87 protein-coding genes, 1 tRNA gene and 3 pseudogenes are annotated in these 102,355 nt (G+C 41.9%); 23 read left to right on the top strand and 68 right to left on the bottom strand.

Annotated features, from left to right (window positions below; genetic code table 11):
• The 5 genes and pseudogenes from AT864_RS14095 to AT864_RS14075 form a co-directional block, all read right to left on the bottom strand.
• Positions 1-106 (bottom strand): transposase (locus AT864_RS14095; RefSeq protein WP_156450490.1); only part of this gene is annotated, 106 nt, incomplete at its 3' end.
• Between the two features lie 251 nt (positions 107-357).
• Complete coding sequence (locus tag AT864_RS14090; RefSeq protein ID WP_066149949.1) at positions 358-621, bottom strand: hypothetical protein; 264 nt, start codon at positions 619-621, stop codon at positions 358-360.
• Positions 622-640: 19 nt separating this feature from the next.
• Positions 641-982, bottom strand: a pseudogene (locus AT864_RS14085) (anti sigma factor C-terminal domain-containing protein); the annotation flags it as partial.
• A 470-nt stretch (positions 983-1,452) separates the two neighbouring features.
• Positions 1,453-1,806: a DUF2200 domain-containing protein gene (locus tag AT864_RS14080; RefSeq protein WP_066149946.1), complete on the bottom strand. Its 354-nt coding sequence runs from the start codon at positions 1,804-1,806 to the stop codon at positions 1,453-1,455.
• 49 nt (positions 1,807-1,855) lie between these two features.
• Positions 1,856-2,470 (bottom strand): TetR/AcrR family transcriptional regulator, encoded by a 615-nt coding sequence (locus AT864_RS14075; protein WP_066149943.1) that lies wholly within the window; start codon positions 2,468-2,470, stop codon positions 1,856-1,858.
• 127 nt (positions 2,471-2,597) lie between these two features.
• On the opposite strand from AT864_RS14075, the gene AT864_RS18780 reads away from it, so the two are divergent.
• Both AT864_RS18780 and AT864_RS18775 read left to right on the top strand, forming a co-directional pair.
• Positions 2,598-4,031 (top strand): MMPL family transporter, encoded by a 1,434-nt coding sequence (locus AT864_RS18780; protein ID WP_369815570.1) that lies wholly within the window; start codon positions 2,598-2,600, stop codon positions 4,029-4,031.
• Complete coding sequence (locus tag AT864_RS18775; RefSeq protein ID WP_369815569.1) at positions 4,028-4,810, top strand: MMPL family transporter; 783 nt, start codon at positions 4,028-4,030, stop codon at positions 4,808-4,810. Before AT864_RS18780 ends, AT864_RS18775 begins: the two co-directional genes overlap by 4 nt.
• 351 nt (positions 4,811-5,161) lie before the next feature.
• Here AT864_RS18775 and AT864_RS14060 read toward each other — a convergent pair whose 3' ends face one another.
• From AT864_RS14060 to AT864_RS14035, 6 genes are all read right to left on the bottom strand, one after another.
• Positions 5,162-5,761 carry a TetR/AcrR family transcriptional regulator gene (locus AT864_RS14060; RefSeq protein WP_066149937.1) on the bottom strand — a complete coding sequence of 200 codons (600 nt, stop codon included), beginning with the start codon at positions 5,759-5,761 and terminating at the stop codon, positions 5,162-5,164.
• On the bottom strand, positions 5,754-7,034 hold the full coding sequence (locus AT864_RS14055) for an MFS transporter (RefSeq protein ID WP_082741707.1): 1,281 nt from the start codon (positions 7,032-7,034) through the stop codon (positions 5,754-5,756). Before AT864_RS14055 ends, AT864_RS14060 begins: the two co-directional genes overlap by 8 nt.
• A 299-nt stretch (positions 7,035-7,333) precedes the next feature.
• Positions 7,334-9,547 carry a catalase/peroxidase HPI gene (katG, locus tag AT864_RS14050; protein ID WP_066149935.1) on the bottom strand — a complete coding sequence of 738 codons (2,214 nt, stop codon included), beginning with the start codon at positions 9,545-9,547 and terminating at the stop codon, positions 7,334-7,336.
• Between the two features lie 620 nt (positions 9,548-10,167).
• Complete coding sequence (locus AT864_RS14045; RefSeq protein ID WP_066149931.1) at positions 10,168-10,683, bottom strand: hypothetical protein; 516 nt, start codon at positions 10,681-10,683, stop codon at positions 10,168-10,170.
• Between the two features lie 262 nt (positions 10,684-10,945).
• Entirely contained in the window at positions 10,946-11,812 is an 867-nt protein-coding gene (locus tag AT864_RS14040; protein WP_066149928.1) for a GNAT family N-acetyltransferase, read from the bottom strand.
• 66 nt (positions 11,813-11,878) lie between these two features.
• A complete protein-coding gene (locus tag AT864_RS14035) occupies positions 11,879-13,078 on the bottom strand; it encodes a macrolide family glycosyltransferase (RefSeq protein WP_066149925.1) in 1,200 nt (399 codons plus the stop codon).
• Positions 13,079-13,641: 563 nt separating this feature from the next.
• Between AT864_RS14035 and AT864_RS14030 the strand changes: the two genes are divergently transcribed.
• Positions 13,642-15,681, top strand: a complete 2,040-nt coding sequence (locus AT864_RS14030; protein WP_066149922.1) for a molybdopterin oxidoreductase family protein — start codon at positions 13,642-13,644, stop codon at positions 15,679-15,681.
• Positions 15,682-15,970: 289 nt separating this feature from the next.
• Here the strand turns inward: AT864_RS14030 and modA are convergent, their stop codons facing one another.
• Positions 15,971-16,771, bottom strand: coding sequence for a molybdate ABC transporter substrate-binding protein (modA, locus tag AT864_RS14025; protein ID WP_369815572.1), 801 nt, complete (start codon positions 16,769-16,771; stop codon positions 15,971-15,973).
• Positions 16,772-16,974: 203 nt separating this feature from the next.
• The gene (locus AT864_RS14020) at positions 16,975-17,910 is read right to left on the bottom strand and encodes a helix-turn-helix transcriptional regulator (protein WP_044741788.1); all 936 of its coding nucleotides are present in this window, start codon (positions 17,908-17,910) and stop codon (positions 16,975-16,977) included.
• 285 nt (positions 17,911-18,195) lie between these two features.
• On the opposite strand from AT864_RS14020, the gene modB reads away from it, so the two are divergent.
• Together modB and AT864_RS14010 are read left to right on the top strand one after the other, a co-directional pair.
• Entirely contained in the window at positions 18,196-18,870 is a 675-nt protein-coding gene (gene modB, locus AT864_RS14015) for a molybdate ABC transporter permease subunit (RefSeq protein WP_044741787.1), read from the top strand.
• 53 nt (positions 18,871-18,923) lie between these two features.
• Positions 18,924-19,589 carry an ATP-binding cassette domain-containing protein gene (locus AT864_RS14010; RefSeq protein ID WP_066149916.1) on the top strand — a complete coding sequence of 222 codons (666 nt, stop codon included), beginning with the start codon at positions 18,924-18,926 and terminating at the stop codon, positions 19,587-19,589.
• A 231-nt stretch (positions 19,590-19,820) separates the two neighbouring features.
• Here the strand turns inward: AT864_RS14010 and AT864_RS14005 are convergent, their stop codons facing one another.
• On the bottom strand, positions 19,821-20,288 hold the full coding sequence (locus tag AT864_RS14005; protein ID WP_066149912.1) for an Lrp/AsnC family transcriptional regulator: 468 nt from the start codon (positions 20,286-20,288) through the stop codon (positions 19,821-19,823).
• A 122-nt stretch (positions 20,289-20,410) separates the two neighbouring features.
• Between AT864_RS14005 and AT864_RS14000 the strand changes: the two genes are divergently transcribed.
• Positions 20,411-20,878 (top strand): carboxymuconolactone decarboxylase family protein, encoded by a 468-nt coding sequence (locus tag AT864_RS14000; protein ID WP_066149909.1) that lies wholly within the window; start codon positions 20,411-20,413, stop codon positions 20,876-20,878.
• A gap of 208 nt (positions 20,879-21,086) precedes the next feature.
• Positions 21,087-21,386, top strand: coding sequence for an isochorismatase family protein (locus AT864_RS18770; protein ID WP_311975619.1), 300 nt, complete (start codon positions 21,087-21,089; stop codon positions 21,384-21,386).
• Between the two features lie 4 nt (positions 21,387-21,390).
• On the opposite strand, the gene AT864_RS13995 is transcribed toward AT864_RS18770, so the two are convergent.
• Positions 21,391-22,974 carry a Vga family ABC-F type ribosomal protection protein gene (locus AT864_RS13995; RefSeq protein ID WP_066149906.1) on the bottom strand — a complete coding sequence of 528 codons (1,584 nt, stop codon included), beginning with the start codon at positions 22,972-22,974 and terminating at the stop codon, positions 21,391-21,393.
• Positions 22,975-23,608: 634 nt separating this feature from the next.
• On the opposite strand from AT864_RS13995, the gene AT864_RS13990 reads away from it, so the two are divergent.
• A complete protein-coding gene (locus AT864_RS13990; RefSeq protein WP_044742456.1) occupies positions 23,609-23,923 on the top strand; it encodes a hypothetical protein in 315 nt (104 codons plus the stop codon).
• A gap of 477 nt (positions 23,924-24,400) precedes the next feature.
• Here AT864_RS13990 and AT864_RS13985 read toward each other — a convergent pair whose 3' ends face one another.
• Positions 24,401-25,756, bottom strand: coding sequence for an Nramp family divalent metal transporter (locus tag AT864_RS13985; RefSeq protein ID WP_197431026.1), 1,356 nt, complete (start codon positions 25,754-25,756; stop codon positions 24,401-24,403).
• 318 nt (positions 25,757-26,074) lie between these two features.
• Here AT864_RS13985 and AT864_RS13980 point away from each other — a divergent pair.
• Positions 26,075-27,187: pseudogene (locus AT864_RS13980) on the top strand (PLP-dependent aminotransferase family protein); the annotation flags it as partial.
• Positions 27,188-27,293: 106 nt separating this feature from the next.
• Here AT864_RS13980 and AT864_RS13975 read toward each other — a convergent pair.
• The 15 genes from AT864_RS13975 to AT864_RS13900 all read right to left on the bottom strand — a co-directional run bounded on the left by AT864_RS13975 (position 27,294) and on the right by AT864_RS13900 (position 44,909).
• Entirely contained in the window at positions 27,294-28,616 is a 1,323-nt protein-coding gene (locus AT864_RS13975; protein WP_066149903.1) for a TIGR00366 family protein, read from the bottom strand.
• Between the two features lie 303 nt (positions 28,617-28,919).
• Complete coding sequence (locus AT864_RS13970) at positions 28,920-29,477, bottom strand: GNAT family N-acetyltransferase (RefSeq protein WP_066149958.1); 558 nt, start codon at positions 29,475-29,477, stop codon at positions 28,920-28,922.
• Positions 29,478-29,737: 260 nt separating this feature from the next.
• Positions 29,738-30,700, bottom strand: a complete 963-nt coding sequence (locus tag AT864_RS13965; protein WP_066149901.1) for a transketolase family protein — start codon at positions 30,698-30,700, stop codon at positions 29,738-29,740.
• On the bottom strand, positions 30,697-31,539 hold the full coding sequence (locus tag AT864_RS13960; RefSeq protein ID WP_066149898.1) for a transketolase: 843 nt from the start codon (positions 31,537-31,539) through the stop codon (positions 30,697-30,699). The genes AT864_RS13965 and AT864_RS13960 overlap by 4 nt, the downstream gene beginning before the upstream one ends.
• Before the next feature lie 88 nt (positions 31,540-31,627).
• Positions 31,628-33,004 carry a PTS ascorbate transporter subunit IIC gene (locus tag AT864_RS13955; RefSeq protein ID WP_066149896.1) on the bottom strand — a complete coding sequence of 459 codons (1,377 nt, stop codon included), beginning with the start codon at positions 33,002-33,004 and terminating at the stop codon, positions 31,628-31,630.
• A 19-nt stretch (positions 33,005-33,023) separates the two neighbouring features.
• Positions 33,024-33,305 (bottom strand): PTS sugar transporter subunit IIB, encoded by a 282-nt coding sequence (locus tag AT864_RS13950; RefSeq protein WP_044742463.1) that lies wholly within the window; start codon positions 33,303-33,305, stop codon positions 33,024-33,026.
• Positions 33,306-33,541: 236 nt separating this feature from the next.
• Complete coding sequence (locus AT864_RS13945; RefSeq protein ID WP_066149893.1) at positions 33,542-35,608, bottom strand: BglG family transcription antiterminator; 2,067 nt, start codon at positions 35,606-35,608, stop codon at positions 33,542-33,544.
• Positions 35,609-35,954: 346 nt separating this feature from the next.
• On the bottom strand, positions 35,955-36,413 hold the full coding sequence (locus AT864_RS13940; protein WP_066149890.1) for a hypothetical protein: 459 nt from the start codon (positions 36,411-36,413) through the stop codon (positions 35,955-35,957).
• 68 nt (positions 36,414-36,481) lie between these two features.
• Positions 36,482-36,667: a DUF4083 family protein gene (locus tag AT864_RS13935; protein ID WP_066149887.1), complete on the bottom strand. Its 186-nt coding sequence runs from the start codon at positions 36,665-36,667 to the stop codon at positions 36,482-36,484.
• Between the two features lie 87 nt (positions 36,668-36,754).
• A complete protein-coding gene (locus AT864_RS13930) occupies positions 36,755-37,513 on the bottom strand; it encodes an alpha/beta fold hydrolase (protein ID WP_066149955.1) in 759 nt (252 codons plus the stop codon).
• 265 nt (positions 37,514-37,778) lie between these two features.
• Complete coding sequence (locus AT864_RS13925; RefSeq protein ID WP_231734661.1) at positions 37,779-38,846, bottom strand: LLM class flavin-dependent oxidoreductase; 1,068 nt, start codon at positions 38,844-38,846, stop codon at positions 37,779-37,781.
• A 24-nt stretch (positions 38,847-38,870) separates the two neighbouring features.
• A complete protein-coding gene (locus AT864_RS13920; RefSeq protein ID WP_066149882.1) occupies positions 38,871-39,929 on the bottom strand; it encodes an LLM class flavin-dependent oxidoreductase in 1,059 nt (352 codons plus the stop codon).
• Positions 39,930-39,942: 13 nt separating this feature from the next.
• Entirely contained in the window at positions 39,943-41,361 is a 1,419-nt protein-coding gene (locus AT864_RS13915) for a 4-hydroxyphenylacetate 3-hydroxylase family protein (protein ID WP_066149879.1), read from the bottom strand.
• Positions 41,324-42,817, bottom strand: coding sequence for a 4-hydroxyphenylacetate 3-hydroxylase family protein (locus tag AT864_RS13910; protein WP_066149876.1), 1,494 nt, complete (start codon positions 42,815-42,817; stop codon positions 41,324-41,326). Before AT864_RS13910 ends, AT864_RS13915 begins: the two co-directional genes overlap by 38 nt.
• 805 nt (positions 42,818-43,622) lie before the next feature.
• The gene (locus AT864_RS13900; RefSeq protein ID WP_066149870.1) at positions 43,623-44,909 is read right to left on the bottom strand and encodes an IS110 family transposase; all 1,287 of its coding nucleotides are present in this window, start codon (positions 44,907-44,909) and stop codon (positions 43,623-43,625) included.
• An 85-nt stretch (positions 44,910-44,994) separates the two neighbouring features.
• Between AT864_RS13900 and AT864_RS13895 the strand changes: the two genes are divergently transcribed.
• Positions 44,995-45,687, top strand: coding sequence for a MetQ/NlpA family ABC transporter substrate-binding protein (locus tag AT864_RS13895; protein ID WP_082741706.1), 693 nt, complete (start codon positions 44,995-44,997; stop codon positions 45,685-45,687).
• Between the two features lie 200 nt (positions 45,688-45,887).
• On the opposite strand, the gene AT864_RS18765 is transcribed toward AT864_RS13895, so the two are convergent.
• Positions 45,888-46,052 carry a hypothetical protein gene (locus AT864_RS18765; RefSeq protein ID WP_369815567.1) on the bottom strand — a complete coding sequence of 55 codons (165 nt, stop codon included), beginning with the start codon at positions 46,050-46,052 and terminating at the stop codon, positions 45,888-45,890.
• A 380-nt stretch (positions 46,053-46,432) separates the two neighbouring features.
• On the opposite strand from AT864_RS18765, the gene AT864_RS13885 reads away from it, so the two are divergent.
• Entirely contained in the window at positions 46,433-46,930 is a 498-nt protein-coding gene (locus AT864_RS13885) for an NUDIX hydrolase (protein ID WP_044742466.1), read from the top strand.
• Positions 46,931-47,090: 160 nt separating this feature from the next.
• Here AT864_RS13885 and AT864_RS13880 read toward each other — a convergent pair whose 3' ends face one another.
• The 4 genes from AT864_RS13880 to AT864_RS13870 form a co-directional block, all read right to left on the bottom strand.
• Positions 47,091-48,107, bottom strand: coding sequence for a S66 peptidase family protein (locus AT864_RS13880; protein ID WP_066149867.1), 1,017 nt, complete (start codon positions 48,105-48,107; stop codon positions 47,091-47,093).
• 73 nt (positions 48,108-48,180) lie between these two features.
• Positions 48,181-48,711, bottom strand: a complete 531-nt coding sequence (locus AT864_RS13875; protein ID WP_066149864.1) for a M15 family metallopeptidase — start codon at positions 48,709-48,711, stop codon at positions 48,181-48,183.
• Positions 48,702-48,872, bottom strand: coding sequence for a hypothetical protein (locus tag AT864_RS17980; RefSeq protein WP_156450546.1), 171 nt, complete (start codon positions 48,870-48,872; stop codon positions 48,702-48,704). The genes AT864_RS13875 and AT864_RS17980 overlap by 10 nt, the downstream gene beginning before the upstream one ends.
• Positions 48,873-48,948: 76 nt before the next feature.
• Positions 48,949-50,010: a sorbosone dehydrogenase family protein gene (locus AT864_RS13870; RefSeq protein ID WP_066149861.1), complete on the bottom strand. Its 1,062-nt coding sequence runs from the start codon at positions 50,008-50,010 to the stop codon at positions 48,949-48,951.
• 717 nt (positions 50,011-50,727) lie between these two features.
• Between AT864_RS13870 and AT864_RS13865 the strand changes: the two genes are divergently transcribed.
• Positions 50,728-51,960: an MFS transporter gene (locus AT864_RS13865; RefSeq protein ID WP_066149858.1), complete on the top strand. Its 1,233-nt coding sequence runs from the start codon at positions 50,728-50,730 to the stop codon at positions 51,958-51,960.
• A 315-nt stretch (positions 51,961-52,275) separates the two neighbouring features.
• On the opposite strand, the gene AT864_RS13860 is transcribed toward AT864_RS13865, so the two are convergent.
• The 4 genes from AT864_RS13860 to AT864_RS13845 all read right to left on the bottom strand — a co-directional run bounded on the left by AT864_RS13860 (position 52,276) and on the right by AT864_RS13845 (position 56,101).
• Positions 52,276-53,535, bottom strand: a complete 1,260-nt coding sequence (locus AT864_RS13860) for an MFS transporter (protein WP_066149856.1) — start codon at positions 53,533-53,535, stop codon at positions 52,276-52,278.
• A 310-nt stretch (positions 53,536-53,845) separates the two neighbouring features.
• Entirely contained in the window at positions 53,846-54,901 is a 1,056-nt protein-coding gene (locus AT864_RS13855; protein WP_066149853.1) for an aromatic acid exporter family protein, read from the bottom strand.
• Positions 54,902-55,060: 159 nt separating this feature from the next.
• Positions 55,061-55,456: a DoxX family protein gene (locus AT864_RS13850; RefSeq protein WP_066149850.1), complete on the bottom strand. Its 396-nt coding sequence runs from the start codon at positions 55,454-55,456 to the stop codon at positions 55,061-55,063.
• Between the two features lie 24 nt (positions 55,457-55,480).
• Positions 55,481-56,101 (bottom strand): nitroreductase family protein, encoded by a 621-nt coding sequence (locus AT864_RS13845; protein ID WP_066149847.1) that lies wholly within the window; start codon positions 56,099-56,101, stop codon positions 55,481-55,483.
• A gap of 460 nt (positions 56,102-56,561) precedes the next feature.
• On the opposite strand from AT864_RS13845, the gene AT864_RS13840 reads away from it, so the two are divergent.
• Both AT864_RS13840 and AT864_RS13835 read left to right on the top strand, forming a co-directional pair.
• Positions 56,562-57,059, top strand: coding sequence for a YhcN/YlaJ family sporulation lipoprotein (locus tag AT864_RS13840; RefSeq protein WP_044742474.1), 498 nt, complete (start codon positions 56,562-56,564; stop codon positions 57,057-57,059).
• Between the two features lie 440 nt (positions 57,060-57,499).
• On the top strand, positions 57,500-59,599 hold the full coding sequence (locus tag AT864_RS13835; protein ID WP_066149845.1) for a DNA topoisomerase III: 2,100 nt from the start codon (positions 57,500-57,502) through the stop codon (positions 59,597-59,599).
• Positions 59,600-59,668: 69 nt separating this feature from the next.
• Here the strand turns inward: AT864_RS13835 and AT864_RS13830 are convergent, their stop codons facing one another.
• From AT864_RS13830 to AT864_RS13740, 20 genes are all read right to left on the bottom strand, one after another.
• On the bottom strand, positions 59,669-60,535 hold the full coding sequence (locus AT864_RS13830; RefSeq protein WP_066149843.1) for an oxidoreductase: 867 nt from the start codon (positions 60,533-60,535) through the stop codon (positions 59,669-59,671).
• A 189-nt stretch (positions 60,536-60,724) separates the two neighbouring features.
• The gene (locus AT864_RS13825; RefSeq protein WP_066149840.1) at positions 60,725-61,618 is read right to left on the bottom strand and encodes a DMT family transporter; all 894 of its coding nucleotides are present in this window, start codon (positions 61,616-61,618) and stop codon (positions 60,725-60,727) included.
• 674 nt (positions 61,619-62,292) lie between these two features.
• Positions 62,293-63,285: a zinc-dependent alcohol dehydrogenase family protein gene (locus AT864_RS13820; RefSeq protein WP_044742478.1), complete on the bottom strand. Its 993-nt coding sequence runs from the start codon at positions 63,283-63,285 to the stop codon at positions 62,293-62,295.
• 193 nt (positions 63,286-63,478) lie between these two features.
• Entirely contained in the window at positions 63,479-64,333 is an 855-nt protein-coding gene (locus AT864_RS13815) for a 5'-nucleotidase, lipoprotein e(P4) family (RefSeq protein ID WP_066149838.1), read from the bottom strand.
• Between the two features lie 105 nt (positions 64,334-64,438).
• Complete coding sequence (locus AT864_RS13810; protein ID WP_066149835.1) at positions 64,439-65,260, bottom strand: ABC transporter ATP-binding protein; 822 nt, start codon at positions 65,258-65,260, stop codon at positions 64,439-64,441.
• 554 nt (positions 65,261-65,814) lie between these two features.
• Positions 65,815-66,042 (bottom strand): alpha/beta-type small acid-soluble spore protein, encoded by a 228-nt coding sequence (locus AT864_RS13805; protein ID WP_044742520.1) that lies wholly within the window; start codon positions 66,040-66,042, stop codon positions 65,815-65,817.
• Between the two features lie 148 nt (positions 66,043-66,190).
• Positions 66,191-66,994 (bottom strand): DUF2935 domain-containing protein, encoded by an 804-nt coding sequence (locus AT864_RS13800; RefSeq protein WP_066149832.1) that lies wholly within the window; start codon positions 66,992-66,994, stop codon positions 66,191-66,193.
• 106 nt (positions 66,995-67,100) lie between these two features.
• Positions 67,101-67,979, bottom strand: coding sequence for a GNAT family N-acetyltransferase (locus AT864_RS13795; RefSeq protein WP_066149830.1), 879 nt, complete (start codon positions 67,977-67,979; stop codon positions 67,101-67,103).
• Positions 67,980-68,410: 431 nt separating this feature from the next.
• Complete coding sequence (locus AT864_RS13790; protein WP_066149828.1) at positions 68,411-70,144, bottom strand: methyl-accepting chemotaxis protein; 1,734 nt, start codon at positions 70,142-70,144, stop codon at positions 68,411-68,413.
• Positions 70,145-70,495: 351 nt separating this feature from the next.
• Positions 70,496-71,731 (bottom strand): EAL and HDOD domain-containing protein, encoded by a 1,236-nt coding sequence (locus AT864_RS13785; protein WP_066149826.1) that lies wholly within the window; start codon positions 71,729-71,731, stop codon positions 70,496-70,498.
• Positions 71,732-72,490: 759 nt separating this feature from the next.
• Positions 72,491-73,222 carry an SIS domain-containing protein gene (locus tag AT864_RS13780; RefSeq protein ID WP_066149823.1) on the bottom strand — a complete coding sequence of 244 codons (732 nt, stop codon included), beginning with the start codon at positions 73,220-73,222 and terminating at the stop codon, positions 72,491-72,493.
• 77 nt (positions 73,223-73,299) lie between these two features.
• Positions 73,300-74,676, bottom strand: a complete 1,377-nt coding sequence (gene nagE, locus AT864_RS13775) for an N-acetylglucosamine-specific PTS transporter subunit IIBC (RefSeq protein WP_066149816.1) — start codon at positions 74,674-74,676, stop codon at positions 73,300-73,302.
• 58 nt (positions 74,677-74,734) lie between these two features.
• Positions 74,735-75,457 (bottom strand): GntR family transcriptional regulator, encoded by a 723-nt coding sequence (locus tag AT864_RS13770; RefSeq protein WP_066149813.1) that lies wholly within the window; start codon positions 75,455-75,457, stop codon positions 74,735-74,737.
• On the bottom strand, positions 75,454-76,233 hold the full coding sequence (gene nagB / locus AT864_RS13765; protein WP_369815565.1) for a glucosamine-6-phosphate deaminase: 780 nt from the start codon (positions 76,231-76,233) through the stop codon (positions 75,454-75,456). Before nagB ends, AT864_RS13770 begins: the two co-directional genes overlap by 4 nt.
• Complete coding sequence (gene nagA, locus AT864_RS13760; protein WP_066149807.1) at positions 76,196-77,386, bottom strand: N-acetylglucosamine-6-phosphate deacetylase; 1,191 nt, start codon at positions 77,384-77,386, stop codon at positions 76,196-76,198. Before nagA ends, nagB begins: the two co-directional genes overlap by 38 nt.
• 344 nt (positions 77,387-77,730) lie before the next feature.
• Complete coding sequence (locus AT864_RS13755; RefSeq protein WP_066149804.1) at positions 77,731-79,752, bottom strand: ABC transporter ATP-binding protein; 2,022 nt, start codon at positions 79,750-79,752, stop codon at positions 77,731-77,733.
• The gene (locus AT864_RS13750) at positions 79,749-81,509 is read right to left on the bottom strand and encodes an ABC transporter ATP-binding protein (RefSeq protein WP_066149803.1); all 1,761 of its coding nucleotides are present in this window, start codon (positions 81,507-81,509) and stop codon (positions 79,749-79,751) included. Before AT864_RS13750 ends, AT864_RS13755 begins: the two co-directional genes overlap by 4 nt.
• 135 nt (positions 81,510-81,644) lie before the next feature.
• Positions 81,645-81,785: a YrzI family small protein gene (locus AT864_RS17710; protein WP_082741705.1), complete on the bottom strand. Its 141-nt coding sequence runs from the start codon at positions 81,783-81,785 to the stop codon at positions 81,645-81,647.
• Between the two features lie 386 nt (positions 81,786-82,171).
• Positions 82,172-82,336 (bottom strand): hypothetical protein, encoded by a 165-nt coding sequence (locus AT864_RS18200; protein ID WP_197431025.1) that lies wholly within the window; start codon positions 82,334-82,336, stop codon positions 82,172-82,174.
• 125 nt (positions 82,337-82,461) lie between these two features.
• The gene (locus AT864_RS13740) at positions 82,462-83,388 is read right to left on the bottom strand and encodes a DMT family transporter (RefSeq protein WP_369815571.1); all 927 of its coding nucleotides are present in this window, start codon (positions 83,386-83,388) and stop codon (positions 82,462-82,464) included.
• 129 nt (positions 83,389-83,517) lie between these two features.
• Here AT864_RS13740 and AT864_RS13735 point away from each other — a divergent pair, with 129 nt between their 5' ends.
• Positions 83,518-84,405 (top strand): LysR family transcriptional regulator, encoded by an 888-nt coding sequence (locus tag AT864_RS13735; RefSeq protein ID WP_369815564.1) that lies wholly within the window; start codon positions 83,518-83,520, stop codon positions 84,403-84,405.
• 287 nt (positions 84,406-84,692) lie between these two features.
• On the opposite strand, the gene AT864_RS13730 is transcribed toward AT864_RS13735, so the two are convergent.
• Positions 84,693-85,430: an N-acetylmuramoyl-L-alanine amidase gene (locus AT864_RS13730; RefSeq protein WP_082741704.1), complete on the bottom strand. Its 738-nt coding sequence runs from the start codon at positions 85,428-85,430 to the stop codon at positions 84,693-84,695.
• Between the two features lie 319 nt (positions 85,431-85,749).
• Between AT864_RS13730 and maa the strand changes: the two genes are divergently transcribed.
• A complete protein-coding gene (gene maa, locus AT864_RS13725; protein WP_066149794.1) occupies positions 85,750-86,310 on the top strand; it encodes a maltose O-acetyltransferase in 561 nt (186 codons plus the stop codon).
• Positions 86,311-86,523: 213 nt separating this feature from the next.
• Here maa and AT864_RS13720 read toward each other — a convergent pair whose 3' ends face one another.
• Positions 86,524-87,276: an NAD-dependent protein deacylase gene (locus AT864_RS13720; protein ID WP_066149790.1), complete on the bottom strand. Its 753-nt coding sequence runs from the start codon at positions 87,274-87,276 to the stop codon at positions 86,524-86,526.
• 213 nt (positions 87,277-87,489) lie between these two features.
• Between AT864_RS13720 and AT864_RS13715 the strand changes: the two genes are divergently transcribed.
• Complete coding sequence (locus tag AT864_RS13715) at positions 87,490-87,981, top strand: QueT transporter family protein (RefSeq protein WP_066149787.1); 492 nt, start codon at positions 87,490-87,492, stop codon at positions 87,979-87,981.
• 254 nt (positions 87,982-88,235) lie between these two features.
• Positions 88,236-89,654, top strand: coding sequence for an amino acid permease (locus AT864_RS13710; RefSeq protein ID WP_066149785.1), 1,419 nt, complete (start codon positions 88,236-88,238; stop codon positions 89,652-89,654).
• Positions 89,655-89,882: 228 nt separating this feature from the next.
• On the opposite strand, the gene AT864_RS13705 is transcribed toward AT864_RS13710, so the two are convergent.
• From AT864_RS13705 to AT864_RS13685, 5 genes are all read right to left on the bottom strand, one after another.
• Positions 89,883-90,476 (bottom strand): GNAT family N-acetyltransferase, encoded by a 594-nt coding sequence (locus AT864_RS13705; protein WP_066149783.1) that lies wholly within the window; start codon positions 90,474-90,476, stop codon positions 89,883-89,885.
• A 64-nt stretch (positions 90,477-90,540) separates the two neighbouring features.
• Positions 90,541-91,269: a nucleotidyltransferase domain-containing protein gene (locus AT864_RS13700; protein ID WP_066149781.1), complete on the bottom strand. Its 729-nt coding sequence runs from the start codon at positions 91,267-91,269 to the stop codon at positions 90,541-90,543.
• Positions 91,270-91,689: 420 nt separating this feature from the next.
• The gene (gene odhB, locus AT864_RS13695) at positions 91,690-92,955 is read right to left on the bottom strand and encodes a 2-oxoglutarate dehydrogenase complex dihydrolipoyllysine-residue succinyltransferase (protein WP_066149777.1); all 1,266 of its coding nucleotides are present in this window, start codon (positions 92,953-92,955) and stop codon (positions 91,690-91,692) included.
• Positions 92,956-92,997: 42 nt separating this feature from the next.
• The gene (locus AT864_RS13690) at positions 92,998-95,856 is read right to left on the bottom strand and encodes a 2-oxoglutarate dehydrogenase E1 component (protein ID WP_066149774.1); all 2,859 of its coding nucleotides are present in this window, start codon (positions 95,854-95,856) and stop codon (positions 92,998-93,000) included.
• A 302-nt stretch (positions 95,857-96,158) separates the two neighbouring features.
• Positions 96,159-96,230, bottom strand: a tRNA-Gln gene (locus tag AT864_RS13685).
• A 528-nt stretch (positions 96,231-96,758) separates the two neighbouring features.
• On the opposite strand from AT864_RS13685, the gene AT864_RS13680 reads away from it, so the two are divergent.
• The 5 genes and pseudogenes from AT864_RS13680 to AT864_RS13660 all read left to right on the top strand — a co-directional run bounded on the left by AT864_RS13680 (position 96,759) and on the right by AT864_RS13660 (position 101,408).
• Positions 96,759-97,763, top strand: coding sequence for an LLM class flavin-dependent oxidoreductase (locus AT864_RS13680; protein ID WP_066149769.1), 1,005 nt, complete (start codon positions 96,759-96,761; stop codon positions 97,761-97,763).
• Positions 97,764-98,032: 269 nt separating this feature from the next.
• Positions 98,033-98,473 carry a MerR family transcriptional regulator gene (locus AT864_RS13675; RefSeq protein ID WP_066149766.1) on the top strand — a complete coding sequence of 147 codons (441 nt, stop codon included), beginning with the start codon at positions 98,033-98,035 and terminating at the stop codon, positions 98,471-98,473.
• A gap of 24 nt (positions 98,474-98,497) precedes the next feature.
• Positions 98,498-99,715, top strand: coding sequence for an MFS transporter (locus AT864_RS13670; RefSeq protein WP_066149763.1), 1,218 nt, complete (start codon positions 98,498-98,500; stop codon positions 99,713-99,715).
• 109 nt (positions 99,716-99,824) lie between these two features.
• Positions 99,825-100,323 (top strand): annotated as a pseudogene (locus tag AT864_RS13665) (DinB family protein).
• Between the two features lie 176 nt (positions 100,324-100,499).
• Positions 100,500-101,408 carry a DMT family transporter gene (locus AT864_RS13660; protein WP_066149760.1) on the top strand — a complete coding sequence of 303 codons (909 nt, stop codon included), beginning with the start codon at positions 100,500-100,502 and terminating at the stop codon, positions 101,406-101,408.
• A 225-nt stretch (positions 101,409-101,633) separates the two neighbouring features.
• On the opposite strand, the gene AT864_RS13655 is transcribed toward AT864_RS13660, so the two are convergent.
• Positions 101,634-102,185, bottom strand: coding sequence for a DJ-1/PfpI family protein (locus AT864_RS13655; protein WP_066149757.1), 552 nt, complete (start codon positions 102,183-102,185; stop codon positions 101,634-101,636).
• Positions 102,186-102,355 lie beyond the last annotated feature (170 nt).

Raw genomic sequence — 102,355 nt, 5'->3', positions numbered from 1 at the left:
TGTCGGATACGCCCAATTCTCGGGCGACCTGCGCCACCGGCTTCCCCTGTTCCTGAATCATTTTTACGGTTTGGATTTTGAACTCTTTGTCATATTTCTGACTCATCTTCGGACACCTCGATTTTGCTAGGTTTATTGTCGCATTCTCGATTCTCGGTGTCCACTATTTAGTCTAGCATCATCTTAACATCCTTTTAACATAGAAAAGCAGAAAGACAGAAGTCTTCTTGCTTCTGTCGCTATATGAATCTCCCTCACCTACACTTTGCTTAGAGGTGAGAGACTTCTCAATGGATGATGTTAAAAAATCCCCTAATATATTTTGTAAGCAGAAGTGAATCTGTAAGACTTGTTTTCTTATGGATGGGGATGAATTCCTAAACTAAACCAAATGATGCCTATGCAAGAAACGATGAGAATAAGGTGAAGAACGCCGGCTAAATAAGAATAGAATCGATCATTTTTGACCCATCCAAACAAACATATAAGCATTCCAAACAATGAAATCCAAATATAACGAATACGAAAAACAGGGATATCCGCTATCGCTTGCACATTTAACAAAATCAGCAAAAATATAGCGACTAATGTATTGAGCAAATGGATGGATAGCATTTTCATTTTTAATCATCTCCCTTTATTACGGCCAATAGATCTGTCCTAAGCGAATCACATGAACTTCCTTCATCTTTTCCAAAGATAATACATCTTTAGCGGTTCCTGTTATAGCGATTCCATAAACCTTCAATTCTTTATTCTTTTTCACCCATTTCAGTCGCTCGGCCATCTTTAAGTTTTTATATTCCGTTAATTGTGTTGCCCATTTTTCGTTTTTGGTTAATAGCTCGAGCCCTTTGACTACTTCTTCGTAATCAGTAAACGAGCGATTGAATACAGAATCTACATGCACTTTTTTGTATGGAAAGCCAATGACAGGTGTTTGCATAAAATCTAAATCATCCTTCATTTGTTTCTCAACTCCTGTATCTAATGCAAGTCACGTGATATGGTATCCTTTGAATTTTTCATTGATTTCTTTTAAGGAATAGGACCGATTCAAAGAAATATAGAATGGAAGAGGGATTAACGGAGAACACACAGTCAAGAACAGAATGCACATATCTATCTGTCCGAATGGCAAAGACGACAACCAGACAAAGATAACGTGAATGTAAATCTAACCAAAAATGAAATGTGCGCAATCCCCTTTCATCGAACAAAGAAAAACAGAAAAGGATCACGTGTCAAGCATAAAGAAGCCATTAAGCTAAATCGTTTTCCTCCAAAAGCTATGGGTGATCGACGAATGTCGATCACCCATTTGGTCAACTGTCTACTTTGGTTTCATGTGTCTTTGAATCTCTGTAAAATTCTACAACCAAACATGCCCATCGCGGGCTTGTTTTTCAAGTTCGTGTCACTTCCTCCCCACACGCACGCTCTTGTTTTCGATTATGATTTCCGTAAAATCTTCTCCATCGCCTTCCCTCTTGCTAGCTCATCAATCAGCTTATCTAAATAGCGAATTTCTCGCATGATGGGTTCTTCGATATTTTCCACCCGGACACCGCAGACCACACCTTTGATGAGAGTTCGCGAAGGGTTCAAGTGCGGAGCTTCTGTAAAGAAAGTTTCAAAGTCTGTCTTTTTTTCTAAGTGTGTATTTAACTCTTCCTGGCTGTATCCAGTCAACCAACAAATGATTGTATCAACCTCCTTTTTCGTGCGCCCTTTTTTCTCTGCCTTTGTCACATAGTGAGGGTAGACACTGGCGACACTTGTTGTATAAATCCGATGCTTGTCCATAATATCTCCCCTTTCTATCGTTTTTTATTATATGAGAACCACCGTCTTTTTAACGTGGAGAAAGACCGTTAAATAACAACCGGACCATTTCAGAGGCAACTTCTTCCACCATTTGGCGCTTATTCATTACTTCTTGGCGATTGCGAACGGTCAACATGGCGACAAAAAGATGGGAAAGCAAGAAAGGATCATACGGCACAATCTCCTCCTTTTCCATTGCTTTTTGAAAGGCGTGCTCAAGCACTTCATGCAACTTCCGTTCAGCATTGCGAATTTCTGCAGTTTGTTCCTCTGATAACTCCGACGAGGCTTCACGCATCATCGTTTCAAAATCCACATACGTATTTTGCATATAGCGTATAGCGACCTCCCGCAGACGTTCCTGCAATGTCCCGGGACCGTTCATAATGGCAACGGTTTGATCGTGTGCAACCTTTAACACAAACAACAGACATTTGGTAAATAACATGGATTTGTTACTGAAATAGTAATAAACACTTGCTTTGGTTAAACCGCATGTTTTAGCTACGGTTTCAAGGGACACCTTTTCAAACCCGTATTCCATAAATAAAGCGGAAGCAGTCCGCAATATTTGTATCATCGTTTGTGAAGACTCGGTTGCTTTTGGACGGCCTGGTTTACGTTTTTCTCTGGATTGATTCACAGTTGCTCCCTCCCGCTCTAAAATAAAACTTGATTAATTAACCTTCTGGTATATATAATTATATCATCTCTACACAAAGGATACGTAAATAGCATCAAAATCGCGTAAAGAAAGGAAGGACAGTGATATGTTTCATTCGATCGGAGCGCTAGTTAGCGGACCGAAAACAAGTTGGGCAACGCTGATTGTCTGGGTAGCCATGGCCATCATTCTCTCGGTTTCCTTACCAGCCGCAGGTGATCAAAAACAAAACAACGCCGTCAATCTTCATAAAGACAGTCCCTCTTTACAGGCGGCTCGTGTCATGGAAAAGTATTTCCCTGGGGAGTCAGGGCTCCCTGCTTTAGTGGTTTGGCATCGGCCTGATGGTTTGAACGAACAGGATTTTCGTCTGATGGCAGAAATTTCTCAACAGCTCAAAGAAAAACCGCTGAAAGGCCAAAAAAGCCTGCTTTCCTTGCATCAGTTTCCTCCTCTTGCCTTGAAACAAATGGTTTCTGAGGATGACAGCACACTTGTTCAGCCGATCATATTTGATGAGAGCATGGAGCCGGAACAGCTTAAAAAGAGTTTACATGCTCTTCAGGACAGAATCAAGAAAGCTTCTGGTACCGATCCTTTTACCACAGCAATGGACGCGCCGGACAAGTTGAGTCTTCGCATTAGCGGTCCCGCAGGCATTGCGGTGGATGCTACCGATTTGTTTCTGAATGCTGATTTCGTTTTGTTGATCGCCACCGTCTTGTTGGTATTAGTCGTTTTGCTCTTGATCTACCGTTCTCCTCTCTTAGCGATCATCCCGTTAATTGGTGTTGGCTTCGCTTATGCTGTAACCAGTCCCCTATTGGGCTGGATGGCCAAGAAAGGATGGATTGTAGTCGACTCTCAAAGCCTTGCGATCATGACCGTCCTTCTTTTCGGCGCTGGTACAGACTATTGTCTATTTTTCATTACCCGCTTCCGGCAAGAGCTGATGCGTGACAGCAATCGTTTTCACGCACTGCGCCGCACCTTCCGAGAAGCTTCAGGTGCCATAGCCATGAGCGGCTTCACCGTGATGCTGGCTTTGCTAGCATTGCTCGTAGCCAAATATGGTGCGTACGAACGTTTCGCAGTGCCGTTTAGCTTATCTATTCTGATCATGATGCTTGCCAGTCTGACGTTGGTGCCGGCGTTGCTGGCCATCATCGGACGCGTCGCCTTCTTCCCATTTATTCCTCGGACACCAGAAGAAGAGCAACGGCGTGCCGTTGAGAAGGGCAAGGATTATAAACCTAAAAAAGCTAGACGTACCTTGAGTGCAGCTGTCGGTCAACTAGTCGTTACCAAACCGCGAAGAGTCGTCATTGCCTGCACCATAACGCTTGGACTTTTGGCCGCATTCGCCAGTCAAATAACCTTTACGTATGATTTGTTGTCATCGTTCCCGAAAGATATGCCTTCCCGCGAGGGGTTTGAACGCATAGCCGAGAGCTATTCCCCTGGGGAGCTTGCTCCGGTTTCCGTGATCGTCAAAAACGGTCCCGATCTAAGCAAACTCTGGCGGAACACCCTGCGGTGAATGAGGTTGCTGGGCGTCAAATCAGCACCATCGATCCCGCCTATTCTTTATACCGCCTAGTTCTTAACGTAAACCCTTATTCACAAGAAGCGATGAAGGTTATTCCGGAGCTGCGCAACATTGCCGCAGAGGCTCTGGAAACTAGCGGAGCCGTACAGAATGACACTTCTATTTGGCTTGCTGGACAAACAGCGGAGCAATATGATGTGAAATCATGGACCGATCGGGACAGCCACGTAATCATTCCCCTTGTGATCGGTCTGATCGCGGTCTTGCTTTTTGCATACTTACGCTCGCTCATAACGACGATTAATCTGATATTGACTGTTTTGCTTTCTTATGTTGCCGCCTTGGGAATGGGTTGGATCATCCTTCATTACGGATTTGGCGTAGAAGCGATTCAAGGAGCCATTCCTCTGTATGCTTTTGTCTTCTTGATTGCTCTTGGCGAAGATTATAATATTTTTATGATTTCGAGTATCTGGAAAAAAGCCAAGACCATGCCGTTAAAAGAAGCCATTAAAGAAGGGGTGACACAAACGAGCGGTGTCATTACATCAGCAGGTCTGATCCTAGCGGCCACCTTCGCTGTATTGATCACCATGCCTATACAAGTCCTTGTTCAATTTGGTTTAATCACGGCTCTTGGCGTACTTTTAGATACTTTTGTCGTTCGAGCATTGCTGGTGCCTTCCTTGACGGCGCTTATGGGAAAAATGGCATTTTGGCCGAGTCGTTCAAAACAGCAGGAATCTTCGTTGAAAACACGAGCCAAGTAAAATCAGCCATCCAAAGCATATCAAATTCTCTTGGTGTGATAATGGGGTTTTGTTTACCGACACCCCTGCATCATACCAAGGGAGCTTTTTTGATGAAGCTCCTGCACAGAAATGCTTCTATTATACCATTTGTCCCTCTCCTCAACCTATGCCTTATTAAAAAAACGATGCAAAACAAACAGAGGAAAGGGAAACCTTGGAAAAGTTTTTATTACAAGTCCCGTTTTGATCTTCATCGAACGAGAGGGCTTGTCTGTTGGGAAAGCAGCGAATAAAAAAGAGAACGCCGGAGCTAGCGACGTTCTTTAAGCAATTGACATTGTTCATTTCATCATTTGATTTTGTTTTCACTTAGGAATCGCGTGTCAACGTTCCATGCAAAAAAACATCAATCGCTTTGTGATATAATTTCAATGCCTCTTGAAACTGGATGCGCCGTGAGATTTCCCCCAATCCCATTATCATCGCTCCAAGAATAACCGCCAACATCTGCGCTTGATCCTGTTGTAGCTCTCCGTCGTCCATCGCTGTCTGTATCATCTCTTGAAAAAAAGCAATCTGATCGGAATAGAACTTCGTTACCCTTTCCTGCACTTCACTGTTGTTCCATTCACTATTGAGAAATTCATCCATCGCGTTTGTCAAGGGATGATTTACATCATTTGTAACAATATGCTCTGCCAATCCGAGAAGCTTTTCGGCAAATGTCGACCACTGCGACTCTTTTTGCTTCCACTTCTCCCGCCAATCACGATCCCATTCATCCAGCAAATATTGAAACAGCTGTTCCTTATTGCCGAAGTGATAATAAATATTGCCCTTGCTCTTTCCTGTTGCCGCGACGATATCTTCGATAGATGTCCCCTTGTATCCTTTTTGGGCAAACAATTGCATGGCTGCTTCGGCAATGCATTTTTTCGTCTGTTCGCTCTGCAGCTTCTTTTTATTCATTGTATGCCCTCCTGCCACCTTCATCATGATAGTTTTTTGTTTTGGTGTCCAAGAGATGGGTGTTGCTTTGGTGAACCGGCCGGTGCTCTTTCCTCTCCTTGCGAATCCAGTACAAATTCAACAGAAAACCAGCCAGCATAATCAGACTGCCGATTAGAAATGGCGAATTCATTTGAATATCGAACAAAGCTCCGGCCAGCAAAGGACCGGCAATATTTCCAAGACTCGTATACGATGCGTTCATTCCAGCCACAAATCCTTGATCATCGCCTGCGATTCTAGAGAAATACGTGCTGATGGCTGGCCGTACAAAATCAACTGCCAAAAAGACAAGAGTGACTGAAGTGACCATCATCCAATAGCGGAACGAAAAGAGGGTCACCACCATGAACACGACGATCAACAATAGACAATAGGCCGACAGCTTCTTCTCGCCGATCCAATTGATTAATCGTCCAAAGAGCGTCAACTGCGCGACGGCTCCAATGATGGAGCCGATCATGATCAACCAGGCAATTTCTCTCGGGGTATATCCATACTTGTGATCGACAAAGAGCCCAAGCACGGTTTCATATTGAGAGATTCCAAGCGAGATGATCAAAATGATCACCAATCCGGTAAAGTATGGCGTGCGGTAAGACCGAGCAAGTTGTGCCATCTGATTGGTTCGTTTCTTTTGAGACGCCAGCATGTCAAGGCGTTCACTCTTGTCGAGCGATTCAGGAAGAATGGTCGAAACAACGCCAGCAACAGCGGCGGCGCTGGCTGCTGCGAAGAAAGGTACTCGCAAACCGTATTCCGCCAAAAATCCGCCGATCGCCGGCCCGATGATAAAACCAGTCGAAATAGCCGCATTGACCCAGCCCATTCCTGTGCCCCGCTCTTCTTCTGAGGTAATGTCAACCACATACGCCATGACAGCTGGCATGATGAAGGCGACTGACACACCGCCCAACATTCTCGATAGAAACAGGAGAAGAGCGTCATTGGCCAGACCAAAAATGAATTCGGAAACGGCAAAAATCAACATACCAATCACAATCACCCATTTTCTCCCATATAAGTCTGACCAACTTCCTGCATAAGGCGCCACCAAAAATTGGGTTAAAGAAAACACGGCCACCAGAAAGCCGACAACCGTTCCAGAAATCCCAAGCACGTTCATGTATGTCGGCATAATCGGGATAACCAGGCCAACACCGACAAAAGCCAAAAAAATGTTCAACATAAGGATGAGTATGGCTCCTCTGTTCCTTGTTGCTAATTCCATCATCTTGTGTTCCCCCAAGTCAATTTTGTCACTGTGATCGGTATACATTATTATTATACTGAACGTTCATTCTATATTCTATCAAAATTACAAAAGCATGGCCATCATGAATATGAGGAAAAATGTTAAAGATGGCCGAGATTCCACAATAAAGAAAAAATAGTCCTACGTCATATCCGGTATGGAAACAGTATAAAGAACCAAGTTCAATCGTTTTTCTCCAAAAACTATGGGTGATAGACGAATGTCTATCACCCATTTGGTCAACCGTCTGCTTTTTTATAGGATTGGGTTCAAATCGATCAAACAGGGACCGACGCTCTTATGTTTTTTAAATGAATATCAAAGCGGTCAGCATTCATCACTTTGACCCAAGCTTTAATAAAATCACGGACAAATTTTTCTTGATTATCATCTTGGGCGTAAAATTCGGAGTAGGAACGGAGCACCGAGTTAGAGCCGAAAATGAGGTCCACCCGGGTAGCCGTCCACAGCACTTCATCTGTTTGCCGGTCGCGAATTTCATAAATACCGCCTTCCACCGGTACCCATTTATTGTTCATATCTACCAAGTTAACAAAGAAATCATTGGTCAGCACGCCAACGCGGTGCGTGAATACACCATGAGGCAGATCACGATAATTAGCCCCCAACACCCGCAGACCGCCGATTAACACCGTCATTTCAGGAGCGGTCAGATCCAGCAGCTGCGCCTTGTCTAGCAGCAACTCTTCAGGACCGACGCTGTATTCCTTCTTTTGATAGTTGCGGAAACCGTCTGCAACTGGTTCTAATACCGCAAAACTTTCCGCATCTGTCTGTTCTTGTGTCGCATCACCCCGTCCTGGAATAAAAGGCACCGTGACATCAAAGCCGGCATCGCGGGCTGCCTTTTCCACTGCCGCGCTGCCACCAAGAACGATCAAATCGGCAAGGCTTACCTTTTTAGGTAGCTCGCTTTGAATATCTTCATAAACAGCTAGCACTTTTGCTAATGGTTCCGGTTCGTTTACTTCCCAATCTTTTTGGGGAGCAAGGCGAATACGGGCACCGTTGGCTCCACCGCGCTTATCAGAGTTGCGGAACGTGCTGGCAGAAGCCCAAGCCGTTTTCACCAACTCGCTGACGGTTAGTCCCGAGTTCAAAATTTTCGCTTTGATTTCTTCAATTTCGGAATCGGTTAATTCATAGTCAACTTCAGGAATCGGATCTTGCCAAACGAAATCTTCTTTTGGCACTTCCGGACCGAGATATCTCGTTTTTGGTCCCATGTCTCTATGAAGCAGTTTAAACCAGGCGCGGGCAAAAGCATCCGCAAATTCATCTGGATTTTGATGGAACCGGCGGGCAATCTTTTCATATTCCGGATCAAAACGAAGCGCCAGATCTGTTGTAAACATGATCGTTGGAACTTTTTTCGAAGGATCTTCAGCATCTGGGGCTAAGTCTTTTTCATCCTGATTCACAGCTTGCCATTGCCATGCTCCGGCCGGGCTCTTTGTCAGCCACCATTCATATCCAAACAACAAATCAAAATAAGACATATCCCACTTGGTAGGAGTTGGGGTCCAAGAGCCTTCAAGCCCGCTCGTAATCGTATCACGGCCTTTTCCTTTTCCATAGGAGCTGACCCATCCTAATCCTTGTGCTTCAATCGGCGCCGCTTCAGGTTCAGGACCTACGTGCGAGGCATCACCGGCACCGTGCGCCTTGCCAAACGTATGCCCTCCAGCAATAAGCGCAACTGTTTCCTCATCGTTCATCCCCATGCGTTTGAATGTCTCCCGGATGTCACGGGCCGCCGCAATTGGATCTGGTTTCCCATCAGGACCTTCCGGATTGACATAAATGAGCCCCATCTGAACAGCCGCAAGCGGATTTTCTAGATCGCGCTCTCCTGTGTAACGTTTCTCATCAAGCCATTCCTTTTCAGCTCCCCAGTAAATGTCTTCTTCCGGATGCCAAACGTCGACACGGCCGGCGCCGAAACCGATCGTTTTCCCTCCCATGGATTCAATAGCCACATTGCCGGCTAATACGATCAGGTCAGCCCAGGAAATTTTGTTGCCATATTTCTTTTTGATCGGCCACAACAGCCGGCGCGCTTTATCTAAGTTGACATTATCCGGCCAACTGTTCAGAGGAGCAAAACGTTGCGAACCCGTAGCAGCGCCGCCTCGTCCATCACCGATGCGGTATGTTCCTGCAGAATGCCAAGCCATGCGAATAAACAGCGGGCCATAATGTCCATAATCAGCTGGCCACCAATCTTGGCTTGAGGTCATCAGCTTGCGCAAATCTTCTTTTAGAGCCTGATAATCCAATTTTTGAAATTCTTGAGCATAATGAAACTCTTCATCATGAGGATTGGTTTTTCGGTCATGTTGGTGGAGAATGCTTAAATTCAGCTGGTTAGGCCACCAGTCTTTATTTGTTGTTCTCTTAGAGGTATGACTTGTTACACTGCCATGAGAAAACGGGCATTGGGATGCGTTGTGATGATTTTTGTTTTCCATCACTCTTCTCCTTTCAATCGTAAATTCAATCATTATCTGTTTTCGTTGTTATCCTTTAACAACTTAATTGATAATGATTACTACATTAAAATTATATTAAATTAATACTTAGTAGTAAAGAAAAAAGATTCAGTATTTTTAGCGACTATGATTTCTATGAGTGATGCTGGCTTTCCCCTTAACGAATCTAACGTCACTGGGGAAATCGTATCGATGCGAACAACATAATGGACAAAGTATGATGCCCCGCAATTCTTTTTCTCTAGCTATTTATTTTAATGTGATTTATGATCTTTCCTCCATAGCCGCAACCGCAGTATGATAGGCCATGATCATTAAGATATTTTTGTAAAGGCGGGCCAAGTTTTTTGAGGTGCGTTTTATTCATCAAACGCTCCATTGTATAAATCATTTTATTGGTTAGGGAAGTCATTGGTGGATGATGCGGAATCGAAAACGATAGACCACTTCGAACAGATACAAGCAGCAATGAAGGAGAATAGAAAGACGCTCTTCTTCCGTTCATTATAATAAAATAAAAGTAAAAGCTTCTCTTTCCTCTTTTTGATTACGCAGGAGTGCTGAATCATGTTTGTTTTTTTGCATATTTTCTCATGTTGTCATTTAAAAGTTATTTCGAATGTCTCGCCATCAAGCTCTAACTCCACATGATGGTTCCCGGTTAGAAATTCATCGCATATTATGGATAATTTATTATTAGACCAACCATGAAGCTGGATATTATCCATTTTTATTGGACTATGTACTGGAATCTTATCTTCTAAATTCGATTTTATAATTTCAATATCATAATAATCAGCTATTACAAAATCTCCTAAAGGAGTTACAGTTAGACTTCGATATTGGGGATGAGACTCATATTCGACTAATTCTTCACTAAAACAATCAAGCTTAAATAAATAATCCGAAGTGAGAACAAGAACGATGTTATACTTATTTGATACTGCAACATCTCGCGGAAACCCTCGAAAGTTTCCACACCATTCTGTTAAAGCATCATTTGTGAACTTTATCCAACTCCAATTTTGAGAGTTCCATGGACTCGAAATATCATATATCTTCTCCTTGTATTGTCCTGAATAAGGTTGATTGATTAACTCTGCTTTGGTTATCATTTCGTTTGTCCCCTTTGAACGTCTCCCAATGGTTTATACTTTTCAATGCTCAATGCCAAAATGTGTTATCTTGAGGCTTAAATATTAGAATCACATGAATATGCACTTATAAATTATTAAATTCGGGATACTCTACATAAAATCCTCCTCAATTAGGAGGACTTCTTAGGTTTTTCTTTTTAGATGCGATCCATCGTTTAGTTTTTAGGATAAGTTAGAATGGAATCGGCCATTATTCATCTGCTGTAACCCTACATAAACATCATCCAAACACCTGTGCCGCGATTCCATATAACGTTCCGTTTCGTGGGGGTAATTGCTTTGAATTTATAATCATGACTGGAGGCTGGCTTACTTTATAAAAATCATGCTGTTCCAGAAATAACATAAATTCTTCATGTCCTGATGGAACATCAATTCTTACTCTTCCTTGATGATTGCGAGCTAATTTATCTACCAATAAACACGCTATATCAAAATTAGGAGCTACAATTGGACCTAAGATAAGATTGACAGGTCCCAGCATCGAAAGTCCATAGCCGATCACGGTTCCGTCCCTACCTTTTACAGTTAAACATTCTTTTGCTTGTTCAATCCTATTAATAAGGAATTTTTTTCTTTTCGCTCCAACCGCTCTTTCATCTAATGTTACTATTTGCGCTAAATCTTTTGGACTAAAAGTGTGTATTTCCATCTCCATTTTATCGTTTGATTGAATAGGGATATAACGATCACAAAGATATTTATGGACCCAATCCACTGCACTAAACCCCATTTTTTCATATAAAGGTTTTCCTTGTTCGGTCGCGATTAGCATAATAGTAGTATCCTTTGAAACCGTATCTATACACATTTGTGTAACAATTTTCCCAAGCCCCATTCCCCTGTATGCTTCATGAACGATTACCATGCCAATAGAAGCTAAAGAAGCGTCATAAGGGATAATAGCAGCGCTTGATACAACTTTCCCTTCTCTTTTATATCCGTAGATTTTTCCTGATTTCATTATTGTCCGAATTTCATGTTCATCATAATCCCATCCTACTGACGTGGAGAGCGCTATCAATGCCGGGATATCTTCATAACTTAATGTTACACAATCAATGGATTGATCTTTATGTGTTCTCATATAAATCCCCCCTTTGTTGTTTACGAATTAAAAAAGACATCACGCCGGCACTTTAAGCATTTCTCCTTAATATAAACGACTTTGAAACTTGAAAATCTCATCAACCGCTTGGCGATATCCGCTTACTTTTTGAAAGGATTCCCTAATCTTTGCAACTGCTTGGTGAAAAGCTGGTTCGTTTAACACGTGGTCTACGGCTTCACGCAGTTGATTTGCAGTCAAACTTTGCATTTTTAATTGAATACCGGCTCCGATATTGACAACTTGTTCGGCAATGATCGGCTGATCCGCGCTTTGTGGAATTACAATAAGCGGAACCCCATAATAAAGACCTTCATTAGTACTGTTCATTCCGCCGTGCGTAATAAATAATTGGCTGTATTTCAGCACCTCCATTTGTGGGACATAATTTTTTACAATGAAGTTTTTGGGAATCTCACCTAAATCCGAAATTTTCGTTTTTTTCCCAACAGACATGACAACAGTATAATCCGTATTCCCCAGTGCTTTAAAGCAAAGCTTATAGAAATCCATTGCTTGATTGAAGACCGTACCTAATGAAATGTAAATGGGGCTTTTCCCCTTAATTTCAGTAAGATCGAAGTTTTCGTGTGATAATCGCGAAGAGATAGATGGACCTACAAATTTGTAAGTTTGGTCGAATGCTTCTCCAGAAGGTTGAAACTCTCTAGTTGTATAAACGATGGTAAGCGGTGCAGGATTACAAAAAACTTCATAAGGAGAATGGATCTCCACATGATATTTTTTCTCTACCATTTCTGCAAGGTGTTGAAATTCATCGTATACAGCGTTCAGTAGTTTTGCCGGAATTTCTTTCGAAAGATGTTCCAGCATTTTATCAAAGGAAGCTTTTGTCTGCGCAAAAGAAGTACAAGAATTGATAGAGGGAATTTCAAGAATTTGGGCGAGTAACCGTCCACAACCAAACATGGAATCATGGATGATGTAATCAAAATGCTCTCCGTTGATCTGTTCAAGAACGCTAGGTATGACGATATCTGCCGTACGTAAAAGACCGTTGACTCTTTCAAGCAAATAATTTCTTCCTCCTGAAAGAAAGGCTTTAAGAAATTTTTGATCATCAAACGTTCGTACAGTAGCCCCCGTCTTTTCCACTCGCTCTCGAAAAGCTTCGATCGTAAAGTATACAACCTCTTCTCCGCGTGAAATAAGCTCTTGAACAACTCCGATCGTTGGATTGACATGCCCTTCCGATCCAGCATTAATAAATAAAACACGCGCCATTTCTGTCACTCCTCAGCTGAATGGTTCTCTAAATTATGTTAAAATAAGAGTTGTTTTTCATACAATATATGGAATTTGACTTTTGTATGTAACTTAAAATGATAGTTCGGAACCTCTGTATGTGTACATTGATACTTTGACAAACAAGTGTCGCTATGTATCCAGGTCTATCGTACTCACTATTTTATGTAAAACTTTTATCCATAAACGAGCCCGCTTACAAGTATATAATAGTACATATGTTCTTATTCTTCAATCATTTTGGCTAATGCCGACTGTCATCCATCCCCTTCTAATCATCGAGAGAATTTTCTTCCGCTTTTAGAGGCGGGAGGCTTTTGTCAGGAAATACGTAATAATGATATCAATAAGCTTTATAACACGTACGTCTATAAATCTTTCCTTCATGCTTTCTGCATTTTTCTGTAAAACAAATGAGAGATCTAAAACGTCTATCGATTATGATTGCCTTACTTTTCAAATTATTTTATCATATTAAGCATCTTAACTGATGTGTAAACATGGCTTTATTTACAATCTGGAATAATGGAAAGGAGAAAAAGATGGAACCATTTGTGCAGCAGCCAACAGGTGTATTTCCGTCCGTTTGTTCTCTGGATTGTCCCGATCAATGCGGGTTGCTCGTACATAAGCAAGATGGAAAAATCGTGAAAATCCAAGGAGATCCGGATCACCCTGTGACAAAAGGCAATATATGCAATAAAGTGCGGAATATGACCGAACGAATTTACGATCCCAAGCGCTTGAAATATCCATTGAAACGTACAGGGGCTAAAGGTGAAGGAAAATTTACGCGGATCAGCTGGGACGAAGCGATGGAGACCATTACGGCAAAATGGAAAGAGCTGATTGAAACAGAAGGACCTGAAAGCATTCTTCCGTATAGCTTTTATGGCAATATGGGGAGACTTAGCGCCGAAGGAATGGATCGGCGGTTTTTCCATCGGTTGGGCGCCTCCCTGTTGGATCGAACCATTTGTTCGTCAGCTGGATCAGAAGGACTTCAATATACAATGGGAGGCGGCTTTGGAACAGATCCGGAAGATACGATTCATGCAAAACTCCTGATCTTCTGGGGAATCAATGCGGTCAGCACGAACATGCATCAAGTGGTTTTGGCCCAAAAAGCCCGAAAAAACGGAGCAAAGATCATTGTTATTGATGTTCATAAAAATCAAACCGGCCAGTTCGCCGATTGGTTCATTCCGATCTTGCCGGGTACCGATGCGGCTCTCGCTTTAGGCGTGATGCACATTTTGTTTATGGAAAATATGGTAGACGATGACTTTCTGGCGAAATATACAGTCGGACATGAAGAATTGCGTGAGCATGTCGTCCAATACGACCCTGTCACGGTTTCCAAAGTGACAGGTGTTCCTGTTGCAGATATTTATCAGCTTGCTAGATGGTATGGGCAAACAACACCTTCTTTTATTCGAATTGGCAACGGACTTCAGCATCACGACAATGGAGGCATGTGTATCCGGACCATCGCTTGCCTTCCTGCCTTGACCGGACAATGGCTTGTCAAAGGCGGCGGAGCGATCAAATCCAATAGCGGCTATTTGGCGCTTAATCAAAAGAGCTTGCAGCGCCCGAATTTGCTGCAAAAGAAAGATACGCGAATCATTAACATGAATCTGCTCGGCCGGGCATTATTGGAACAAGATCCGCCGATCAAATCTTTATTCGTGTATGGTACAAACCCGGCAGTGGTCGCCCCGGATAGCAATAAGGTAAGGAGAGGATTGGCAAGAGAAGATCTTTTTATCGTCGTGCATGACTTATTTTTAACAGAAACAGCCAAATATGCAGATATTGTGCTTCCTGCCACCTCTTCATTCGAAAATACGGATCTTTATACCTCATACTGGCACCACTATATTCAAATCCAGCAGCCTGTGATTGAACGGTATGGAGAGGCCAAATCCAATGTCGAAGTATTTCAGTTGCTTGCGGAGAAAATGGGTTTTGAGGATTCGTGTTTATATGAGACAGAAGCGGAAATGATTTCGCAAGCCTTGGATAACCCAAATCATCCTTTTTTGCAAGGAATCGATTATGAAGCATTGGTGGAAAAGCAGTATATAAAAGCAAATGTCAAACCGTTGCTGCCGGGAAAGCTGCCGACTCCAAGCGGAAAAATTGAACTTTATTCTAGAAAAATGGAACAAGATGGCTATCCACCGTTGCCAACCTATACACCGATTGCTGATGATGGAGACTTTCCATTTTTATTTGTGCCTGGTCCCAATCATAATTTCTTAAACACCACTTTTTCGAATCACGAAAAACACATTTCTTTCGAAAAAGAACCGCGTTTATATATGAATATCCAAGATGCTTTAGCGAAAGGGATTCAGGATGGAGATCAAATCCGAGTGTGGAATGAGCGCGGAGAATGTATATTGAAAGTTTCTGTTGGAGAACATGTGCTTCCTGGTGTCGTTGTCACGCAAGGGCTTTGGGCAGATTCTCCAGGCGCGAAACGTTTAGTAAACTCCCTTACTCCAGATCGGATCGCCGATATGGGTGGTGGCGCCACTTTTTTTTCAGGACGTGTCGATGTGGAGAAATGTTAGGATGAAAAGGAGATTATTGGCGTGAATAGGTGCACCACGGCTCCCCTCTTTTCACACCAAACACAAAGGTTGAAATCGCGGATGCATCTTTTTCCTTGTTTTTGATGTGATGTAAGGCAAGTCAATGACTTGCCTTTGTTCGTTGAAACAATAGGATGCTGCCTTTGCATGGGTGATCCGTTCCAATTTCTACTTATCCTTAATTGGTACGATATAGTAGCCGTTAATGGGGCGAGTCATCTTGAACACATGTGCGTTATCGTGTTCTTAACCGCTGGCGGGACATCGCTTATTTCAAAATCTTAAATCCATATTTTTTAAAGATTTGGCGAGCCTCTTTTGTCTGTATGTATTGGTAGAAAGTTGTCGCTTCTGTTTTATGCTTCGCATTCTTTATGATCCCGACCGGATAAATAATCGGATCATGCGTATTAGCAGCTGCCGTGTCAACCATTTTGACTTTATCAGAGATTTGGGCATCCGTTTTGAATACAATCCCCGCATCCACCGTATTTGTTTCTACATACAATAATACTTGACGCACATCCTTCGTATACACGATTTTCCCTTCTAATTTTGTCCAAAGATTTAACTTGGACAATGTTTGCTTTCCGTATTGGCCTGCTGGAGTTGTTTCAGGATTCCCGATAGCCAATTGCTTGATGTTGCTGTCTCCTAAAGACGGAAAATCTTTTATAGTACCTGCTTTGTCTTTCGGAACGATTAAAACAAGTTCATTTCCTAACAAATTTTTACTTTCTTTCTTGTTAATCAATCCCTTGTCTACGAGCGGGCGAAACTTATCTTCAGCAGCAGAGAAAAATAAATCAACTGGTGCTCCTTGTTCGATTTGCTGCTGTAGTGCGCCAGAACTTCCAAAGTTAAAGGATAATTTGATATTTTTGTGTTCTTTCTCATACTGTTTCTGGATTTCCGTCAGCGCGTCTTGTAAACTGGATGCTGCTGAGATGGTTAGCTTTACAGTCTGCTTCGCTTCCTGTTTTTCCTCTTGATTCGTACAACCAAAAAGAAAGAGGAAAGAAGCACACAAAAACATACTCATGATCACGCGAATCGAATGCTTCATGATTCTGCCCCTTCCTTTCTTCATTTGTCATCAATAAAACTAATTATAATTATTTAAAATCAGTTTGTACATTATATAATTAAATTATATAAGATATAACTAAATATAAAAATATGAAATCATACGGAAAACAAAAGCCAGAGTTTTCGAGAAAGAACTCTGGCCATCATTTATTCCAGCTTTAAATTGGCTGGATATCACTCGATTCATGTTTCATAAACCACCTGTCCTGTTTGTGATAAATCGTAGCCGCCTAATGCTTCCAAATCATTTCGAAAGCTGTCAGAGCTTAAAATTTGCAGCACTTGACTTATTAATTCTCGATTCTCCTCATTCTTTAAAATCACCAAATCATACTTTTCGTTGACAAGCGGAATGAAATCAACCTCTTTCACTAGATTAGCGCCCCTTTCAATTCCTACGCCGACATCCGCTCTCCCTTTGGCGACAGCACTTGCGACACTGACATGATTGGTTACCTCGTCATCGTAACCATTGATTCCAGATACAGGGATGCGATATTTTTTCAAACTTTCATCCAGTAAAACTCGAGCGCCAGCTCCTTTTTCACGGTTCACCATTTTTATATCTTTTTTTCTTAAATCTTCCCAATGCTTTATATTCAATGGATTGCCTTTTTTGACATAAAAGCCTGCCCTCCTAGCCAGCAGTCGAATGACGATATACTGAAAATTCACGAGTATCTTATTGATATAGGGAACATTATATTCACCAGAAACGCCTTCTATTAAATGTGTACTTACAATGTCTGAATAGCCCTGATACATGGAAATAAGACTTTCCAAGCTCCCGGTATAAGAACGCAGCGGACGAAACTTTTTCGAGGATTTTTCTAAGTAGTTAGCCAAAATATCTAAACTGATATCTTGACCACTTATGACTAATCGCCTTACTTGCAAATACTCTTGTGTGTCGCTTGTTGTTTCTTTATGATGGAATGGCTGTAGCTTTCCTTTTGACCGTTTGATATACTCTTCTAAATCAGAAGGATCGATTCTCATTTGCCGTCCGACACGATAAGCAGGCAATCGCCCTTTTTTCACCAAATCGTATACAGTTAATTTGGAAACTTTTAATATGTTAGCAACTTCCTCGGTTGTATAAGAATGATTTTTTTCCATAACCACTTAACTCCTCCATTGAAAAGTTTGATTATAAGTAATTAAATTTAATTTTATATAATATATTGATAACCTCCATACCATCATTTATAGTTGATGATATAGATCATCTGTCATGTATCTCTTTTTCGATGAAGCGACCGTTTGATTTCGACCTGTCTTGGCGGCCGAACAATGAACGCTGGCGGTCTTGTCCAAGGAAAGAGCAGAAACAAACTTGTGTTTTATTATATCATTCCTTCTACGCCGAAGCTGATGATAATATTTAAAAGGTGACTGGAAACCATGAATTACTCTCCGCTTATACTCTCGTTGAAAACAGCTACCATTGCAACGCTGATCGTCTTTATTACCGGGGTTGTGTTGGCGCGATTGATCAGCCGTAGTTCCTTTAAAGGAAAAAGTATGATAGAAGCGGTCATTTTATTGCCGCTTGTGCTTCCCCCTACCGTTGTGGGGTTTGGTTTATTATATGTATTCGGTAAAAACGGGTTTATAGGCCGATTACTGCTTGATTGGTTTGATTTTCAGATTGTTTTCACGTGGTATGGTGTAGTGATTGCAGCTGTAGTTGTATCCTTCCCTTTAATGTATCAAAGTGCCGCTGCAGCGTTCCAGCAGTATGACCAAAATATTGAAAATGCGGCTTATACGATGGGAGCCTCTAAATGGAGGGTATTTTGGACGATCTCCTTTCCGCTTGCATGGCCGGGTTTGTTATCTGGCTTCGTTTTATCCTTTGCCCGAGCGTTAGGAGAATTCGGCGCTACCCTCATGATCGCAGGCTATATTCCGAACGTTACCGACACCATTCCTCTCGCCATCTATTTTGCCGTGGAGTCAGGAAATATGGAGGCAGCAAAATTTTGGGTGATAATGATCGTTTGCCTTGGCTTTAGTGCTATTTTATGGCTTAATTGGTGGAGCAAAAAGAACATGATGAAACATATACACAAATAAAATCAGCACGTGAATCCGAAACCTTATTGGTATTGCGCAAAGGAGTTTTTCTTATGCTTGTCGTCGATATTCAAAAACAACTCTCCCATTTTGAATTAAATGTCAACTTTTCGGTAGCGAATGAGATTGTTGTCCTTTTTGGCCCTTCTGGATCTGGGAAAACGACCATCTTAAATTGTATTGCTGGAATCAGTAAGCCCACTTCCGGAATCATCCAGCTCCATGACACGATTTTATTTCAACATAAGAAGGTGTTTGTTCCGATCCAAAAAAGAAATATTGGCTATGTATTTCAGGATTACGCGCTTTTTCCGCATATGACGGTTTGGAAAAATATTGCTTATGGTATGAAAAACGAAAGCTTTGCAAAAGAATTAATGAAAGAGCTGCGAATTGATCATCTTAGAGACAGCTATCCATCTGAGATTTCAGGTGGTGAAAAACAACGGGTCGCTATTGCTCGAGCCATCGCCACCGAGCCGGATGCTTTGCTTTTAGACGAACCTTTTTCTGCTTTAGATGAACAAACAAGGTTAAAAGGCCATGAGGAATTATTACGTATCCATAAACATTGGAGGATTCCCATTATACTCGTAACACACCATAATGAGGAAGCAAAAAAATTAGGGGATCGAATCTTATATTTACATGAAGGAAAAATTCATAACGATAAAATGAAAGCGGACCTTTCCCTGACTTATTCATCCTCAACAAACTGAAAATGCTTTCTCATATTCTAAAAGATCCATCTCTTAAATCATGAGAAAGCCTCCCCTCTTATCATCAGGAATCATCCTTCGTCTAGAGACGGGAGGTTTCTCGATGAAAAACGTTAGTGAGCGCGGCCAACTTTGATGAAAGCGTGTTTGAACCCCTTTTTCTCTAGACATTCACCGTTCAAATATAAAAGACATTTAACATTCGGGAATGTAATTCAATCTAATTATATCTTATTTCTCATCCGAATCCAGTAAAGGAGTGCGTGCTTCTAAATGATTGTTTATTTTCACTTCCGAGAAGATGATATGGGTAAGAGTGGTGGCAAAGGCAGAAACGTCATTAATAAATTCTTCGATTTCCTCTAATCGACTTACCGTCAACATCACCATATAGCATGCTCGTCCGGCAATACGATAACAAGATAATGCGGTTGGGTACTGTTCAATAAACTCTTTGAATCGCTTATATTCCCCGTTTTTGATCGTCACTTCCATCATACAGTCGATCGTAAATCCCAGTTTTTTGCGATTGATTTGAATGGTGTATCCCTCAATCACTCCATGTTCCTCTAATCTTTTCACTCTTTCGGTAACCGAAGGAGGCGATAAGCGGACTTTCCTTCCTAACTCTCTCATGGACAAACGGGAGTTTTTCTTTAACTCTGCAAGGATGTGTAAGTCAATCTTATCTATTTTCATTTGTAAACCCTTCCTTTATTTTTTGTTTCATACGAATGATATTTCTAATAAATTTATTTTATATTAAATACCAATTACACTTCAAACCTTTTAAAATAAAGAAAAAAGAAAGGATGGAATCAATGGCTAGAATTTCATTTTCCTTATATGGAGAAACCCCATTTCAACAATTGCTCGGTCACAATCCAACCATTATAGAAGCATGGCGGCGGCTAGGCGAAGAACTTGAAAAAGATGGTCTTCTTTCGTCCCAATTGAAAGAACAAGTGCGGCGCATGCTTGCTCAAAACAATGGTTGTGAATACTGCAAAGCAAAAGGAAAGCCGGAACCGCATTTGTTTGATGAAAAAACATCACTAGCCGTCGGGTTTGCGGAAGTGTTTGTCCAACAACAAGGGCAAATCGGGGATTCGCTCTTTTCCGTCTTAAAAAAAGATTTTAGCGATGCAGAAATTAGCGAACTATGCGCATTTATTTGTTTTACAACCGCCTCGCAATATTTTGGTGCCATGATGAACTTACAGCCAAATGAAAAAATGAAGGAAGATAAAAATGAAGCAAAGCAACAAATTAACCCTCATGATTATTGATGTACAACAAGGCTTTGAGAATAAAAAATGGGGAGAACGTAATAATCCAGATGCCGTGAAAAACCTCTACCGTCTACTCCAAATATGGAGAGAACGAAAATGGCCTATTATACACGTCTAGCATCTATCTACTCATTCCTGATTCTCCCCTATGGGCCAACGGCAATGGGGTCTTATTTAAGGAGATTGTCAAGCCGAGAGACGAAGAGTGATCATTCAAAAAAACGGGAACAGCGCCTTTATAGGGACAAAGCCGGAACAGTACTTAAAAGATCACGATATCAATCATGTGGTGATTACCGGTTTAACGACCCCTCATTGTGTCTCCACTACTGCCAGAATGAGCAACAACTTAGGGTTTCATACCTACCTGGTTTCAGACGCGATAGAGTGCCAAGCACGCCCATTTACAAAAAGGAGCTTGGAATCACCAAGCTCCTTTCCTCATGCAAATTCGCAGATCCTTTATAACGATAACGCGCTCTTCCACCTATTCGTCGATGAGTGATCAATTAGTTGATTCCCTTATCCAACTTCCGTTTTTTCTCTAAAAGCAACTGAAATTCCTTCTCGAGTTCTTCACTTGGCTCCATACTTAGTCGGCTGAGCACCTCTGACATTTTCGTTTCAAGTAAGAGCCGTTGATCTGCTTGCGTATCCGCATGGCGATCTTTTTGACGGACATGTTGTTCATATTGTTGATAGGTGCCATCAAACCATTGAATGACTTTGTCCTGGATGACCAGCATTTTTGTCGCGACATTTTCAATGAATCGGCGGTCGTGCGAGGCGAAGATGACGGTTCCTTTATATTCTTGTAACAGCGATTCCAATGCACGAGCTGCTTCAATATCGAGAAAATTCGTCGGTTCATCTAAAATGAGTGTATTCACATCACTGACAAATAATTTGGCCAGCGCTACTTTTACCCGTTCGCCGCCACTTAAAACTTCTACTGGCTTATACACATCATCTCTGAAAAAATGCAATCTTGCAAGAATGGTACGAATCAGCGTTTCCTCTTGTTTGGAAGTGGATTGTACATTCTCTAAAATCGACTTCTCAACCTCTAAAATATCTAAGTTTTGACTAAAATATCCGATTTTCACGATTGGCGAAATGACAATCCCGTCATCCCGATGAATCATTTTTTTTAGAAGTGTCGTTTTTCCGCTCCCATTCGGACCGATCACTGCCAGTTTATCTCCGCCGCGTACATGAAAACTAGTTTTTTCCCATAAAACACGTTGGCCAATGACACCCGTAACCTCCTCAACGCGAATGATGATGCGATCTTGAAAAGTGTCTTCATGAGGCAAACTCATGTTGATGGGAGCCGTTTCCTTTATTTTTTCCACTTTTTCCAGTTTTTCTAATCGGGTCTCCATCGCTTTGGCTGTTTTTTGCAGCTTCTTTTGTTTTTTGGCAAAGTATGGTTTGGCACCCATGATGTTTGCTTCTGACCGGCTCACCTTTTTGGGAGCTTTTGTTGCTCTTTCTGCTTTTTGTTTTTTTAATTCCAATGCTCTCTCTAACGCTTGTTTCTTTTTTTCATACTGTTCATAAGCGGATTGCTGTCTGCGGCGTTCCAACTCTTTTTGTTCTAAGTAATCGCTGTAATTGCCTTTATACTCTTTGATCTTTCCTTCGTCCATTTCCCAAATGGTTGTGCAAAGGGCATCAAGAAATGCCCGATCATGGGATACAATGACAAAAGCTCCCTTCCATTGGCTTAGTTTCTTTTCCAGCCATTCAATATGCTCTCGATCCAGATGGGTTGTTGGTTCATCCGCCAATAAGAGCTTCGGCGCTTTTGAAAAGAGGGCATTCATGTATGACTGTGTGACTTCTCCCCCGCTTTTGATCGCATCGATTCTTTTGAGCTGCGGCAAAAGCCCGCATTGAGCGCGACATAACACGCTCCCTTGTTCTGGAGAAATCTTTTTCGCTAATATGTTCAACAATGTCGTTTTTCCGCTGCCATTCTTGCCAACTAAGCCAATTCGGTCATTTTCATAAATGGCTAATCGTTCGATCTCAAACAATAATCGGTCTTTTACATAGTGCTTCACATTCAATGCTTCTAAAAGAATCATATCATCATCCCCATTTTTCTGTGTTTTGTGGGGACAAAAAGGCCCCCTATCCGTTTCCAGAATAGGAGGCATAGACATCGTCAGACACCAAAAAGAGGCACACTCTATATGGGTGCAACAAACGATAGAAATGCAATCCTATTCTGAAAACTTTAACTGAAGGCAACACAAAGAAAACAGAAATCGTCTTCCGCTAAAGAATGCCTTCAATTAACGTCTTTTCAAAATAGGATTAGCACTTCATGTTCGTCGATTCACCCTTCCGTTCGTATTGATTCACCTTGATTTTAAACAATATCTTAATCATTGTCAAATGTTGTATATCCAAACGGGCTCTCTTATACATAAACGAAGAGTGATGTTCTTCCATCATCAGGAGGATCGATTCCAGCATACACCCCGCAAATTCACCAATCAGATCGAACTAATTTGTCCGTTTCCGGATTTGAAACGGTACTGGCTGGATGTTTGCTGAGCTTATCTGGGATTCTTAAGCTAGTTAAATTGTTAAGACGCAATAAGCCTATGAGAGACACCATTGATCGCCTGATTGTCATGTCAATAGATTCATGTTGAAATGACGGGAATATGTTATAATAATCAAGATACTGAAAACGAAGAAAGGAGCATATTCATGGCGGAAATTACAAATGAAATGATTTTGCAAGCGATTAAAGAGCTGGCGGAGCAGCTAAAAAATCATGAGGAAGAAACCAATCAACGGTTTGAACAAATGGATCAACGGTTTGAACAAATGGATCAACGCTTTGAACAAACAAATCATCAGCTAACGGAAATCAATGAGCGGCTCAGCCAAGTTGAGCAAAAGATTGTCCAGATGGATAAACAGCTGACTGATGTAGCGAACGGGCAAAAAATTCTCGTGGAAGAGTTGTTTGAAAACAAAAAAGAAATAAAGCGAGTCAAAAATGTCCTCAACATATACTAATTTCATTCCGCCTATTGAACGGTTCTCTGTGCGGACTCTTGCAAACGAATGGTACCGTGAAACACAAACGGAGCATAAAATCAGCTTCTACTTTGCATTAGCCACTGCTTTCTTCTCAATAGCGTCCGACTACTGGAATCTTTTCCCGCTTCAACCGCCAAAGCGCTTTTCCACATTTCATATCCGTTATTTTGTATCAAGGAACATGAGAATGTGTCAAGCGAAAAAGGCTAAACATTCACTCTCAAATGATCACACATCACCAGTTTGCCTCTATCATTCGACTTCAAACAGGGTTCAAAGTTGCATTACATGATGAAAAGCCGATCAACTGTGCAGCTGCACGTTTTCGGCTTTTCATCGATAGATGGAAACAATGGAGAAAGAGTCTCCCTGTTTTTGCAAACCTTATTCTTGTGATAGTCTCATCGCAGCCATGATGGAAAACTTCCCGTTCCATCGCTTTGGGTACGTGAGTTACGCTTCGAAGAACGTTTGAAACAGCAAGTATCCGTTTAAGCCGATAATGATGATCGCTACGGCCCAAGCAAGAGCCTTGAGCCATAATGGATTTGCAAATTCCCCCATTTTCTTTTTATCGCTTGTAAATTGGACAAGAGGGACAACGGCAAAAGAAAGCTGCAAAGAGAGAATCACTTGACTGAAAATAAGCAATTGAGCCGTTCCGCTTTCACCATAAAGAGCTGTAACGATCACAGCTGGGATAATCGCGATCAATCGGGTAATAAGTCTTCTTAACCAACCAGGAAGACGAATGTTGAGAAAGCCTTCCATCACAATTTGTCCCGCTAACGTTCCTGTTAATGTCGAGTTTTGTCCAGAAGCTAACAAAGCAACTCCAAACAAAATGCTTCCCATCGTCGTTCCGAGCAGCGGCGCAAGCAAATGATAAGCATCACTGATTTCCGCCACCTCTTTCATCCCTGCTTGATGAAAGGTAGCAGCTGAAACAATGAGAATGGCGGCATTAATAAATAAGGCAAAAAACAAGGCAATGGTCGAATCCCATGTAGCATATTGAATGGCTTGCCGTTTTCCTGCATGTGTTTGCTCATATTGGCGCGTTTGTACAATGGAAGAATGTAAATATAGATTATGCGGCATGACGGTCGCGCCTAAAATACCAATTGCGATATAAAGCATCGATGGATTGTGGACGATTTCGGCACTTGGAACAAATCCCTTCAATATACCGCCGACATCCGGCTTGGAAAGAAAGATTTCTGTTGCAAAGCAAGCGCCAATCGTTCCAATTAAAACGATCACCAATGTTTCGATATAACGAAACCCTTTATTTTGCAATAGCAGTACGACCAGTACATCCACGGCGGTGATCAGGACTCCATATATTAACGGAAGACCAAACAATAAATTCAGCGCGATGGCCGAACCGATGACCTCTGCTAGATCGCATGCCGCAATAGCCAACTCGCATAATATCCACAATACGATCGCAGCAGGTTTGCTATAATGATCGCGGCAGGCTTGTGCTAAATCTCTTCCTGTTACAATTCCAAGCTTCCCGGCTAAGGCTTGAAGCAAGATTGCCATTAAATTAGAAAGTAAAATGACGGAAAGAAGCGTGTATCCAAACTGCGAGCCCCCGGCAATATCGGTCGCCCAGTTTCCAGGATCCATATATCCCACGGCCACTAAATACCCTGGCCCGGCAAACGCAAGAAACTTTTTGAACCAAGATCCCGTTTTGGGAATGCGCAAACTTCGATAGACTTCAGGCAACGTTGGTTGTGTTCGTTGCTTTCTCCATCCAGTTTCAACTGCAGTCGGCAGTTTTTTATGATTTTTATTCATAATGGCCACCTCATGATTGGTGTTCACTAAATATTTTGTACAGAGCAAACTTTTATTGCAAAAAAATTTGCTGATAAAACAGACCGACTTTAACGGCCTTCGTCAGAGTGAAAAAAGATTCGTTCGATCTTCTAATATATGTAAAGAGAAAAGAAACGTTAACTAGATAAATTGTACATCGGAAATTTTTTAAGTCAAGAAAATAACGTTGAACAACGTTCCTTGTCCTAAACGATGTTTTACAAGAAGATTTTCATCATTTCATGCTTTCCATATACAAAACATCTGTATTTGTTGATAATATAAGCAGCTGTTATTCTAAAAAAAGCAGAATTTGCTCCTAACATCATTCGATTGGGGACAGGAGAGCTTTCTCCTGATCTATTTCCGCGTGAGATGATGAAACAAATCATGAATCGGGTATCGGACCGCATAGATTCGCTTGGTTACGAAGAACCGAAAGGATTGCTTTTTCTGAGAGAACAACTTAGTACATATTTAAAAACGATCGGAATCGAGGCTTCTCCATCCTCTATCTTGATTGTGTCAGGGGCCCTACAAGCATTGCAATTGATTTCAATAGGTTTATTACATCGGGGTTCTACCATCTTTCTTGAGAAGCCATCGTATTTGTATTCTCTGCATGTGTTTCAATCCGCCGGCATGCGGTTATTTGGGCTTCCTTTAGATGGAAATGGTGTTCAAGCAAAAATGATTGCGCAACAAAAGAAGAGACAGAATGCTTCACTACTTTATACGATTCCATCTTTCCATAATCCAACAGGTATATTGATGTCTAAAGAGAGACGAAGAGAACTCATGGACGTATGTGAACAAGAGCAGCTGCCAATTATTGAAGATGACGTATACCGAGAACTCTGGATAGATTCACCGCCGCCTCTCCCCTTAAAAGCTATTGATAAGAACGGACTTGTTCTATACTTAGGCAGCATATCGAAAACATTGAGTCCTGGTTTGCGCATCGGCTGGATGGTCGGACCAAAGCCTGTCATTGAACGACTAGCAGATATTAAAATGCAAACGGATTATGGATCGAGTTCCTTATCTCAATGGGTTGCGGCGGAATGGCTATCAAGTGGATTGTATCACCAACATTTAGAAAAAGTCAGAACAGAATTGAAGGTGCGCAGAGATGTCATGATTAATTCGTTACAAAAGCACTTTTTCGACATTGCCACATGGTCTGTTCCTAAGGGCGGTTTTTATCTATGGCTGCGCTTATTACCTCCGATTTCTAGCAGAAAGCTTTTTGAAAAAGCGTTAGAGCACGGAATTTTGTTAAATCCGGGAAATGTCTACGATCATCATGCAACCCAGTATCTTCGGCTTTCTTATTCCTATGCATCCTTGGATGAACTTGAAAACGGCATCTTTCGTTTGTCAGAAGTGATTCGTCAACTAACCTTATAACTCTTTTCTATCATCTATTTTACCTCTTTCCTTCGTCCACCGATGCGATACAATGAAAAATCCTCCTTTGACATACAAGGAGGATTTTCTTTTTATTTACAAAAAATTAGAAAAATGTCAGTCCGACTATAAAAATAATTCCCGATACTAATAACGTTGTTACGCAATATCCCATAATGTCTCGGACTCCTAACCCCGCAATCGCAAGAGCTGGCAGCGCCCAAAACGGCTGTGCCATATTCATCCATGCCTCGCCATACGCAATAGCCATTGCGGCAATACCCGGATCGACTCCTAACGAAGCAGCTGCCGGCATAATGAAAGGTCCTTGAACGACCCAATGCCCTCCTCCAGATGGAACAAAGAAATTAATGAAGCCAGAGCTTAAAAAAGCGAGAATCGGAAAAGTATGTTCATTAGAAATGGAGATAAAGGCATTCGTAATCATGCCGCCTAATCCCGATTCCTCCATCATCCCTTGGATTCCGGCATAAAAAGGAAATTGAATTAAAATGCCAGCTGTGCCGCGGGCAGCATTCGTGATTGCTTGCATATACGATAAAGGCGTGCCGTGTAATAATAAACCCGTAAAAAAGAAGATCAAGTTAACGGTATTGACATCCATTTTAAATCCATTTGTGACAAAGTAATAAATTAAATATGCGTACCCAAGCGCAACGATGAGATAGGTTAAGATTCTGCTGTTTTCCATCCGCACCGCAAAGCTCTTTTCGCTTGTCGCTGCCAATGGTATATTGTTTTGGTCTTCAGCAAGCAGTTTTGGGTCAATCGCTACCACTTCGTGCGATTTCGGCATCATGAATCTTGTCATAATCGGTAAAACAATAAGAAGCGAGACAGTAATAAACAAATTAAAACCGGTAAAAATGGTTTCCGTTAATGGAATGATCCCGGATATTTTCTCCATCGGATTACCGGGTGTGGCTGCTAATAAAGGAACCGACCCAGAAAGTCCGCCATGCCACGTTAAAAACCCTATGTAAGCGCTTGCAATTAACAGACGATAATCAGAACCTGGCACTCGTTTCGCCACTTCTTTGGCAAACAAAGCACCGACAATTAAGCCAAATCCCCAATTAATTAAAGATGCGATCGCCGCTCCTAATGTTACGAGGATGACTCCCTGAGCAGGCGTTTTAGCAACACCGGCAAGGTTTTGCAGTCCTTTTTTAACAAGCGGTGAACTTGCTAAAGCGTGCCCTGTTACTAAAATCAAGCTCATTTGCATAGCAAATGCCAGCAAGTCCCAAAAACCATCTCCCCAGAAGTGAACCATATCGAGTGGGCTATGGGGAGTGAAGATGATCCCGGATATAAACAAAATAGCGGTTAGAATCAACGCGAAGACAAAAGGATCTGGCAAAAACCTTTGAACGAGTACAGTAAAAAAATTGGACAGTACTTTCATAGCATTCTCCCCTTTATAAAATAAATATTCATACCATTATAAATAAATAAAATATTATTAAATTAACAGTGTATTTATTCCTAATTTTTCAATTTCTCAAATATTTGGAGAGAATGAACTGAAACTACTTCACTGTTTATTTATTATTATAAATTATTATAACTAGATATAGGGCCTGTTCATTAGAGTATCTTATCCGACTTCATGCTGATGACGTAACGTAATGAAGGCAGACCATCACCTCCTTTTTGTCTTAAACATTAGCACCTTTTTAAAAATATTCGCAGCCAATTGTCCATATCCTTACACTTGGTCATTCAATAACACCCATCTGATGTGGTCTTCCCATTTTCCGTTCACTTTGAGCATTTTTTTGGCGATCCCTTCACATTCGAATCCAAGTTTTTTGACTACTCGAATGGAGGCTTTATTTTTGGGCATAATGGGAGCTTCAATTCGATGAAGCCGATATTCATTGAAGATGATGTCGATTCCTTTTTTCAGTGCTTCCGTGATGTATCCTTTCTTTATTTCCTCTTGATCCAGCTTATATCCTAAAATACACGATTGAAAAATGCCGCGGATTATATGGCTAAAACTGATGCAGCCAATGGTTGGTGCCTCATCTCCAGCATCCTTGCGAAACAGCCAAAGCTTAAGCAAATTTCCTGCTTTAGCTAGTTCTAAATCTTGACGCAATCGATTGGCTTGATATTCCAATGTAAAAAAATGTTCTTGTCTGTCCGCCTCCCACTTCTGCAGAAAATCTCGGTTTTTTTCATAATACCTCAGCACGGTTTCAGCAAATGTGTCATCTAGTTCTCTTAACCGCAAGCGATCGGTTTCGTAGACTCTCATGATGCGATCCTCCTTATCTTTATCCTTTCCTGAAAAAAGAATGCCACGAAACGGTTGGCCGTCCCCATTCTTACATTCTCCTTGTTCGTTTGAAATCCTGTTCGATATAAAAAACACGCATATAATGCGTGTTTCAAGTTCTTGATAAACGATTTTATTCTGCGTCACTGTCGTCCTCTCATCATGAGATTCGAACGGCTACGCTCCTTGTTTGCCAAGCGTTTTCAAGCCAGTTTGCTGTGAAAACACCACCATAAATGAGCTTATTCTTTCGGCCATTTCTTCATTACCGTTTGGACGATTTGTTCCGCTGTTAGCCCGTAAACCTCTTTTAATTCATCCATTTTTCCAACTTGACCGAATTGTTCACGAACCCCCACACGGTATACTGGAACCGGATATGTTTCCATCAGCGTTTCAGCAACGGCACTCCCTAATCCGCCAATGACATTATGATTTTCGGCTGTGACAATCAATCCTGTTTTTTGAGCCGCATGTATGAGCAAATCTTGGTCAATCGGCTTGATGGAATACATATCAATGACCATCGCTTCGATTCCTCGGTTGGCTAACTGTTCCGCTGCTTTCAATGCTTCTTCCACCATAATTCCGGATGCGATGATAGCGACGTCACGACCTTGGCGCAAGCATTTGCCTTTTCCTTTTGGAAAGGATTCACCATTTGTATAAAGACGCGTCGCTTTTTTACGGATGGTGCGAATATAATGAATCCCGTATTCTTGATAGATTTGTTTAAGCAGTGCGCGAAACATGGTGTTGTCGCTGACTTCATAAACGGTCGCATGCGGAATCAATCTTACAAGACCAAGGTCCTCAAAAGCCATATGAGTTCCACCGTTGTGCTCTGCCGTCACTCCCGCGTCAGATCCAATAATTTTTACATTTAATTGGGCGTATGCGCATGATACAAATAATTGATCAAAGGCTCGTCTTGTCGCGAATTGAGCAAATGTATGAACAAACGGAATTTTTCCAGTTAGAGAGAAGCCGGCCGCCACTCCCATCATATGAGCTTCCATAATGCCGCAATTGATTAGTTGCTTTGGAATAAACGACTGGATTTTATTGGTGGAGATCGAACTCATTAAATCTGCTTCTAAGGCGACCACGCGCGGATCCTTTTGCGCCAGCTCTAAAAGCGTTTCCGCATAGATTTGGCGCATTTCCTTTTCTTCTAATTCCAACGGCCAGTACTTTAGGCTCATCTGATCACATCCTCTGTGGAACATTTTTGTTCGAGTTCATACATCGCTTCCTCGATCGCTTGACGGTCTTCGTCTGATGGCCTTATATGGTGATTGTCCTCCTTTTGTTCTAAATACGGCACGCCTTGGCCCTTAATCGTATCGAGAATGATCGCCACGGGCTTTTCTGTTTGCTGTTTTCCCGCTTGAATGGCTGCTTCAATCTCTTCCAAGCTCGCGCCGTTCACTCGGCGCACCCAAAAGCCGAAAGAGCGGAACTTCTCTACAAAGTCGATAGGATCGCATATCTCTTTGGTCCAGCCGTCCAGTTGCTTTTTATTGTCATCGACAAAGACAAATAGGCGATGGAGCTTGTGATGAGCCGCAAACTGGATCGCTTCCCAGCACTGGCCTTCGTTTAATTCTCCATCTCCCACAATCGTATACGTATAAGACGGCAAGTCAGATAATTTTTGTGATAAGGCAACACCGACAGCGACCGAAAGTCCTTGTCCTAACGAACCTGTTGTCATTTCTACCCCCGGTGTTAAGTTGCGGTCGGGATGAGAAGGGATACGGGTCCCAGTTTGATTCAATGTATAGAGCAGATCATATGAAAAAAAACCTTTGACAGCTAATGTCGCATAAAGGGCTGGTCCGCCATGCCCTTTTGATAAAATAAAACGATCACGCCGTTCATCGTGCATTTGTTGTGGAGAAATGTTCATGATTTTGCCGTATAGCACAGCTAGGACTTCAACAATTGAAAGGCTTCCTCCATAATGGCCGAACCCTAAAGCATATAGCTGCTTTAATGTCCATAATCTGATTTGATCGCGAAATCGTTCCAGCTCGCTCATCTTTGATTCCTCCTTCATCATGACTGATGCAAAAAAGCTATTAAAATAAAACCGGGAGCAGACCATTCTAAGAAGAGAACCACCAACATTAAACGTTGGTGGTATGATCAGGAGAAGCATTTTTCTTGTTGCGAATAAAAGAAAGGACGACGGCAATGACGACAGCGGCGATGATCGTCACAGTAATTCCTGCTGAACCTAAATCATTCGCTATATAACCTAACACAATGCCAGAAGCCCCAAAATCGGCATCAGAGAAGGTGGTATTGGCAAACCCTAAATCTCCTAGCACCGGCATCAAGAACACCGGCAAGAAAGTAATCAGCAGCCCATTGGCGAAAGATCCAATGGTTGCGCCCCGTATTCCACCAGTAGCATTCCCGAATACGCCAGCTGTCGCACCTGTGAAGAAATGCGGAACAACCCCTGGCAAAATAATGATTGAACCGGCGATTCCAAGAATCATCATGCCGACGATCCCACCTAAGAAGCTGCAAAAAAATCCGATTAATACCGCATTTGGTGCATATGGAAACACAATGGGGCAATCAAGAGCTGGTTTGGCGTTTGGAACAAGCTTGGTCGAAATTCCTTTAAACGCAGGAACAATTTCTGCTAGGACAAGCCGAACTCCAGATAAAATAATGAACACTCCCGCGGCAAACGTAATCGCTTGAATGATGGAAAAGACAATGAAGTTTTTCCCGCCGCTTAAATTTTTTTCGATGTAGTCCGGTCCAGCAATGATGGCTACAATGATATAAAGGATGGTCATTGTTAATGCAATACTGATAGAGCTGTCTCTTAAAAAACCGAGCCCTTTTGGAAAGTTTATTTTTTCTGTTGAACGCGAATTTTTGCCGACAAGACTGCCGATCGCCCCAGATAAGGCATACCCGAGCGTGCTAAAATGGCCAAATCCGACTTGATCATTTCCTGTGATTTTTCTCATAAACGGTTGCGCCAACGCTGGGAAAATCGCCATGATCAGACCAAGCGCTAAAGAACCGACGAAGGCGAGCTGAAATCCTTTTAATCCCGCAGCAACTAAAATCACGGCAATCATGCACGCCATATACAAGGTATGGTGTCCCGTTAGGAAAATATATTTTAATTTTGTAAAGCGAGCGACTAAAATATTAGCAATCATTCCAAAAAACATAATAAGAGCGGTTGATGATCCGTATTCGGATAATGCCATCGCCACAATCGCTTCATTATTTGGCACCACTCCATTGACGTGGAAAGCTTCTTGAAACATTTTGCCGAAAGGATCAAGCGAGCTCACTAAGATGCTAGCCCCGGCAGAGATAACAATGAAGCCTAAAAACGATTTGGTGGTTCCTTTAATGATATCGCTGGCAGGCTTTTTTTGAATGACGAGTCCAACTAGCGCAATGATGGAAACTAATACAGCCGGCTCGCTTAAAATATCCATCACAAACTTTAATAACGCATTTCCCACATGAACCCCCTCCTTATAATTATAATTTTCCTAATTCCTCCAGCTTCTGTTTTAGCTTATTTTTCATTTCTTCCTGATCGATAATGCTATCTAATATAATGCGATCTCCCAAATGGCTGGCGCCTTCTGCAATATCCTTAGCCATCACGAACAAATCAGCCATATCGCTTGTAGCGGAGCTGAGATCGCAATGTTCGACTTCGATGTGATCAACCCCTAGCTCCCTTAATACTTGTTGAATATTCATTTCCAGCATAAAACTGCTTCCAAGACCGGATCCACAAATGGCTAAAATTTTCAACCTAAATCCCTCCTAAAAAATTATTGGAATCAAATAGTTTTTTACAAAATAATCTTATGACCTCTGGAACATTGATGGTCAGAGATGACTTTCGCTTCTCTTCATCCTATATTCAGTTTTGGCTCAGCCATCCGACCAGCCGAAAAACAGCATCAACTCCATGTCTATGAAAATATTTGTATATGAAGTTTGGCCCTTCGCCTCCTTTCTCTATTTCATGAAGTTTCATTCATGCATTAAGTGAGTGAATATTGATGAATAAGCTGTAAAAGCTCCGCTTTATCTTTCGCTTGAAAAAGTGCTTGAAGGCTTTCTTTATTTCCTAATAGCTTTGTTAACTGAGCGAGAGCTTTGAGATGTGTTGTATTATCGATGGCTGCAAGACAAATCAACACTTTGACTGCATTCTTTTCTTCATTTAATAGATAAGTAGGCTCATCAAGCTTTAAAATGCTCATTCCTAATTTTTGTACCCCGCATTCCGGTCTAGCATGAGGAATCGCTAGCTCTGGATGGACAATGAAATATGGTCCTAACTTCTCGACGTTTCCAATCATTTCATCAATGTAGGACGGCTGAATATATCCGTTTTGCAACAGTGGTTCTGCCGCTTTAGCAATGGCTTTCTTCCAATCGGAGATGCCTGTTTCGAATTGAATCATTTCTTCTGTAATCAGCTCATTCAACAACGGTTGTCTCCTCCTCAGGTTGGTTTTGTTCGGCTGTCCATATAACACGGCCGTAATGTCTTCTTTCAATTTTTCTGCATGCTGCACCACGCAATATTTTTCGATAATTTTTATAATTTGCTCCGGTGTCGGATATGGAGTTGAATGGGTAAATAGTTGCTGCATTACCGTATGATGAAGAAGCTTTTTTTCCGCTTCGTTCATAATCGGTTTAACGATAAAGAGTGTCTTACTTGTTTGCAGCGGAACCGTAGAAAACACGATATCGTAGTCTCGCTCATCCAGATTGGAAAACGCATCCTTTGACATAGGCGAAAGCCAGTGGAAGTTTGGAAATAATGAGTGCAAATAAGTTTCAACCATTAAACTTGAACTAATACCGTTAGAACAAACAATGACCGCTCGTATCGGTTTTTTGTTTTTGGCTTCAAGTGCATTTTGTTCAAGCAAAGCACCAAAGTGAATCGTCAAAAATCCAATCTCATCTTCGGGAATATCGATATTAAGCATTTCTTGAATGGGCTTCATCACTTCTGATACAAAGCTGAACAAGCTTGCATGCTCTTCTTTAATTTCCTCTAATAGCGGATTGGTAATTGGAATTTTATACAGCATGCGATAATAGGCTGGTTTAAAATGATGATAAAGCGCTTCAATCGCTTTTGGTTTATTTTTTATTTGAAAGCACGCATATTTTTCAAAATCATTGATAATTTTTTCCGTCATAGAAGTTAGCAGCTCGGTCGATGTTGGCGATAATTGTCCTTGGGTAATTCCTAATAACAGAATGGTTAAATAAGCGAGTTCTTCAGCTTGTGTGCTTTCATTTAGAGCTTGTTGGATTGTCAGAGCGACTGGATACATATCATGCTTTTGTAAAAATTGGTTCGTATCAGAGTGAATTTGAACCCATTTTTGTTGATGCTGGCGAATGTGAATCATTTGCAGCAGATAAATAAAGTCAAACATTCTTTCTTCAATAAAGGTTAAGTGAAAAGCTTTTTCCACGTTCTTTAAGTGTTTTTCGTAAGCTGCAAATTGATCTTGATGCCCCTGCTTCCTAAAAAGATATTCAAAGATTTCGTGCTTAGAAGGATGAGACGAAAACATAGAAATGCATTTTAGCATTAAATTTCGTTTGTCTTCTTCCAATCCTCTTAAATGAAAACCTTGTTCTCTCGTATAGCGGATCTTGACCCTGAATTTTTTGCTGAACTCATTGGCGCGTTTAACATCAGTAGTAACCGTATTTTTGCTGACGTTTAATAAAAACTGGTAGTGCGCATTTGAAATCAGCTCTGTTCGAATAAAGGTATAAAGCAATAAAATCAAAACCCGCTCACGTTCATCAAAATGAACCTGTTTCCTATGGATGGGGTTTGTTTTCATCTGTTGGCTCTTCCAATACTCAATCAGCTGACTTGGGATGATCAGCTCTGTTTGCTTTGTATCGATTTCCGGCAAATCGTTTTGCTTCAGCCAATCATTAATTTTTGCCAAATGGTAAAAAAAGCGCCTTGCGCTCAAGCTATGGGTTTCAATAAAAATCGGATAAGATTTCGGCCTTGTCGACATCAGCAGCTGAAATAATTCCGAATTTTTTTTATCAAGCATGAGGCAGCTCCTCCCTTTAGTTATAGTATAAGTGAAAGCGGATACAATGTGGCGGATGGTTTGGCACAATGAATGTTTCTGAGACAATGAATCATTGTGATCAATCTATTATACGATTAACCCATGGTGCTTGTTGAGCAAGAGATACAACGCCTCGCTCCCTCCACATTTGTCTAGGTGTAGCCGGCAACAGCTGGCCTTCCAACCGTGAGTTTTGACAAGTGCCGTCATTCATCATACGTATACAACACGAGGATTATAAGTGAATCGATCAATTGTTCATTTGCCATTTCTGTCATAAAAATAGCTGGCTATGAACAGCCAGCTATTTTTTATTTTTCGATATTCATTTACAATATTTCACATGGTTCGTTAAGACAGGAGCTCCTAATTGCCTCGTTTTTGAATTGGATGGGCGCACTTGTATTTGCACTCCTGTCATTTGAGCGGTAATATCCTCTATTTTTCCCGCCCATATCGAACCATGCTTTTCTTGGATGGGCTGGAGCTTGAATCGCCAGCTAATTTCTCCTGGAATAAAAGCAAACCCTTCATACGTATCGTAATTTCCTAAAGTGCTAGGGGCGGGCAAATGGAGAGCGTGGATACTGATGCTTGTTCGCGGAAAACTTGGCGTCAGCTTCACCTTGTAAATCAGAGCGGCTCCGTTTGCATTTTTACTTCGCTGATCTACAGATGGCAAAATCATGCTGCATGGCAAAGATCGTTCAGATTCTGCATAAGTGTGGTGAGAGCTTACAGTCATCATCCCGATTAACCCTAATCCCAAAATGACCCGTTGCATATGTACCTCCATTCCGTTCATTTTGGGTTAGTGTTTCTCTTTTTTTACGCCCTTATACCATCCATCCGCTATTTTTTCCTTTGCTTCTCCAGCAGTTCAATGATCCGATCGAGCTTTTCTTCTATTTGAGTTAATTGGCTTTCAGAGCCTCTGCTTCTCCCTAATAATGATCGGGTCGCCCAAAAGATCGCACTTATGAAAGCCGCAAATAACGCGAGCATCAACAGCAAAAAGATGAGGTCTCCCCACTGCATGTCAACTCTCCTTTTTTCCTTATTGTACCATAAGGAGTGACGCGGTAGCAGAAGAAATCTTATACGTATTTTTAAAGATAGCTTGATCTAAGCGCGCAGTTGTTGATAGGATCGTTCTTGTTTGATCCAATCGCTTGTTGTCTCCAACAGCATTTCTCGATGCGCAATCGACGAAAAGGTATGGTTGGCGCCTGAAATGATCTTTTTAGTGTACTTTCCTTTTCGGCGAATCGCAAAGGCGCGGTCATAGGAATAGCAAGTTTCTACAGGAATATCTTCATCATTCGTTCCGTGCACAACTAAGACGTTCCCTTGAAAATTCTCAGCCTCTGACAATGGATCGTGTTCTGCTAAAGAAGCAAAAAAATCTGGATTCAATCGATAACCACAATAGTCGATTGTTCTCGTAACATGAGTCGATCCAATCTGTCGCTGAACAATTTGTGTAATATCATGATAAGGGCGAGCAGATGGAGCCCAAAGCACAAGAGACTGTACTCTTGGATCTACAGCAGCTGTAAGCAGCGCCACAGCGCCGCCTAGACTATGGCCAATCAATGTAATCGTATGGTTTTGAAATGATTTCATGCTTGTGACGTAGTCAATGACGGTTCTTGTCTGATGGATCAGATCATCTAACCGATTATCTCCATATTCTCCGCTGCTTTCTCCGCACCCAACATAATCAAAGCGGATCACCGCCATTCCTTGGGACGAGAGATGATCAGCTGTTTGGACGAACAATCGATCGACGCCGATACGTGTACTAATAAATCCATGACAAATAATCACAACCGGTGCTTTTGCCATTGAAAAGGATGGATCAGGATAATGAATGGAGGCCATTAAACGTTCTTTTCCCCAAGTAATCGGTATGCAATTTAGCAATGTTCATTCTCCTCTCTGCGGATTGTCGATGCTTCAGGTGTTTAGAATGCGATACAAAAAATAGATCATTGAGAGTTTTTAGCGACCTAGATATGCGCGTTCCTTCCATTTCCTTGTTGGTGCTTGTCGCTTGAGAAAGCGAACAAACTTGGTTGAGTGGAACTCTTTCATTCTCTTTTTTAGAAATCAGGAGAACAATCGATTCTTCTCTCCTTCTTTATTTTTATGATGGATACTTTACCGATTTTGGATGAAGCAAAGGGACGACATGATCGTAAAATTCCGGAAGCTCAACTAAAGGGAAACGAAAGGTTAATAGCACTTTATCAATTCCAATGTCTTGAAGAGCATTGATTTTTTCAGCCACTTCTTTATAGCTGCCAATAAGGCCGGTTCGAAATCCTTCGTTATTAGCCACAAAATCGGGTAGAACAGACGCGTTCTTCCACATTCCTTTTGTTTCTGTTCGTTTTTGCAACTTCTCAATAGCAGCCTCATCTGCGTTATCAATAATGAATTGATACTCTGACAGCGCCTCATCTGTTGTTGCTCTGGCAATAACAAACGCATTGACAGCAAATTTGATCCAGCGTCCGTATCGGCTGGCAATCGCACGAACGGATTGGATTTGTTTTTTTAGCTCTTCGATTGGAGCGCCGTTCATAAAGTAATAATCTGAGAGACGCCCGGCCATTTCTTGTGCCTCTTTAGAATTCCCTCCTTGATAAATCGCGGGATAAGGCTTTTGAGTTGGTTTTGGAAGCAATGTCGCATTTTTAATTTTGTAATAGGTTCCATCAAATGAGAAATGGTCTTGTGTCCATAACCCCTTCAACACTTCGAGATACTCTATAGAGCGTTTGTACCGTTCCTCGTGCGCAATCCATTCAAGTCCAAACGCTTCCTGCTCTTGTTTAAACCATCCACTCACAAGGTTAATATGAAATCTTCCATTAGAAATCCTATCGATAGTAGCACCGATTTTGGCTAATGTAGCGGGGTGAATAAAAGCCGGTAGTACCGCTGCAATCAAATGAATTCTTTTTGTTTCTGCTGCTAGAGCTGCGATTATTGCCAATGGGTCAAGCTGTCCATGCTTTTCTGGCGAATGCCCCCCGATGCTCCCAATGTAGCGGACCGGAAACAGAACAGAGGCTACATTGAGCTGTTCCGCCGTCTTTACAAGCTTCCGATTATAGTCGAAGCTCCATTCTTGATTTTCTTCTACTCTTGCACGCAAAAAACCGCCCGAAAGATTAGAACCCCAAATCGAAAATTGCAAAGATCCCACTCTCCTTTCGTTGCCACAAATCCATTAACTTAACACCGTTTCTTTAAATAATGGAAGCAAAGAGCGTCCTAAGCGTTCCGCCTCTTCTAAATGAGGAAATCCAGATAAAATAAAATGTGTGACGCCTGCACGAATATATTCCTGCAGCCCTTCTCTTACCTGTTCAGGAGTACCGACCAGTGCCGTCCCTGCTCCTTTTCGGACTTTTCCGATACCGGTCCAGCCGTATTTATCAAACCGATCATTGCGTTTAGATAATTCATTCATTCTTTTTTGAGCAACAGAATCCGTTGTTTCATAATAATGATCTATATTGTGCTGAACGGTCGAATCCACCTTGCTGATAATTTTATAGGCTGCGTCCCACGCTTCCTGTTCGTGATCACGAATCACAATATGGAGGCGAATTCCATATTCTAATGTTCGTCCATATTTTTGCGCCCGCTGTTTTACATCTTCTATTTGCTGTTTAGCGTGTGCTACAGGCTCCCCCCATTGAAGATAAACATCCGCCGATTGGGCAGCCACTTCTTTAGCAATCTCAGATGATCCACCAAAATAAATAGGAATATTTGGATTTTTAGAGATAGACGGGCGTAATGTTCCATCTTTAATGGTAAAGTAATGGCCTTGATGGTTGAATGAAGGCTGAGTCCAAGCGTTTTTGACGACATGGAGAAACTCGCTTGTCCGATGATAACGCTGATCATGTTCAAGGAAGTCCCCGTCTTGGCCCAGTTCTTTCGCTGATCCTCCCGTTACGACATTAACAAGAACTCTTCCATTCGCAAAATGATGAAGAGTTGCCGCCATCTTCGCTGCCACTGTAGGAGCAATAAAACCGGGACGAAAGGCGATCAATGGTTTGATTTTTTTTGTATGATGGATAATAGCAGATCCCACCATCCACGAGTCTAAATAAGGGATGCCGGTCGGAATTAGAATTCCTTCAAACCCAGCTGCTTCCGCTGTCTGGGCGATTTGTACGATATAATCCAGCGTCGGAGGACGCTCTGGAGTTTTTAATCCTAAATATTCACCATCACCATTTGTGGGTACGTACCAATAAAAATGGACGGACATGAAAAGAACCTCCTCATTTTAAAACTTCATAGGCAAAATCAATCAGCCGCTGCTTGTGCTGATAAGAATGGTACTGGGCTGCATATGTTCTGACAGGATCGCCAGAATAAAAACGCTCATACAATTCATGTCGTGCACCGAGCGGACTGCCAATGAGATCCCAAGCGAGTTTGATAAGTTTTGTTCTTTCTTTAGCAGATGAGTATGTCCCTTTATAATATTCATGTAGAAACGAACGGATAGGACTATCAAATTCCTCGATGCTGGAAGGCACCTGCAAAAGTCCACCGGCTCCAATTTGCTGTAAAATTTCCAATGCTCTTGGATAAAACCGCGTTCCGAGATTACGAGCAGTTGTTAAGAAGTTGGGGGCGGGAAGCAAGACACCATTATACAACTGCGCGTGATGTTCAGAAGCAATGAGCAGCGCCTTTATTGTTTCAAGTTGAATGATGAGCTCTGCTAACTTCTCTTTTACGTGTAAAAAGGCTGTGGCTCCCGCTGTTTCTGCTAGTTCATTTCCGATCGCTACTACACTTTCTAATTTACTAACAAGACGAACAACGGTTTGATGCTGACTTAGTAAAGAAGCAGCGCGATCAATGCGAAGCTTCCAAGAAAATTCAGGATCTTCATAGACAAGCACTCGCTCCCATGGGAGAAATACTTCATCAAAAATCAGCACCGCATCCATCTCGTCAAACCGAGAGCTTAACGGATAATCAACAGGATGGTCATAAGCGAAAGATTCACGGCAAACGATATGAAGACCTTTCGCATGGACTGGCACTACAAAAACATTCGCAAATTCTCGTTCACTTTCGCTCCTTTTATGGAAGGAGAAAAGCAACAGTTCATCCACATAAGGAGCCGCTGTCGCAATCATTTTAGCACCGCTTAAAAAGACTCCTTCCCGATTTCGGCGGGTAATACGTAACAGTCCCTCCTTGCCTTTTTTAGTTATATTTGAACGATTCCTTTGCGGATCATGGCCGGCTGCTGTAGATAGCAAATCCAAATCACGAGATTGTTGATAGTAATGAGCGATTTTTTCGGAAAAACCAGGGTGTGATGATTCATACTCTGCGCGGTTGGCATACCAGCCCGTAATTAGGGAACGGGAATATTCTGATAGACGGCTCATCACGCCAAACGTTTGATCCGCCCAGTATTGATAGGCAATTCTCTTTTTCTGTAAATCTTCGTGCGTTCTTGGAATAAGGAAAGAAAGATGCGCGTCTGTTCCTTCTTCTGTCCGATACATTAACAGAGATTTTGTTTCTTCATTTTTCTGCAAGTTCAGCAGTGATTGAATGGTACAAATCGTTCCCCTAAACGCAGGATGGTGCTCGATATTGTTCACTTTCTTTCCGTTGATCCAGACATTTCTGTCATCATGAAGGCGTTGAATATACGGAATGGCTTGGCTCATGTTTTTCCTTCCTCTCGCTAATGTTCTCTAAAAAATGATGAAGTTTCTTTTTAAGAGGCTGCTTATCGTACAAGTCATACTGCTGTGCAAACGTACGTACAGGATCTCCTGTATAAAACCTTTCATACAGATCATGCCTTGATCCTAATGTACTTCCAACCAGCTCCCATCCGATTTGAAATAAAGCTGTTTTGGTTGTAGCATCGACATTGGCTCCTTTGTAATATTTTTTTAATAGCGGCGAGATTGTCTCACTTTTTTCAATCGGAGTAGAAGGAAGCTGAATAAAACCGCCGGCTCCAATTTGTTTTAAAATTTCAATCGCGCGAGGATAGTAGCGAGTTCCTAAATTCCGGGCCGTTTGCAAAGGCACACGAGCTGGAAGATAGACGGAATCGCGATGGAAAGCGCCTTGAATTTCTGAAGCGATAAGTAAAGCTTCGATGCTGTCAAGTTGTGTGTAAAGCTCTCCTAGCTTTTCTTGAACATGAAGATAGTGATCTGCTCCGATCGATTGGGCGATGGCCGTAGCGACTCCCGCTACAAACTGCAACTTTGTCAGCAATCGAACAACGGTCTGATGATGTGCCAGCACATTCAGTTGCTGATGCAACTGAGCTTGAAAAACACCTTCGGCTGATTCCTTGATGAATACCCGCTCCCACGGAATCAAAACATCATCAAAAATCAGCACCGCATCCATTTCATCAAATTGGGCGCTTAATGGATGCTTTTCTTGGTCTTGAGAAGCAAACGATTCGCGACAGACGATGTGCAATCCCTTTGAATTTAGGGGAACAATAAACATATAGGCACTGTCTGCTTGGCTTTCAGAGAGCTTTTGATGCGGCATAATAATAACGTCGTGAGCATATGGAGCAGCTGTCGCAATCATTTTGGCACCGCGGACAACAACGCCTTCTTCAGTTTTACGAACGACTCTTAATAAGGCGTCAGGATCTGTTTGCTCGGCCGACAGTTTGGATCGATCAATCTGTGGATCTAAGACAGCCGTGGTGATGATCCGGCGTTCGTCTCTGGCCTGTTCATAGTACTGTTCAGTTTTTTCAGAAAAGCTAGGGTCATATTTGGTAAATTGATCTCGATCAATAAAATACCCCGTAATTAAAGAACTGGCATAATCCGATAGTCTACTCATTACGCCAAACGTTTTTCTTGACCATAAGGTAAATGCCTCTCTTCGTGAAATGATATCCTTAAGATCCGCGGGAACTAAAAAGGATTGATGGACATACTGGCCTGTTTTTGGACTGACAAACCCTACTATTTTCTGTTCTTTCGGAGAGTCCAGCATCTCCCACAAGCGGTTGATCGTCGCCAATGTTCCTGAAAAATCTGGATGTTCCGCGAGATTGTTGATCTTTTCTCCATCCATCCACACACTTCTTCCATCTTTTAGACTCTCAATGAATCCATTTCGCTTCTTATCAGTCATAAGCTTTTCCACTCCTTAAAAATGACTAAGCTAAGATCAGAGGCAGTATGTCTGTATTATCGCCTACTTGAAATTGATTACTCTCAATATTAATCATACAAAACCTATATGTCAACTATGAATTGAATTGTATTTGTGATAAATTTGGAAAAACTTCATCTTGATTGCCAGTCACCTTTATGATATATTCCATTTAATCACATAGGATAACTACGAATTAAATAGACGAAGGGAGATGAATAGTTAGATGAAAAAAGGGCTATGGATGATCAGTATGCTTTTATTGGTGTTCACAGTTTCAGGATGCGGGACTAATCAAACAAGTACAAGCAGCGCTCATGAGGAAAAAAGTAAAACATTGGTCTTCGGGTTTACGCCAGGTCCGTATATTGATCAAGTGAAAAAAGGAATAGAGCCTCCCTCTATAAAATATCAATTTTCTCGTTTTTTCTTTGAATTTCTTCGATTTTCATGAACATAGACGTTTCGTAGACATCAGAAATAAGGATAGATATTGAATATCTATAAATTTTTGGATAGATAGAATGTAGGGGGACAAGCTCCATCATCCAATTTTTTAAAAATGGAGGACATTTCCTTATGATCGCACCAATGGATCTCCACTTGTCTCATGGCGGTGTACCCTCCCATGTCTCACGGAGTCCTTCGCTCCTACATTCCTTCGTTCAACCTATCCATGAGGTGGAGGTCGGAATATGCTCACTTGCTGGGTCTATGCCCGAATGGGGATTTACGACCGACTTCTCCGTGCTTCTAATGTCTATCTTCGATACATTGTTTGAGATTAGGCAATTTCCTGTAATGTCTTTAAGTGTGGAATATCTTGTATCATTTTCTCTTCACTGAACGAAATTTGACGTCGACCAATGACGAATAAGATTCGAATGAGTTTACTACATAAAGCGACAAGAGACTGCTTACCGGTTAATGGATTATGAGTCCGTGTACGATAGTATTCATGTAAGGCTTTAAACCCTTTGTTTTTCGTTGATAAAGGCATCACCACTCGGAATAAGAGGGCGCGCAGTCGTTTTCGTCCTCGCTTACTAATCGTTGTTTTTCCTCGATGTTTCCCTGATTCATTCTTTTTTAAGTTCAGCCCCGCCAATTTAATGATTTGGCGTGGATGCTGATATTGGTGGAGGTTGCCCACTTCAGCGAAAAAACCAACCACGGTCATTTCTCCGATGCCTTTGATCTCACACATCTCTTTGGCCCCCGGAATCGTTTGAACCATTTCACTTAACTGCTTTTCCAATTCGTCTAGACGATGGGTTAAATACTCGTATTTCTCGAGTAAATAACGTAACTCTTCTTTGGCCATTTGAGTGCCCGGTTGAAGTCCAATGGAGACTTTGGCAGCCTCTTTGAACTGTTCCATTCGCTTCATTCCAACAGCTCGTTTCGCCACTTTCTTGACTTCTACAAGAAGCCGTTCGGATGGAATCTTTGCGATTTCGTTTGGCAGATATCCCAATTTCAAAAGCTGTAGCGCTGCTTTTCCTGTCCAATCTTTAAACACCGTAAGAAACTCAGGAAAATATCGATCCAGCCAATTGTGTACTTGAGCTTGAACCGCATATAGATCCTGTGTCATCATATCGTGAAGTTTCACGCCTTCACGTAATTCTGCGTAGATTCCCTCTGGAAGAATCGGGATGGAATATCGGCCATCCTTGACGAGTTGGGCAATGACCTTCGCATCTTTCACGTCGTTTTTCGTAGGAGAGTTGTCATCCAGCTCTTTACTTCGTTTCACATGCATCGGATTGACTGTCACACATAGGATGTCATGTGAAGTTAAAAAATAAGCGAGATTCAACCAGTAGTGTCCGGTTGGCTCCATTCCTACGATGACATCTCTTTTTTCATGTTGGTTCATCAAGGTGTGTACCCAATTTAAAAACGTTTGAAACCCTATTCTTGAGTTTTCAAATACAACGGCCTTTGATAAGTCCATTCCCCGATAATCTTGAGCTCTTGCCACATGTTTGTGTTTCGCAACATCGACGCCAATGATTAACGTTTGTTCAGTGATTTGTCTAATTTTCGAATTTCGGTTATAATTCATATCGAGTCCTCCTTGGTTTATTAGTTAGGGGTCATGGCCATGACACCCTGTATCATACCAAGGGGACTTTTTTGTTTCAAACCTCATTTTTCCTCATTACAGGAACGCTCACTTAAAGAAAAAAGGCTATACGATTCGCTACGTGGAATTTAACGATATTATCCAGCCCAACTCCGCTTTGGCCGAGGGCTCCATCGACGTGAATATATTCCAGCATACCGCTTATTTAGAGAATTTCAAAAAAGAGAATAAACTAGATCTGACTGAAGTTATTAAAGTACCTACCGCTCCAATGGGAGTATATTCTGATAAGCATGATTCGCTGGATGACTTAAAGACTGGAGACAAAATTGCGATTCCAAATGATCCCCCTAATATAGCTAGGGCGTTAAGAATTTTGGAGCAGCTCGGTTGGGTCCAGTTAAAACCAGATTACAAGCCTATATCTGTTTCGGAAAGAGATATCATCTCGCGGAAAGTGAATTTTACCTTTGTCGAAGTGGAGCAGGCCCAGCTTCCTAGGACGATTCCCGATGTCGATTATGCGTTGGTGAACGGGAACTTCATTTTGTCGTCAGGCCGTAAGCTATCTTCTTCTTTATATTTAGAAAATCCGCCGTTTGAATATCAAAATCTCGTAGCCGTTAGAACTAAGGATAAAGACAAACCATTTGTAAAAGACATTATGGAAGCTTACAAATCTCCAGAATTTCAAAAAATCATTGAAACAGACCCAAGCTTTGAAGGGTTTTATCACCCTGATTATTTTCAACAGTAAGTTGTCTTCCTTTTTTACTTCATGAAAGCCAAGATAAACAGACGATAAGAGCAAAACAAAAGCGGACGCATGAAGTCAACCTTCATTTGTCCGCTTTTACACTTGCTCAATTTTTCTTTTGCTGGATGGCTGATTTTTTATCAGGATGCCTCTTCGACAGCTAGCGACAATGAATACATAATTGAACATTCATCTAAGGATCATTTCGCTTCTTCTTTTTCTTTCCTTTTTGTCATATGCTCTTTCTCATAATTATCGTCTTCGATATTGTCGCGAATCGTTTTTTTTTGCAGCACGAATGAGGACATGACTAAAAAACAGGCGCAGACGGCGTAATGATCCTTTTCAACAAGCGGCGCATCCATATTGTACAGTCCAATAAATATGAACGCGCATGATAAAACGAAAGACGCCCAAGCTAAAAATAGTAAATGCCTGCGTGTTGCGGCGGCGGTAACGCCTTATTCGCTCCCCCTTCCCAAACCAACTTCTCATAATTTATAATGGTACTACATCGCCCCAGTAATAAGGCTTCTTATAAGCAATACTACAATCATAGATCGTTTTCTTCATATCTGTTTCCCCCTTATTCAACAAATAAAAACGGAGCCCCGTTGATAAGATCGTTACGAGCATGACATTGAAAAGTAAAGATACGAGGAAAATTTCAGTTCATTTGAACCATTCCTGTTTTAAAAACCTTTATTTTTTCTTTTTATAGTAAGATAGAAATGGAGGGAAAAACATGATCACAAAAGTTGTTCAATGGGGAGAGGCAAAAGTAAGATTAACGTGGAATCCGGATACACAGCTTCCGCCAAGACATTTAATAACAAGTGCTCACGCTTTTTGCTTTCAAGATGGCAAGCTGCTGCTGGTGAATCTTAACCATAGGGGATGGGACTTTCCCGGCGGACATATGGAACAAGGAGAAACTCCTACAGAATGTGTCAAACGTGAAGCATATGAGGAAGGCTATGTGAGAGGAAGCTGTTTTCTTTTAGGGCATATTGTCGTTGATCATAGCGCCAATCCCAAATGGGATGAAAGCAGTCCTTATCCCAAAATCGGCTATCAAGTTTTTTATCGTATGGATATTGAGCAAGTATTGGATTTTGAAGGAAAATACGAATCAGTTGAAAGAATTTTTATTAATCCAAATGAAGTAATAGACTATTATCATGATTGGAACGAACTTTATCAGGAAATCCTTTATCGTGCTATAAACCATCATAGACATTAACCTTCAAGCAAGAGTAAAGGGTTCGATGGGCTCCTATCGCCACATTTAGAGCTTCTTTCATCCTGTTTGCTGAACAATAGCTGTCCATCAGAGCAACCGTTTTGAAAGACATGAACCCTCCTGAATTTAGGAGCGATGTTCATGTCTCTTTTGCTTACATTTACGGTTTGAAATGTTGGATAACGATCCCTTTTCCGTTGTTCACTTTGACTTCAGCCAACGCTCCGTTAATAAAAGTGATTTGCGGCGGAACGTGTCCGCAGTCGATATCGTACACAATGGGAATTTGCAGCTCTTGCGCCAAATCTTGATACACATCTTCTGCTGTATAGCCATCAATCGGTTTATTGGCAGCGCTGCGCCCAAACAAAATTCCCGAACAATGATCAAACCAGCCCGCCAATTTCATTTGCACAAGAGAACGCCGCAAATCTGTAGTGGAAAGCTCGCAGTTTTCTAAATACCAAATGATAGGCTCGCCGTTGAGATGGGTTTGACGAAAATCACGGACACGGCCATAAGGTGTGCCAATCAAATGCCGAATGACATCAATGCAGCCACCGAGCAATCGGCCTTGCAGGTTGACAGGTCTATTTGTAATGGTTTTCCAATATGTCTCTTCTGTAAGATGGAACACGCATGGAGATGGGTTGTCATGCTGCCACTCCTTTTGATATTTTCGCGAAGAATATTGAATCACAGCTGCACCTGGCTGCGTCGACAAAACCGTCTCCCACATGGCTGTTGTCTCATCAACATATTCACCTCTAATATCTACAAAGTTCGTTCCGTGAGCAGTGGCGATTCCGGTGTTTAGCGTAATCGCTAATAGCAGAACGCTTGTATCAGAATACCCTAAAATCCATTTTTTGTTAATATTTGCAAAATCGAGTTCTTCGAGAATCTCAATTGATAGCTCCCCTCCCCAAGGCGGGATGATCAAATCAATCTTTTCATTTTGCATCATGTCCATCCATTCGTTCGCTCTCTTTTTTGCATGAGCCGATTTGGCTTTTTCTTGCGTCCAAACCGTTTCACCGCAAACGACTTTATACCCTTTTTTCTCTATGCGTTCGCAAGCCCCTCGAAGCATCGGATGCAAAGCGGGCTTGACGCCTGAGGAAGGTGCGGTGATACCAATTGTTGCTCCTTTTCGTAAAAATGGATATTCGATCATTCGCCTCTCTCCTGTTCTGTCTAACCATTCAAATTTTGCAGTTTAGTCTTTGGATAACGACACCGCTATTGATTTATGAATGTTTATATAAACCGATCCGTTCTTGTTCGAAAACAGCGGGATAAAGGGCTTGGTTGGCTTGAGTCATCACCGCCCAATACCGGTCACCGTACGACCAATGCCACCATTCTGTAAAATCATTCACAAAACCGACAGATTGAAGAGCATGAGCGAGGATTTGCCGGTTTTTTCGAGCTTCTTCGCTAATATTGGCTGCGTCAAAAAAAGTGGCGTTGTCTGTCTCTTGCGGTATAGCATCATACGGTGTACCAAAGTCCAACTCGCTGCCGTTCACATCAACCAAAGTTAAATTGATGGCTCCTCCTGTTGGGTGAGGAGCTATATTTGGCGGAGCCACATATTTAGATGCCTCTGCTATAAGATCAGCTGAATTTTTGTTTGGAAACTGGAGCTTTGCCCGTTGCAAAGCACGATCAAAAGCACGCTGCTGAATATGCAAAGGTCTGTATCCTTCTTTAACCAAAAAGCGCAGGCCCTTTGGAAGCAAGGCTTTGGCTATAGAAAGCTTCTTGGCTATCGACAGGCGGACACAAACGAAAAGTAATCGCTTCTGTTTGCAAAAACCGGATCTACTGCAATATCTGGATCAAAGTAAGCAAGGTCAACAAATGGTTCTTGTGATGGCTCAACAGGCATAGAGAAAACAAGGGAATCGCTCATTAAAATCGTTTTCGTTTCTTTCACAAACCTCTCTCCTTTTTCTCGATTTCCGTAAACCTCGACATGTTTTTATAAAGCAACGCAGAAAGCTTCTTTTAGGCTAGTGTGAAAAACTCTTCGCTAACGGAATCCGGATGAACTTATCATCGTGATGACCGGGAACCCCCCTGCCGTCCGTGTTATTCGTGACAAAATATAAATCATCCTTCCATATAAACACATCACGTACCCGGCCCACATGATTCACGATTTGCTTATATGTTTTCGTTTCAAGATTGAACGCCAAAACTCCTTCGCCACGCAGTTGGGCAGCGTATAAAACTCCACGGTTATAAGCGAGTCCAGATGGCGCCCAAGTATGACCGCCAGAATGGAATAACGGCTTGATCATTCCTTCCTGTTTCTCGTCTCCCTGAATAAAAGGCCAGCCATAGTTGCCCCCAGGTTGGATCGTATTGATCTCATCATGCGCGCTGGAGCCATGTTCAGAGCTATACAGCTGACCGTTCTCATCCCAAACCAGACCTTGGGGGTTGCGATGCCCATAGCTATAAACAAATGAGTCAGAAAAAGGATTGTCTCTTGGTATCGTCCCATCCAAATTCATCCGCAGAATTTTTCCTCCAATTGACGATAAATCCTGCGCCAGCATTGGATCGGTTGCATCTCCAGTGGCAATATATAACTTGCGATCTGGTCCGATTTTGATTCTACCGCCATGGTGAAAATTGCCGCTTGGGATGCGATCTAACAACACTCGCTCTTCTGTCCATCCGTCACTCCTTTCACGCAGTTCTACTACTCGATTAAATTGTCCGTGTTCATCCTCGTATGTGTAATATAAAAAAGCATAGTTCTTTTTCTCTGGGTGGAGGGCAAAACCTAATACTCCTGCTTCAGCTGCCGTCGCAAGCCTTTTATCCAATTGAAGATTTTGCCTTACCTTCTGCTTGCCTGTTATTTTGACAATGGAACCTGTCCGTTCTGAAATATAAAAGGAGGTGCCGTCCCATTCTATCGCCCATGGCGCGCTTAAATCTTGCGCAATGATGCTTTCGTGTTCAACAGGATGGGAGTCATTTTGCTCGTTATCTTCCGATTGATTTGAACAACTTGCTAGAAAAATCATGATACAGGTGATGCTTGCTAAGCGTTTCTTCATTCGCTTTCTCCCCCATCATTCAATAGTTTTCGTTTTTGTCAATCTTCCTTCGTCGCTATGTTGATCATCATCACTTCATCATGTCGCTTATTTTTATCACGATCCATTTTTTACCCACGGACAGTTGATACAGCAAAAGGAGGGACAAAAATGTTATTGAACGACTTTTTCTCTTTTATGTGATGTGGAGAGTCATATAGTATTTATTTAGAGAAGTTTGTTTTCTATTTTTCATTCGGCAAAAATATGAAAATCCCTTTTGGCGGATGTTTTCGCTTTTTAATCCCCCTTTTTCTATCAATTCAAAAATTGATTATTTAGTTGACAAATGGCCACTGATGATTGATAATAGAGATACAGAACGTATATTCGTATATTTTCTCCTATTGTTTTTACACGTTTGATAAAGGAGAGAATTGGAAAAGGGTTCAAACCAATAGAAATCAAGCATGTTTTTTCATCATGAAAATGGGGCGGTTTGATATGCGGCATTCCTCTTAAAGGAACAAGCCGATGATGCGATTAACAGCAGCCATCCTCACTCGTTTACGCCGGCCATATTTTTAAGCAAGCAAACATTTGAACAGTGGCACAGGGAAGAAAAATTCTCATGCTGCTTGCTCCATCTCCATTCAGCCAACAGTTGGAGTGTCATGGCAGCTAAATCTTGCAAAGCCTTAACAGTTTGAAAATAAATACAAGTAGAGAGGTTATGTTATGTCCGTAACACATACAAATCCATCTATGGCTTCGCTATTGCGTAATCGCTTTATTCAAACGATTATGACAGCAGGAGTGCTTATCCAAATCGGCATTTGGATTCGCAACTTTGCGATTTTATTGTTTGTTACCGAAAAAACGAATGGCAACGCACTTGCTATTTCACTTATTTCAGTGGCTGAATTTGCACCCATTTTTATCTTTTCATTTATCGGCGGAACGTTTGCCGACCGCTGGCGGCCTAAACGCACGATGATCTGGTGTGATCTCTTAAGTGCCCTATCAATTTTTGCCATCCTTCTTGCACTTTTATTTAGCACATGGAAAGCAGTGTTTCTCGCAACCTTTGTTTCTGCCATTTTATCGCAGTTTTCTCAGCCTTCGGGAATGAAATTATTTAAAGTGCACGTTCACGAAGCACAGATGCAAGCAGGCATGTCGCTATTCCAAACCATGATGGCCGTCTTTGTTGTGATTGGCCCTGTATTAGGAACATTTGTATTTCAACAATTTGGAATTTATATTTCCATGGCGATCGTCGGTCTCGCTTTTTTATTCTCTGCTCTTGTGCTAACCCTGCTGCCGCCGGATCGAATCGAAAAAGCTGATTCTTCTGTCCCCCTTTGGAATGAAATGAAGCAAGGCTTTCGCTATGTATGGTCGCGTAAAGTGCTTGTGATTCTTGGCGGAGGATTTATTGCCGCTGGATTCGGGATGGGATTAATCCAGCCTTTGTCTATCTTTCTTGTGACTGAGCGGCTTGGGATGGAAGAAAGCTATTTGCAATGGCTGTTCGCCGCACACGGGGCCGCTATGATGATCGGTGGAGGTTTAGCTATGGCATTTTCCCATCGAGTGGCGCCGCATATTTTACTCATGATGGGAATGGGCAGTATGGCCATAGGGATTTTTGTGATCGGCTGGTCCACTCTGTTTTGGCTCACTCTATTGGCAGAGTTTTCTATTGGTTTGTTTATGCCAGCTTTTCATATCGGCATGAACACCATTATTATGAATCAAACGGATGCAGCGTTCGTAGGCCGTGTCAACGGCATATTGACACCGATGTTCATGGGAGCGATGGTCATTACAATGAGCTTGTCTGGTCTCTTGAAGGAACAGCTATCTCTATTTCTTATTTATCAGATTTCCGCCGCGCTGTTTTTCATTGGGATGATCATCATGCTTCCGATGTTTCGAATGCTTCATCCTGCTAAAGCTAAATCATGACAGCTCACAAAGCCCAGCCGTTTGGGCGGCATGAGGCAGCCTGAAACAAAAAGCTGTTTGAGCGTATGAATCAAGTCATACGTTCAACAGCTTTTTTGCCTCCTTTAAAAACAGAAACTTTTATTCATTAGCATTATGAACCTCTCCTGCCTTCATTCCGTTTAGAGGGGGAGCTTCTCGGTAGATGTGTTAAAAATCAACCTCAATTGATAAGAAGTGGCATTTTCCCTGTCACCATGCCAATGCGGCCGTGAACCGTGAAAATATATTATACAAATCCTTCATGGTAAATATCCGCACCAACCAATCGCTTGTTCATCGCGTATCTTCTCCTCGACTATTCGTATCAAATGATTCTTTTCTCATCATTCGTTTCTTTTGTTTAGTCCAATATACCATAGCAAGAAATAGCCCTGTTAGCACAAAGCCGATTCCTCCCAATAAACCAAGCATTCGATTACTCACGGCTTCTAATATGATTCCAGCTGTGAACATGGATATTCCGATGAAGGTGTTTGACACGGTTACCAGCCATCCAAATACGAAGCCTTGCTGGCCAACAGGTGTTTCTTGCATAACGATGGAATCCATACATGTATTGCAAATACCAGATGCAAAAGAGATGAAAATATAAAGCAGACAAGCGATCCATGCTAAGTAGACGTGGCTTAAAACCATAAGACCTATCCCTTCTATTATAAGTGCCGCCAGCCCAATGAATAAAAGATGCTGAGTGATTCGCTGGGAAATCATAAAGCTTAACATTAATCCCACTCCAAGAGCCCCGTAAAACAGACCGACTCCTATATCGCCAAGATGAAACTCTTGAATGGCATAGATGCTAATGAGAACATTATCAATGCCATTAAACAGCGGCACAATCAGTTCAAACAAGCAGACAATATACAAAGCGGCAGAAGCTATTACTAACTTTTTGATTGTTTGGATCGAGTGAAAGATGCCTGTTCTTTTTTCTTTATCTGGCTCTCTCTTTCGATGGACGAATGGAATGGAAGCGATCATAAAAGCCGCAAGCAAAAATGAAAGCCCGTTCAGCCAAAATGTCAAATCCGTTCCAAAATAAAAAGCCACGATTCCCCCGGACAATGATCCTCCGATTAAAACAATGCCAAGCATAACTTGCTCTAAACTGTTAATTTTGATGATATGATCTTTTTTGACAAGCAACGGAATCCACGATTTTCGCGCAGGAGCGTAAATGGATTCTCCTGCGGCTAGCATAAACGTACTAATGTAAATCAGCCAAATATCATCTGCGCTATTGGCAAATGCCAACGAAATCGCAAAAATGATTCTAGATAGATCGGTTATAATTAGGATGTTTTTTCGTGAAAACTGATCGGCCAGCTTTCCTCCTAAAGGACCGAATAATAAAAAAGGAAAAACACGAATGGCTAAAACAGCACCAACAGCCCACCCGGAGCCCGTTAATTCTAAAAGTAACGATAACAGCGCCACTTGACTAAAGCGATCGCCGATTCCATTCACAATTCCCGCTCCAAATAGCCGCAGATAATGCTTTTCTTGTTGCAAAAGATGAGCTATGCTTCCCATCCAATTCCCCTCTCTAATTTGATATATATCTAATTAGATGAGCAAAAAATAATAAATGATGGATATCGTCGTTGTTTGCTCATCATTTTTTTACTAATTGATTTTTCCATCATCTGATGAAAATGCGGAAGCGTTATTATCTTTCTCTTTAATTCGATATACATCTAATTAGATATTAATCTAATTTATTGGTTCAAGCAAGCCTTACCAATAAAAATTTTCCTCTTTATATGTATAGATGCGATATCAAGCTTACTAATTGATTGGCTTTGCATGGCAAAGAAAAAGGAGAAGGCTTACTTCTCCTCCGTTATTGCCGTGTCATTTTTAATTCTTGAATGAATTGGGCGGTTTGCTGATACAGACTTAATGGATATCGGTACCATTTTAACTCTGACGGAACACTAATTTGTAGGGAAAGCGCAGATAAGTCAAGCAAGTCAGGCATCCGCCCGGAAGCTCCTGAATGATTTTGCTTCTCCATTGCTTGATGGAGCTGATTTCCCATGTATTCCCCCAGCATTTTTAATTGCATGGTCCATTGCTCTCGTTCATCTGCTGACATCGTTCCCATTTTGGTCCAGTCGTGGAACGGAGGAAGAATGTTGGAAATATACAGATAGCCTGTTGTCAATAGCGAAAGGATGTGCTTATATTGCTTTAATGACTGCTGTTTATTTTTTGAGAAAATGTTTAATTTAAGGCTTTTCTCTGCTTTTTGTAAATCCTTCTGCACTTGATGCAGCTCCTGCAGCAGGTCGGCTACATCTTTTTTTAACGCTTGTCCCTCAAGAGGATCACAGTGACCATGGACCCAATCAGCACTTCTCTTAAATAGCTGGATAAGATGAAAACCAAATTGATTTAAGGTTTGTCCGGCTTCTTTCATATAGCTCGGTGGAAAAAGCAACATGTGAATGAAAATAGCGGTAAATGCTCCGACGATGGTATCTCTCACCCGATCCGAGGCATAACTGGCTGTTTGATGAGCAAAGACAAACACTAACAAAATGGTCAAGGCCACTTGATGAATGATGGTTTTATGTACTCTTAGTATGACGGGAAGCAGCATCCCTCCAAGCAACAAGCAGCCAATCGTCCATCCACTTACCTCCAAACGACTGACAATAAAGACCGTCACAGCCACGCCAAAAACAGTGCCAATCATTCTGTAAAAAGCATAGGCAGCTGAATGCCAAACGGTTTCCTGCATAGAAAGAATGACGGTTAACGGTGCTAAGTAAGGATGTTTGGAGCCCAGCAGCTTCGCTACCTCCCATGATACGCCAGCTGCCAATGCAATTTTGACGATAAGCATGATTCCTTTTATTAGATCGCGCTGTTGTCTGCTTTTGTTGTTTTTCATAACAATCCCCTTATCTCAACTGGCTTCCTTGCTTTCGATTTGTATCGTTATTATGAACGGGAACGAATAAATTATGACAACTAAACGATTTTAGATCCCCTAAACCGTAAAAAAGGATTGAAGGCTGCTTTCCTTCAATCCCAATAAGAAGTTTATTGTTTAGAAAAGGGCATCCATTGCGTACTGTCCAGGTCCAATTAAGGCAACTCCTATCGCGACAGCGAGCAGAACGAAATTGTATTCAAAACCATTTTGTGTAACCCAAAAGCCGTTCGCTTGATGGACTTTCACAATGGCCACAAGCATCGTAAGCGCGAGAAGCAATCCTGCGATCCAAGTGAATAAGCCGACAGCAAATAAAGCTCCGCCAATAAACTCGGCTAATCCAGCCAACAAGGCCATCGTCACCCCCGGTTTCATGCCTATGGACTCAAACCAGCTTCCTGTTCCCTTGATCCCATAACCGCCAAACCATCCAAATAATTTTTGTGCACCATGTCCCATAAATGTTAAACCAACCACCAATCGAATAATCAATAAACCTACATCCATCATTTTTCTGTCCCTCCCTAAGATGTTTTATAAATATTTAACAAATTCAGATACCGGTTTACGGTATCCTCTTGGCCTTCTGCTTTGAATTTTTTCTTTCCCTACTGTAATCATCAGCACAGGCTCATATGGATCTGAAATATTTAACGTTTGCTTCAGTTCGTTAGGATCAAAGCCGATCATTGGGCAAGTGTCCCATCCTTTGCTCTTAGCAGCGAGCATAAACAGCATGGCTGATAACGATGCGTTTCGAATCGCTTCATCCCGCTGAAAGACTTCGCCCCTGTTTTCATAAAAAGAAACGGTATCCCCTACCATTTGCTCGAATTCATGCTTATTTAAAATTCCCAGTGCTAAAAGCCCTTCATAAATGTGAGCTGCTTCTCGATAAGCCTTTTTGTCTCCTAAGACTACAATGACGGCAGACGCTGTCGACACTTTGTGTTGTCCGTAAGCAGCTTTTTTTACTTTCTCTTTTAAGTCAGGATGAAGAACCACCAAATAGCGAGTATGCTGTAGATTAAAAGCTGATGGCGCAAGCTTTACTAACTCGAAGATCTCATTTAGCTCTTTTTCGCTAATCGGATGATTTTCAAGAAAATTATGAGCGGAACGACGTTCTTTGACTAATTGTGTGAAAGGTTCCATTTCGATTCCTCCAGTTTTTATACTTAATTCAAATATTGTTAATTCGAGACACTTTCTTACTTGCCCTTCACCTCACAAAACGGCTGGCTTATAGGAGGATCTGCCGGTACTGTGCTAAGATCTTTTTTCTTTCTATAAATTATGTGTGACAGGCAAGTCCTAAAACCAAATCCATATTGAATGCTCTTAAAGATTTTTGAAATATCTCGAATTAATTTATTTTTAATTCAAGATAAATATACTACGCTTTTTTTCATTTTGTCAATTTTTTTTATATCGTGATGAAACTTAACACTTTAGTTTTTACATCTTTAATTGTTCATCGACAGATGATTCATTCTATCTTCCTTCACATACATGAACAGTCGGCGCTTATTTTTTCGGATTAACCGTATAAAAAAGGGAAATGGAGACACATTAACAACAGAGATGATTTTTCTTGAAAGGAGATGATCTAATCATGCTGAAATATGCAAAGCTAATCATGACCTTGGCACTTGCCATTCCACTTTTGTTTGGATGTGCCGCTAATAATTATGACAATGAAGCAAGAAATAACGATAACCGTGTGCAAAATGTCCGGTATAATCCGCCTGACCGCAACCGTCCGACGAATCAAGAAACAAGAATGGAAGTCGCCCAAACAGCAGCTGACCGCGTTGCGGACTTGAAAGAAGTAAGCGATGCAAATGTGATTGTCGCTAATCGTACAGCGTATGTCGCGGTTATACTCAGCAATCATCTAAAAGGCAAAATGACAAAGGATGTTGAGCGAAAAATTGCGAATACAGTGAAACAGACAGATCCAAAAATCGATAATGTGTTTGTTTCAACAAATCCTGATTTTGTCGAACGCATGGCTGATTATTCACAAAAATTGCAGCAAGGGAGACCCGTCTCCGGACTTTTCGAGGAATTTAGCGAAATGGTCAGACGCGTCTTTCCAACAGCGCGCTAATCAAACGAGCAGTCAAGATTAAATGGAAAAAGTAGCACAAGAATAATCGATCATAGTAAGAAAGCTCAATCAGTCTGAGTCTTATTTGGCTGATTGAGCTTTTTCCTTGTTTAACTTTAGTCCGTTTTTTCTTTTTCTAATCGATCTTCGAATGATGCTTTTATGCAAAATGGTTCGTATGCTTAACATCCCTCCTGGCAGACTGAAACAAGGGCGAATTTTAGGTTCTACATAAACATAAAAAGGAAAACCAGCCTCATTATACCGTGATTCAGGTTACGATACATCCTTCATTACAAAAAATAGAAACCATTTTCTTCTGTCTGATAGTCATTTTCAACATAAAAACTTAATTCCCTTTCTCCTCTAAGATGCAAAACGGTGTTCTTTCCGTTATACTTAATCAAGTAATCTGTTGATGGATGGAAAGGAGAATAGCATTGAAATCTCTCGTTCTTGCTGAAAAGCCGAGCGTCGCCCGTGAAATTGCCCGTGTGCTTGGCTGCAAACAGCCTCATAAGCACTACTTTGAAGGAAGCAAATATATTGTCACATGGGCGCTTGGCCATTTAATTGAATTAAAAATGCCGGAGCATTACGATCCGAAATATAAAACATGGAGACTCGAGGATTTGCCGATTATTCCACAGAAAATGGGATTAACTATTATTAAACAAACAAGTCCGCAATTTAGGGCGATTGCCCATTTGGCTAACCGCCCAGATATTAAGGATTGCATCATTGCTACAGATGCAGGACGCGAAGGCGAACTTGTCGCCAGATGGATTTTGCAAAAAATCCAGTGGCAAAAGCCGCTCTGGCGCTTATGGATTTCTTCGCAAACAGACAAAGCGATTAGAGATGGATTCAAACAGCTAAAACCAGGAGCACAATTTGACTCTTTATATCAATCGGCTGTTTGTCGCGCAGAAGCGGATTGGTTGATCGGTTTAAATGTCACAAGAGCGTTAACGACAAAGTATAATGAACCTCTGTCGGCCGGACGCGTTCAAACCCCGACGCTCGCCATGATTATAGAGCGTGAAAAAGAAATTCAACACTTTGTCCCTAAGCCGTATTGGACCATTCATGCCCGCATCGGCCCGTTTTCAGCGGTTTGGGAGAAGAATGGCGAAAAGCGAATTTTTTCAAAAGAAGCGGCCCATCAGCTATATCAAAAGCTGCAAATACACCAAGCATCCGTTATTTCTATAGAACGAAAGAAAAAAACAGAACCACAGCCGCTTCCCTATGATTTAACTGAGCTGCAGCGCGAGGCCAACAAACGGTTTGGATTTTCCGCAAAGAAAACATTAAATATCTTGCAGCGGCTCTATGAGCATCATAAGCTTGTCACCTATCCGCGTACAGACTCCCGCTATTTAACACCAGATATGGAAGCAACGATGCTTGAGCGGCTGAAAGCGATGGCAGGAAGCTATAAGGAAGAAGTTGGTGCGCTTCTGGCCAAAAAAAGCAAGGTCATCGCCAGACGGGTGTTTAATCAAGAAAAAGTAACGGACCATCATGCTATTATTCCAACGGAAGAGCCGCTCCATCTGATGAAGCTCTCTGACGAAGAGCGAAAACTATATGATTTAATTGCTCGCCGTTTTTTGGCGCTATTTTATCCTGCTTATGAATATGAAACGATTCATGTTGTTTTTGATGCCGGAGGCGAGCAGCTAGTGGCTCGCGAAACAGCAATCGTGGATATCGGTTTTCGCAAAGTGCTAGGAAAAAGCGACAATGAGCCATCCCGGCCACATTTGCCGATCATAAGAAAAGGACAAGTGTTGACATTGAATGAGCTAGAACTTAAAGAAGCACTTACAGAGCCGCCCCTTCGTTATTCAGAAGCTGATATTTTATCACACATGGAAAAATACGGCCTTGGTACACCTGCCACAAGAGCCGATATTATTGAGCGCCTTCTCGAAACGGAGGCAGTGGAACGAAAAAATAGCCGCTTATATCCGACAAAAAAAGGAAAACAGCTAATCGAACTCGTTAATCAAGAGCTGAGATCACCTGAACTAACAGCGCGCTGGGAACGGGAGCTGGAAGCCATCGCTCGCGGAAAAGGAAATGCGAAAGCCTTTTTGCAAAACATCCGCCGGCAAACAGAACAGCTTGTCTCTGAGATTAAACAAAGCAAGCAAACCTACCGGGCGCACAATTTGACCGGCTCAATGTGCCCAGAGTGTGGCTCGTTTTTAAAGGAACGGACAACGAAAGAAGGCAAAGTGCTCATCTGTTCTAACACGGAGTGCCGCTATCGCAAGCATAAAAAGGAAGCGAGGCTGTCGAAACGGCGCTGCCCGCAATGTCAAAAACGAATGGAAATCCATGAAGGAAAAGCGGGCGTTTATTTTCAATGCCGCCGTTGCAACATGGTCGAAAAAGCCGAGGAAAAGAAAAGCACAGCGATTAACCGCCAAGACCGGGCGTTGTTGAAAAAGTATAGCGCGGAAAACGACGTATTTGGCACAAGTTTAGGAGAATTGCTTAAACAAGCATTAGACAAAAAGGAAAGCTAACATAAGACTAGAAACGGGCGCCTCTTTTCTTTTTACGAAAGAGGCGCCAGTTTTTTAGACACTCTCTCCTTACGATCTTTTTTCTTTGTGAAACTGCTTGATGACCATCCGCTCCCACCACTTCCACGGAAGTCGGTTTTTCAGCGCTATCGCTAGTTTCACCCCTCTGCCAACCGGATATCGTAAATCTGGGGCTGGGGACTTTGCTACCTCGACAATCTTTCGAATGACTTCGTCTGGAGGAGGTGCCGTCTCTGCAACGCGATTGACGTATTTTAAAACGGCGTTCATCTCCTTGGCATAAGCGGAATGAGGAGAGATCGTTACTCTTCCTAGCGATTTTGACCAAATATCCGTTTTGTAAGAGCCAGGTTCGATTAACACGACATAAACTCCGTATGGCAACATTTCCAAACGAAGCGACTCGCTAAACCCTTCTACGGCAAATTTTGATGCTACATAAGGGCCCATCGAAGGGAACCCGATTCGTCCGCTAATGCTGCTGATATTGACGATCTTGCCATTTCGACGCTCTCTCATCGATGGCAACACCGCCTTTGTGACAGCGACTAGTCCAAAAAAGTTCGTTTGGAATTGCTGCTGCCATTCCTCTATATCAAGCTCTTCTGTAAAGCCGCCTGCGGCGAAGCCTGCGTTGTTTACTAATACATCAATCTGTCCATAACGGTTGATTACGTCTTGAATGACCATTTCCACAGCGGAAAAGTCGGTGACATCCAATGAAATAACCTCTAACCGATCGATGACCCCAGCTTCTTGAGCGGCCGTTTCTAGTCCTCCTTTATTCTGAACGTTTCGCATCGAAGCCACTACCTGATAACCTTCACGAGCAAGCGCCAGGCTTGTCCGTAATCCAAAGCCGCTTGATGCCCCCGTCACAAACGCAACGGGAGATTTATGTAAATTTTGATTCATACAATCATCCCCTCCTGACGTTTTGTTTCTTCTTCCGTCATATTCCTGATTAATGTGTTAAACGTGCCTATATTCAATTGGATAAGGATAGCGGTCATTCCTGCTTTCCTCACTTTTGTTATGGTTGCAGAAATAAACCTCCTTCCCTGAGGGGGCAGACTTCTCGGCGGATCATGTTAAAAACCTCCATCATGAACGGATGGAGGCTACTTTCTTTTCGGTCCTGTTTTCTCTTGCCATTACGACTAACATGGCGCCGCTTAGTACAATCAGCCCACCAATGATTTGCATCATGGACATTGTTTCATGCAAAAATACCATAGATAGGAGAAACGTAATGACTGGCTCAATCATGCTTAGAATCGATGCTTTGGTTGGCCCGATCATATTCATTCCGGCAAAAAATGTAAGCATAGCGAGAATGCTAGAGAAGAAAGAGGTTCCGATGACGGGAAGCCAGCCGATATGATCAAAATGAAAATGAAGCGTTTGCGTCAATGTGCCCCATATAAAAAAGGACATCGCCGCAAATAACGCAATATAGGCGCTAGTCGTAATCGGCTGTACTTGTGCCGTCACTTTGCTACCCGTAATAATATAGATCGAATAAATCACCGCTGCTCCGATCGCCAGTCCTACACCGGCTGGTTGAATCCCTCCCGCCGGAGCCCCTAACACCATTATCATCCCTATTAAAGAAATACCTATCGCGGTGATGATTCGCATGGTTAGTTTCTCTTTATTGATGAAAAATGAAAGAATAGCGACAAAGATCGGATTTAAGTAAAGCAATAAAGCCGCTAGTGAGGACGGGATGTATTTCACTGCATTAAAATAAAAAGTAGATTGCATGGTATAACAAATGCCGCCTAGCAAAAACAGATAAAAAAGATGGGACCATGACACTTTCCAATGCTTTTCTTTGATAAGTAAATACATAAAAAAGAAAAGTGCAGCAAACGCAAAACGTAAAAACAGCAAAGTTGTGACTGTTACACCGCTATCGTACGCATATAATGCAAAGATGGGAATGAAGGCAAATCCCGTTGCTGATAAAAATACGAGCACATATCCTTTCCACATATTGCTTGCACCTCAAATCATTAAAATCTAAAACGAAATGCTGCGATCCTTTAAAACCTCTTCCCCATCTTTACTTTTTTTTGGGTGAACGGGTTATCGCAAAATCATATAGCATCCTAGATACAATTATAATCACTTTGAAATCTTAAACAATCTAATTTTCCGTACACGATTCATTTTTTCGCTTGAAGGAGACGCGGTCCATTTATCCTGTTGCTATCTTTCAGAACGATGAACCTGTTCGTTTTCTTTTTCAACAAAGATAGTTCCTTCATGAAGATGTTGAAGATCGTTGATCGTTCGCTTTTCCAGCTTCATTTTTGCAAAATAAATCGCTTGATGATGTGCCGTATTCTCTCCAAATCACTCGTATCTAGAAAAAGGAGCCATTCGGCCTCGCAAAAACTTTCGGATCCCCATGTATACTAGACGCCCTTCAATCATTCAAGCGTTTGGACGAATCATGTGCGAAAAATACTTATCTCCTTCCTTTTCACTTCTTCTTTTGGATCTTTTCCAGACAATGTTGTCTCATTCATAGAACAGAATATGAAGCTAGGCTGATAACGTTCTTGCTAGCATCGTTTTTCCGCTGATGATATGGATTTTTTGAGAGATTCTTTCGCAATCACCCCAAATTGAGTTTTAAGTAAAAAACACTCCATAAGCCGTTTTTAGGGACTCGTCAAAAAAATTTTTCCTTTGTTAAACGGTGTGGCTTCGACCGCGCGGATCGCTTCCTTTATATCGCCTAATGAATAATAGGCAGCAGGCGTCATCAACTGTAGCTTCTTTTCATGGATAAGTTCGAGCAAATGGTCAAAAGTTTCTTGCCAAGCTTGTACAGACACTTGTTGATTCCAGTGGCGAAGATGAAACAGTTTTATATGAACTTTCGCCTTTTCTGACACTTTCATCCAATTGACAGGAGTTCCTGATAAAAGGCCAATTGTTAGTAACACTCCTTCAGGACGAACGCAAAAGGCTAGCTCAGTCCCGTCCGCTCCGCCGATGGAATCAACAGCCGCAGTCGCACCCAATCCATTCGTAAGTTCCATAACAGTCCGATATAACAAGGTATTTGATGTATTAATCACATAGGAAGCGCCAAGGTCAAGCAGTTCTTTTGTGTGATGATCGTTTCTTGTCACGGCGATTAGGCGAAATCCGAGAATTTTTGAAAGCTGGGCAAAAATTCGGCCAATCGAGGAACCGCAAGCATTGACTAATAAAATCTCATTTGGTCGCAGCTTTAATACTTCGGTGCAGATAACCCACGCGGTAACCGGGTTGATATATAGTTGTGCAGCAGTAACATCATTGATAGAATGAGGGATTACGACCGCAAATTCCGCCGATGTTTTGACAAACTCCTGCCACGTACCTTCCCCCCGCAAAGGAAGGACACGCTTGCCAACCCAATCTCGTGAAACCAAAGGGCCGACATCTTCAACAATTCCTACTCCTTCATATCCGGGAATCGCAGGTAAGGAAATGCGGTGGGAGTAAACTCCTTGGATTGGCAGCAGATCAGAAGGATTGATCGGGCGTGCTTTCATACGAACAAGCACTTCTCCGTTTTTAGGTCGATGAATAGGTTTATTTTCCAATTTCAATACATTTTCAGGGTTTCCGAATTCATCAAACCGGATACATCTTGCTTGCAAATGCTCCCCTCCTTTTTCTAGTAGAAATAATCAGACGTTATTTTCAGTATATATATAATAGAGAATTGTTCAAGACTATCTATAAAGTTGGGGGCATCGTGTTACAGAAAAAGGTCGTTCTTGGTGAAAATCACTGCCACCACGAACAACCTTTCGAAGCAAATGAAAAAGGGGGAAGATAGCTGATCAACGGCTACTTCAAGGGATATGCGTTCAATGCTTGTTTTCTTACTTTCGCTTTTTCAGCAAACGTTTGGTCAAGGTCGTAGCCATAAATAGCATTCTCCCAGTCGCCGTACATCGGATTCGGGAGAACAATAAATTTGCGGCCGAACTCTTCACGGAAGCGATCCACGTTAGCATTGCGCTCTTCTAATGGCTTTTGGTCAAACTCTTTTGTAAAATCGCTTAAATTATCTCCAAACAATGCTACAATTTCGTGGGTTTGCTGGATTTTTTGCCGGCGAGGTTCTTTGCTATTTTCTTTGGCGCGAAACAGCATATGGTCCGCTGTTGCTTGTGGAAATCCTTTTTCCTTCAAGTTTTTAATCGTTGCCTTTCCCTCATTTTCATCGCGGTTGGACACGTAGAAAATATCGATTCCTTTTGAATCAACGTATGTAAGGAATTCAACAGCACCTGGAAGAGCTTCTGCTTGTGCTTGCATCACCCATTTATGCCAGTCGGTAAAGTTCGGCACTCCTTTTTGAATAATATAAGCTTCATAGGGGCTATTATTTAAAATGGTTTCATCAATGTCGAGCACGATGGCCAGTTTCTTCCTTGAATGACTATTGCGCTTCTGTTTAAGAGCGTCGTCAACCACCATTTTCCCCAGGTTGTATGCTTGATAATAAAGTGCTTGCATCTCTCCTGATTTCTGATACCAAAGGGTAGCCATCAGCATATGTTCGTTGTTGGATGTGGATGGCACCGTTTTTTCTACTGACTGCGGCGCTATGGCCGTCTCAGCGTTCACTGCAAAGACGGAAAAAGAAAAAATGCTTGCAGCAATCAGACCGCTTAATGTGTTGCTCCATTTGTTCATGCTGTTTACCTCCTAAGCTGCCTTGTGTTTTGAAGCATGTCCTCTTGTATTTTTTACACTTTTTTTGCTGATCATGCATCTTTCTTTTTCAACCGCATCGCACCATCAGCTTTTATCATAGCTGGAATGAAGTGTCTCTGCTTTGTGGTGAATAGAAACCCATGGCCGCTTATTTTCCCAACGAACGCTGATGTCTAGCTGAAAGGCTTCAGATAAATGTTGATCGATCAGCACTTCCTCTTTTTTTCCCGAAGCAATGATTTTCCCTTCCTTTAATACTAAAACATGTGTCATTTCTTCAATAATCTCCTCGATATAGTGAGTGACATAGAGAATATGGCAGCGTTGACTAGCGATAATCTCTTTAATAGACCATAGCAATTCCTCCCGCGTTAAAATGTCTAATCCAACAGAAGGCTCGTCTAATATGAGCAGCTTAGGCTGGGCCATCAAGGCTCTGGCAATCAGCGTCTTCCGCTTTTCTCCCTGCGATAATGTATCATACGCTTTTCCTTGCAGGTGGTTCATTCGAAACATATGCATCAGCTGTTCTGCCTGCTTCCTATCTTCATCCGTCGTTTTTTCATATAAACCAATGCTGGCGAATTTGCCGCTGATAATAATATCCTCTACTGATTCAGAGGCAAGCGTTGATTGAAAAGCGTCTAAAGCGCTGCTCACAAAACCGATTTGCTTTCGAAGATTCGGCAAATTCGTTTTGCCAAATACATTTCCTAAAACCGTTACCTCTCCTTTTGTTGGATATTGATAGCCTGTCACCATATTCAATAAAGAGGTTTTTCCTGAACCGTTCAAACCTAAAATAACCCAATGCTCTTTCTCATTAACTTCCCAGTTCAGCTCTTTCAAAATGACCCGATTTCCTTTAATCAGTGATACATTGTTCATCTGGATAATTGCTTCCATTCTATTGTACACCTCTATTCTAAAATCTTTCCACACCGCAAAACATGCCAACATCGCGACATTTACAAGCCCATCGCTCTAAGCATGTATCGGGTTCATAGGGAACGGTGCTGTAAGTTGTATGAATGTTCTTTGGATAACAGCAGTCCGAACAACTCAATTAAAAAATTCTGAATATTACATTTTATTATAATTCCCTTTCTATTTTTTGTAAATGATCGTTTGGAAAATGAACAGAGCAGCATCCGATAAGGAAAGAGATAGATGTTTTTCGAAGGTTCAAGGTAGGTTATAGACTTCTCTTCATCATGTAACCATCGAAAAATAGGAAGAAATCAAAATGTTTATAGAAATGTGGTCCGATGATTTGACCACAGTTAAAAAATAAAAGCATCCTAATCATTCATGATGAAGATTAAGATGCTTTTTTTCCATTACGAAAAGATACGACTTTAGGAATGTCGATGATCCATTTAATACATTTAATAAATGAAACTGTGATTAGGGTCGAATTATAACCCTTCCTGGATGTAAACCTTGTGTCTATATAGCGATTAATGGATCGTTGGACGAAAAGCTGATTGTAATTTTTCTTGAGCCATTAAGACAAGACGTTTTGTAATTTCTCCTCCGACAGAGCCATTTGCTCGGGAGCTTGTATCAGGACCAAGCTCGACACCAAACTCACGAGCGATTTCATATTTCATTTGTTCAATCGCAGCCGCGGCATGAGGAATTAAAATCTCATTTGATTGGCTGCTTCTTCCGTGTTGTTGTGACATTGGCAATATCATCATCTCCTTTAATAGTTTGTTATTAATATTTATTAAAAAAAGTGTTTTATTCATCATTAATTCAGGTAATTTATGGAATGATGAAAATTGCGAATCAAACATTCAAAAAAAGCAGCACGCATACCGCATAAAGAAATTAGGTTCGTTCTTCTATTCGAGGTTTGGCCGGATCGCAATGCGGACTTTCTAAGTCAGCGGATTCAGCCAGTTTCATTAAATAATAACACTCTTCGCGAAACATATGATCCGCCATAAGCGCGGTGAACGTGCCAAGAGCTTGGGCGCTAAGTTCAAGCTCCTCTAATTCTTGAAGAAATTGCTGGAACAGTTTAATCTCTAATGCGGCATCCGAATTCATCTTTTTTAATGCAGGAAAGCTAGATAAATTCGTACGCAAATATCCGGTAAGTTCAACCGCTTTTAAATAAAAAGCTTCAAAGTTCTTTTGATATTTTTTGCTTTTTTTCTTTAATGACTTTTCGACGTCATCTAAATTAGAAGATATGATACCGGCATGCCCCGCAGCGTCTAACAGCCAAATTAAATGATGGTGAAGCTCATGAGAAACAGGCGGCACTTGGTTAGCTTTAAAATAACTCAATAGTCGCAAATATTCCTCCAGCTCATTCACCATATGATTAAGAAAGGTTGGTGAAAGATGTATTTTGATTTGTCCCAATAAATGCTTTCTGATCAGATGCAGCTTAAATTCGCGCAGTCGCAGCGCTTCCGCTTCTGCCGCTAAAGTTAATTGAGACCAATTTTCCGAATCCGTTTTGCCAAGAAGACGGTCAAATGCTTGGATAAACTGGTAGGCAGTCGCAATATCCTCTTTTTCTACTGGAGCCAAAGCCTCATAAATAAATCGGGCATGATCACCTAAAACCTGAAGCCAAAATCGATGTTCAAATCTCGCTTTCTCTTCCAGCGTACTGCTCATGAATGCCCTCTCCTTCTAAAAAAATCGAAACCACTTCAATATGTATTCCCAAATGGCATGGCCTATGCCCCAATCCGTTCATAAAGGAGAGATTCTAATTTTTTCTTTATTTCAGCTCTTTCACCATAAATACTTGCTGGACGATAGTCTGAAACCCAATTTCCTTTAAAATGGAATAGGTTTGTTTAGATTGATTGACAGGCAGATTGGGAATGATCGTAACGACCGAATCGTCAGCGAAGGCGAGCACTTGATCAATCATAAAACGAACGAGATCTCCTGTATCGTTTCTCTCAGGATGAGCCTCACATTGAAATAAGATCGTTTTTTCATGTTTTCCATGTCCATGAAAACTTCTGCGATAATAAGCATATCCGATGGGAAGTCCTTGTTCGTCTTTTACGATGATCGCCTCTCCATCTTTTGCACTTTGCCACTGTGTTTGCCAAGGGTTTAATCCTTTATAAAAGGACAAATCACTCACTTGTTGCGGAATAGTCTTTTCCACTAGATAAGGATAGGAAGCTGACTTTGCATGTAGATAAGCTCCCTTCCATTCCAAATGCTCCAGCTCATCGACCATTTGATATCCCATTTGTTCATAAAGAGAAATTGCTCTTTGATTGGCACGGATCGCCTCTAATGTGGCTAGCTGGACACCTTCTTCTTGATAGATAGAAAGGGCAGCTTCCATCATCGCTTTTCCAATGCCTTTTTTTCTAAATGCAGACGCCACCCCCGTTCCGCCATTCCAAGCAATTTTCATCCCATTGAACAGACGAATGCCATTTTTGATGATGCCAATTGGCTTCTCATCCTGAAAAGCAACGATTGATAGCGTTGGAGATAATCCTTCAAGTACGAGCCTCTCTAAAAATCGTTCAACGGTCATCGTAGCATCAAAATAGTATCCTTCAAAACCCGTATTCCAAGCCGTGACTGCTTCCTCTAACGTGCATTGTGATAATCGTTTAATATGTAGCATACATCTGTCTCCTCTCTGCTTTCTTCTCAATTATTCAATGTTTTGTGGCTTCTGTCACTTTGTTCAGCGAAGAAGAAAGGGCAATTGCTGCTGTCTGAGACCGTATTGGGTTTTGCCTCTTCTTTTATGATATGAACCGCCATGGAACCGAGATGAGCATTTTTTGCTTATGGATACAGATTGAACGAATAATGTCTGGAAAAAAGCATGGATGGAAAACTTTTAAAAATCGCCCTTTTTTCACCTATCCGCCTTCCATCCATAAGCTCTTTCCGTTCTATTCATTAAAAGCAATAAATAACATGATCATTTTTAATCAAATTTTTCTTCATTCTATATGTATTTTTACACATGAATGTAACTTCACAAATAGTATACGCTATTTAGATAGGAAAAAGTTTTTCAATCAATCTATAAAAAACCCGCTCTGTCTAGAGACGGGTTTCAAAAGTGCGCTCTTGTTCGATTTTATGAATCAGCTCATCGAGCCATTCGATGACTTGAGCAGAGGCTTTCTCCAATCGGCGTAAACTTGCTTCTGCTTGTTCGAGGCGTCCTTGGGCATAAAATTCTGCTGCCTCCTTTGCCGCGATATGAACACGCTGATGAGGCTCATCCAGCTGATCGAAGGCCGGGACTCCCTTTAATTGGGCTTGTATTTCGGGATCAAAATACCATTTTCCAAGACGACAGTGGCGATGAGAGGCCACATCTTCGGCACGAATATGCTCAAAGCCGATCATCATATTATAAATTCGCCATTTCCAAAGAAGGTGATCTGTTTTGGCCAAATAAAGAAGTGCTTTTGAAGAAAGATGAACACCACTATCTTGAACGAGCTGCAATCGAAATTGGTCAATGGCTTTACTTAACTGATGCACCGTTTTTCCTGTTGTTTGGCCAATTTCACGCACAGATTCTGTTAGCGAAGCAATCGAGGACATGCGTTGAGCAATTTCATCGACAGCTGCCGATTGCTCCTCAGCAACAGCTGCATTCGTACTGGTGTGATCTTGAATGTCATTCATTGCCTGCGTGATTTCATTTAACAATGGCATCGCTTCCTGAGCTTGTGTAACAGCTTGGCGAATAACAGAAGAGGTGGAATGAATAGCTGAAGAGACTTCAGCCGAAATATTTCGCAGCTCTCCTACGTTTTTATGTACTTCGCTAAGCGACTGAACGGTGTGATCCGCTAGTTTACGGATCTCTTCAGCTACAACGGCAAACCCTCTGCCATGTTCTCCAGCACGCGCCGCCTCAATGGAGGCATTCAGCGCTAAAAGGTTGGTTTGGTCCGCGATGCCGTTGACAAGCTGCATCACTTTTTCAATAGCACTCAAATGCTGCTGTAAATGCTCAAAGCGCTCTACCATGTTGTTAAACATTTCATCTGTTTCAATGATTTCGTTAAATGCAGAAGTCATCATGTGCTGGCCCTTTTCCGCTCGTTCAACCGATGAGGTAGTTTTTTCAGCAATCGCCATTGCTGCATTAGCCACTTCGGAAACGGATGTGTTTATTTCTTCGGTTGCAGCTGTTACCATTTGGACATCTGCATTTTGTTCATCAAGAGAGCGCAGTAAATCTTTAATAAACATAATTTCTGCGTTTTTCTCCATTAATTGGGCCGTGCCGTCGGCAATTTGCTCAAGCATCGCTTCCGTATAGGCTTCAACCAGCACTTCCAATTCGATATTAAAAGCACGCTGTAGCGACCTCGTTAGTGTTAAATGTCGTTTAGGGGACAAAAACCCTTTTGACAGTAGAAGGGTACCCATATAAAAGTTAAATTGATTAAAAGCGACAATCAATTTGCCAATATTCACTTTTTCTCTGCGCAGCAAATGGAAAAAGGACAGAATTTCATTGACATATGCGCGATTGCGCTCCATCGTAAAAAATGCATGGACGTACTGCGTAATGCGAGCTTGAGTAATGGATTGCGCTGCTTTTGCATGAGTTTGTTGGAGCATTTCATAAAAAAACTGCACAAGTTCATCCTGATGAGAAGCGAGTAGTTGATAAACGTCCTGCAATTGACGGAAATCTTCCTTAGTAAAATGATTAAATGATAGTGTGTCAGCAAAACGACCTTCAAAAGAATAGTCTGTTCCTTGTTCAAGGAGTTCTTGCACATTTGGTTGTAGCCATTTTAACAGCATATAATCCCCCCTTCACCTTTTGTCACAATATATAAGGTAGTTCTATTATACTGCAAATTTAGTCCTTTTTTCTTATTTTTATCATTCGTTTTAAAAAATATATAAATAAGATCCCAGTCACAACAGTGACAGAGCGCTAAGCAACAAGCCGCCTATCGACAAATCCACTTGTCGATAGGCAGTGTTATTCGTCCGACAGCCAAAATCGGGAATCATCTGCCCATTTGGCGACAAATCGTGGCGCATCAAGTTGGATGTCGCTTTTTCTATCCGAATCTATATATTCATTGCGCGTAAGATCCAACTAGCGTCAAGAGCTGAAATTAGATTTCTTCAAGATTCCCATCCAAATTACCTTTGCTCACTGTTGACACTGTTTCTTTGCAATTGAACTACCCATTCAATGCATTGCTGATACCATAATAACGCTTCTGACAAAGAAAGGCCCAGTTCTTCCGCCAATTGTTTCGCTTTCATCAAATCATTGAGCTCAATGGCCAACACAAATTGATATAAACCAAAAAACAAGTGTTTTTCTTTGAATAGCCCATCTTTAATCGCCTCATCTACGTTTAATTCATCTAAAATATCGGATAAAGGACGTTCAAGCAAAATGTGCAAGGAAGAACAAATCCCCATAAAAAACAAACTGTCTTTTTCCTCATGAATATTTAAGCGAACCGCAACTTGTTCCAGCATTTTTGCCCGAATTAAAGAGTTGACAATCACCTCATTTTCAAATGGATTGCTGGCTTCTTGGAACGTTAATATCGTTAGCCAGCTGCGTAAATAGCTGGCACCAAGCAAAATAGCTGCATGACGAATGGATTTAATTTTAGGAGAGGAGTATAAGAAAAATGAGTTCACCACTTTTAGCAAACGATACGCAAGCGCTGGATCATTTTCAATTGTTTTGACAATTTTATCAAAATTGAACTCCGCTTGGTTCATTTGTTTTAGCAACGTTAAACGGGAAGTATTCGTTATTTTTGGTAAAGATTTTTCTTTTAAAACGACTGGTTTATTGAAGAAATATCCTTGAAAATAGGAAAATCCATGATGAGTGGCCAATTGTAATTGATCGTGCGTTTCAACTTTTTCTGCAATAAACTGAATGTTGTATTGCTTGATGATGTTTTGAATATAACGAGCTTGTTCGATATTTAAATCAAAAAAATCAATCTTAATGAAATCGATGTAAGGAAAAAGAGGATGATAATCTGCTTGAAAAACAAAATCATCTAAAGCGATGATATATCCTTTTTCTTTAAGATTTTTACATATATGAAGCAACTTCTCGGAATATGGAATGGTTTCAAGAATTTCAACGACAATCAGTTTATTTGGAAAATAGAGAGGAATGTTTTTTTCTAGCAGTTTTTCTGTAAAGTTAATAAAGCAGCGCGCGCCATTTGTCAATTTTTCAATTCCAATATTCATAAAACTATTAATAAGGACGTCTATTGTGGCATGGTCTCCATCAATGGAGTCATAAAAATTTTGCTCGCCGCTTCGATATAACAATTCGTAGCCAAACAATTCGTATTTTTTGTTGAGAATAGGCTGCCGTCCCACATAAATGTCCATCACTGATCCCCCATTAACATCATAATGATATAACAATATAAAGTTCGCCATGAGACATAGTTGACAGTGATCTCTACAGATCAAATATGTCGATGATCTAAGAAAAATTTATTGACATTTCTTGATTCCCCGCTTTTCTGCCACAGTAGGCAAGCCTCGCTCTTAGCATACTCTTTTTTTAAGTAAAATAATTAGATCATCAACACTTGTATTTACAGATAGATGAATGAAGCTAATTTTATATGATAATGTTTTTACAACAGCCAAGTGCCAGAATTGGGGCATTATCTGCTTACATGTGGACAAGTGTTGAGGCATTCATCTAGTTGTGCATCATGCTCAACTAGCACCACAGGTTCGTGATATAGTCCTATTTTACCATATATCTGTACAAAATACATAAATTTTTACAAAAAATAACCATAGATTGCAGGCAGACGATATCTTTCCATAAAAACTTAAAAATATTGCTTCACCACAAGGAACTGATGCTCACTGCTTCCGGCTCAACGAATGCTTTTCATTGTATGATGGGGGGCGTTGATGATCCAATAAAAACTCATTGACAAGGCTTGATTCCTCACTTTTCTTCCGTAGTCGGCAAGCCATTCACTTCGTTTAGACGTGGGAGACTTCTCAATGGATGGTTAAATGATGTGGTGATCGCTGCGCCTCCAAGAGAATAAAAAACCCCCTCTCTTTTTATCAGAGATGGGGCGGGCTGTTCATTGCCGTTGGATTTGGGCATGGATTTTGTATCTACAAGTGTCTTATACGGGAACGGTATTGCTGAATGTATGATTGATTATGTTCAAATCCACCTGCCACATTTCCGCTCACAAAAACCGGTGGAATGACATCTAAATGAAGCAGCTCTTCGATAACTTCTGCAATGAGCATATTTAAGATAAACGCTCCCACCACAGTAGAACTTGGGGCTATGTTGACTTTTAACTGTGGAATCGCAATCAGCGCATCACCATAAGGGACATGGGTGTCAATCACGATATGCGCCAATTCATACAGTTTTTGGCCTGAAGAATGGCGGGAAGGCACTTGCGAATAAGCAGACGATGTAATGGCGATGACCTTTAGTCCTTTTTTTACTGCTTCCATCGCCATCTCTATTGGTACAGCATTCACTCCAGAATGGGAAACGATAATCATCACTTCATTAGGCTGGGGCTGATAACGTTCCAGGATCATCGAAGCATAGCCTTCCGTTTTTTCAAGCATCGAGCTTTTAACAGCCCCTTCATGAAGCATGAGACTTGTTTCGAATATGGGATTAACCGGAACAAGCCCTCCAGCACGATAAAAAATCTCCTCTGCCAGCATGTGAGAATGGCCGCAACCAAAAATATGCACAAGTCCTCCTTCTTTAATGGAATGAGCAATAAGCCGCGCTGCTTTCTCCATCTCTTCCCATTGAGTTTCTTCTACAAGCTGAAGCTGTTCTTTGATGCGTTGTGCATATCTTTTGCCAAGCATATTCCCATCTCCCATCCTTACGGTACTTTCCGAACATAACGGCCCATTCTTTTGCAGCAATGGTCCGTTTGCTTTCTTTATCTCTGCTTTTTCATTTCATTCGCAATAAACTCTACATCGGTGCCAATGACGACTTGAAGATCGGTTTGATTGAGGCGGATGACCCCTTTAGCCCCAAGTTGTTTTAACTGGTTATCTTGCACCTTTGACATATCCTTTACTTTTAGACGCAAGCGCGTCACACAATGATCAATCGTTGTTAAATTCTCTTTTCCGCCAAGCGCTTCCATATATTTCTCTGCTAATGCCTCATATTTGGTGGCTGCGGAGGTGGTTGGTTCATCATGGAATGCTGCATTTTCTTCTTCGTCGTCTTCACGTCCTGGTGTTTTTAAATCAAGCTTTTTGATAAGAAAATAGAAGACGATAAAATAAACTCCGCCATAGATAATTCCTTGTAATAGCAATAAGAGCGGTTTTTGCGCAATTCCCCAGTTTAAGAAAAAGTCGATCGCGCCAGCTGAAAAACCAAAACCGTGATGGATGCCAAGCATCGTTGCAATCGCGAGCGAAAGGCCTGTCAACACAGCGTGAACAACATAAAGCAGCGGAGATAAAAACATAAATAAAAATTCAATAGGTTCCGTCACACCTGTTAAAAAGGAAGTAAACGCAACTCCAAGCAACGCGCCTGCTACCATTTTGCGGCGTTCTTTTTTGGCGGTAGCGATCATAGCCAGCGCTGCCGCCGGAAGACCAAACATCATCACCGGGAAAAACCCGGCCATAAAAATTCCTGCACTTGGATCCCCCGCAAAAAAGCGATTAAGATCGCCCGTTTTTCCAGCAAATTCTCCAAACACAAACCATACTAAACTATTTAAGACGTGATGTAAACCAACCGGGATTAATAGACGGTTTAAAAAGCCGAAAATACCGACTCCAACCGCACCGAGACCAACAATCCATTCGCCGACCGCATTAATGCCGTCTTGGATCGGCGGCCAAACATAGCCAGCAACAAGCGCTGCGATTAGCATTGTCAGCGAAGTGATAATCGGCACAAACCGTTTGCCGCCGAAAAAACCAAGCCAATCCGGTAATTTGATATTATGATAGCGATTATACAGCAAACCGGCTGCAATCCCGGAAATAAATCCGCCTAACACGGACATATCAATGTCCTTGTTAATGGAAACGGCTCCTTTGGTTAAGATAAAATATCCGATCGCCCCAGCTAAAGCAGCAGCACCGTTGTTATCTTTTGCCAGTCCTACTGCAATCCCGATCGCAAATAGCAAAGGCAAATTGGCGAACACAGCATTTCCTGTCTCGGCGACAAAAGGAATATCGAGTAAGTCGGGCTGACCTAAACGAAGCAGCAAGGCCGCTGCCGGCAAAACAGCGATCGGCAGCATTAACGCTTTGCCAAGCCTTTGTAAAAAACCTAACATAAGCATCCTCTCTCCTTTTCCAACCTATCATTTCATAACGTACACTTCATGAAATCGATTATCGTTCCATTTCAATCATAAATTTATAGCGATCGGCTCGATACACCGACTTCACGACCTCAAGCGGCTGACCGTTTTCTAAATAGCTGTTGCGCTGGATCAGCAGCACGGGGGCCCCTTCTTTAATTTGCAAAAGATCGGCCTCAACTTTTCGAGCCACAGATGCTTCTAATATTTGTGTAGCGGATCGAATCGTCAGTAACTGTTTCTGCTCAATAAATTCATAAAAGGAACCGCTTACAATTTCTTCTGTTAAATAAGGAACGAGCGAGCATGGAACATAGGCGATCTCCAAAGCGATCGGCAGCTGATCAGCAAGGCGAAGGCGCCTGATTTCGTAGACTTCCTCTTCTTCCGAAACATGAAGCTGTCCTGCTAATGAAGAGCTCGCCGGAATGGTACCAAAGCTTAATACCTTTGTGCCCGGTTCCATTCCTCTTGCCCGCATATCCTCTGAAAAGCTGGTAAGCCCTTTTAGCGGCTGCTCAATTTTTTTAGTCGCCACAAACGTTCCTTTGCCGCGCTGTCTCACTAAATAGCCATCATTCACTAGATTGTTGATTGCCTGCCGAACTGTCATTCGGCTAATGTCATATCGTTCTGACCATTCCCGTTCAGAGGGAATCATTTCTCCTGGCTGTAGCTGTCCTTTTTCAATCATTTCTTTAATTCCCTGTTCAAGCTGATAGTAAATCGGAAGTGGCGAATGTTTATTAATCATTGTGCATACACCTTTCTCTGTTCTTCACTAACCAAAGCGAGCGCTTTTTGATCAGCCATGATGGTGACATTGTCATGTGTTTTCAAAATGGAGGCCGGGATCGCTGGTGTTACTTCTGTTTCTAATAACTGGGCTAAGATCGTGGCTTTTCCCTCTCCCGATGCTAATAAAAGAATTTGCTTGCTTTTCATAATGGTCGCTATTCCCATTGTAATCGCATGGGTTGGCACTTCTTCTATGGAAGAGAAAAAGCGCGCATTGGCTTTTCGGGTTGATTCAGCCAGTTCCACTACATGAGTAGTAGAATCAAATGAAGTGCCGGGTTCATTAAAGCCGATATGACCGTTTTGGCCAATCCCCACGATTTGTAAATCTATTCCTCCTACTGATTCGATCACCTCCTCATAACGCTGGCATTCTGCTTCCACATCCTCCGCAAGCCCATTCGGAATATGTGTCTGCGATGGCGGGATGTCAATGAAATGGAAAAAATGATGATTCATATAGTACCGGTAGCTGTTAGGATGATCGCCATCCAGTCCAACATATTCATCTAAATTCACCGTATGAACATGGCGATAGGTTGTTTGGTGATTTCGATAATCTTCCACAAGCGCCGCATAAGTTCCAAGCATCGTTCCTCCAGTGGCTAGTCCGAGCACTGAATGCGGATTGATTCGCACTTGGTGGATGATCCATTCCGCTGCTTTTTGGCTCATCTCTTTGTAGTCGCGTACTTCAATGATTTTCACTGCGCAACACCTCCTGTTTGGCATAAGCTAGCCTTCCCCGGCAAAAAGTCAGGATGACCTCCCGTTCTTGATTCAGCACGACTATATCAGCATCTTTACCTGGGAGAATGCTTCCTTTTCGATCAAGAATGCCTAATTGTTTAGCAGGGTTCCAGCTCGCCATGCGGATCGCTTCTTCAAGTGAACACCGGGTAAATTCCATTATATTTTTCACAGCATCCTTTAATTTCAGTATGCTTCCTGCAAGCGTCCCGTCTTTTAATGTAGCTTGTTTTCCCCGAACGGTGACTTGCTGACCTCCCAGATCATACTGCCCTTCACCGAGACATTTGGCGCGCATTGCATCGGTAATCGCAATCAATCCCTCGCTTCCTTTGTTGCGATAAGCAAAGCGAACCATTTCAGGTGCTACATGAATGCCGTCTGCGATAATTTCACATAATACTTCCTCATGCATCAACACCGCGCCGACCACTCCAGGTTCCCGATGATGCAGCCCGCGCATACCGTTAAATAAATGCGTAGCCTGTGTCACCCCGGCTTGAATGGCTTCTTTCACTTCGGCATAAACCGCATCAGAATGGCCAATGGAGGCAATCACTCCTGTCTCCTTTAAATATGCAGTAAGAGACAGCCCGTTTTCTTCCTCTGGCGCCAGTGTGACAAGACGGATATGTCCATTGGCTTCCTTCTGCCATTTTTTGAAGAGTTCAATATCCGCCTTGATGATATTGCGGGGATGCTGGGCACCCGCCCGCTTTGGCGACAGAAAAGGACCCTCTAAGTGAATTCCGAGCACCTCTGCTTCTCCGGGACGATTGTCATGTGCCATATAGTTCGCTACATTTTTCACCGCTTTTTCAATCTCGCTGGAAGCTGCGGTCATCGTGGTTGCTAGAAAGCTAGTGGTTCCCTCCTTTGGCAATACGGAGGCCATTGTTTGTAAAGCTTTTGCTGTGGCATCCATCACATCAGCACCAGCAGCACCGTGAATATGAAGATCGATAAAGCCAGGAAGCACACAATCATGAATGCTTAATTCAAATTCCTTAGCATTGGATGGCGGAGGGGTTGGGCCGACGTAGGCTATTTTGCCATTTTCAATTAATAAATATCCTCGTTGAATCTGTTCGTTTTCCGCATAGATCGTCGCATTTTTTAGTAAAAACTGATCCATTCTCGCACCCCTTCTTTCCTTAAAGTCATCTTAACATTATATTATATAGTTGTCTATACCAATTTGATATATTTATAGATATGAGAGCATTGATCGCTATCAACAAACGAATCTGGCCGTCTTCATAGGCATGGAAATAGCGCAAATAAAATAAGACGGCTAATATGTTAACCATCCTTCATTGTTTGTGATGGGTTTCGCATCAGATGGGCTTAAACTTGGTGAACAAGGAACATAGCCGAGTGCGAACGAGAATCGAACAAGGGATGTTCTGAGCGGACGAACGAGATCCATTGACGTTTGTCAATAATCTAGAAGGAGGCTAATGCTAGCCCCCTTTACCTTTAACCCGCTTTCGTTGTTTCTTTGTTCCCTTGCTGCAGCTGATACATATGATAATATATTCCATTTTTTGTAATTAATTCTTCGTGCGTTCCGCGTTCAACAATCATCCCGCGATCTAGCACGAGAATTTGATCCGCATTTTTAATGGTTGACAAACGGTGAGCAATAATAAATGTTGTCCGTCCTTGTTTTAAAACTTCCAGCGCTTTTTGAATCGTCGCCTCCGTTTCTGTATCGATGTTGGCTGTCGCTTCGTCCAGCACTAGAATAGCCGGATCAAACGCCAACGCCCGTGCAAACGAAATCAGCTGTCTCTGTCCCGATGACAAGGTGCTGCCTCTTTCCACGACTGGTTCATCAAATCCATTTGGCAAATTTTCCAACAGTTGATCGGCTCCAATCTCCCGAAGGGCCTGTTCTATTTTCTGTCGGGAAATAGCGGGATCATTTAAACCGACATTTGAAGCAATCGTTCCTGTAAATAAAAACGCATCCTGCAACACGATCGCCATATGTTTTCGAAGCAGCTGTTTCGGGATCGTTTTTATATCCTTCCCATCAATGAAAATCTGTCCCTTTTCGATGTCATAAAAACGGAACAGCAAATTCATGATCGAGCTTTTTCCTGACCCAGTGTGGCCGACAAGTGCAATGGTTTCGCCCGGCTTAGCAGAAAAAGAAATGTCTTTTAGCACATATTCCCCTTCTTTATATCCAAAAAACACATGTTCAAATACGACATTTCCCTGATAGCGAGGCATCTCTCCATCATATACCTCTTCCCCTTCTTCATCAAGAAGCGTAAAAATACGATGAGCTGCTACTCTTGACTGCTCTAGGTTGGCCAATTGGTTGACCATTTCTGTAATGGGCTGGAATAAGCGATTCAAATAATCAACAAACGCATAGAGAAGGCCGAGTGAAATCGCTTGGTGATTGAATGAGTCGCGACCAAAATGCCAAATTAATGCGACAAAGGCAAGATTGCGCAGCACCCCTACTAAATTGTGGGAGGTGAGCGAATTTAAGTTTAGAAGCTTGTTTTGATACACAAAATATTCGCGATTGAGCGTTTCAAATTCCCGTTCAGTTTCTTTTTGTCTGCGAAACGCTTGAATAATCGGCATACCTTGAATAGACTCATTGACCATTGCATTAATGTCACTTAGCCGCGAACGAATAATATGGTTATAGCGAGACGCATATTGGCGGTAAATTTTCATCCAGACGGCTAAAATCGGAATAAGAATGAGGCATAGAAGCGCTAAGCGCACATCTAACAGAAACAAGGCAATAAAAATCCCTGTCATGTAAATAGTGCTTGTAAAAAAAGTAGCCAGCACCGTCACATACAATTCACGAATGGCTTCGGTATCATTCGTGATGCGGGCGACAACTTTTCCGACAGGCAGGCGGTCGAAATAGCGAATTGGCAGGCGTTGGATATGAGCGAACAAATCCTTGCGCATCGTTTGAATAATGCGATTAGCCGCCATTTGCAGACAGTAGCGCTGTCCATACTGAAACACTGTTGCCGCCAATAACAAAGAAAAATAAAGTGCCAAAAGATAAATAATCGACCGAATTTCCGGCTGATAAAAACGGAACAGCTCGCTGTTCGACAGTTTTTCAATCGGATATACGGCTTTTTGCTCACCATGTTGAATCATTAACATCCCATTTTGAATCGACCGTTTGCCATCAAATGTGATCGCGCGGTCTACAAAATAATAATCGCGGCCAATTTGTAGCAAACGCACTTCTTTGCCCTTTGCTTCTCCTTGAGCGAAATCGTCGCTTCGTTTATACCATTTTCCATTATAAAAAACGGCTTGATCGTCATTTTTATCAGCCTCATACCATGGAGATTCAATTCCTAAAATGTGTTGATCAATAATTTTTTTAGCGATCAACGGACCCGTTAATTCGGCGGCCACTGAAATCGCCAGCATGAACAAGGCCGCCACAATGATTTTTTTGTACCGAAGCGCATAGGCGATTAGCCGTTTACCTGTATTCATAAAAACACCCCGCTGTTTTCTTGATTCTTTGCTGCTTGCTGACGAATAAATTGTTCTTTATACCAGCCATTTTGTTCTAATAGCTGCTCATGTGTGCCTTCCTCGATGATTCTTCCATTCTCCAAAACAAGAATCCAATCCGCGTGCTGAATGGCTGATAAGCGATGGGTTACAATGATATTTGTTTTGCCGGTGCGCTCGCGCCGAATATTTTCAATAATAGCTGCTTCTGTTTTGGCATCGACGGCTGAAAGTGCATCATCCAAAATTAAAATCTCCGGGTTGAGTAACAGCGCCCGAGCGATGGAAATCCGCTGCTTTTGCCCTCCAGATAGCGCGATTCCCTTCTCTCCTACTAATGTATCAAGCCCCTGCGGCAGCAGCTGAATATCATTATGGAGTGCAGCCAATTCAATCACACGCTGCAATTCTTCACTGTCCGCATCCTTTCGGCCAAATAAAATATTTTCTTTTACTGTTTTCGAAAATAAAATATGGTCTTGCGGAACATATCCGATCCAACTTTGAATGACTTCCATTGGAATACGTTCAATCGGCACACCGGAAATCGTTATGCTTCCTGCTCCTAATGGATATTGCCGCAGCAGCTGTTTCATAAGCGTCGTTTTTCCGCTTCCTGTTCGCCCGACGATTCCAAGCGTTTGTCCTCGTTGGAGCGAAAAAGATATATGTTGTAAATGCGGAATGGTGGCTGACGGATAACGGAACGTTACCTGTTGAAATTCAATTGTTTCTGGCTTTTCGAGTAAAACCGGCTGCGGGTGGTTTTGAACATCTGGAAGATAGGCAAGCGTTTCATTGACGCGATCAAGCGAAGCATTGCCTCGCTGCATAATGTTAATGAGTTCGCCAATGGCAAACATCGGCCAAATCAGCATTCCTAGATATACATTAAAGGAAACTAATTCTCCTAACGTCAGTTCTTTATGAAAGACTAAATACGATCCATATCCGATGCCGATTAAATAGCTCAGGCCGACCAGCACTTTAATGGTAGGATCAAATAATGAATCAATACGGGCGACCTCCATATTTTTTTGATATACCTCTTCGGTTAGTCGCTTAAACCGTGCCTCATCTTCTTTTTCCTGTACATAAGCACGAATGACACGAACACCGGAAATGGATTCGAGTACATAGTCGTTCATATCTCCAAAAGCATCTTGAGCTTTTGTAAAGCGTTCGTGGATTTTTTTCCCATATACGTTCATCGCCACTGCCATCACTGGAAGCGGCAACAAAGCCGCCAAAGTCAGCTTCCAACTAATGAGAACCCCCATTGTCAATAAAATAACAAGCATAAATACACTTGAATCCACGAGAGTTAAAATGCCGAATCCGGCTGTCATTGATATCGCTCTTAGATCATTTGTCGCTCTTGCCATTAAGTCTCCTGTACGGTTTTTCTCGTAAAAGGTCGGTGTCATGGAAAGCAAGTGCTTCATAAATCGGGAACGCAAGCTTCTTTCAAGTAAAAACGCACCGCCAAACAGCTGATACATCCATATATAGTTGATGCTGTAAATCACGCCTGCTAACCCTAACAATAAAGCTAGGTACTTGAACAGCTGGCTTTTATCTAAACCGTTCACATACATATCATCAATCGCGATTCCGATGATCCTGGGCGGAATCATTTCTAACATTCCGCCCACTACTAAAAGCACAATCGCAATCGTGTATCGTTTCCAATGCTGTTTAAAAAACGCTTGAAGTTTCCATAATACTGAAAACACTCCAAATCATCCCCTTTCACTGTTGGTTTACATCTAACCGCTGTTGATCTCTCCCGCTTGTAATGCCAGCATCATCCATTTCATTTCCATTTTGTATTCCTCCTTTAAATCACTTAGTTGATGATCAAACAAATATTAAAATCGCAGATATATACCGCATTTACGATCCATCATTTCTTCTTCAATCTTCTTGACTAATTGCTCATGTTCAATCTCTTCGATTGTCCACTTTCTTCGTTGGATCGTAATGGTTACAAACAACAGATGAACCGTCATTCTTTCCCACCTCCTTTCATAAAAAAGCCGCATGGAAAAAGAGTCCCCAGCGGCTTCAAAAAAGCAAAAAAGCCGCGGGAATAGCGCCATCCCACGGCTTTATATCTACATAAAAAGCCGCAGGAAAAAACGATCTCCTTCCCTGCGGCATTCCTTCTTAAGTTAAAAAATGATAGCCATAACAGAATCGGAAGGTTGAATCGTTCGCACATATTCATTTTTATATGCCACAGCTTTCATCATGTTAGTCATTGTGTTCATCCTCCTTCCGAAATCATGTTACAAAGTAAATTATATCCAAGAATTACTAAGTTGTAAACCTTTTTCTGCAAATCATTCGTAAGAAAAATAAGCTCTACGTTTTCTATATGATGATTACGCCCTAGCTATTGCTCATTCGGCAGTTTTGACATTTCCGCCAGTTTTTCCTCGATTCGATTTAATTGCGCTTTGCGTTTTTTGACGGAATAAACAAACAAAGCCACTCCTGCGATAAGCAAAGCCGGCATCATGATAACGAACAATTGAAAAATGATATCACCAATACGCATGATTCCCATCCTTTTTTCATTTTTTATCATTATACCTTCATTTGGATGGATAAATAAAGGTAGTCCTCCCTTCATTCTACTCTAAACTAGTTGAAAACGAAGGATGACGCTATCGATCACGCTAGTTACATCACTTTCCCTTCTCTGGATACTAGCACGCTCTTTTTTTCTTTCTTACTATAAATATTAAACAAAATGCCACCAAATACGAATAACGCTCCAATTATATGGGTCCATGTCAAGCGTTCATGGAACACGATTGTTCCCATCACAGCTGCCGATATAGGCATCACGTTAATAAAAATGGAGGCGGTTGACGCGCCTACCTTTTGGATACCGTTATACCACCAAACAAAGCTAATAGCAGAAACAATGACCGCAACATATAACACACTAATCCATACTTCCCAATTGCTCGCTTTTATCGCGGTGAAAGAGGTATAGTACAAAGCGAAAGGAAATAAGAAAAGCGTTCCGAATCCCGTTGCATACGTCGTTGCCGCTAAAGGGCTATATTTTTTCATCACAACCTTCCCGATCACAGAATATATGCTCCAACTGAGACAGGCGCCTACTAAAACAAAATCAATCGGAGAGAGCCCAAGCTTTACAATAACGGATAGCTGCCCGTTTGTGATAATATATAAAGCCCCGATGAGCGCCATAACCATACCTAATATGCTTTTAGCATTGATTTTTTCCTTTAAAAATAGGCCCGAAAAGAGCGTAATCAACGGAGCATTCACCGCAATAACGAGAGAGCTTTTGACAATCGGCGCGTATTTAGTCGCAATAAAAAAACAAACGTTATATAGAAAAATACCTGTAAGGCCAAGCAGTGCAAACATTCCCCAGTCTTTTTTGGTAGGAACCTTTGCTTGCCGTTCCTTCCAACGCATGAGCGGAAAAAGAATCAGGCTGGCCCCAAAAAAGCGGAAAAAAGCGACTGAAACAGGATGCAGGCTGACCGTCGCTATTTTTCCCGCAATGAAAGCACCTCCCCAAATAGCGGCTGTCAGGAAAAGCAAAATATATGTTTTTATATGATTCATTTGCACAAAAAATCCTCCCCATAATCGATAAGATTTCTGATATAATCAATTCTACAAATATTTGGTCATAGGTGTTATTGATAATAATTGATGCTATTCATCAAGATTTTTGATAGGAGTTTGATTGCAGTGAATATCAATTATTTGCAAACGTTTCGCGAAGCCGCAAAGTGGAACAGTTTTACCAAAGCTGGGGAAGTGCTAGGTTATGCTCAGTCAAGCGTCACCACACAAATCAAAAAACTGGAAGAAGAATTTGGCGTCCTTTTGTTTGAACGCTGGAGCGGCAGAATCAAATTGACACCCGCTGGAAAGGAATTGCTAGAATATGCTAATAGAATGATCCATCTGCTTGATGAAGCAAGACAAAGCCTTTCTGAGCAAGCAGAACTGGCTGGAAGCTTATCGATCGGCACTATTGAATCCATTGCAGGCTTTTATCTTCCTCCCTATTTGCAAGCATTTAAAAATAAGTATCCGCGAGTGAATTTACTCCTCCAGCAAGGAGTATGCCAATATTTAGTTAAAGGTATAAAAGAAGGAAAATACGATTTAGCTATTATTCTTGATCAAAAACAAGAAGATCCAGATTTACATTTTATTGTCATCAAAGAAGAACCATTAGTGCTAGTCGCAAAGCCTGATCATCCTTTCGTCCAACGGGACAATATCTATATGAGAGATTTGGAAAATGAAAAGCTCATTGTGACAGAGCAAGGCTGCAGCTACCGTGAAATGATTGAAAATTTATATCGTCGCCATGCAGTACGGCTTGAATTAACCATTGAATTAGGGAGTATTGAAGCAATTAAACGATGTGTGGCTTATGGGCTTGGAATCGCGTTTTTACCGCTCATGGCGGTAAAGGAAGAAATCGCAAACGGAAAATTAATGCTCCTTCCCCTTTCCGACATAAAGCCTAAACTTTATTTGCAGTTGGTGTATCACCAAAAGAAGTGGCTATCGCAATCAATGAAACAATTAATCCATCTTCTTTTAGAAGAAAAAATGCCGTGAGATTGATTGGTTCTTTTTTGTGAATTCAATTAGGTATTGGCCAATGCCAGACTAGCGACTTCCTTTAGCCAAAGAAATTTCTTTATTATACTTAGCAGGAGTCAGAACTTCTCCCTTTTCGATATCTTATTCAGAAAGTATGCTCGGTACAAGCTTATTCTGTTACAGTCCAGACTGGATCTTTAACACATTCACCGAGAAGTCGCTCACCGCTAAGCGAAGTGGAGGTGGGGAGGTTCATTCACTCACAGAAAAAGTCCCTGCTATTTTGGCAGGGACTACTTTTACTATTTCTGTAACATATTTTGTGCTAATCGATGCAGCATCAAAAAAACTTGTGCTCGTGTCACGGGTTCCTCTCGTCGATCCTGTGTCACCACTCCGTGTTGCTTCAAAAATTCAAACGCTGCATCGACCGCTTTGTCATACGCTGTTTTTTCAGGTGCTGGCATCTTTGATTCCTCTTGTTTCTGTTGGGTTGCTTTCCTTTTCAAGCCAAATGCTTTCACAATCCCTTCGACATGGCCATGTGCCACTTGCAAAAGAAACGGCTCTGATTTCAATTTTGCCGCATCGTTCGCATTGTCAATGAACAGGTTTTCTGTGAGCAATGCCGGCATCTTCGTTTCTCGCAGTACCGCGTAGTTGGCTCGCTTTTTACCGCGATCCTGCACTCCGGCGATCGCTTTCATGATTTCGCTGTGGATCGTGTTCTGGTACGCAATGGTCGATGGGCTCACATCGCCATTGTAAATGTAGGACTCAAATCCTGTTCCACTGCCGGCATTGATGTGAACGGATAAGAAAAAATCGGCATCCGCCCTGTTCGCGATGGCCGCACGCTCCGACAACTCCACGAAACGGTCATCCGTCCGCGTGTAGATGATGCTGACCCCTTCGTATTCGGCGAGCAACCCCCCGATCTTTTTGACAATATTTAAAGTCAGATTTTTTTCCTGTAGACCGTTCCCTACAGCTCCGCTATCCGTTCCACCATGCCCTGCATCAAGTACGATTTTCACCATTATTGATCATCCCCTTTCTTGAGAGTATATGGATCGACACCATTGATGTAACACCGTACCTTGTATACTCGATTTTTTGCATGAATACACCTGCATCAAAAATTTCCGCTTCAAAAGTAACATATGCAACATCCAGGACAAGGGCAACGGCGGATATGCATTTATTCGATAATTTGGGTGCTTGCGGAATACAGATCCCCCCATATCACCTAAAATATAATTCCTGTCGATAGAATCGGTCGTGATGCTCATCATTTTATAGTATTATAAATTTAGGTTAAATTAGAAATCATTTTCAGTGTGTATGAGGAGGAGCCATATGAAAACGGAAAAAGAGAAAATGTTAAGCGGTGAATTATATATGGCGGCTGATCCCGAACTAACAGCGGAGCGGGAGCGCGCCCGTCGATTGACCAGATTGTTTAATCAAACATTGGAAACCGAGCATCAAAAGCGGACTTCCTTATTGAAAGAACTTTTTGGTTCAACAGGAAAAAATCTCTTCATTGAGCCTCCTTTTCGTTGTGATTATGGGTATAACATTCATGTCGGTGAAAATTTTTTCGCCAATTTTGATTGTGTTTTTTTGGATGTATGTGAGATAAAAATTGGCGATAACTGCCTAATCGCTCCAGGTGTCCATATTTATACTGCTACCCATCCGTTAGACCCTTTGGAAAGAAACTCCGGTGCGGAATATGGAAAGCCCGTCAGCATTGGCCATAATGTGTGGATCGGCGGCAGAGCAGTCATTAATCCTGGCGTAACAATAGGAAACAATGTTGTCATCGCTTCTGGAGCCGTCGTCACAAAGGATATGCCGGACAATGTTGTAGTAGGAGGAAATCCGGCTCGAATCATCAAAATAATCAGTCACTAAAAAAAATAAAACAGCCTAATTGATATTTATTGAATGAGACGGCTCCATAGGGGATCGTTATATCGATCCCCTATGGACGTGCGTCCGTGACAAATGACTACCGATCAATGTGTTTTTTCGCTTAAAAGGCAAGCTTGATCTTTGGTATCATGCTAGTTTTGAGTATCTGCTTCATGATGGTTCACCCTTCAAAGTTGTATTTTTTGCCATCACTCACCGCAGCTCTGCCATATACGCCCGCAATTGTGAAACGGTATCCCCAATAGAATGGTGAATGACAAGATCGAAAAGATGGTCCATTCTCGTTGCTGTTTTATTAATTATAGCCTTATATGTACGAGGAGATTCGGAAGTGACATAAAACGGAATGTGATTGACAGGCGTTACTTCAAGACTTGTGCCCATCGCCAGCAAGACGTCGCTTTCTGCTGCTGCGGCAAATGCTTCATCGATTCTTGGTACGATTCCGCCAAATAGAACTACATCAGGCTTTAGAATTTCACCACATCCCTTTTGTTGGCAAACAGGAACGTCTTGTGAATTTATAAACGATAAATCGTACTTTTGGCTACAGATAGGACATGTGGCCGTTTGCAAGGTTCCGTGCAATTCGATCACATTCGTGCTTCCTGCTTTTGTGTGGAGTCCATCGATGTTCTGCGTTAAAATCGTCACTTTTTTTCCAGCAGCTTCTAACGCTTGAAGAAAGATATGCCCTTTATTAGGCAAGAACGTGCCCATCATTTTTAATGAAAACATTCGTTTAAAGCGACGCCAAAAATCAACAGGATGGGAAGCGAAATAGTGCTCCGACAAGTAATATTCGACATTGTCTTCTTGCGCATAAATCCCATTTTGGCCGCGAAAATCTGGAATGCCTGACTCCGTGCTCATTCCTGCTCCTGTCAAAACCGCGATCGTTTTCGCGCGTGCTAGTTGTTCAGCTAATTCTTTATATTCCTCCATTGATTTCTCCCCTTTCAACAAAATAGCCCCTCAAAAATCGAGGAGCTTGGATATCTTCATTCTACGCTCTTTCTCGCACGCCCGCAACCCATCATGAGCGGTCAACAAACTTAACGCAAAACCATAATGGCGTTTTCCACCGTTTATGTTAGAATATAAATTGCTGCGTTTTCTTTCAGCTGCATGATATGTTGTAAAAGGAGAAGGAGAGAAATGAATGTACGAACAATGGCCATTAACGGTATTTTAGCTGCCGTGTATATTATCGTTACAATGCTGATTCAGCCATTTGGCTTTACAAATGTGCAATTTCGCGTATCAGAAATCTTAAATCACTTCATTGTGTTTCATAAGAAATATTTCTTTGGAATTATATTAGGTGTCTTTTTGGCGAATTTCTTTTTTTCCCCTTTAGGCATGTATGATCTTGTTTTTGGAGTTGGACAATCTGTCATCGCTTTATTAACAACCATTGTGATCACGCGTTACGTCGAAAATCTGTGGGCTCGTATGGCTGTTAATACTCTCATTTTTACGTTGACTATGTTTATCATTGCTTGGGAGCTGAAGCTGGCATTAGACTTACCGTTTCTTTTGACGTGGCTGACAACGGCCGCTGGCGAGCTGATTACGATGGCGATTGGCGCTCCGATTATGTATGGCATTCATCGCCGAGTTCGATTGGATCGATTAATGGAAAAATAAGGCGGCAATCTTGCCGCTATTTTTTATTTTTTCTTATTTATAATTGATTATTTAGAACATAGTTTTATTTGAATTTAGTTGATGTAAAATGATTAGAAAATGAGCGGTCGAAAATACATACTTTTCAAAATTAAACAACTTTATTTCTTTATCATATTATCACTTTACCAAACTAAAAAGATCGGTTATGATGAAAAATGAAATCCTTTACTTTATTGATTCATCTAGACGTTGCACATAAGGAGGCAATACAAATGGCAGCAAAAAAATGGGGCTTATGGGTGTTGACCGCCTTTGTTATCGGAAACATGATCGGCGGCGGTATTTTTATGATCCCAGCGAATCTTGCGCAAGTATCTAGCCCTGTCGGATCCGTATTGGCATGGATCACAACAGGGCTTGGAGTTTGGATGATCGCGCTCGTATTTGGCAATTTAATCACAAGAAAACCGGAGCTAAAAGCTGGACCACAGAGCTATGCGCAGGCCTTGTTTTCTTCCCCGCAAATGGGGAAAGTAGCCGGCTACAGCATGGCTTGGGGATATTGGGCAGCAAACTGGGCAGCAACGGCATCCGTCATTATTTCGTTTGCTGGTTATTTGAGCACTTTTTTTCCAATCATGCAAAGCAAGCAAACTTTATTAACCATCGGTTCCTTTTCCTTGGAAACAGGAAAAGGACTTACATTTATGATTTGCACTGGTGTATTGTGGGGAATTCATTGGATTCTCGTGAGAGATTTTCAAAAGGCTGGAAAAATAAACATCTTCACAACCGGAGCGAAAGTGATTGGTTTCTTCCTTTATATTATCGGTACGCTATGGGTGTTTCATGCAGCAAATGTAGACAGCCTTTCTTTTATAAATGAAAAAGGACAGACGGTTTCTGTGCCGTCCCAACTTAATGGAGCGGCTATTACCATGCTTTGGGCTTTTATCGGCATTGAATCAGCCGTTATGCTCTCAAACCGCGCCCAATCTCCAAAGGATGTTAAGAAAGCGACATTCCTTGGACTGATCATTTCCGTCTTGATTTATATTGGAATTACATTACTAACAATGGGAGTTCTTTCTCAAGAGGAATTAAGAGAATCGCAAAAGCCGCTTGTTGATGCCCTTTATTCCGTTCTTGGAAACAGCGGTGCTTATATGATGGCGATTTTAGCGCTGATTTCCCTTTTCGGATCGACAGTCGGCTGGATTGTAGTAAGTTCAGAAGTTCCATATCAAGCAGCAAAAGAAGCGCTATTCCCTCGCTTTTTTGGGAAAACCAATCAAAACGGAAGCCCTGTGCGTTCGTTGCTCATAACTAATGTAATGACACAAATTTTTCTATTTTCCACTATCTCAGGAACGATGAACGAAGCGTACAATTTTGCGATTGTCGTAGCGACCTTAGCTTATCTCGTTCCATATCTTGTCTCTGCTTTATATCAGTTGAAGCTCATTATAACGGGGGAAACATATCAAAATGAAACAGCACAACGCGTACGTGACGGTTTGATTACATTGGCAGCTCTTTTCTATTCGCTTTGGGTCATTAAAACAGGAACGGCAGACTGGCACACCTTTTTCTTAGGAATCGGTTTATTTGTGGCAGGAATACTTCTATATCCGCTATTGATGAAACCAAAAAACGATCATCAAGAACGGGCAAAATTAAAAGGAGCATAAAAGAGAATCAATATGAATGACCCTCTCCGTGTTGTAGACGAAGTCAACATCGACTTTGTTCTACAACCATTTTAACGTCCTTCATTGGTTGTGATGTTCGGCTTGAAAACGCTTGGCAAACAAGGAACGCAGCCGAGTGAAGACGTTAATCGAACAAGAGACATTCATGAGTGGACGAACGAGGCCCGTGATGCCGGATGAAAGCGTTTGTCAATCGTCTAAGGGGGCTCAATATGAATGGCCCCCCTTTTTGCTTTCGTTCCACTCTTCCCTTAGGATACCCATGCGGATGGAATCATAATAACGGCCATTATACAAACGGCACTTGCGCAGTCGCCCTTCCATTTTCATTCCTAGCTTTTCCGCACATCGGACCATGCGTTCATTTCCAGACCAAGTGGTCAAGCCGACACGCACAAGAGGCAGGGAAGCAAATAAATAATCAATCCAGATTTTTAGCGCTTCTGTCCCATAGCCGCCACCCCAATAATCAGAGTCATAAATAACGATTCCTACTTCAAGCCAAAGCGATTCCCTATGCTCCCAATAGTACGATACAATACCAACGATCTTTTCACGCACTTCAATAACCATTCGTGAAGGGACCTCTTCTTTGCTCGATAGCCATGCTGTCATTCGGTTGATGTATTCTTCCTTCGTTTCAAATGAAAGTGGGAAATACGGCGCATCCCATTTTTTCCACTCGGGGTCTGCTTCACCGTAAATATAGTGCCAAAGAATGGGCAGGTCGTCTGGAAAAACGGAACGAATAACTACTTTATTTCCAGCTAGATAAACCGGATCTTTTCGCACACCGGACATTCCTTTCCTCCTCTTCATCCTATCGCTTCGTTTCTAGCAATGCATATGATTGGTCAAGATTTTCTCAATCCACTTTGATTTTTCCTATTGAAAACCCTGTGAATAATCTCCCTCCATACGGCTCTAAGACACGATCAACTAATTCAATAACCGCTTCTTTTTGTCCAGTTCGGTAAAACGCATCGAATGCATTGACAAACGCAGTAGCAAACGCTTCATCATATTGACGCAGCGTGCGGATCATCCATTTTGACGCACTGATCCAATGACCGTTCACGCGCAAAACAAATTCATAAATTAGCTCAGCGAGAGTATTAGCAATGCACAACTCCTCTCCACGTTCATCGGCTCCAATAAAATCATCCAGCGCATCAGTGATAAAATAGCGCTTTTGTTTGATTATTTCTTCAGACCACGGTTCTGGGCCATTTTGCAGTAGCTTTTGTGCTTCTTCTCTAATGACTGAAATACGGCCTCTATCGATTAGGACCACTCCTTCCGTCACCATCTTCAGTAAGCTGGGCTTCGCGCTTTTTCGATCACTTTCAAAATAATGCTGATAAGACATAAAATTGTAAGCAAATACTTCAATCGGCCATCCAAAAGCGGTGACGGATTCGCGAAAAGCAGCCGGAAGCTTCTCATCAAAGATCACAATATCCAGATCAGACGTATTAGTCGCCTCTCCTCGAACAACACTACCGCTCAAGAGCGCTCCTTGACAATCGGGAAAATATCGATGCACAAATTGCATCGCCGCTTCAAACGGAGGCAAACGTCCTTCATGTTTCATGTAGTCGAATTTCCTCCTTTCCCTATCGATTCAAATAAAATTCAGCGCCATTTTATCCAATTCTTTACGGACGTCAAGATTTCCTTCTTCTATTGCTGAAAAGACAACTCTACTTTCTATCGGCAGAACATTAACCTTGTCATAAAACATTCTTCATTTTTGCAACAAACTAGCTAATGGATATAGATGATAGAGTTCATGGCGTTTAGAACTTTATCCAGACGGTAGATCATGTTGCTCCATACAAAACAAACACGGCTATTGCTTTTATCCCCCATCCTTCTTGATGAAAAATCATAAACCTCCTCCGCTTACACTTAAGAGGTGGGAGATTCTCGGCGGACGACGTAAAAAGATGAAAGAAAGGGGCGCCTATCAGCCGGAAAATCGACTGATTAGACACCCCATCCATCGTGGTTCTTATGATTCTAATAAAAGCTGCTCTGGATCTTCAAGAAGTTCTTTCACTTTTACTAGGAAACCGACGGCTTCTTTTCCGTCGATAATGCGGTGATCATATGAGAGTGCAACATACATCATCGGACGATTTTCCATGCGCTCTTCATCAATCGCTACAGGACGAAGTTGGATTTTGTGCATTCCTAAAATACCAACTTGCGGACCATTTAAAATTGGCGTCGACATTAACGAACCGAACACACCGCCATTTGTGATGGTAAACGTACCGCCTTGTAAGTCTTTAAGACTTAATTTGTTTTCACGCGCTTTTGTCGCTAAATGTAAAATTTCACGTTCAATCTCCGCAAAATTTTTCTTATCGGCATCACGCACCACAGGCACGACTAACCCTTCTTCGGTAGATACCGCTACCCCGATATCATAATACTTTTTCACAATGATATCATCGCCTTGAATTTCCGCATTGAGCAGCGGATATTTTTTCAATGCGGCCACAACCGCTTTCGTGAAAAATGACATAAAGCCAAGACGCACATCGTGTTCCTGATAAAAAGCATCTTTCCGACGCTTGCGCAAATTCATGACAGCCGTCATGTCAATTTCGTTAAAAGTTGTCAGCATAGCTGCTGTATGCTGAACTTCGACAAGCCGCTTTGCAATCGTTTGGCGACGGCGAGACATTCTTATTCGCTCGACTGGTTTCTCTGGATCCATTGCCGCACTAGGCTGCGACGGCTTGACAGCTTCAACGGCTGGCGCTGGCTGAATCGTTGGAACCGGCTGGCTTGCGTAAGCTTCTACATCTTGCTTACGTATACGGCCAAGCGGATCAACTGGCGTTACTTGAGTCAAATCGATTCCTTTTTCACGAGCCAGTTTTCTTGCCGCCGGTGAAGCAATTGGACGCTGAACAGATTTTGCTTCTCCTTCCTCAACGGAAGCAGGGGCCGATTGGGCGGCTGCCGGTTGAACAGGCTCTGCCGCTTCTGGCTGCGGCGCCGGTTCCACTGCTTGTGGCGCAGCGGCCTCTGCTCCTTCTGATACAATCGCAATCGTATCTCCTACTCTTACCGTGTCCCCTTCGTTAAACAACAATTGCGTGATGACTCCCGATTCCTCAGACATTAATTCTACGTTCACTTTATCTGTTTCTAATTCGGCAAGCGGTTCTCCTTTTTGAACGAAATCGCCTGGTTTTTTTAACCATTGAAAAATCGTTCCTTCTGTTATTGATTCTGCTAATTCTGGTACTTTGATTTCTGCCACCGTGATTATCTCCTTTCGCCCTTCTCACTTTATATTTTTAATTTAAATATGATGAACGTATGAACGCACAAAAGCTTGATTGATGATTCTTGCTTGTTCCTTCTTATGAACGACCGGATCCCCTTCTGCTGTGCTTGAACGACGTCTCCGGCCAATATAAGAAACATGTACACCACTTGGAGCTAATGTAAGCAATCTTGGTTCAACAAAATTCCAAGCGCCCATATTTTTTGGCTCTTCCTGTACCCATACTAGTTCTTTTAAATTCGGGAACTGCTGAATGTAAGAAGCAATTTCCTTCATTGGGAACGGATATAATTCTTCCACTCTTAAAATATGGAACCATTCCCGATCTGCAACTTCCGCCAATTTTTCTTCTAAATCGATTGCGATTTTACCTGAGCATAAAATTAATCGTTCCACTTTCTCTGGATTTTGTCCTAATCCCGGTTGTGGCAACAGTGGCTGGAAGCTTCCTTCGCTCAAATCTGCCGCTCCGGATACGACCAATGGATGACGCAACAAGCTTTTTGGCGACATAATTACAAGTGGACGCACTTCTTCTTTTTGTAAAACAAGTGCTTGTCGCCGCAAAATATGAAAGTATTGCGATGATTTCGTCATATTGGCAACTGTCCAGTTATTTTCTGCTGCCAATGTAAGGAAACGCTCTAACCGAGCACTTGAATGCTCAGGCCCTTGTCCTTCATACCCGTGCGGAAGAAGCATGACAAGCCCCGATTTTTGTCCCCATTTCGCTCTTCCAGACGAGATAAACTGATCGATAATGACTTGTGCTGAGTTGGAGAAGTCTCCAAATTGAGCCTCCCATATCACTAACGTTTCTGGGGCAATAACGTTATAGCCGTATTCAAAGCCAAGCACGCTCGTCTCAGATAGCGGGCTGTTATGCACCGCAAAAGAGGCCTTGCTTTCAGACAATTGATGCAATGGCGAGAATCTCTCTCCTGTTTTTTCATCATGTAAAATTAAATGGCGTTGGGCAAACGTTCCTCTTTCTGAATCTTGTCCTGATAGTCGAATCGGAATGCCTTCCTGAAGAATGGTTGCAAACGCAAGCGCCTCCGCATGAGCCCAATCGATTTTGTTCTCTTGAAAAGCATGAATGCGACGTTGCAAAATCCGTTCAAGCTTATTAAATACACGAAAACCCTTTGGCCATTGTACAAGCTCGCGATTCACTTGCTCCAAAACCTCAGCTGGTACGCTTGTATGAATTTTTGGAATGCCTTTTTCCGCTACTTCCGGCGGATTCATTTCATAATCCAGCTCTTCTTTCACATTGGCCACTTTTTGATAAGCGGATTGCAGTTTTGTTTCTACTTCTTTTCTAAAACGATTTACTTCTTCTGCCGAACAGATAATTCCAAGCTGTTCCAGACGATCTGCATAAAGCTTGCGAGCCGTCGGGTGCTTGCGAATGATTTGATACATTAATGGATTGGTCGCAGCTGGTTCATCCATCTCGTTATGACCGTGACGGCGATAGCCGATTAAATCAATCAAGAAATCTTTTTTGAATTTTTGCCGATAAATGACGGCTAAATGGGCAGCGGCCAGCACGGCTTCCGGATCATCCGCATTCACATGAACAATCGGAATTTCAAAGCCTTTTGCCAAATCGCTCGCGTATTTGGTAGAGCGAGAATCTTCGCTTTCTGTCGTAAATCCAATCATATTATTAGCGATGATATGAATCGTTCCACCCGTCTTATAGCCTCTTAATCGGCTTAAATTTAACGTTTCTGCGACGACCCCCTGACCTGGGAATGCGGCATCGCCATGAATTAAAATAGCAAGCGCTTTATTTTCATCCTGTTCAGGAAAACCAGGCTTGTTTCGAGTCTCTTGTGCAGCTCTCGTATAACCGGCCACCACTGGATTGACAAACTCTAAATGGCTTGGGTTATTGGCTAAAGTGATAACGGCACGAACCGTATTTTCTTTTTTAATTTTTCGATCAAGCCCTAAATGGTATTTCACATCTCCTGTCCATCCATATGTAATTCCGATCGATCCTTCAGATGGGATCAATTCTTTATTTGGCGCATGCTGGAATTCAGCAAAAATCATCTCATACGGCTTTCCTAACACATGTGCCAAAACATTTAAACGACCGCGGTGGGCCATTCCAATATTAATCGATTGGATGCCTTTTTGTACAGACTCAGAAATGATTTCATCGAGCAACGGAACAAGCGTATCAACCCCTTCAATGGAGAAACGCTTTTGTCCTACAAATGTCCGATGCAAAAATTGCTCAAAAATTTCCACTTCTGTCAAACGCTTAAGAACTTCGACTCTTTTTTCGTTGGAAACGACCGGACGATACTCCCCTGATTCTACCATCCGCAAAAGCCAGTTCTTCTCTTCCTCATCCTGAACATGGCCAAATTCAAACGTAAGTTTAGATGTGTAAACTTCTTTTAAATATTCAATGGCTTCAAACGCATTTTTTATATGAGTAGGCAAATATGGACTTATAATGGAAGCTGGGATTGATAAAAGATCCTTTTTCGTCAACCCAAACTTTTGCAGATCTATTTGTGCCTTTGAACGTTGCTCTTCCGTTTCTAACGGATTGATTTTTCCATCCAAATGGCCGAAAACGCGAATATGCTCCGCCAGCTTAACAGCCTGGACGCATTTTTCCAATGCACTTGGCGAAACATAAAAGTCAACCGTTATGCTTTTTTGGTTGTCATAACGACCTGCGTCCGCCAACTCAGGCGGTCCCCAACGGTCGAACAGGCTCCTTAGCTCTTCGTCAACCAAGTTAGGATCCTGCACATACTGCTCATACATCTCCATGACGTATCCGAGATTTGGACCGTGAAATTTTTCCCATGGACTTCTGCTACTGTCACTAAGCGTGTTCATTTTTAGATAACCCTCCAGCACTGATTACGAATTCTTCCATCAACAAGCGAGACACAAAACCATTTCTTGAATTCAAATATCTACACACTTGAAATGGAAGATAAACCGATTTCATTTCCATTTTACTACGATTTAGACGAAAATCCAAATAACTTGATTTTTATTACTTTTCTAACTTTTCGTCCGTACTCATTATATAAAAAAAACATAAAAAGAGCCATGCTTATTTCTTCTTTAGAAACAAAATTTACAAACAAAATGTAATGTAAAGAAGAAAATCGCAATGGCTCCAATTGAGATAGCTGGGCTAGCTGGATTCGAACCAGCGCATCACGGAGTCAAAGTCCGTTGCCTTACCGCTTGGCTATAGCCCATTGATATAAAGGAGAACAAATTTTTATGATTATGCTATGTAATGATATGCTGGAGTGCCACTGGCATATCCAACGTGCTCAATTGTAGTATAACCAAGTTAGAATAACCGTATACAATAAAACGGGGAAGTAACAAATTGACTCCTATCGTTTTTGCTAAACTACCTATGAGTGCGCCACTATACAGATTCAGATTGACAAGTCCCTATCAATGAAAAAGCAGCAACATTTCGAGTCATCAGAAGAAATAGGGAACAAATGCTAGAAATCCATTGTCATTTATAGCGATCAATTGATGCACGAATTTTGTCTCTAAAATGAGCAGATCATGACCGATTTGGACGTCATATGGATAATGAAAAAGCAAATCACTCAACTTCCTCTTCCTTCCGTTTATGAATGTTTGCCACTCCTATTCGTTCATGATATATACAGTAAAGACGTCCGCTTGCTAAGCAGATCAATAGACATATTCTTATAGCCGCTTAATAATAGTAAATACCAGCTTTTAAGGGAGGAAACTATTCGATGCGTTTAAAATTAAGTGTGTTAGATCAATCACCCATTTCACAAGGAATGACAGCAGAAGAGGCTCTTTCGAATACAGCAAAGCTTGCTGAGTTTGTTGAAAAACTGGGTTATGTTCGTTTTTGGGTCTCAGAACATCACGATACACAAAGTTTGGCCGGCTCCTCTCCAGAAGTTTTAATTGCTCACATCGCAGCAAGAACCAATCGCATTCGCGTCGGCTCCGGCGGCGTGATGTTGCCGCATTACAGCGCCTATAAGGTAGCGGAAAATTTTAAGGTATTAGCAGGTCTTTATCCAGACCGCATCGATTTAGGTCTAGGAAGAGCCCCAGGAGGCATGCCTCTGGCTACCATGGCTTTGCATGATGGAAGACCAAGAAATGTCGATCGCTACCCTGAGCAAATTGATGACTTACTCGGCTACTTGCATGATGATCTTGATAGCGCTCACCCCTTTTATGGGTTAAAGGCTACTCCTCATATTCAAGAATCTCCAAGCGTCTGGCTGCTAGGATCCAGTTCTGCAAGTGCCATCTTAGCCGCCCAAAAAGGATTACCGTTTGTCTTTGCACGGTTCATTAATGGAGAAGGAGGAGAGTACTATACCCAGCTTTATCATGAGCGGTTTATTCCCTCCCGCCATTTATCACAGCCATTAAGCATGGTCGCTACTTTTGTGATTTGTGGCGAAACAGAACAAGAAGCGGAACGGATCGCGTCTAGCTTAGACCTTTCTCTTTTAATGATTGAACAAGGCATGAAAGCAACAGGCACTCCAAGCCCAGAAACGGCTGCCGCCTATTCTTATAGCCCGTTCGAAATCAAACGCATAAAAGAAAACCGTAAGCGAATGATTGTTGGAACGCCAAGTCAAGTGAAGCAGCAATTAATCGATTTAAGCAAAGCATATAAGACTGATGAAATTATGCTTGTTACCATTACTTATGATTTTCAAAACAAGCTTCGATCGTTTGAGCTTATCGCCAAAGAAATGATGTCATAGCTTATGCCCGCTATTTTCTAGATGATTCATTCCCCTCGCCTTTGTTCCTGTTAACGGCGAGGGGTTTCTATTCATCATGACGGTTTGTTTGGGCGCAATCATTCACTAAGGGCATTCTCTCATACTTCTCATCATACTATATAAAATATAACGTTAACGTTATATTTTAATATCTATCCATCTTAATTTATCTATAATATTTATGTATAAATTTGACGTTAACGTTAAATTTATATATAATGGCTAATTGACAGGAGGTCTATGTTCAAATGGAGGAATTATTAAAAATTGACGAAGTGGCCAAATTAAGCGGGCTTAGCAAACGAACGATTCGCTATTACGAAGAAATCGGGCTGCTGCCCCCTCCTCCCCGCAGTCAAGGAGGTACGAGACTTTATACACAGGATCATGTCGAGTTTTTGAAAAAGATCACGATAGCGAAAGAAGTGCTCGGATTTTCATTGCAGGAGTTGCACCACTTCCTTTCTCTCAGAGACACACTAGAAAATCAGCGAGCGGATTACAAAAAAGTAACCGAGCCGCGAGAGCGAAAAGAAAAATTAATAGAAATTATCCATCTTCTTGACGACCAGCTCCAAATGATCGAGGAGAAAATTCATAAAATCATGTCTGTTCAAACGGAATTAGTTACGCTTCGCGAACGGGCGCGAGCAGCGATCGTAAAGATTGATGAAGAATTATCAAAATAGTCATTTCATAAAGGGGGATCCAGTATGAAATCCGCATCTACGCCAATCGAAACAGAGGTTCAATCCCGAAGCGGCAGACTGCTCGACCAGCCAAAGGCCGTATGGGCTGTCGCCTTTGCCTGTGTCATCTCATTTATGGGATTAGGTCTTGTCGACCCGATTCTACCAGCCATTGCCAGTAAGTTGCATGCTTCTCCCAGCCAGGTTTCATTATTGTTTTCCAGCTATACATTGATTACCGGACTGGCTATGCTGATTACTGGGTTCGTTTCAAGCCGCTTAGGAACAAAATGGACATTGCTATCAGGAACTCTCTTGATTGTCATTTTTGCTGTTTGCGGCGGGCTGTCAAGTACGATTGAACAGCTTGTCGGATTCCGAGCAGGATGGGGACTTGGAAATGCCCTATTTATCGCAACGGCTTTATCAGCGATTGTTGGCTTATCTAGCGGCGGACCAGCTAAAGCCATTATTTTATATGAAGCAGCCCTTGGCCTCGGCATTTCGGTCGGACCGCTATTAGGCGGCGAATTAGGTTCGATCTCATGGAGAGGTCCTTTTTTAGGCGTTGGTGTTTTAATGGCATTGGCATTTCTGTCCATTCTCATCTTATTGCCAAAGTTGCCGAAGCCTAAAACACGCACCTCTCTAGCCGATCCCTTTAAAGCGCTGCGATATCGTTCGTTATTCACATTAGGAATTGCCGCACTCTGCTATAATTTTGGTTTTTTCACTTTAATGGCTTATACACCATTTGTTATGAATTTAAATGAGCATGGTCTCGGCTTCGTCTTCTTTGGCTGGGGACTGCTGCTCGCCATTACTTCTGTCTTCGTTGCCCCAAAGCTCCAAAACCGCTTTGGCACTGTGGGCTCTATGAGTGCGATGCTACTATGTTTCGCGCTGACGCTTTTGGTTATGGGGATTTGGACATCCTCGCAAATGACCGTAATCAGCGCTGTGGTTATCGCAGGTGCGTTTTTAGGTGTCAATAACACGCTGATGACAACGGCCGTTATGCTGGCGGCTCCAGTGGAACGATCTACTGCTTCTGCTGCCTACAGCTTTATTCGCTTTGTCTTTGGCGCAATCGGTCCATGGCTTGCTAGCAAGCTAGCGGAATGGTATAATCCGCACGTTCCTTTTTATGTTGGAGCATTGGCGGTCGCTTGTGGGGTCGCCGCTATTTTGTCAGGGCGCAGACATCTTCAGCATATCGACACAGCATCAGCTGCCCATTAAATCTAACTCCGCTTCCCCATCGCGAAGCGGGGTTTTACATTTTCATAACGAAGTGAAAAAGGAACATCGCTTATGCAAAGAGAATAAAAATAACCAAGGAGGCGAGCCTATGAACGTTGCTCAAGAATATTTGCGAGTAGTTAAGGACCGATTTATGGATATGAAAAAAACAGCTGAGAAAGCGATGGAACAGCTGTCTGACGATCAGCTTTTCCACACCTTTCAATGAAGAAACCAATAGTGTAGCTGTCATTGTCAAGCATATGAGCGGAAACATGATTTCCCGCTGGACGAATTTTTTTCATTCTGACGGTGAAAAACCTAATAGAAACCGGGACGACGAATTTATAAATGAGTTCACAACCAGAGATGAGGTTTTAATATGTTGGGAAAAAGGATGGCATACTTTTTTGACTACATTAAACACCATTAGCGAAAGCGATCTGCTGCGCACGGTTACGATTCGCCATGAACCGCATTCAGTGATAGAAGCCATTGAACGGCAAATGTATCATTATTCGTACCATATCGGCCAGATTGTTTATATCGCTAAGCAATTAACATCTACAGAATGGAAAACATTAACGATTCCAAGAAAAAAAGGCTAGCACCAAAATGTCTCAATGAACAAAAAAATCATTGGAATGTGAACAGACGATGATCCCTTTTCCTGACGATCGGTCGACTCTATCTATTAAGTAAGCCATTCCAACTTGTATATGTAAACATATGTAAAACGAGAAAAATACAGGATATAAGACAGATAGTAAAGGAGGAAAATCCGCTGAGGGAAAAATTATTTTTGCTGCTTGCTAATTTGTTTTGGGCGGGCAATTATGTCGTCGGAAAACAGGTGATTAAAGAAACGGGACCTTTATGGCTGACATTTATTCGCTGGGGCATTGCCTTGATCTTCCTTCTTCCGCTTACTTATCTGTTGGAGCGTCCACGTTACACCGAGGTGTTGAAACGCTGGTGGCTACCGCTGCTTGTCAACGGCATTCTCGGAATTATTGGCTATAACTTGCTCTTATATGGGGCGCTTAAATACACGTCTCCAATGAATGCGGCCATTGTCAATGCCCTTAATCCAGCCATTATCGTGATGTTCTCCTATTTTTTATTGAAGGAACGAATCACCCTAATGAACATATTTGGTTTTGCTGTTTCACTGATCGGTGTCCTCTTTATTTTAACAAAAGGACATTTACTGTTCATTTTTCAAGCAAACTACAACCTTGGTGATTTAATGATGCTGTTAGCTGGCGTGGTTTGGGCGCTTTATTCGATTATGGGAAGAAAATTAGCTGTACCGCCGATTACAGCCACAGCTTTCTCAGTGTTTTTTAGCATTGTTACGCTTCTTCCTTTTATGTTCTTTCATCCTTTTTCATTACACGAACTAAGCAAGGGCGGCAGCATCGGGATTCTTTATATTAGTCTATTTCCATCCGTCTTGTCATTTTTGTTTTGGAATGTATCGATGAAAAAAGTAGGACCAAGCTATGCTGGCATCTACTTAAATTTTATTGCCGTTTTTACCGCACTGATCACTTTTTTATTAGGCGATTCACTTTCCATACCACAGCTTGTCGGCGGCGGGCTTGTGCTAACAGGCGTATATTTAGCAACCGCTATTCCTAAGACAAAAGCTTCTCGTTCAACAGACGCAACCGTCTCATCTGGACATTAACAAAAGGAAAGTTCTCACGCCGCCCGGCATCAAGCTCTGTTTCGCAATCACCATGCAAAGCAGACGAATTGGATGTTACGATATGGGTTTCCCATAACAATCCCCCTTTAAGATAAGGGGGATTCAGACTTCTGACAAACGCTTTTATGCGGGGATGCTGAATATGTATAATTGTAGACAAAGCCTGTCTTTTGGCTTTGTCTACAATCTAGAATCCTGCTTTTTCTATTGAAGTAAACGGATAAATTCGCGCATAAAAATTGGTAAGTCTGGCCAAGCATGAGCAGAAACAAGGTTTTGATCAACATGAATCGTACGGTCGGATACATAGGTTGCCCCTAATGCCTCCATCCCTGGCTTGCAGGCAATATAAGCTGTCAAACTGCGACCTTTGACCACATCTGGCATCGTTTCAAAAATAAGCGAAGCGTGACAAATAGCAGCAATGGGCTTGTTTGCTTCAAAAAAGTGGCGAACAATTCGCTGAAGATCCGCATCAAGCCGAATATATTCAGGAGCACGTCCGCCTGGAATCACTAATCCATCATAATCGTTTGGGTCAATATCAGCAAAGGCAGCTTGCGCTTCGATCAAATATCCTTGCTTTTCCACATACGTATCCCAATTAGCAAAATCGTGGACAACGGTGTGCAATTTCTTTTTCTTAGGAGCCGCAATCGTTACTTGATATCCTTCTTCCAGCAACCGGTAGTAAGGATAGTATATTTCTAGGGCCTCCACCGCATCACCTGCGACAATTAATACGTTTTTGCTCATGATCCTTCCTCCTTACCATTTTTTTCTTTACATCTCTATCATAATCACTAGCGTTGCATTAATTTAATTCGAAAATTCCGAATTGAAAAAAGTCCATAAAAAATCCTTTATAATGGATGGTACAGGTGGTCCCTGTCCAAATCCAATATAAAGGATGAAGCCTATGGACA

It is taken from the genome of Anoxybacillus sp. P3H1B (assembly GCF_001560855.1).
In the GTDB taxonomy this organism is placed as follows: domain Bacteria; phylum Bacillota; class Bacilli; order Bacillales; family Anoxybacillaceae; genus Anoxybacteroides; species Anoxybacteroides rupiense.
This window is presented reverse-complemented; position numbering and strand designations above follow the sequence as displayed.

Bases quoted from the DNA above. Each gene is read 5' to 3' on its own strand.
- AT864_RS14090 (WP_066149949.1), bottom strand. From the start codon at position 621: ATGAAAATGCTATCCATCCATTTGCTCAATACATTAGTCGCTATATTT.
- AT864_RS14080 (WP_066149946.1), bottom strand. From the start codon at position 1,806: ATGGACAAGCATCGGATTTATACAACAAGTGTCGCCAGTGTCTACCCT.
- AT864_RS18780 (WP_369815570.1), top strand. From the start codon at position 2,598: ATGTTTCATTCGATCGGAGCGCTAGTTAGCGGACCGAAAACAAGTTGG.
- AT864_RS14060 (WP_066149937.1), bottom strand. From the start codon at position 5,761: ATGAATAAAAAGAAGCTGCAGAGCGAACAGACGAAAAAATGCATTGCC.
- AT864_RS14055 (WP_082741707.1), bottom strand. From the start codon at position 7,034: ATGATGGAATTAGCAACAAGGAACAGAGGAGCCATACTCATCCTTATG.
- katG (WP_066149935.1), bottom strand. From the start codon at position 9,547: ATGGAAAACAAAAATCATCACAACGCATCCCAATGCCCGTTTTCTCAT.
- AT864_RS14045 (WP_066149931.1), bottom strand. From the start codon at position 10,683: ATGATAACCAAAGCAGAGTTAATCAATCAACCTTATTCAGGACAATAC.
- AT864_RS14040 (WP_066149928.1), bottom strand. From the start codon at position 11,812: ATGAGAACACATAAAGATCAATCCATTGATTGTGTAACATTAAGTTAT.
- AT864_RS14035 (WP_066149925.1), bottom strand. From the start codon at position 13,078: ATGGCGCGTGTTTTATTTATTAATGCTGGATCGGAAGGGCATGTCAAT.
- AT864_RS14030 (WP_066149922.1), top strand. From the start codon at position 13,642: ATGGAACCATTTGTGCAGCAGCCAACAGGTGTATTTCCGTCCGTTTGT.
- AT864_RS14020 (WP_044741788.1), bottom strand. From the start codon at position 17,910: ATGGAAAAAAATCATTCTTATACAACCGAGGAAGTTGCTAACATATTA.
- modB (WP_044741787.1), top strand. From the start codon at position 18,196: ATGAATTACTCTCCGCTTATACTCTCGTTGAAAACAGCTACCATTGCA.
- AT864_RS14010 (WP_066149916.1), top strand. From the start codon at position 18,924: ATGCTTGTCGTCGATATTCAAAAACAACTCTCCCATTTTGAATTAAAT.
- AT864_RS14005 (WP_066149912.1), bottom strand. From the start codon at position 20,288: ATGAAAATAGATAAGATTGACTTACACATCCTTGCAGAGTTAAAGAAA.
- AT864_RS14000 (WP_066149909.1), top strand. From the start codon at position 20,411: ATGGCTAGAATTTCATTTTCCTTATATGGAGAAACCCCATTTCAACAA.
- AT864_RS13995 (WP_066149906.1), bottom strand. From the start codon at position 22,974: ATGATTCTTTTAGAAGCATTGAATGTGAAGCACTATGTAAAAGACCGA.
- AT864_RS13990 (WP_044742456.1), top strand. From the start codon at position 23,609: ATGGCGGAAATTACAAATGAAATGATTTTGCAAGCGATTAAAGAGCTG.
- AT864_RS13985 (WP_197431026.1), bottom strand. From the start codon at position 25,756: ATGAATAAAAATCATAAAAAACTGCCGACTGCAGTTGAAACTGGATGG.
- AT864_RS13975 (WP_066149903.1), bottom strand. From the start codon at position 28,616: ATGAAAGTACTGTCCAATTTTTTTACTGTACTCGTTCAAAGGTTTTTG.
- AT864_RS13965 (WP_066149901.1), bottom strand. From the start codon at position 30,700: ATGAGCCTAAAGTACTGGCCGTTGGAATTAGAAGAAAAGGAAATGCGC.
- AT864_RS13960 (WP_066149898.1), bottom strand. From the start codon at position 31,539: ATGAGCGAGCTGGAACGATTTCGCGATCAAATCAGATTATGGACATTA.
- AT864_RS13945 (WP_066149893.1), bottom strand. From the start codon at position 35,608: ATGCTTGATAAAAAAAATTCGGAATTATTTCAGCTGCTGATGTCGACA.
- AT864_RS13940 (WP_066149890.1), bottom strand. From the start codon at position 36,413: ATGCAACGGGTCATTTTGGGATTAGGGTTAATCGGGATGATGACTGTA.
- AT864_RS13935 (WP_066149887.1), bottom strand. From the start codon at position 36,667: ATGCAGTGGGGAGACCTCATCTTTTTGCTGTTGATGCTCGCGTTATTT.
- AT864_RS13930 (WP_066149955.1), bottom strand. From the start codon at position 37,513: ATGGCCTCCATTCATTATCCTGATCCATCCTTTTCAATGGCAAAAGCA.
- AT864_RS13920 (WP_066149882.1), bottom strand. From the start codon at position 39,929: ATGTCCGTCCATTTTTATTGGTACGTACCCACAAATGGTGATGGTGAA.
- AT864_RS13915 (WP_066149879.1), bottom strand. From the start codon at position 41,361: ATGAGCCAAGCCATTCCGTATATTCAACGCCTTCATGATGACAGAAAT.
- AT864_RS13910 (WP_066149876.1), bottom strand. From the start codon at position 42,817: ATGACTGATAAGAAGCGAAATGGATTCATTGAGAGTCTAAAAGATGGA.
- AT864_RS13900 (WP_066149870.1), bottom strand. From the start codon at position 44,909: ATGAATTATAACCGAAATTCGAAAATTAGACAAATCACTGAACAAACG.
- AT864_RS18765 (WP_369815567.1), bottom strand. From the start codon at position 46,052: ATGGATGCGCCGCTTGTTGAAAAGGATCATTACGCCGTCTGCGCCTGT.
- AT864_RS13885 (WP_044742466.1), top strand. From the start codon at position 46,433: ATGATCACAAAAGTTGTTCAATGGGGAGAGGCAAAAGTAAGATTAACG.
- AT864_RS13880 (WP_066149867.1), bottom strand. From the start codon at position 48,107: ATGATCGAATATCCATTTTTACGAAAAGGAGCAACAATTGGTATCACC.
- AT864_RS13870 (WP_066149861.1), bottom strand. From the start codon at position 50,010: ATGAAGAAACGCTTAGCAAGCATCACCTGTATCATGATTTTTCTAGCA.
- AT864_RS13865 (WP_066149858.1), top strand. From the start codon at position 50,728: ATGTCCGTAACACATACAAATCCATCTATGGCTTCGCTATTGCGTAAT.
- AT864_RS13860 (WP_066149856.1), bottom strand. From the start codon at position 53,535: ATGGGAAGCATAGCTCATCTTTTGCAACAAGAAAAGCATTATCTGCGG.
- AT864_RS13855 (WP_066149853.1), bottom strand. From the start codon at position 54,901: ATGAAAAACAACAAAAGCAGACAACAGCGCGATCTAATAAAAGGAATC.
- AT864_RS13850 (WP_066149850.1), bottom strand. From the start codon at position 55,456: ATGATGGATGTAGGTTTATTGATTATTCGATTGGTGGTTGGTTTAACA.
- AT864_RS13845 (WP_066149847.1), bottom strand. From the start codon at position 56,101: ATGGAACCTTTCACACAATTAGTCAAAGAACGTCGTTCCGCTCATAAT.
- AT864_RS13840 (WP_044742474.1), top strand. From the start codon at position 56,562: ATGCTGAAATATGCAAAGCTAATCATGACCTTGGCACTTGCCATTCCA.
- AT864_RS13830 (WP_066149843.1), bottom strand. From the start codon at position 60,535: ATGAATCAAAATTTACATAAATCTCCCGTTGCGTTTGTGACGGGGGCA.
- AT864_RS13825 (WP_066149840.1), bottom strand. From the start codon at position 61,618: ATGTGGAAAGGATATGTGCTCGTATTTTTATCAGCAACGGGATTTGCC.
- AT864_RS13815 (WP_066149838.1), bottom strand. From the start codon at position 64,333: ATGAACAAATGGAGCAACACATTAAGCGGTCTGATTGCTGCAAGCATT.
- AT864_RS13810 (WP_066149835.1), bottom strand. From the start codon at position 65,260: ATGGAAGCAATTATCCAGATGAACAATGTATCACTGATTAAAGGAAAT.
- AT864_RS13805 (WP_044742520.1), bottom strand. From the start codon at position 66,042: ATGTCACAACAACACGGAAGAAGCAGCCAATCAAATGAGATTTTAATT.
- AT864_RS13800 (WP_066149832.1), bottom strand. From the start codon at position 66,994: ATGAGCAGTACGCTGGAAGAGAAAGCGAGATTTGAACATCGATTTTGG.
- AT864_RS13795 (WP_066149830.1), bottom strand. From the start codon at position 67,979: ATGCTACATATTAAACGATTATCACAATGCACGTTAGAGGAAGCAGTC.
- AT864_RS13790 (WP_066149828.1), bottom strand. From the start codon at position 70,144: ATGCTGTTAAAATGGCTACAACCAAATGTGCAAGAACTCCTTGAACAA.
- AT864_RS13785 (WP_066149826.1), bottom strand. From the start codon at position 71,731: ATGGACATTTATGTGGGACGGCAGCCTATTCTCAACAAAAAATACGAA.
- AT864_RS13780 (WP_066149823.1), bottom strand. From the start codon at position 73,222: ATGCTTGGCAAAAGATATGCACAACGCATCAAAGAACAGCTTCAGCTT.
- nagE (WP_066149816.1), bottom strand. From the start codon at position 74,676: ATGTTAGGTTTTTTACAAAGGCTTGGCAAAGCGTTAATGCTGCCGATC.
- AT864_RS13770 (WP_066149813.1), bottom strand. From the start codon at position 75,457: ATGATTAATAAACATTCGCCACTTCCGATTTACTATCAGCTTGAACAG.
- nagB (WP_369815565.1), bottom strand. From the start codon at position 76,233: ATGCCAAACAGGAGGTGTTGCGCAGTGAAAATCATTGAAGTACGCGAC.
- nagA (WP_066149807.1), bottom strand. From the start codon at position 77,386: ATGGATCAGTTTTTACTAAAAAATGCGACGATCTATGCGGAAAACGAA.
- AT864_RS13755 (WP_066149804.1), bottom strand. From the start codon at position 79,752: ATGAATACAGGTAAACGGCTAATCGCCTATGCGCTTCGGTACAAAAAA.
- AT864_RS17710 (WP_082741705.1), bottom strand. From the start codon at position 81,785: ATGACGGTTCATCTGTTGTTTGTAACCATTACGATCCAACGAAGAAAG.
- AT864_RS18200 (WP_197431025.1), bottom strand. From the start codon at position 82,336: ATGCGTATTGGTGATATCATTTTTCAATTGTTCGTTATCATGATGCCG.
- AT864_RS13740 (WP_369815571.1), bottom strand. From the start codon at position 83,388: ATGAATCATATAAAAACATATATTTTGCTTTTCCTGACAGCCGCTATT.
- AT864_RS13730 (WP_082741704.1), bottom strand. From the start codon at position 85,430: ATGGTGAAAATCGTACTTGATGCAGGGCATGGTGGAACGGATAGCGGA.
- maa (WP_066149794.1), top strand. From the start codon at position 85,750: ATGAAAACGGAAAAAGAGAAAATGTTAAGCGGTGAATTATATATGGCG.
- AT864_RS13720 (WP_066149790.1), bottom strand. From the start codon at position 87,276: ATGGAGGAATATAAAGAATTAGCTGAACAACTAGCACGCGCGAAAACG.
- AT864_RS13715 (WP_066149787.1), top strand. From the start codon at position 87,490: ATGAATGTACGAACAATGGCCATTAACGGTATTTTAGCTGCCGTGTAT.
- AT864_RS13710 (WP_066149785.1), top strand. From the start codon at position 88,236: ATGGCAGCAAAAAAATGGGGCTTATGGGTGTTGACCGCCTTTGTTATC.
- AT864_RS13705 (WP_066149783.1), bottom strand. From the start codon at position 90,476: ATGTCCGGTGTGCGAAAAGATCCGGTTTATCTAGCTGGAAATAAAGTA.
- AT864_RS13700 (WP_066149781.1), bottom strand. From the start codon at position 91,269: ATGAAACATGAAGGACGTTTGCCTCCGTTTGAAGCGGCGATGCAATTT.
- AT864_RS13690 (WP_066149774.1), bottom strand. From the start codon at position 95,856: ATGAACACGCTTAGTGACAGTAGCAGAAGTCCATGGGAAAAATTTCAC.
- AT864_RS13680 (WP_066149769.1), top strand. From the start codon at position 96,759: ATGCGTTTAAAATTAAGTGTGTTAGATCAATCACCCATTTCACAAGGA.
- AT864_RS13675 (WP_066149766.1), top strand. From the start codon at position 98,033: ATGGAGGAATTATTAAAAATTGACGAAGTGGCCAAATTAAGCGGGCTT.
- AT864_RS13670 (WP_066149763.1), top strand. From the start codon at position 98,498: ATGAAATCCGCATCTACGCCAATCGAAACAGAGGTTCAATCCCGAAGC.
- AT864_RS13655 (WP_066149757.1), bottom strand. From the start codon at position 102,185: ATGAGCAAAAACGTATTAATTGTCGCAGGTGATGCGGTGGAGGCCCTA.